This window comes from Ferruginibacter sp., assembly GCF_028288465.1.
Classification (GTDB): domain Bacteria; phylum Bacteroidota; class Bacteroidia; order Chitinophagales; family Chitinophagaceae; genus Ferruginibacter.
The window spans coordinates 115344-230686 of sequence record NZ_JAQBNR010000005.1; the positions used below are offsets into that span (position 1 = coordinate 115344).

88 protein-coding genes and 1 tRNA gene (2 of these 89 cut by a window edge) are annotated in these 115343 nt (G+C 41.5%); 50 read left to right on the plus strand and 39 right to left on the minus strand.

Annotated elements, in window-relative coordinates; all coding sequences use genetic code 11:
• Positions 1-1609: the 5' portion of a GEVED domain-containing protein gene (locus JWR61_RS02830; RefSeq protein WP_301926342.1), read on the minus strand. The gene continues 1748 nt to the left of window position 1, outside the view; only the first 1609 of its 3357 coding nucleotides appear in the window; its start codon is at positions 1607-1609; its stop codon lies off the left edge, out of view.
• Positions 1610-1839: 230 nt separating this feature from the next.
• Complete coding sequence (locus tag JWR61_RS02835) at positions 1840-2421, minus strand: WG repeat-containing protein (RefSeq protein WP_290337943.1); 582 nt, start codon at positions 2419-2421, stop codon at positions 1840-1842.
• Positions 2422-2594: 173 nt separating this feature from the next.
• On the opposite strand from JWR61_RS02835, the gene JWR61_RS02840 reads away from it, so the two are divergent.
• A complete protein-coding gene (locus JWR61_RS02840; RefSeq protein ID WP_301926343.1) occupies positions 2595-3590 on the plus strand; it encodes a nucleoside hydrolase in 996 nt (331 codons plus the stop codon).
• A 91-nt stretch (positions 3591-3681) separates the two neighbouring features.
• Here the strand turns inward: JWR61_RS02840 and JWR61_RS02845 are convergent, their stop codons facing one another.
• Both JWR61_RS02845 and JWR61_RS02850 read right to left on the minus strand, forming a co-directional pair.
• On the minus strand, positions 3682-4059 hold the full coding sequence (locus JWR61_RS02845; RefSeq protein WP_290337940.1) for a DUF779 domain-containing protein: 378 nt from the start codon (positions 4057-4059) through the stop codon (positions 3682-3684).
• A 71-nt stretch (positions 4060-4130) separates the two neighbouring features.
• On the minus strand, positions 4131-5663 hold the full coding sequence (locus tag JWR61_RS02850; protein WP_301926344.1) for an aldehyde dehydrogenase family protein: 1533 nt from the start codon (positions 5661-5663) through the stop codon (positions 4131-4133).
• 150 nt (positions 5664-5813) lie between these two features.
• Here JWR61_RS02850 and JWR61_RS02855 point away from each other — a divergent pair, with 150 nt between their 5' ends.
• The gene (locus JWR61_RS02855; RefSeq protein ID WP_301926345.1) at positions 5814-6752 is read left to right on the plus strand and encodes an AraC family transcriptional regulator; all 939 of its coding nucleotides are present in this window, start codon (positions 5814-5816) and stop codon (positions 6750-6752) included.
• On the opposite strand, the gene JWR61_RS02860 is transcribed toward JWR61_RS02855, so the two are convergent.
• On the minus strand, positions 6732-6869 hold the full coding sequence (locus JWR61_RS02860) for a hypothetical protein (RefSeq protein ID WP_301926346.1): 138 nt from the start codon (positions 6867-6869) through the stop codon (positions 6732-6734). The genes JWR61_RS02855 and JWR61_RS02860 overlap by 21 nt on opposite strands.
• Position 6870: 1 nt before the next feature.
• Between JWR61_RS02860 and JWR61_RS02865 the strand changes: the two genes are divergently transcribed.
• Positions 6871-10137, plus strand: a complete 3267-nt coding sequence (locus JWR61_RS02865) for an alkaline phosphatase family protein (RefSeq protein ID WP_301926347.1) — start codon at positions 6871-6873, stop codon at positions 10135-10137.
• Positions 10138-10641: 504 nt separating this feature from the next.
• Here the strand turns inward: JWR61_RS02865 and JWR61_RS02870 are convergent.
• Positions 10642-11772, minus strand: coding sequence for a Gfo/Idh/MocA family protein (locus JWR61_RS02870; protein WP_301926348.1), 1131 nt, complete (start codon positions 11770-11772; stop codon positions 10642-10644).
• 711 nt (positions 11773-12483) lie between these two features.
• Between JWR61_RS02870 and JWR61_RS02875 the strand changes: the two genes are divergently transcribed.
• From JWR61_RS02875 to JWR61_RS02885, 3 genes are all read left to right on the plus strand, one after another.
• Positions 12484-12630, plus strand: a complete 147-nt coding sequence (locus tag JWR61_RS02875) for a hypothetical protein (RefSeq protein WP_301926349.1) — start codon at positions 12484-12486, stop codon at positions 12628-12630.
• Entirely contained in the window at positions 12617-14407 is a 1791-nt protein-coding gene (gene lepA / locus JWR61_RS02880) for a translation elongation factor 4 (protein ID WP_290337934.1), read from the plus strand. Before JWR61_RS02875 ends, lepA begins: the two co-directional genes overlap by 14 nt.
• Positions 14408-14672: 265 nt before the next feature.
• Positions 14673-15047, plus strand: coding sequence for a hypothetical protein (locus JWR61_RS02885; RefSeq protein WP_301926350.1), 375 nt, complete (start codon positions 14673-14675; stop codon positions 15045-15047).
• Here JWR61_RS02885 and JWR61_RS02890 read toward each other — a convergent pair.
• The 16 genes from JWR61_RS02890 to JWR61_RS02960 all read right to left on the minus strand — a co-directional run bounded on the left by JWR61_RS02890 (position 15029) and on the right by JWR61_RS02960 (position 29877).
• Positions 15029-15520, minus strand: coding sequence for a hypothetical protein (locus JWR61_RS02890; protein ID WP_301926351.1), 492 nt, complete (start codon positions 15518-15520; stop codon positions 15029-15031). The genes JWR61_RS02885 and JWR61_RS02890 overlap by 19 nt on opposite strands.
• A gap of 91 nt (positions 15521-15611) precedes the next feature.
• Complete coding sequence (locus tag JWR61_RS02895; protein WP_301926352.1) at positions 15612-16844, minus strand: glycosyl hydrolase family 8; 1233 nt, start codon at positions 16842-16844, stop codon at positions 15612-15614.
• Positions 16845-16920: 76 nt separating this feature from the next.
• Complete coding sequence (locus tag JWR61_RS02900; protein ID WP_301926353.1) at positions 16921-17931, minus strand: hypothetical protein; 1011 nt, start codon at positions 17929-17931, stop codon at positions 16921-16923.
• Positions 17932-18002: 71 nt separating this feature from the next.
• Complete coding sequence (locus JWR61_RS02905) at positions 18003-18548, minus strand: HAD-IIIA family hydrolase (RefSeq protein ID WP_301926354.1); 546 nt, start codon at positions 18546-18548, stop codon at positions 18003-18005.
• Entirely contained in the window at positions 18545-19309 is a 765-nt protein-coding gene (locus JWR61_RS02910; RefSeq protein WP_301926355.1) for a nucleotidyltransferase family protein, read from the minus strand. Before JWR61_RS02910 ends, JWR61_RS02905 begins: the two co-directional genes overlap by 4 nt.
• Positions 19310-19408: 99 nt before the next feature.
• Complete coding sequence (locus JWR61_RS02915) at positions 19409-21175, minus strand: alpha-L-fucosidase (RefSeq protein WP_301926356.1); 1767 nt, start codon at positions 21173-21175, stop codon at positions 19409-19411.
• A 40-nt stretch (positions 21176-21215) separates the two neighbouring features.
• Entirely contained in the window at positions 21216-22607 is a 1392-nt protein-coding gene (locus tag JWR61_RS02920) for a hypothetical protein (protein WP_301926357.1), read from the minus strand.
• Positions 22608-22671: 64 nt separating this feature from the next.
• Positions 22672-23265 (minus strand): SIS domain-containing protein, encoded by a 594-nt coding sequence (locus JWR61_RS02925; protein ID WP_301926358.1) that lies wholly within the window; start codon positions 23263-23265, stop codon positions 22672-22674.
• A gap of 8 nt (positions 23266-23273) precedes the next feature.
• Positions 23274-23996 (minus strand): TylF/MycF/NovP-related O-methyltransferase, encoded by a 723-nt coding sequence (locus JWR61_RS02930; protein ID WP_301926360.1) that lies wholly within the window; start codon positions 23994-23996, stop codon positions 23274-23276.
• Positions 23997-23999: 3 nt separating this feature from the next.
• Positions 24000-25022 (minus strand): dehydrogenase, encoded by a 1023-nt coding sequence (locus JWR61_RS02935; RefSeq protein ID WP_301926361.1) that lies wholly within the window; start codon positions 25020-25022, stop codon positions 24000-24002.
• A gap of 75 nt (positions 25023-25097) precedes the next feature.
• Positions 25098-26255 carry a glycosyltransferase gene (locus JWR61_RS02940; RefSeq protein ID WP_301926362.1) on the minus strand — a complete coding sequence of 386 codons (1158 nt, stop codon included), beginning with the start codon at positions 26253-26255 and terminating at the stop codon, positions 25098-25100.
• Positions 26256-26313: 58 nt separating this feature from the next.
• The gene (locus tag JWR61_RS28215) at positions 26314-26433 is read right to left on the minus strand and encodes a GxxExxY protein (RefSeq protein ID WP_367881787.1); all 120 of its coding nucleotides are present in this window, start codon (positions 26431-26433) and stop codon (positions 26314-26316) included.
• A gap of 40 nt (positions 26434-26473) precedes the next feature.
• Positions 26474-26704 carry a GxxExxY protein gene (locus JWR61_RS02945; protein ID WP_301926363.1) on the minus strand — a complete coding sequence of 77 codons (231 nt, stop codon included), beginning with the start codon at positions 26702-26704 and terminating at the stop codon, positions 26474-26476.
• A gap of 133 nt (positions 26705-26837) precedes the next feature.
• A complete protein-coding gene (locus JWR61_RS02950) occupies positions 26838-27779 on the minus strand; it encodes a glycosyltransferase family 2 protein (RefSeq protein WP_301926364.1) in 942 nt (313 codons plus the stop codon).
• A gap of 324 nt (positions 27780-28103) precedes the next feature.
• Positions 28104-28601: a DUF4199 domain-containing protein gene (locus JWR61_RS02955; RefSeq protein ID WP_301926365.1), complete on the minus strand. Its 498-nt coding sequence runs from the start codon at positions 28599-28601 to the stop codon at positions 28104-28106.
• 1 nt (position 28602) lies between these two features.
• Positions 28603-29877 carry a dihydroorotase family protein gene (locus tag JWR61_RS02960; protein ID WP_301926366.1) on the minus strand — a complete coding sequence of 425 codons (1275 nt, stop codon included), beginning with the start codon at positions 29875-29877 and terminating at the stop codon, positions 28603-28605.
• Between the two features lie 108 nt (positions 29878-29985).
• Here JWR61_RS02960 and JWR61_RS02965 point away from each other — a divergent pair.
• From JWR61_RS02965 to JWR61_RS02975, 3 genes are all read left to right on the plus strand, one after another.
• Positions 29986-30059: transfer RNA gene (locus JWR61_RS02965), tRNA-Pro, on the plus strand.
• A gap of 1418 nt (positions 30060-31477) precedes the next feature.
• Complete coding sequence (locus JWR61_RS02970; RefSeq protein ID WP_301926367.1) at positions 31478-32230, plus strand: hypothetical protein; 753 nt, start codon at positions 31478-31480, stop codon at positions 32228-32230.
• A gap of 295 nt (positions 32231-32525) precedes the next feature.
• Positions 32526-32849, plus strand: a complete 324-nt coding sequence (locus JWR61_RS02975; protein ID WP_301926368.1) for a BRCT domain-containing protein — start codon at positions 32526-32528, stop codon at positions 32847-32849.
• 53 nt (positions 32850-32902) lie between these two features.
• Here JWR61_RS02975 and JWR61_RS02980 read toward each other — a convergent pair whose 3' ends face one another.
• Positions 32903-33562, minus strand: a complete 660-nt coding sequence (locus JWR61_RS02980) for a GTP pyrophosphokinase family protein (RefSeq protein WP_301926369.1) — start codon at positions 33560-33562, stop codon at positions 32903-32905.
• 655 nt (positions 33563-34217) lie between these two features.
• On the opposite strand from JWR61_RS02980, the gene JWR61_RS02985 reads away from it, so the two are divergent.
• Both JWR61_RS02985 and JWR61_RS02990 read left to right on the plus strand, forming a co-directional pair.
• On the plus strand, positions 34218-34787 hold the full coding sequence (locus tag JWR61_RS02985; RefSeq protein ID WP_301926370.1) for a ribonucleotide reductase N-terminal alpha domain-containing protein: 570 nt from the start codon (positions 34218-34220) through the stop codon (positions 34785-34787).
• Positions 34691-35974 (plus strand): adenosylcobalamin-dependent ribonucleoside-diphosphate reductase, encoded by a 1284-nt coding sequence (locus JWR61_RS02990; RefSeq protein ID WP_301926430.1) that lies wholly within the window; start codon positions 34691-34693, stop codon positions 35972-35974. Before JWR61_RS02985 ends, JWR61_RS02990 begins: the two co-directional genes overlap by 97 nt.
• Positions 35975-36230: 256 nt before the next feature.
• On the opposite strand, the gene JWR61_RS02995 is transcribed toward JWR61_RS02990, so the two are convergent.
• Positions 36231-36680, minus strand: a complete 450-nt coding sequence (locus JWR61_RS02995; protein ID WP_301926371.1) for a hypothetical protein — start codon at positions 36678-36680, stop codon at positions 36231-36233.
• 348 nt (positions 36681-37028) lie between these two features.
• Between JWR61_RS02995 and JWR61_RS03000 the strand changes: the two genes are divergently transcribed.
• The 5 genes from JWR61_RS03000 (at position 37029) to JWR61_RS03020 (ending at position 39454) form a co-directional block, all read left to right on the plus strand.
• Positions 37029-37574: a nitroreductase family protein gene (locus tag JWR61_RS03000; RefSeq protein WP_301926372.1), complete on the plus strand. Its 546-nt coding sequence runs from the start codon at positions 37029-37031 to the stop codon at positions 37572-37574.
• 15 nt (positions 37575-37589) lie between these two features.
• Entirely contained in the window at positions 37590-37994 is a 405-nt protein-coding gene (locus tag JWR61_RS03005; protein WP_301926373.1) for a hypothetical protein, read from the plus strand.
• 65 nt (positions 37995-38059) lie between these two features.
• The gene (locus JWR61_RS03010) at positions 38060-38452 is read left to right on the plus strand and encodes a hypothetical protein (protein WP_290337892.1); all 393 of its coding nucleotides are present in this window, start codon (positions 38060-38062) and stop codon (positions 38450-38452) included.
• A gap of 265 nt (positions 38453-38717) precedes the next feature.
• On the plus strand, positions 38718-39161 hold the full coding sequence (locus JWR61_RS03015; protein WP_301926374.1) for a DUF5655 domain-containing protein: 444 nt from the start codon (positions 38718-38720) through the stop codon (positions 39159-39161).
• Positions 39162-39187: 26 nt separating this feature from the next.
• Complete coding sequence (locus JWR61_RS03020; RefSeq protein WP_301926375.1) at positions 39188-39454, plus strand: zinc ribbon domain-containing protein; 267 nt, start codon at positions 39188-39190, stop codon at positions 39452-39454.
• A gap of 84 nt (positions 39455-39538) precedes the next feature.
• Here the strand turns inward: JWR61_RS03020 and JWR61_RS03025 are convergent, their stop codons facing one another.
• The 5 genes from JWR61_RS03025 to raiA form a co-directional block, all read right to left on the minus strand.
• On the minus strand, positions 39539-40576 hold the full coding sequence (locus JWR61_RS03025) for a zinc-dependent alcohol dehydrogenase family protein (RefSeq protein WP_301926376.1): 1038 nt from the start codon (positions 40574-40576) through the stop codon (positions 39539-39541).
• Positions 40577-40640: 64 nt separating this feature from the next.
• Positions 40641-41228 (minus strand): T9SS type A sorting domain-containing protein, encoded by a 588-nt coding sequence (locus JWR61_RS03030; protein ID WP_301926377.1) that lies wholly within the window; start codon positions 41226-41228, stop codon positions 40641-40643.
• Between the two features lie 173 nt (positions 41229-41401).
• Positions 41402-42247 carry a phosphatidate cytidylyltransferase gene (locus JWR61_RS03035; RefSeq protein WP_301926378.1) on the minus strand — a complete coding sequence of 282 codons (846 nt, stop codon included), beginning with the start codon at positions 42245-42247 and terminating at the stop codon, positions 41402-41404.
• A 63-nt stretch (positions 42248-42310) separates the two neighbouring features.
• On the minus strand, positions 42311-43090 hold the full coding sequence (gene cysQ, locus JWR61_RS03040) for a 3'(2'),5'-bisphosphate nucleotidase CysQ (protein WP_301926380.1): 780 nt from the start codon (positions 43088-43090) through the stop codon (positions 42311-42313).
• A 64-nt stretch (positions 43091-43154) separates the two neighbouring features.
• A complete protein-coding gene (gene raiA, locus JWR61_RS03045; RefSeq protein ID WP_301926381.1) occupies positions 43155-43457 on the minus strand; it encodes a ribosome-associated translation inhibitor RaiA in 303 nt (100 codons plus the stop codon).
• 219 nt (positions 43458-43676) lie between these two features.
• On the opposite strand from raiA, the gene JWR61_RS03050 reads away from it, so the two are divergent.
• On the plus strand, positions 43677-44702 hold the full coding sequence (locus JWR61_RS03050; protein ID WP_301926382.1) for a CapA family protein: 1026 nt from the start codon (positions 43677-43679) through the stop codon (positions 44700-44702).
• 103 nt (positions 44703-44805) lie between these two features.
• Positions 44806-45477, plus strand: coding sequence for a phosphoribosyltransferase (locus JWR61_RS03055; protein WP_301926383.1), 672 nt, complete (start codon positions 44806-44808; stop codon positions 45475-45477).
• Between the two features lie 5 nt (positions 45478-45482).
• On the opposite strand, the gene JWR61_RS03060 is transcribed toward JWR61_RS03055, so the two are convergent.
• The 5 genes from JWR61_RS03060 to JWR61_RS03080 form a co-directional block, all read right to left on the minus strand.
• Positions 45483-46529, minus strand: a complete 1047-nt coding sequence (locus JWR61_RS03060) for a hypothetical protein (protein ID WP_301926384.1) — start codon at positions 46527-46529, stop codon at positions 45483-45485.
• A 3-nt stretch (positions 46530-46532) separates the two neighbouring features.
• The gene (locus JWR61_RS03065) at positions 46533-47504 is read right to left on the minus strand and encodes a ribose-phosphate pyrophosphokinase (RefSeq protein WP_301926385.1); all 972 of its coding nucleotides are present in this window, start codon (positions 47502-47504) and stop codon (positions 46533-46535) included.
• Between the two features lie 332 nt (positions 47505-47836).
• Positions 47837-48511 carry a BON domain-containing protein gene (locus JWR61_RS03070; protein WP_301926386.1) on the minus strand — a complete coding sequence of 225 codons (675 nt, stop codon included), beginning with the start codon at positions 48509-48511 and terminating at the stop codon, positions 47837-47839.
• 611 nt (positions 48512-49122) lie between these two features.
• A complete protein-coding gene (locus JWR61_RS03075; RefSeq protein WP_301926387.1) occupies positions 49123-49311 on the minus strand; it encodes a hypothetical protein in 189 nt (62 codons plus the stop codon).
• 200 nt (positions 49312-49511) lie between these two features.
• Entirely contained in the window at positions 49512-49877 is a 366-nt protein-coding gene (locus JWR61_RS03080) for a response regulator transcription factor (RefSeq protein ID WP_301926388.1), read from the minus strand.
• A gap of 772 nt (positions 49878-50649) precedes the next feature.
• Here JWR61_RS03080 and JWR61_RS03085 point away from each other — a divergent pair.
• Positions 50650-54795, plus strand: a complete 4146-nt coding sequence (locus JWR61_RS03085) for a hybrid sensor histidine kinase/response regulator transcription factor (RefSeq protein ID WP_301926389.1) — start codon at positions 50650-50652, stop codon at positions 54793-54795.
• A 167-nt stretch (positions 54796-54962) separates the two neighbouring features.
• On the opposite strand, the gene tnpA is transcribed toward JWR61_RS03085, so the two are convergent.
• Positions 54963-55421: an IS200/IS605 family transposase gene (gene tnpA, locus JWR61_RS03090; protein ID WP_301926390.1), complete on the minus strand. Its 459-nt coding sequence runs from the start codon at positions 55419-55421 to the stop codon at positions 54963-54965.
• 309 nt (positions 55422-55730) lie between these two features.
• On the opposite strand from tnpA, the gene JWR61_RS03095 reads away from it, so the two are divergent.
• The 7 genes from JWR61_RS03095 (at position 55731) to JWR61_RS03125 (ending at position 69387) form a co-directional block, all read left to right on the plus strand.
• Positions 55731-58211, plus strand: a complete 2481-nt coding sequence (locus JWR61_RS03095; RefSeq protein ID WP_301926391.1) for a hypothetical protein — start codon at positions 55731-55733, stop codon at positions 58209-58211.
• 216 nt (positions 58212-58427) lie between these two features.
• On the plus strand, positions 58428-61556 hold the full coding sequence (locus JWR61_RS03100; RefSeq protein WP_301926392.1) for a TonB-dependent receptor: 3129 nt from the start codon (positions 58428-58430) through the stop codon (positions 61554-61556).
• A gap of 23 nt (positions 61557-61579) precedes the next feature.
• The gene (locus tag JWR61_RS03105; RefSeq protein WP_301926393.1) at positions 61580-63058 is read left to right on the plus strand and encodes a RagB/SusD family nutrient uptake outer membrane protein; all 1479 of its coding nucleotides are present in this window, start codon (positions 61580-61582) and stop codon (positions 63056-63058) included.
• A gap of 115 nt (positions 63059-63173) precedes the next feature.
• The gene (locus tag JWR61_RS03110) at positions 63174-64505 is read left to right on the plus strand and encodes a hypothetical protein (RefSeq protein ID WP_301926394.1); all 1332 of its coding nucleotides are present in this window, start codon (positions 63174-63176) and stop codon (positions 64503-64505) included.
• A 702-nt stretch (positions 64506-65207) separates the two neighbouring features.
• On the plus strand, positions 65208-66266 hold the full coding sequence (locus JWR61_RS03115; protein WP_301926395.1) for a glycoside hydrolase family 130 protein: 1059 nt from the start codon (positions 65208-65210) through the stop codon (positions 66264-66266).
• On the plus strand, positions 66259-67560 hold the full coding sequence (locus JWR61_RS03120) for an MFS transporter (RefSeq protein WP_301926396.1): 1302 nt from the start codon (positions 66259-66261) through the stop codon (positions 67558-67560). The genes JWR61_RS03115 and JWR61_RS03120 overlap by 8 nt, the downstream gene beginning before the upstream one ends.
• A 99-nt stretch (positions 67561-67659) precedes the next feature.
• Positions 67660-69387: a hypothetical protein gene (locus tag JWR61_RS03125; RefSeq protein WP_301926397.1), complete on the plus strand. Its 1728-nt coding sequence runs from the start codon at positions 67660-67662 to the stop codon at positions 69385-69387.
• A gap of 421 nt (positions 69388-69808) precedes the next feature.
• Here JWR61_RS03125 and JWR61_RS03130 read toward each other — a convergent pair whose 3' ends face one another.
• Positions 69809-72619 carry a substrate-binding domain-containing protein gene (locus JWR61_RS03130; RefSeq protein WP_301926398.1) on the minus strand — a complete coding sequence of 937 codons (2811 nt, stop codon included), beginning with the start codon at positions 72617-72619 and terminating at the stop codon, positions 69809-69811.
• 303 nt (positions 72620-72922) lie between these two features.
• Here JWR61_RS03130 and JWR61_RS03135 point away from each other — a divergent pair, with 303 nt between their 5' ends.
• The 12 genes from JWR61_RS03135 (at position 72923) to JWR61_RS03185 (ending at position 88923) form a co-directional block, all read left to right on the plus strand.
• A complete protein-coding gene (locus JWR61_RS03135; protein WP_301926399.1) occupies positions 72923-74311 on the plus strand; it encodes a sugar porter family MFS transporter in 1389 nt (462 codons plus the stop codon).
• A 73-nt stretch (positions 74312-74384) separates the two neighbouring features.
• Entirely contained in the window at positions 74385-77519 is a 3135-nt protein-coding gene (locus JWR61_RS03140) for a SusC/RagA family TonB-linked outer membrane protein (protein WP_301926400.1), read from the plus strand.
• An 18-nt stretch (positions 77520-77537) separates the two neighbouring features.
• Positions 77538-79250, plus strand: a complete 1713-nt coding sequence (locus JWR61_RS03145; protein ID WP_301926401.1) for a RagB/SusD family nutrient uptake outer membrane protein — start codon at positions 77538-77540, stop codon at positions 79248-79250.
• Between the two features lie 244 nt (positions 79251-79494).
• Positions 79495-81003: a glycoside hydrolase family 32 protein gene (locus JWR61_RS03150; protein WP_301926402.1), complete on the plus strand. Its 1509-nt coding sequence runs from the start codon at positions 79495-79497 to the stop codon at positions 81001-81003.
• A 64-nt stretch (positions 81004-81067) separates the two neighbouring features.
• On the plus strand, positions 81068-82762 hold the full coding sequence (locus JWR61_RS03155; protein WP_301926403.1) for a DUF4980 domain-containing protein: 1695 nt from the start codon (positions 81068-81070) through the stop codon (positions 82760-82762).
• Positions 82763-82918: 156 nt separating this feature from the next.
• Positions 82919-83137, plus strand: a complete 219-nt coding sequence (locus JWR61_RS03160; RefSeq protein ID WP_301926404.1) for a hypothetical protein — start codon at positions 82919-82921, stop codon at positions 83135-83137.
• A 52-nt stretch (positions 83138-83189) separates the two neighbouring features.
• Positions 83190-83408, plus strand: a complete 219-nt coding sequence (locus JWR61_RS03165; protein WP_301926405.1) for a hypothetical protein — start codon at positions 83190-83192, stop codon at positions 83406-83408.
• Positions 83409-83710: 302 nt separating this feature from the next.
• Positions 83711-84706, plus strand: coding sequence for an L-glyceraldehyde 3-phosphate reductase (mgrA, locus tag JWR61_RS03170; RefSeq protein ID WP_301926406.1), 996 nt, complete (start codon positions 83711-83713; stop codon positions 84704-84706).
• Positions 84707-84778: 72 nt separating this feature from the next.
• Positions 84779-86290, plus strand: a complete 1512-nt coding sequence (locus JWR61_RS03175) for a DUF5050 domain-containing protein (protein ID WP_301926407.1) — start codon at positions 84779-84781, stop codon at positions 86288-86290.
• 254 nt (positions 86291-86544) lie between these two features.
• Positions 86545-87723 carry a Gfo/Idh/MocA family protein gene (locus tag JWR61_RS03180; RefSeq protein WP_301926408.1) on the plus strand — a complete coding sequence of 393 codons (1179 nt, stop codon included), beginning with the start codon at positions 86545-86547 and terminating at the stop codon, positions 87721-87723.
• Positions 87671-88066, plus strand: a complete 396-nt coding sequence (locus tag JWR61_RS28220) for an RNA polymerase sigma factor (protein ID WP_367881788.1) — start codon at positions 87671-87673, stop codon at positions 88064-88066. Before JWR61_RS03180 ends, JWR61_RS28220 begins: the two co-directional genes overlap by 53 nt.
• A 167-nt stretch (positions 88067-88233) precedes the next feature.
• Positions 88234-88923 carry an SDR family NAD(P)-dependent oxidoreductase gene (locus JWR61_RS03185; protein ID WP_301926409.1) on the plus strand — a complete coding sequence of 230 codons (690 nt, stop codon included), beginning with the start codon at positions 88234-88236 and terminating at the stop codon, positions 88921-88923.
• A gap of 874 nt (positions 88924-89797) precedes the next feature.
• Here the strand turns inward: JWR61_RS03185 and JWR61_RS03190 are convergent.
• The gene (locus JWR61_RS03190) at positions 89798-90130 is read right to left on the minus strand and encodes a hypothetical protein (RefSeq protein WP_301926410.1); all 333 of its coding nucleotides are present in this window, start codon (positions 90128-90130) and stop codon (positions 89798-89800) included.
• Between the two features lie 626 nt (positions 90131-90756).
• Between JWR61_RS03190 and JWR61_RS03195 the strand changes: the two genes are divergently transcribed.
• The gene (locus JWR61_RS03195; RefSeq protein WP_301926411.1) at positions 90757-91056 is read left to right on the plus strand and encodes a hypothetical protein; all 300 of its coding nucleotides are present in this window, start codon (positions 90757-90759) and stop codon (positions 91054-91056) included.
• A 743-nt stretch (positions 91057-91799) separates the two neighbouring features.
• On the opposite strand, the gene JWR61_RS03200 is transcribed toward JWR61_RS03195, so the two are convergent.
• The gene (locus JWR61_RS03200; protein ID WP_301926412.1) at positions 91800-92327 is read right to left on the minus strand and encodes a thermonuclease family protein; all 528 of its coding nucleotides are present in this window, start codon (positions 92325-92327) and stop codon (positions 91800-91802) included.
• Positions 92328-92527: 200 nt separating this feature from the next.
• Positions 92528-92959, minus strand: coding sequence for a heavy metal-binding domain-containing protein (locus JWR61_RS03205; RefSeq protein ID WP_301926413.1), 432 nt, complete (start codon positions 92957-92959; stop codon positions 92528-92530).
• An 852-nt stretch (positions 92960-93811) separates the two neighbouring features.
• Between JWR61_RS03205 and JWR61_RS03210 the strand changes: the two genes are divergently transcribed.
• From JWR61_RS03210 to JWR61_RS03260, 11 genes are all read left to right on the plus strand, one after another.
• Positions 93812-94843 carry a LacI family DNA-binding transcriptional regulator gene (locus tag JWR61_RS03210; protein ID WP_301926414.1) on the plus strand — a complete coding sequence of 344 codons (1032 nt, stop codon included), beginning with the start codon at positions 93812-93814 and terminating at the stop codon, positions 94841-94843.
• A gap of 553 nt (positions 94844-95396) precedes the next feature.
• The gene (locus tag JWR61_RS03215) at positions 95397-98549 is read left to right on the plus strand and encodes a TonB-dependent receptor (RefSeq protein WP_301926415.1); all 3153 of its coding nucleotides are present in this window, start codon (positions 95397-95399) and stop codon (positions 98547-98549) included.
• Between the two features lie 18 nt (positions 98550-98567).
• Positions 98568-100397: a RagB/SusD family nutrient uptake outer membrane protein gene (locus tag JWR61_RS03220; protein WP_301926416.1), complete on the plus strand. Its 1830-nt coding sequence runs from the start codon at positions 98568-98570 to the stop codon at positions 100395-100397.
• 59 nt (positions 100398-100456) lie between these two features.
• Positions 100457-101404, plus strand: a complete 948-nt coding sequence (locus JWR61_RS03225) for a DUF1735 domain-containing protein (RefSeq protein ID WP_301926417.1) — start codon at positions 100457-100459, stop codon at positions 101402-101404.
• Positions 101405-101590: 186 nt separating this feature from the next.
• Positions 101591-103747, plus strand: a complete 2157-nt coding sequence (locus JWR61_RS03230; RefSeq protein WP_301926418.1) for a hypothetical protein — start codon at positions 101591-101593, stop codon at positions 103745-103747.
• Positions 103748-104063: 316 nt separating this feature from the next.
• Complete coding sequence (locus JWR61_RS03235; protein ID WP_301926419.1) at positions 104064-104897, plus strand: phytanoyl-CoA dioxygenase family protein; 834 nt, start codon at positions 104064-104066, stop codon at positions 104895-104897.
• A 130-nt stretch (positions 104898-105027) separates the two neighbouring features.
• On the plus strand, positions 105028-108225 hold the full coding sequence (locus tag JWR61_RS03240; RefSeq protein WP_301926420.1) for a glycosyl hydrolase: 3198 nt from the start codon (positions 105028-105030) through the stop codon (positions 108223-108225).
• Positions 108226-108335: 110 nt separating this feature from the next.
• Positions 108336-110861 (plus strand): hypothetical protein, encoded by a 2526-nt coding sequence (locus tag JWR61_RS03245; RefSeq protein ID WP_301926421.1) that lies wholly within the window; start codon positions 108336-108338, stop codon positions 110859-110861.
• Between the two features lie 5 nt (positions 110862-110866).
• Positions 110867-113800: a glycosyl hydrolase gene (locus JWR61_RS03250; RefSeq protein WP_301926422.1), complete on the plus strand. Its 2934-nt coding sequence runs from the start codon at positions 110867-110869 to the stop codon at positions 113798-113800.
• A 7-nt stretch (positions 113801-113807) separates the two neighbouring features.
• Positions 113808-114650, plus strand: a complete 843-nt coding sequence (locus tag JWR61_RS03255) for a sugar phosphate isomerase/epimerase (protein WP_301926423.1) — start codon at positions 113808-113810, stop codon at positions 114648-114650.
• A 210-nt stretch (positions 114651-114860) separates the two neighbouring features.
• Positions 114861-115343, plus strand: the 5' end (the start) of a protein-coding gene (locus JWR61_RS03260) for an alpha-L-rhamnosidase C-terminal domain-containing protein (RefSeq protein ID WP_301926424.1). It continues 1983 nt past the right edge of the window; 483 of the gene's 2466 nt are visible here — the first part of the coding sequence; it begins with the start codon at positions 114861-114863; the stop codon falls past the right edge of the window.

A 115343-nucleotide genomic window follows, 5' to 3' on the forward strand; every position in this document is an offset into this window, starting at 1 on the left:
TGAATTTGGTAGGAGCCGCAGCAACATCAAAATTTCCTATCAATAATTCACTTCCCGCTATAATATTATCTATAGGTTTTACCAGCGATGGAAAGCTGTTGCCTCCCCCGTCGATATGTACGGCAAAAGCTATTTTTGTTTTATCGGGTGTTGCGGCAATAGCCGTAAAGGTTTCATTGGTAGACCCCCCTGCATAGGTACCCCAGGCTGCAACAGGGGTGCCTGTAGCGCCAGTAATGCGTAATATTATTCCTTCATCCTGTAACAGGGTGTTATCCGGTGCATTGGAAGGTACAATGGAAAGCGGCAGCGCAGTGCCTGCAACTCCCCCCAGGTAAAATACATCGTTGTCGATGATGGTTTGCGACTGGTAGGAAGTTACATTGTTTGCTACATCGGCCGAAATGTCACCATTGTAGTAGCGTGTGGTTAAGTCGCCGGAATATATCTGTACCGTGTCCGTCTGGTAAACAATCAATACCCTGTTGTTCGGAAAAATTCCCATGTCTACAGGTACATTGTTGGTCATTCCGGTATAGGTCCATGCGGTAATAAGCGTTCCTTTCGCATTTAATTTATACAGAATTCCGGATTGTTGTGCACCGGAGGGTTTCGCTGCATAGTTATAGGTACTTAAAAATCCAGGTGCTACGCCGCTTAAATAACTGTTGTTCATTGTCTCGCTGGTAAGGCCGCAGGCATATACTTCACTCGCCGTATTTACTGCAATGGTATAAAGGTATTCATCAAAAGTACTGGTGTTATTGTGCATGTAAGTAGACCACATCATCACCGGGTCGATAACCAGCGGCAAAGCAGTGTTAATCTTACCTGCGATATCATACTGAAAAGTATTCGCTTCTTTTGCCTCCACCATGCCCGTTTCAAAAACAGCTTTATGCCCGTTAGTTACCTGGTAAGTTTCAGGCACCAGGATGGTCATGTCTTCGTATTTCATATTCAGTACAACACTGCCATGTTCATTCAATGTAACGCTGTCTTGCCCCGTAAAATGTAGTTTTATTTTTTTATAATCGTCCGCCCGGGAAATCAGCCAGTCAAATTCAAGGGCACCTTTTTCGCCGGCGTATAACCGAAGGTTGATACCCGGGTACACATTTTTCAATGTTATTTCATTGAATATGGGTGCAACAATGGTGGAGTCTTTTGTGTTGTACGAACCTTTTACAGCTGAAATCATTCCTGGTTGCACTGTCCAGGCTGGCAATGACCCTGGAAAAGTAATGTCAACGATTTGCTTACCTTTTTCTTTTGAATCAGCCACTTGACGGGTAACCACTCTTAGCTTATTGTTGTACACACCCATTGATCCAAAAGATGTGAGAAAACCGTATAAAATGTCATTGCTTCCAAATTGCCCCGCATTTTTTTGAAACCAGATGGTATTCCGGCTTGTTTTAAGGGTATGTAAGGCTGTTTGCCTTATTTTGGCAATACTACTTTTACCGGTTGTTCTTTTATTTTGGGCAACTGCAGCCGCTTTAATATTAACCAGCAAAACCAGCAAAAAGCCAGCCCTAAAAAGCCTGCCTGCGTTTTGAAGTCTCGAACTACATCCATGACTCTGCGGGTAAAAAATTGTGCTCATAAAAATAAATTTCATCAACACTCCAAATCAAAAGAGCTTTATAGGTGGTCCGGGTGATCTCACTTGTCTGCAGTCTTTTTCCTGGAGATTAAATCTGCCTTATGAACGTTTAATTGTAGATTTTATTCTATTAAAATAAGTTGAGATGTAAAAAACAGGAAAAGGCGTGGCTTTTACCGGGCACACGCCATGAAACTGATTGAATAAAAGGCTGCCGCAAACTGCTAAGCCTAATCATGTAATACTTTATTTTGTTTATCGATATAGAATACCTTTTCTCCTTTGATAACCCTGGCCTCCCCGTTTTCAAAATTATCAGTAAAATCGTACATCGGCTTAACTACCCAATTCCCTTTCAGATCTATATATCCCCAAAAACCTTTGGCGTTGGCAGCCGGAGCAAGGCCATCTGCAAAGCCTCTTGCATTGGAAAATTCAAACGGTATCTCCGTTTCCCCTTTGATGTTGATGTAGCCGTACTTTCCATTTTTAGATGCAGGTGCAATACCGTTGGAAAAGTTCAGCGCATCATCAAAAATGGCGTCAGTAATAGCTTTTCCGGTGCTGTCGAAGTAGCGCCATTTTGGCCCATCTTTTACAGCCGCATATCCTTCGTTGAACGTCAATCCGTCTTCAAATTGGGGTTTAATTACTTCTACACCTTCCTTGTTGACATAGCCAATTTTTCCATCTTTTTTTACTTTCGAAAGTCCACAGGTGCAATTGTCTACGTAATCATATTTTTTCTCCCATTTCTGGGCTACGCAACTCAGCGCAGGTAAAACAAACAGTATAACCAGTAACTTTTTCATGATCTTTAATTTTATAATGAAAGATGATTTGATTAACAAAATAGCGCAGATGACAATCAATAAATATGATCCCGGCCTGTCCATAATATGATTTTGGTTTGTATGGTTTGCAGTGGTTAACTTCACTGTTTAAGCCATAAGCGAATTGCAACTGTTACTACAAAAAATGCTGAATGAAAAAACTAAGTATTCTCCTGTTACTGTTTTTTAGTTTTACAGGTACTGCCCAGCAGCGTACAGCCGTACCCATCATTTTCGATACTGATATAGCCCCTGACTATGACGATGTTGGTGCGATGGCTTTGCTGCATGCTTTTGCCGACAAGGGAGAGGCCCGGATTTTGGCAACAATTTCAAGCAACGCCTTTGAAACTACGGTACCTACATTGAGCGTACTCAATGCTTATTTTAAAAGACCCGATATTCCGGTAGGAGTTGTAAAAGCTGACAAGCCTGACAAGGATTGTTCGCAACAATGGGCTCAGGCAATTATTGCCAAATATCCGCATGCATTACAATCAAATGATCAGGCGGTTGATGCAGTGAAATTGTACCGCAAAATATTGGCGGCCCAGCCTGATAAAAGTGTGACGATTGTAAGTGTAGGTTTCTTTACCAACCTCGCCGGTTTACTTAATTCCACCGCAGACGGGTATTCATTGCTTGATGGAAAATCATTGGTTAAAAAGAAGGTGAAGCAGTTGGTCTCAATGGCAGCAAGAATAGGCGAGGATGGTAAAACAGGTTATGAATTTAATGTGATGGTAGATGCGGCAGCCACTAAAAAAGTATTTGCAGAATGGCCCACGCCAGTAATTATCAGTGGCTTTGAAATTGGAGAAAAAATATTAACCGGCATAGGCCTGATTCATAATGAAAAGATACAAAACAGCCCTGTAAAAGATGCATTTAGTGTGGCGCTTGCAAAAGACAGCAATACGGTTGGCCGCAACAGCTGGGATGAAACAGCCGTGCTGGTAGCAGTGCGTGGTATTTCGCCCTGGTTTGGCAGCCGGAAATTAAATTTTGACGTGGAGGCCGATGGAAAGAATGTACTGATACCGGGAGAAAAATTCACTTATCTGACCTTTAGACAAACACCTGCCCAGATTGCGATAGTGATAGAAGATTTAATGATGCATCAGCCGGGAAGAGGAAGTAAAAATTAAAAAAGTAAAAATTCAAAATTTAAAAAATATCAAGTTTCAAATAGACTGGCTTATCCATCAGTATCAAGTATTTAGTATCCGGTATCCAGCCTTAAGCATCCTGTATCTCCTTCAAAGGTTCCAGCAGCTCCAGTTCTTCATCCGTAAACATTCTTGACTGAATATAGAAACGAACGCCGAGTGGGATTTCGAGCGAGAAACTGCTGCCACGGCCCGGCGTAACATCCAGAATCAGTTGCGTGTGTTTCCAGTATTCAAACTGATCGGCGCCCATATAAAATTTGCAATCACTGATAGTACCCATCCATACATCGCTGCCGCCGACTTTAAATTCGCCTGCGTTGAAACACATGGGCTGGCTGCCATCACAGCAACCACCACTTTGATGAAACATCAGCGGGCCATGCAATTGTTTTAATTGTTCTATTAACGCAAGCGCCTTGTCTGTTGCCGTTATTCTTGGTATCATATCGTTATACTATTTGTAGAAAAAAAGGCGGCAATAAATACGCCGCCTTTTTTCTTTAGGTTTTCCAAATATTAAAAGAAGCCCAGTTTACTTTTACTGTAACTGATAAGCATATTTTTAGTTTGACGGTAGTGGCTCAGCATCATCAAATGATTTTCTCTTCCGAAACCAGATTTTTTGTAACCGCCAAAAGGAGCATGGGCAGGATACGCATGATAGCAGTTTACCCAAACACGGCCAGCTTTAATGGCTCTTGGTACCTGGTATACTTCATGGGCATCTCTTGTCCAAACACCGGCACCCAGACCGTATAAAGTATCGTTGGCAATAGCAATAGCTTCTTCGGTTGATTTAAAAGTGGTAACTGATACAACCGGCCCAAAAATTTCTTCCTGGAAAATGCGCATCTTATTATGGCCTTTAAAAATCGTCGGCTTAATGTAGAAGCCATGTTCCAGCCCGCTGTTTTGATGAAAGGCTTCACCACCACATAGCACTTCGGCACCTTCTTGTTTGCCGATATCCAGGTAACTTAAAATTTTATTGTACTGGTCTTCGGAGGCCTGTGCACCCATCATGGTATCAGCCGCCAGGGGATTGCCAAGCTTAATGGAACGGGTGCGCTGCACCACACGATCCATAAATTTCTGGTAGATATTTTCGTGTACCAATATCCGGCTTGGGCAGGTGCAGACTTCGCCCTGGTTCAATGCAAACATCACGGCGCCTTCTATTGCTTTGTCGAAAAATTCATCGTCAGCTTCAGCCACACTTTCAAAAAATATGTTCGGGCTTTTGCCTCCCAGTTCCATGGTTACAGGAATCAAATTTTCGGAAGCGTATTGCATAATCAAACGGCCGGTAGTAGTTTCTCCGGTGAAAGATACTTTATTGATCCTGGGTGAGCTGGCCAGGGGTTTACCTGCTTCCGGGCCAAAGCCTGTTACAATATTTAATACGCCGGGCGGCAATAAATCACCAATCAGTTCCATTAAACACATGATGCTGGTAGGCGTTTGTTCTGCCGGTTTTACCACCACGCAACAGCCTGCAGCCAGTGCGGGTGCAATTTTCCAGGTAGCCATCAGCAAAGGAAAATTCCATGGGATGATCTGGCCCACCACACCAATGGGTTCATGAACATTCAGGCAAACGGTGGTGTCGTCATGTTCACTCATGCTGCCTTCTTCTGCACGGATTACACTACCAAAATACCGGAAATGATCAATTACGAGCGGCAAATCTGCCAGCCTTGTTTCGCGGATGGCTTTACCGTTATCAATGGTTTCCACCACGGCGAGGTATTCCAGGTTATCTTCAATTACCTGTGCAATTTTAATTAGAAGATTGCTGCGGAAAGTGGCGGAACTCTTTCCCCATGTTTCAAAAGCGGTCTGCGCTGCATCAATGGCCAGGTCAATATCCTTTGCATTGCCACGTGCCGCTTTGGTAAAAACTTTCCCGTCAATGGGAGAAGAATTGTCAAAATATTCACCGCTGGAGGGGGCAACCCATTTGCCACCGATGTAATGCTCGTATTGTTGTTTAAAAGTAGGGCGTGCAGCCACATTACTAACCGGTGCTGCGGTTGTAGTTGTACTCATAATGGAAGCGTTTTTTTTTCGTTAATTAATAACTAAATGTGGAACTAATTCGGTACAACCTGCTGTACGATCGTGTCTTTAAATAGCACAATTGTACCTAACATTTTAAAGAATGCCCAAAGCACATTAACTTACAATCAAACGAATGCCATGGCAGCAAAAAATAACCTGCACCATATTGACCTTACCCAACCCAGATACCTGCAAACGCTGGTAGAAAACCGCCGTATTTTCAACCTCAATAATTGCGAACTGAATGTTTTTGAAAGTTACCAGCAAGCCTACAGGGTGCCTTTGACTTTTAGTGATTTTGTAATTACCAGTATGATCCGCGGAAAAAAAATAATGCACCTGTTTGATGAGCCCGCCTTCGTTTATTTGCCCGGTGAAACGGTGATTGTGCCTGCACACCAAACCATGGTAATTGATTTTCCGGAAGCGTCGGCAGCAACACCTTCGCAATGTATAGCACTGGCAGTGGATGCTGAATACATAACCGGCACACTTGATTATCTGAATAATTTTTACAACAACAAGCAGGATTTGCATGAATGGAAACTGCAGTTTAATCAATATCATTTTGACAATGACAACGAAGTAAGCGACCTGATCAATAAACTGATAAGGATTTGCAGCAGTGCAGAAACTACTAAAAATATTTATGCCGATCTTAATTTAAAAGAACTGTTGATAAGACTGGTGCAGAGTCAGCACCTGCAGCAGGTAAAAACAGAAATTACTCACAACGGCAACCAGACCCGTTTACAGTATGTGATGCATTTTATTCATGAAAATCTGACGGATAAAATTTTGATCAATAACCTGTGCCGGAAAGCCTACCTGAGCCGGAATCATTTTTTCAGGTGGTTTAAGGAACAGTTTGGTGTTACGCCGGTAGAATACATCAACCAGGAACGCATTAAGCTGGCCAAACAATTACTGGCCGAACAACAGAAAAGCATCACCTCCGTAAGTTCACTGTGCGGTTTTACAGATGTGAATTATTTTGTCCGGATTTTTAAAAAGATAGAAGGCATTACTCCGGGTGCCTACCAGGGCTGTTTAAAATCAAGCAGCAGTATCAATTAAAGAGGTATCACCAACCCCCGAGCCTAACGTTTTTTGTTCATTCGCCATTAAAAAATTATTATTAAAAGATGATCTGTTGTAATACAGGTCATCTTTTTTAATTTTGATAAACTTCATTATGAAATTACTTTTTGCTTCTCTATTGTTTTTAATCAGCAGTTTTTTTATGGGTGTGTTTGCGCAGCCCGTTATCTACACGGCAGCCAATGCACATTCGCACAACGATTACCACCAGCGCAGTCCTTTCTTCCAGGCATATGCTGAGCAATTTGGTTCAATAGAAGCAGATATCCATTTAAGAAACGGCAGTCTTGTAGTGGGCCATGATTCTGATAAACTGGTGCTGGCAAATACACTTGAGTTATTGTATCTCGATCCATTGGTAAAAAGTATTGCAGCCAATAGTGGCACTGTTTATAAAGATATCAACCGCAAACTGCAATTGCTCATTGACATCAAAACACAACCTGAACCAACCTTAAAAGCATTGGTTGAATTGCTTCAAAAATATCCTGGCATTATTCGCAATAAAACTGTGCGCATTGTAATTACGGGCAACAGACCGGATGTAAAAACATATAAAAATTATCCTTCTTTTATTTGGTTTGATGGGGATGCCAATAAAACTTATAGTAAAGATGCACTGGCAAAAATCGCCATGCTGAGTGAAGATTTTGAAGACCACACCAAATGGAGAGGGATGGGTGAACTGCCTGATACCGCCCGCACAGCGCTGAATGAAATGATTGCAAGAGCCCATGCAGCACATAAGCCAATTCGCTTTTATGCCTGTCCTGATTTTGCCGCAGCGTGGAAAACAATGGAGCAACTGAAAGTGGATTATCTCAACACAGATCACATTGAAGCATTGGGTGATTTTTTAAGGCGGCGCAATGATTCCTTACGGTTAATGCCTTTTAACCGCATACTCCATTCTGCAGGAGAAGTCATTCGTTTCGGCGATCCAAACCAGGAAAATCATGCGCTGGATGCGGCCACCATTACCAGCGATGGTAAACTGGTTATTGAAGACCGCTATGGCGTTGTAGTGCTGGATGCTGTTAACAAGAAAATTGTTCAACGCTGGAGTTATTCAGACCTGCCTGCGTATAAAAATTATATCAGCACTTATTCCGGCATCACGTCATTTATGTGGAAAGGGCAAACATGGATTTTATGGAGTGCAACGGAAACAGACAATGGCAACTCTGCCATCATGATGGCAGAATGGAAAAATGGATTACAGGATATATCGGCTGTTTCAATCGATAAAGCAGCACCTGCAGCAACGGCCATACCCAACCAGGTAATTGTATCCATAGAAAAAGGCGAACCATATTTTTATACCGTATTAAACGGTAACAATGAACTACTGAAATTTCGCTGGAGCGATAAAAGTATTATTTGGAGAAGCCCAACCGGCGTAGCTCCGTACGGAGTTGTAATGGCCGGTAACAAACTTTATGTTTCCAACTGGGCGGGTAATACAGCAACAGATAGTTTGAAGGAAAGAGCGGGCGTTCCATGGGGGTTGGCGTATACGGATCCACGTACCGGCGCCACCGCCGGGGGAAGTGTTTCGGTATTTGATGCTGGCGGAAAAAAGGTGCAGGACATTACGGTGGACCTGCATCCCAATGCAATTATTGCTTCAAAAGACGGACGGTTTGTGTATGTGTCCAATGCATCCAGCGATGTTGTCAGCGTAATCAGCACAAAGACAAATACAGTCATCGGTAAAATTGATGTGGGATTGCTGAAAGGTAAAAACAGTCTGCAGGGCAGCAGTCCCAATGCACTGGCTTTAAGTAATGACAATACGATTTTATATGTTGCCAATGGTTTTGATAACGCCGTGGCAGTTGTTGCGCTTGGAGCTAAATTGTCCACTTACGGCAAGGGCAACGGTCATGTGACTGGCTACATTCCAACAGAAGCTTATCCCGGCGGTTTGGCTTTATCAGGAAACAAACTAATCGTCACCAACCTGGAATCTGATGGATCTAATGTAATTAGCGCCACAAAAGGCGCAAGACAAATTCATAACCAACTGGCTTCTGTCAGCATAATTCCGTTGCCGGATAAAACTGTATTGGCAAGATATACCCAGGAAGTGGCACAGCTCAGTCTGTTAAGCAGAACGGAACAACTACAGTTAATGCCGAGAGAAGGCATTGCTTCGGTGCCGGTACCGGAGCGGCTTGGCGAGCCTTCGGTGTTTAAACATGTTATTTATATTATCAAGGAAAATAAAACGTACGACCAGGTTTTTGGTGACATGCCTGCCGGGAAAAATGATTCCTCGCTGTGTATTTTTGGTGAAAGAGTAACACCCAACATGCATGCACTGGCAAAAAAATATGGCTGGATGGATGATTATTACGCCTCCGGTAAATCATCTGCCGAAGGGCACCAATGGACGGATGCTGGGATGGTATCTGATTATGTGGAGAAGAATGTGAGGGCATGGATAAGAAGCTATCCTCACCGCCAGGAAGATGCGCTGGTGTACAATAAAAATGGTTTCATTTGGAACCAGGCACTTGATCATGGAAAGACGGTGCGTATTTATGGCGAAGCCTGTAAAACAGAATATGATGAAAAGAGAGACTGGCTTAGTTTGTATACGGATTACACAGCCGGCAATAAACCCAACTGGCACAACGGTAGCACCATTGCGAGAGTTCGCCCGGTAATTCATCCAACTTATCCCGATTGCGACAATATTAATTTTACTGATCAGCAGCGGGCGGATTTATTTATGGAGGAGTGGAAACAATTTGACTCGGCAGGCCAGTTGCCCAACCTGATGGTGTTGAGTTTACCCAACGACCACAGCGCCGGCACATCTCCTTCTTTTCCCACGCCCAGCGCCATGGTGGCCGATAATGACCTGGCTGTCGGCCGCATTGTTGATATGGTTAGCAAAAGCAAATTCTGGGATTCAACTGTTATTTTTATTACGCAGGATGATTCGCAAAGTGGCTGGGATCATATCTCTGCCTACCGAACCATTGGTTTAACCATCAGCCCTTACAGCAGTGGAAAACTCGTGACTGCCAACTACAATCAAACCTCTATGCTGAGAACGATAGAGCAAATACTGGGCGTGCCGCCCATGAATATTATGGATGGTACGGCCCGCCTGATGATGGATTGTTTTACCACTCAAAAAGATACCTCAGCTTATACTTATTTACCTAACAATATTCCCTTGAACCAGATGAATAAAGACCTTAAAACCTTACAGGGAAAGGCAAGAAAATACGCATTGCAATCGCAGGAAGAAGTGTTTAATGAAGTGGATGGGGGAGAAGATGATGCGATGAACCGCATTCTTTGGTTTTATGCAAAGGGAGAGGAGAAGTATCCGGGGACGAAGTGACCCAATCACTTATGCCATAGAAGTCTTCAGGAATAGCCCATAAACTTCTTCGAACAGCTAGATTATGGAGCTTAAAATGCCAGGATAATAACAATCATTGTGGAATTGCAGCAAGCATTCTGCCATTTTGATTTTACAAGCGTTTAACTGAAAATCCTTTTGCCAGTAATTTAAATCTTTTCTAACAACATACTCGTCAATACATTTCTTTTCATCATTTGTTAGAGCCGTGAATTTATCTACCTCATTTGGCAAAGGATATTTATAATGTGCCTGATTAATAAGATTAACTATCTCATCAATTTTTTTAGGTAAAATATCTGAGAAAAATTTCGAATTGTTTTCAAAATTTAGCTTTTAAAAGTTGGTGTTTAATGCGATAATCGCCTGTTGTACGGATTGCATGGCTGATAATTTATTTTCAAAATTCCAGCATTTTATTTACTTGAAAAAATTAAAAAACGTTTTTAAAAGCGCAATATGTCTATACTTATTGGTCAGAAACTATTTCTTCAAATAAACCGTTTTCCCCGTCTTCGCAGATTCCCTTGCGGCTTCTAAAATCCTCACCACGGTTACATTTGTTTTCAACGCATAAACGCCATTTTCAGGAACTTTTATTTTGTTATGCACCACGTCGGCAAAATAACTAAACGGGTCTTCATACACCGGTACTTCGGCGGCAGTTACCACGCGGCTGTGTTCTTTGGCATCCTTCTCTGCCCTCAATCGCATGTCGGTATTATTTACCGTAATTACATACCCGGTTTGCCCGTACACCTCCATGTCTTTTCTGCCAAAGGGCCAGTTCCAGGAAGCTTGTATAATACATTGTGCTGTTGGATAGCTCACCACAATAGTCGCTTCATCATCTACCTTTGGATAGATGGCGGGTTTAAATTGTTGTGTTACCGCAGTAACGGAAATGGGTTGTTCGCCCTTCATTAAATAAGTCATCAGGTTGGCGCCATAGCAACCAAAATCTATCAGCGCACCGCCACCGTTTTGTACCGGATCAGTAAGCCAGTCAAAAAATTCTTTGTTTACATTAATTTCTTTTGGTCCCTGGTGACCATCGTGTATTACGACCTTTTTAATTGGGCCAATATAATTGCTGTCGTTCGTCAGTTCATAAGCTTTCACTGTAGATGGATACCAGGAAGTTTCAAAATCGGTCAGTAGTTGAATATTGTTTTTTGTAGCCAGCTCCTGCATCTTTACGGCCTGCGCCAAGGTCGTTGCCAGGGGCTTTTCAACCATTACATGAATGTGCCGCGGAGCACAGGCTTCCACAACTTCCATGTGCTGCAATATGGAGCCAAAAGCCACAACAGCTTCGGGTTTTACCGCATCCAGCATTTTACCCAAGTCGTGGTAAATTAATTTTGAATCCAGACCATATTGTTTGGCGTATCGCTGCGCTAATTCATCGTTGGGTTCGTAAATGCCAATCAATACCATGTCGGGCTTCTTCCTGCTTAACAGCCAGGCCACGTGGCCATGCGTAATACCGGCAACGGCTACCCGAAGCGGTGCTGTACTGGTTGACTGGGCATGAGCCGGCAAAACGGCTATGCTGTTAACAGCAATAAAAAGTAATATAAAAATATAGCGGGAAAACCTGGTTGTATTCATTCGGCAGTTATTGATGATTTATAATCGTTTAGATAAAAATACAAAGTATTCTACACAAAGGAACAAAGAATACAACCGGTACAAAGTTCTATATTTCGCCGTTTCCTTTGTCTCCTTAGCCGTCGTTGTGTGTAAGAAAAAATAGTTTTAAATCATCCTCATTTTTAATACGGATTTTTATTTATGCAGAATGCAATTTGCGGGGCGAAAGCTGTGCAAAACTAGACTGGTAACTTCGAAAAATACCCGTCTAAAAAGTTGCATAAGTGCCAACTGGATTTGTATATTTACACCATGAATTGAGAAGAAAGAATCTGTAAAAAGATGGATCAACTCAAAGCAGGAGCATCAGGTTTAGGAAGTACTACGGAACAAGCAATTGGAAAGTGGGAAAACAAATTTGGTGCTTTTTTTATGTGCCTATATGAACCAATTCTTGATTGAGCCAGTCAGGCGAATGTGGTTGACGCATGTTTTAAACTGTTGTACAGACTTGCCTGAAAAAATTCCTCTTTTTTTATTGTTTCACTACTGACGTACGATTCTTTTCGAACTGGACGCACTGCATTTTAACCTGTTCAACAAAGCTCCGCTTGCCCAATGGCTGCAGGATAGGAGTGGAAAGACCGGAGTAACCCTGGCGGCGGTTGCAAACCCCGCCAGCGGTTACGGAGGGCTTGCAACGGATAGCCGGAACCAAAGCCGATTGGCATGCCTCCGCTGAAAGCCCAGCCTGTACTGGAAAGTGTGGCTATTTTACGGCCTGTTTTTTCAATTTTTCCTCCTGTTCCAAATCCGCCAAAAGCGGCTATCTTTGCGGCTCTAAAAACAGACGAACAAGGGAATGAAGAATATTAGAAATTTTTGCATTATTGCACATATCGATCACGGAAAAAGCACGCTGGCAGACCGTTTACTGGAATTTACCCATACCATCGGCGAAAGGGATATGCAGGCGCAGGTGCTGGACGATATGGATCTTGAAAGGGAAAAAGGTATTACCATAAAAAGTCACGCCATACAAATTAATTACAAATGGAAGGGCGAAGAATACGTGTTTAACCTGATCGATACACCCGGCCACGTGGATTTTAGCTATGAAGTGAGCCGTGCCCTGGCTGCCTGCGAAGGTGCCCTGTTGCTGGTGGATGCCAGCCAGGGAATACAGGCGCAAACCATCAGCAATTTATACCTGGCGATAGACAATAACCTGGAGATCATTCCCGTGATCAACAAAATTGACATGGACGGCGCCATGATACCCGAGGTAACCGACCAGATTGTAGAATTGATTGGCTGCAAGGCAGAAGATATTTTGCTGGCCAGCGGCAAAAGTGGTATTGGTATTGAAGAGATATTGACCGCTATTATCGAACGCATTCCACCGCCAAAAGGCGATCCGGAAGCACCACTACAAGCCTTAATTTTTGACAGCGTGTACAATTCCTTTCGCGGAATAATTGTTTATTACCGCGTGTTCAATGGCACATTAAAAAAGAACGATAAAATTAAATTCAGCAATACCGGGCTGGAATATGGAGCCGATGAGGTAGGCATTTTAAAAATGGGCCTTGCACCCAAAAATGAAGTGCGGGCCGGCGATGTGGGCTACATTATTACAGGGATAAAAAATGCCCGTGAAGTAAAAGTGGGCGATACCATCACCACCATGATCAATGGTGCAACGGAGTCCATCAAGGGTTTTCAGGATGTAAAACCGATGGTATTTGCAGGTATTTTTCCGGTTGAGACAGATGCTTTTGAAGAGCTGCGGGATTGTATGGACAAGCTGCAATTGAACGATGCCTCGCTTACGTTTGAACTGGAAACATCCCAGGCTTTGGGCTTCGGTTTTCGCTGCGGATTTTTAGGCATGCTGCACATGGAAATTATCCAGGAGCGTCTGGAAAGGGAGTTTAACCAAACCGTAATCACCACTGTACCCAACGTAAGTTTTATTGCCACCACCACCAAGGGCGAAGTGATTACCGTAAACAATCCTACGCAAATGCCCGACCCGAGCCGCATAGAAAAGATTGAAGAACCTTTTATCCGGGCACAAATGATCAGCAAGCCGGAATACATTGGCAACATCATGACGTTATGCATCAGCAAACGCGGCGTGCTGGTAAGCCAGGGTTACCTTACACCAACAAGGGTAGAACTGAGTTTTGATATGCCTTTAACGGAAATCGTTTTTGATTTTTACGACCGCTTAAAAAGTATCACCCGTGGTTATGCCTCTTTTGATTATCATCCGATTGAATATCGCCCGAGTGATATTGTGAAGATGGATATTTTATTAAATGGCGATAAACTGGATGCGTTGAGCGCCCTGATTCACCGTGCGAGAGCGCATGAATTTGGCCGTAAATTATGTGAAAAATTAAAAGAACTGTTGCCGCGTCAGCAGTTCCAGATTGCCATACAGGCCAGCATAGGCGCCAAAGTAGTGGCCCGCGAAAACATCAGCGCCATCCGAAAAGATGTTACCGCCAAATGTTACGGTGGTGATATCAGCCGTAAACGCAAACTGCTGGAAAAACAGAAAGAAGGTAAAAAAAGAATGAAGCAGATAGGCAACGTAGAAGTACCGCAGGAAGCGTTTTTGGCGGTATTGAAGTTGAATGATTAAGAAGTAGTCTGGACCCCTAAATCCCCCAGATTGGCATTTTGGAGTTCGCAGTTTTGGAGTAATTTTCTTGACATGGTGTTTGAGCGAAAAAAATTTTGGTCCGGGCTAAGAAGCTTTGTGAATCATTGTTGCATCGCCCTCTTGTACAAAGACAGCTTTGATGAACTTTTTATTAGAGCGGGTGTCATGCAGATGTGGTAACTCCAATCAGCAGGTTCATTTTTTAATTTAAATTTTTTACTTTTCACTTTAAATATCTTCCACAATGAGCAAGCTCTCTTTAGACTCCGACATGATGTTCGAAATTACTGCCCGCTTTATTGCAAAGGGCAGTGATGCGCCTGTAACCGGGGATCCTTACAGGGTAAGGCTTTTCGACAAGGATATATTCGACAACGATTTTATTGGTGAAAGCGGAATTGATAGCAATGGATATGCTAAAATTGCCTTTCGCCACCAGGCATTTGGCGACCTGGCGAACATAGAAACCTTCCCTGATTTTTACTTTGTAGTGTACAAAAACGATGTGCCTGTTTTTCAAAGCCAGGTAATGCAGGATATTGATCTTGAAACCATTCAGCAATATAAAAAAGGAGAAGGAGAAGTAGTTGATTTGGGAACTTATTTGATTGATGCCTGATTAATTTTTCCCGTCATCCAGGCATTTTTTATCGATCCGCTCAGTTGCGGATTTTTTTGCAAGCTATCCTGCCCGGCTGGTTGCGAAATCATAACAGTGTCGCCAATCAAAGTATTTTTTTCATTCGTGCTCATGTTTGCTAAGTCGGGTTCTCCTTTTGTTGTACAACAGGAAAATAAAATAGTGCCGAAAGCGAGTAAGCTGGCTGCTAAAAAGCATTTCCATAAGGGCAGCGACATGCTAAAAATAGTTTCGGGTAAGTGGATGGCAAATGGTTGTACCTGGCCGGTTCTAAATCTGCCACAAACTTTTTCTTCCTTTTTATCAGTGAAGTAATGCTGTACTTCGTCATCAGTCAAACCCGAAAAGTCAATTACTGATTTCCCACATACATCGCAATATCGTCCGTTTTGATTTGGCGCCATATCCATCCAGGATTGGTTGCAGGGTTTGGGAATACTTATCTTGAGCATGTTAACGTTTTACTCAAACTGGATGCAATATTTTTTTCTATTGCATAATTATCACAAATTCTTTTGGTTGAAACAGATAAATTAAATGCAGCTAGTTGCTAATTGATGGCGTCCAGTAATTTCCAGATAAAATAATCAGGTTAAATAGTTTAATGGTGTTATCGTAGTAATCGAATTGCTCCAGTTTAAAACCAACAATGTAATCCCACAGCTTATTAAGCCAGGCCTGGTTTTTAGCGTCTACCATAGCCGCGACAGCAAACGAACTGATGAAACTCAACGCTTCGAAGTTGCGCTTTCGCATATCATCGCCCTGCAGTGTATACCCTGCAGAAATATTATCCGGATTGTCTTCCGTTGTGCTGCGTATCCAGGCATTGATTTTTGCTGCGAATGCTTTTGAACGTTTGTCGCCGTTTACAATATAGTCGGTAGCAATACGCCAGGGAACCCGGCAGGCATTGTAATTATAACTACCATCATGTCTCGACTCCAGATAGCTGGCTCTTGCCGGTCCCGGCCTCGAATGGATGTGTTGAATAAAATCCGGCACCAGCCCGGCATCGGGACTGTATTGTTTTTGTAACAGAGAAAACAACTTGTAATTTTTGTCAATCACTTTATCCCAGAATTCACTATCAATCACTTTTTTGAATGCCTTAAAATGCGCAGGCATAAAATCTGAGGAACGCATATCAAAATAATCCCTGCTGCCCGGCTCTATCGCATTGCTCAATAATACTGAGAAGGTGATTGGGTTAATTTCGTGCTGCATGATAGCGCCCAGCATTGCCTTTGCTTCGCTTAAATAAGGAATGCTTCCCTTGCTTCCCCATTGTGCATCCGCAAGCAGCAAGGAATAAGCAATGTCCAAATCGCCATCAGAAGCGGAACTACCATCTGCATCGGCGAATGAATTGGTTTGTGCCCATGCCATCAAATATTTACTGTTGGTACTTGGATGGCTGCGGTAGTAATTATACAATCCATCATATATTGTTTGTGCTGCAGTATCCTGCCCGGCAATCAGGGCAATGATGATCATACCATAACCCTGGCCTTCAGAAACGCTTTTGTATTTACCCGTTGCATCTCCCGTCCAAATATAATACTGGTTCTTGCTGGCGTTGCTGCGGAGGTAGCGGTGCTTCCAGTTATAGTAGAAAGATGTTACAGATTCGTCGGCTTGTTGTTGTGAAATATGGCTGGGAGTAATGACGTCTTCAGAATAATGAACGTGTTGGGGAAATGGCTTCGATGGTGTTTGAGCTGATGAAACAACATTAAGAAACAGGAGGTAAAAAAATGTCAGAACGGTTTTCATAATTCATTCTTTTAACCAGCTATCGCAGCAATCTTTTTAGTGAAATGAAAACAACTTACAGGTAAGCCGCTGCATTTTAATTCTCCGGTTTCACTTTCTTCTTTACCACTTTTGTTTTTTTAACAGAGGCGGGCGTTCCTGTTGCAGCTGCTTTTTCACCAGGCGAATCCTGTAATTTATCTTCTTCCAGGTTACCCTGCGTTTCCCTCAACGGGCTTGGTACGGGTTCCTTGCCTTCTGGCGTAATCTGGTTGAATACTTTTTCTACATGTATCCATTGTCCGTTCTTCCATTTAAACCCCTCGTAATCTCCGTCAGGTATCAGCGTCCACTTCTTTTTTGGTTCATTGCTTTCGCTTTCCAAATGCTCAAAAACAATCATGTCAAGGTCAGCATCGTAAGTCAGCCGTGGACCGGTGGATTTTTTATACTCCATGATGTAACGGCTTACGGCCGGCTGTTTCACCGCATCATTGTCAAAACTAAAATAGCGGCCACCAAAAACGGGTTCACCATCTTTAAAACTCAATACTTCAATTATTTTACGGTTACTGCGAATGTTGTTTTCATCGTATCCCAATAGGGTATAAAAATTTTGGTTAGCGCTTCTTGTTTCAATCATCCGGTAATATACAGCGCCAATCCAGCCCCTGTTGTCACCTACCGTATCACTGATATTGTCTGTAACATCTGACTTATCAATGAGTGGAAATAATTTTAGAGAGCCATCCGTGGTCTTCATCTGGATGGCACCATGCTGGCGGATCACATTGTCGCTGATCACCATTTGCCAGGTAAAAATGCGGAAGCTGCTGTCGGGCGGATATAATTTTGAAATTGTTTCCAGGCTATCAAACGGGTAGCTGAATGAACCGGTTGTTTTCAATGCCCGTACAAACATTTTTGTAAAAAGACTGTCCGCCTTAAAACGGTTTTGCGGGTTGATGGCCTGTATCATATCTTTCGCATACGTCTTTAAAGAGTCTTCTTTTTGCTGCAAAAAAACAGCATCAGTTTTATGCAGTCCCTGCGAAAAACACAATTGAACAAAAACAATACAACCAGCCAATACAAACAATTTCTTCATACAATAAATGTAAAACAATACTTTAACAAACAGGATAACAAGGGCTCCTGTGCTGTAAAATTAACGAAAGCTTACAGGCTTTTTGCAAAATCAATCAGGGAAGGATAGATAGCATCAATCCGTTTATCCGGGCCGGTTACTTTGGGTTGAGTAGTGGGTAAAAAAATAGTTTTAGCACCTATGCCGCGGCCAAATTCCATATCGCTGAAATTGTTGCCCACCATGATGGATTTCAAAAAATCAATATCTGTAAAATCTCGCTTTGCCTGTAAAGCCATGCCGGTATTGGGTTTTCGGTTGATACTGTCTGCATTTACATCAATGCAAAAATAGATGCTGTCAATTCTGCCGCCCGCTGCTTCAATTTCTTTTACCATCTGCTGGTGGACGATTTGCAAGTTTTCAGGTTTGGTAATACCGCGGCCAACGCCCCGCTGGTTAGTGATAACGATGATATATTTAAAACGGCAGGCGAATATTTTTAACGCTTCTTTTACGCCTGCATAAAATGTAAAATCTTCCCAGGTATTCACATATCCGTCCACTTGTTCGTGGTTGATTACGCCATCCCTGTCTAAAAAAAGAGTCCAGCTATTGTCAATTAAAAACTGGCTCATGCGGTTAATAAGTTTAAAAATTTGTTTGTGCCATCCGGGGTATTGGCCAGGTTGTTTGCTGTTGAAATCATTTTGTATTCGTCCTGGAAACGCTGGTAATCTTCGGGTATGCCAATATCAATAAAATAATGGTTGTTGATTACGCCATATAACTTTCCGGTACCGGTATTTTTTTCGAGGTATTCTTTTTCAAATGAAAAAACTTCGGGATAAGTTTCGTTCAGCAAGGTGGTTACCGTTAGCGCATAAACGCCGCCATTGATAGTTCCGTGTTCACAAAACTGTTTTTCTTTAAATGCTTTGATAGATTGATCGCTGTTGATTTCTACTGCGCCATATCGGTCAAATGCGGTCATTTCTTTCAGGGCAATGGTACAAACGGCACGATGCTTTTCATGAAAGGAAGAGAGGGCTGCAATGTCTGCAAGAAACAAAGTGTCACCGTTTACTATAATCACATTCTTTTCAGTCGCCTCTTTACAGGCAGCTTTTATTGCGCCGCCTGTGCCAAGGGGCGTCGTTTCAACAACGTATTTTTTTTTCAAGTCGGAGTAATGCGTATCTGCATAATCAATGATGACCTCGCTTTTATAACCCAGCGAAAAAATAAAGTTTTCGATGCCTTCTTTTTGTAAGGCTGCGATTACAAAATGAATGAAAGGAAGTCCTTCGACAGGGGCCATGCATTTTGGTAAATCCCCTACTGCACTGCGCAGGCGGGTACCCAAACCTCCCGCTAATATGATTGCTGTTTTAATCATTATCCTTTGTGTACTATTCTAAAAAAAGTTGTAAGGCCCGCAAGATAAATTATACTGCGAAATTAATATGATTCAATGTACTCTTTACTGAACCAACCATTATTCGACAGGTTCTGCAATTATTCTTTTCAAATTAAACAATTCTTTGCCAGCCTGGACTGGCCTTATTTTTAGCGTGTAAGAGCCGGGGTCTGTAACAGGTAAAATAGTTATTGTCTGCCTGATCCATGTCAATGGTTTCCATTCATCATGCTCACCTGTTTTAAGTACCTGGAAGGGAAATTGTTGTCCCCCTATTTCCAGTATTCCTTCTTCGCCTTCACTGTCTTTACCGGCTGCATATTCCAGGGTTATTTTATAATCGCCCTTTTCTTTTACCTGGATATTGAAACTCACTTCATCTGTTGGCGATTGCAAATTTTTGATGCAGACCGCATGCTTCCAGTCGCCAAAATAATGCGAGTAGGTTACAGTGCTGATGGATGCCTTTCCCTTCACCGATGCAAAATCCGGAAGTAGTGAAAATTCAGGGTATTGCATGCTCCATGTTTCGGGTGTGTCATAATTTTCAGTCATTGTGCCACTGTATTCAACGGCTACCACAGCGTCTCTTAAATCTGGCAATACGGCCGGTAACCGTATTTCCAGGCCCGTAGCGGTCATTGCAGCAGCTACCTGTTTTTTATTGGAAAGCCAATAAACCCTTCGGATGTTTATTCCGTTTACCGGCACACTGATTTTTCCATTGAGCGGTGATTGAAAAATATGTATAAAAAGTTTACCTGGCTTGTTGGTGGTAACGCCCCATGGTTGAGGCTTAATAAGTGAACTGGTAGTACCATAAATACTCTCCCCGTTTTGATGCAGCCAATTCCCTGTTTCTAAAAAATATTTTTGTGATGGCTCCGGAATTTTGCCATTGGCCATGGGGCCGATATTCAATAACAGGTTGCCACCTTTTGAAGCAATGGTGGAAAGTAGCCGGATGATCTCTTTCGGCGTTTTAAAATTATTGTCAAACGACGAATAGCCCCAGGAATCATTGTGTGTAAAAATAGCTTCCCACGGGCCTTTTACCACGCCCGCCGGCACTTCTCCGTCACCAAAATCGGTATAATCTCCCAGGCCGTTACCAACCCGGCTGCTCACCAAACAATTGGGTTGCCAGCCCTTCACTTTTTTTAAAAATTCTGCTGATTGTTCGGGTGTCATATCTCCGGGTGTATCAAACCATATCAGTCCAAGGTCACCGTAATTGGTCAGCAGTTCTTTTATTTGCGGGATTGCTTTAGCAGCATAATAAACGGGGTAATCCTTTTTTGTGTCATCAAAATCCCAATTGTTGCCTCCTCCATTTGGCTCGTGCCAATCCTGGAACTGAGAATAGTAAAAACCCAGCTTGATGCCCGCCTTTTTGCAGGCTGTCGCTAATGCTTTCATGGGGTCTTTTTTATATGGTGTGGCATCTACAATATTAAAGGCGGATACCATCGATTTAAACATCGCAAAACCTTCGTGGTGTTTGGCGGTGATAACGATGTATTTTATGCCCGAGGCTTTTGCCAGGCTTACCCATTGCTCTGCATTAAAATCTACCGGGTTAAATTCCGCTGCAAATTGTTCATATTCTTTTGCCGGAATTTTTGCCCTTTCCTGCAACCATTCACTGATGCCATAGTATTTCTTTCCTTTGTAAGTGCCTGCATGCCCCGCAAACAAACCCCAATGTATGAACATCCCAAACCTGGCTTCACGGAACCATTTTGTTTTAAGGTTTTCTTGCGGTGGAGCGGCAGCAACTTGTCCCGAGGCCGTTACATCACGCAATACAATACAAATAAAAAGAGCAATAATTTTTTTTATCATGAAGCAATTTTTTATGACTGAGCTGTTAAAAGTGTTGAGTTTATTGATTGTTTTTCTTAGTCTTTTTTACCGCTTTTGAAGACGTTTTAATGCCTTCGGATGATTGTCTTTTAAAAGCAATGTAAGGGCCGCTTACAGATGCCAGGTAGACTGAATTTTGCGGAGTATTCTTGTTATAGCATTCCCAGGGAGCACCAAATTGAGGTCCCTTCCTATAATCTCCTGCACGCAGATCATCCATGTATTCTTTAGCAAGCTGTTTGGCTGCGGCTATATCTGTTTTGGCAATTGCGTAACAAACCCAGCCGGTTGGCGTGCCCCAATAAGCGCCGTTCTGGTAAGTATTCTTTTCTGCTAAACTATGCTCCCATGCGGTTGAATCATTGTAATCATCCGTGGTAAGTATATGCCGTATATTTCCTCTGAAAGACAAGGTTCCATTTTTATAGGCTTTGCGTAGAAGCTGGCTGGTCTTGATGAGCCGATCATCTTCAAGTACGCCAAAATACACGGCCAGCGCCGTACTCCATACATCAGCCTGCCTGCTCTTACCCGTTGAAGCCACCAACATCCCCCGTGAGTCGTAAAAGATTTGAGGAATAGTTTGTTTCAATTTGGCGGCAATATTTCTGTACGATTTTGCTTTGTCTTTCAGGTGAATCAATTCAAATAAGTCAGCCATTTCTAACGATGCCCGGTATTTTAATAAAGATGGTAAGCAAAGATCACCGGTCATTGTAATCACATCCCTGAATCCAAAATCAACACCTCTGAAGTCGTCTGTTGTATAAACCAACGCGCTATCCTGACGGGTGGGTGGCACTTTATAAGCCATTTCCAACCGGTCGATTAATGGTATGTCGTTGATTTGCTGAAACAGAAATTTGGGAGCTGCAGCAGTGGTGACATAGTAATGGGCCATGTGAATGAAAAAGTACTGATCGCAATAGGGTGGTGTCATTCCCCAGATTTTTCCGCCCTGCTCACGATAGTCGTAAGTGCCCGGAAAAAAGATGGGCTTGCTGTCGTCAATCCTGATGTGATCAGCAATGGCACCAACCGGTATCATACTGCCGGTATTGGAAATCCAGGTTTGATCACACTGCGTTTTTGCCGTTAACAGCAGCAATTGTTTTTGTTCTTCGGCTGTTACAAAACCGCTTTCAAGTGACATCACATAATCCCTTATCCAGTAGGCCGGATAGCTGCTGCGGCCGCCTGGCCTTATTAACACAATGCCGGTGTTGTTGTTACCAAAATCGTCCGAGATCTTTTGCCCCGGGTAGATTCTTGAACTTTCCATCACATCCCTGGTGAGTCCTTCCAGGTAATTCATATCCGTTTTGGATAATAGACTTGTATTACTACCCTGTTGCCCTTTCACGCCAGTTAACAAAAGAAAACTAACAAGTAAAAGGTAGATATTTTTCATAAATGCTAAGCAAAGAGTTTAGAATTCTACTGTACACTATATAGAAAGCCCTTTAATGCAGCGCTTAGCTGGCTGTCGTTGTTTGGCCAAACAATCTTTCTTCCACTAACTCGCAAATAATATGGCCCAGTAAGATATGACTTTCCTGAATCCTCGGCGTATCCGTTGATGGAACATTTAGTAAATAATCCGAAATTTCTTTCATGGCGCCACCGGTAAAACCTGTAAAACCAATGGTGATCATTTCCTTTTCTTTGGCGGTCTCAAAAGCATTTACAATATTGGCGCTGTTGCCAGATGTACTTAAGCCAACCAGCACATCACCTTTTTTACCGAGGCCTTTAATCAGCCGTGCATAAATCAAGTCAAAACTATAATCGTTTGCTACCGCAGTTAAATAGCTGGTGTTGCAATGCAACGCTTCAGCAGGCAATGCATCGCGATCGATATAAAAACGGCCGCTGAATTCTGCTGCTAAATGCTGTGCATCTGCAGCGCTGCCGCCGTTGCCGCAAAACAATACTTTGTTACCATTGTTAAAAGCGGTCACTATAATATCTACACAAGTGGCAACGGTGCTGATGATTTTTTCATCTGCCAGTAACTGCTGTTTTACAGCGATGGATGCATTGACGCGGTCTGCTATTTTTTGGTTCATATGTTTAATTAATTTACCTGCAAAGCCGTAAACAAAAAATTGTTGGATGCGGCAATTGGTGTAAGGTTGATATAGTACGATTCCGTGAAATTTTTAACTGCTAAAAACTCATGGGTCGGTACGCAAAATTCATCAAATAAAATGATATCACCTTTTTTTAAATAGGGTGCAAAAGAAGTTAAGGTATATAAGGTGGAGGAATATAAATCAGCATCCATATGGATCACCGTCAGCTTATCGTTGTTAAAGGTTTTTAAAAATCCGGGCAAGGTTTGCTGAAACAATCCCTGATAAAAAGCAGCCCTGGTATCATCGGTTTTTAACACTTCATTGCCATTGCTCATATCTCCTTTTTTAAAAGGACCATAATCTTCCGGCAGTCCGGAGAAGGTATCAAAGCCCGAAAACGTTGATTGTATGTTGGAATGATTTTTTAACCACCAGTAAAAAGAACCGCCATTGGCTACACCAAATTCCAGGTAATTCATCGGCTGATCTTTAATGAATTGCTTGTTTAGAAATTCATACAAGCCAAATCGTTTTTCGCGGGAGCGGTCGCCACTAAAAAAATCATTGTATGCCAGGCCTTTTTGTTGATTAATCCACTTGGATTGTTTGGACAGGTAAGCCAGGTTTAGCAAAAAACCGCTGAAAGGCTCTACCAGTACATGTAATTTAAAAAGGCTGAAAAGCGCTTTTGTTTTTTGTATTAAGAAAAATTTAAGCCACATTGGTTATATCGTCCAGGTTGTCAGCCCATATTTGGTGAAAGAATAATCCCTTATTTCGCCACCAAAACTATTTAAAGTTTCTATCACTGCATAACGGGTATTGTTCGGGCAATAAAAAATCATAAAACCGCCGCCACCGGCACCGCTTATTTTGCCACCTGTAGCACCTGCTTTTTTTGCGGCATTGTAAATCAGTTCAATTTTGTCGTTGCTGATGTTGTGCGCCATCCTGCGTTTTTGTTCAAAACCAAAATCGAGTATTTCGCCAATTTCATGCAGTCTTCCTTTTAACAACGCTTCTTTCATCATCCTGGCCTGCTCCTTTAACTGGTGCATGGCTTCAATGCTTTTTTCATCTTTGTTGTTTACATTTTTTACCTGCTCTTTTATAATATGAGCGCTTTCCCTGGAAGTGGCTGTAAAATACAGTACCAGGTTATTACCCAGCTCGTGCAAATATTCCGGGCGAATGCGCAGTGGGTTTACAATCACTTTATCATCCCCATAAAACTCCATGAAATTAACACCACCAAAAGTGGCGGCATACTGGTCTTGCTTGCCCCCGGCCAGTTGCAGGTCTTCCCTTTCGATGGAGTAGGCTAAATGCGCAATATCATAGTCGCCTAAAGGCAGTTTCAACATTTCAACAAATGCTCCTAAAATGGCTACAACGAGTGTAGAGGAAGTGCCCAAACCGGAGCCTGCAGGGGCATCAACAAATGTAGATAAACGAAAGCCAGTTGAAGGCAGGCCGTACATGGAATTGATACGGTTGTAAACGCCTTTCAACAAATCCAGGTGCCCGTTGATGGGCAGGCTGGGCGCCCAGTCAAAACGTTCGCTTTCTTTTCTGTCAAGCGCTTCTACAATAATTGTTTTTTCCTGCAGTGGTTCAATGCTGGCGTAGGCAGAAAGGGATACCGTTGCATTTAAAATGGCACCGCCATATTCATCGCTATAAGGACTAACATCGGTGCCGCCGCCGGCCAAACCAATACGTAAAGGCGCTTTGCTTCTGTAAATCATGGCTGCAAATTAACGAATATGCGGAAGGAAATAATAGAAGGCGAATATTATAACAATCAAAAAAATTGCAGTGTTTTACAAGCTAGCCACATCAAATATGGTTTCCACCATTTTTGACCAGCTGTATTTCTTCTTTTCTTCAATTAAATGTGGCAAAAAATGTGCGGCACCTTTTTGAAAAAACTCGGTAATTTTTGCTGCAATGGATTCAGCAGTCGGCTCCGCAATCAGTCCCACTTTATCGTCCGGAACAAGGCTGGGCAAGCCTCCGACGTTGGTTACAATCATGGGTTTTTCAAAATGGTAGGCGAGGGGAGTAACGCCGCTCTGGGTGGCGCTTCTGTAGGGCTGAATCACTACGTCTGCGGCACTTAAATAATATTTTACTTCGCTGTCGGCAATAAATTCTGTTCTTAATATCAGCCGGTCCTCAATGCCGAGTTTTGCTATCTGCTCGTCGTAAGGTTTTCTGTCTTCGTAAAATTCGCCGGCTATTAAGAGTTTGCCCCCATCCCCTAAAGGCGGGTACTTTGAAGCTTTCAATATTTTTATGGCATCTAACAAAATGTCAAGCCCTTTGTACTTTCTTATGAAGCCAAAAAACAACATTATTTTTTCATTCTCCGGAATATTTAAATGTTGCCGTGCTTCCTGCAGACTTAGCTTTTCTCCAAAATTATCGTATAACGGATGCGCCACAAATTTGGCTGGTTTGCCCTTCGCAAACAGGGGTAGATCACTTAATACTTTTTCGCTCATGGTGATAAACGCATCAATGGGCGGTACAAAATATTTTGTAAAAGCAACATCGCCAATCCGTTTTTCGTGTGGGATAATGTTATCGGCTATGCAGACTATCCTGGTATGCTTGTTTTGTTTTACAATACGCAAGATGCTGCCCAGGCAAGGCCCCATAAACGGCAGCCAGTAACGCACCACAATTAAATCAGGTTGTTGCCTTTTTAGTTCCATTCCCACGCTTATCCAGTTAAGCGGGTTAACTGAGTTGATGCGTACATGAATATCCAGGTCGGCAGGCGCAGGCTCAGTAGAAAATTGCGTGGTGCCCGGAAATAAAAAACCGGGGTATTGCAATGAAAATGTATAAATGTTAACGGTATGGCCTTGCTGTTGAAATTCCTTTGCAAGCCTTTCATCGTAAGATGCCAACCCGCCCCGCAAAGGATGCGCCGGGCCAATGATGACGATATTTTTATGGAACGCTGATGACACTGATTAGGCTGATTTAACACTGATTTTATGGAACGCAGATGATATTAAAGGCATGGATTTAAAACTGATTTTTATTGTTATTTGTAAATATTTTTCTTTTGAACTGCGGCTTTTTTCCAAAGAAAAGCAACAGGCCTACTTCCATTTTTGTTGCTTTTAAATAGTTTATCAATTGCAACTCATGCTCCTCAACTAACAGGCCTTCGCCTGCTTTCAGTTCAATAAATTATTTTATCTTCAACGATGATGTCGGCGAAATAACTGCCCACTAAAATGCCTTCGTAAAATACTTCTACAGGAACCTGCTTTGATGCAATCAATCCGTTAGCCCGTAGTTCAATCAGCATGGCATTTTCAAACACTTTTTCTAAAAATCCAAAGCCAAGCTCGTTGTAAACCTTATAAAAGCATTTTATAATCAGATCGGTTGTTTCCTGATGAAGCAGCATATAAATTATTTTATAAAATCTGTTTAAAATCAGTTGTGTCAATTCCTCCCGGCCCAAATCAAACCTGCTTATCAGCCCATCTTTTAAAAAAAATCCGTGAAAAATCCGCCCGATCTGTGTCATCAGCGTTCTATCAAACGCCCAGTTTTTCTTCAATCAAATACGTATTTCTGTCGCTTGAATTCCTTGCTATCAGTTCGCCCAAAAAACCGGCTAAAAATAATTGCGTACCAATTACGATGGAGATAATGCCTACATAAAACAGCGGCCTGTCGGTCATATTAAACTGGTCGAAAAATATTTTTGCAACAAACAACCAAATCCAGATAATGGTACCAATAAAAAAAACAATGCTGCCCCACAATCCAAAAATATGCATGGGCCTTTTACCAAACTTGCCCATAAACATGATGGTGGCAAGGTCCAGGAATCCATTTACAAAACGGCTCCAGCCAAACTTGGTAACACCGTATTTTCTAGGTCGGTGTTCCACCACTTTTTCCCCAATTTTTTTAAAGCCCGCCCACTTTGCAAGTACCGGAATATAGCGGTGCATTTCGCCATATACTTCTATACTTTTTACCAGTTTGTTTTTATATGCTTTCAGTCCGCAGTTAAAGTCGTGTAGTTCAATACCGCTCGATCTGCTGGCTGCGGCATTGAATAATTTGGAAGGAATATTTTTGGTGAGTTTGTTATCAAACCGTTTTTTTTTCCAGCCGCTTACCATATCAAAACCATCGTTTATTATCATGCTGCGCAGCTCCGGTATTTCATCCGGACTGTCTTGCATATCCGCATCCATGGTAATTATTACATCCCCTTTCGCGGCCTTAAAGCCTTCATTTAAAGCGGCGCTTTTACCATAATTTCTTTGAAACCGGATGCCCCTTATACAATCATTTTGTTTACGCAGCAACTCTATTACCTGCCAGGAGTTATCGCTGCTGCCATCATCCACCATAATCACTTCATAACTGAAGTTGTTGGCACGCATCACCCTTTCAATCCAGGCAGTTAACTCCGGCAAAGATTCGTCTTCGTTAAAAAGTGGCACTATCACTGACAGATCCATGGTTGTCTTTTTTGTTTGCAATAAGCTTTCTAAAATAAATGATTGCGTATTCTATTTTTTTTTGGTCCGGGCTACAAAGCAATGTGGAACATCGTTGCATCGCCCTCTTGTACTTTTTCAGCTTTAAGGAATCGCTTTCAAATTTGTTACACCAAAACTAATATGAAAGGATGCAGCCTGTTTATTTGTCCGTTTTTAATTTGTTCAATCTTCGTTTTTGTTGTTGCCCATTGCTGTAAAAGTACAAGGGAGCCGATAGCTATCGGCTGACACAACGACGACCGATTGAAAACATATGCTGATAAAGAACAACAGGCATTCTAATCATGAAGCATTATTCTTTTTGCTTAAAAAGCCAGCTGCAATTACGGTAACCAGCGCACCAATAATCAGATACCTGAAAATGGCGGCAGATATCATCATCGGCATAAACATCTTTTTTAATTGCACAGCATTCTCTTCAATTTCCTTCGGTAAATGATTGCCTTGTTGCAATAGCAATTTGCTGTTTTCTGCAATCTTGCTATCTCTGAATTCCGGATGCAAACTAAAATAAATAAAAGCAAATACTGCCATCAGTAAAGACACCACCACAAAAGTTTGAAAGCCGATGGAAAAATAAGTGCCAAAATTTTTCTTCTCATTTTCCGATCTGAAATAACTCACCAAACTCCACACAATGCCAAAACAAAAAATACAGTACACCAAAAACTGAAACTCACTTTCAACCGGGTTCTTTAAAATGTACAACGAAAACAGCGAAGCAACAATCATGAGCCCGCCGGTAAGCAGGCCTTTTTGTGCAGGAGTTGTTTGCTTCATTTTAATTAAAATAATTTTTATTGCCGTTTACAATGCCGATCACTTTACCAGTTAAAGGCCTGCCAATAAAAGGTGTGTTTTTCGATTTGGAAGCAATCATTGTTTCATCAAAAGTATAGCTGGCAGAAGGATTGAATAAGGTAAGCGAAGCGCTGGCGCCTTCTTTTATTTCAGGCACCGGCAGGTTAAAAATATTTCTGGGTGCAACACTTAATAAAGTAATTAATTTTTCGACAGTCCAGCCATTTTCGTTGGCAGGTAAAATATGGCTGAGTGCGCCAAACAAAGTCTCCAGCCCAATCATACCATTTTTGGCATATTCAAATTCACATATCTTACTATCATAATTCTGCGGAATATGATGGCTTGCAATAGCATCAGCTGCTCCATTTAAAATGGCTGATCTCACTGCCAGCATATCTTCTCTTGTTCTCAGCGGTGGATTCACTTTTAAATTAGTATCGTATTCAGTCAGGTCTTCATCACAATAAATAGCGTGGTAAGGAGTGACTGAAAAACTTATGTTTAAACCAGCTGCTTTTGCTGCCGTAATTAACTCAATTCCCTTTTTTGTTGATACGCCCGTAAAATGAATTTTTGAGCCGGTATATTTCACCAGGTCAATGTCCCGGGCAATCATCAGCTCTTCTGCAATAGCAGGTTTGCCGGGTAAGCCCAGTTGCGTACTGGTAATGCCTTCGTTCATCAATCCCTGCGGATTGATTGTTTTATCATCTGCCACCTGTAAAATGGTGCCGTCAAATGCCAGCACATATTGGAGTGCTTTTAATAACAGTCCGGGGGATTGAATGCTGCTGGTGCCATCCGTGAAAGCCACGGCGCCGGATTGGTACATATCATACATTTCAGCCAGTTCTGTACCCGCTGCATTTTTAGTAACCGCACCCATCGGGTGAACATTGGCTACCAGCTGATTTGATTTTTGAACAATATACTCCACCTGCGATTTGGTATGTACCACCGGGTTGGTATTGGGTACCACCATCACGTCTGTAAAGCCACCGGTTGCTGCCGCAAGGGCGCCCGTTTCCAGCGTTTCCCTGTATTCGTACCCGGGGTCACAAAAATGACTGTACATATCCATCCAACCAATGCTGGTATGCAGGTTGGGCTGTTCAATTATAATATCCGCCGGCTGATTGATGTTGTCTGAAATCGACTGAATAATGCCATCTTCAATAAAAATATCTTGCTGTGTTCCGTTAAACGGCGAAGAAGAATGGACGATGGTAGTTTGCTTGATTAAAACCTTCATGAATTAAAAAGTTGCGCTAAGGTACAATATGTTGTGTTTTTAAAATTGAAAATTTCTACTACATTTGCAATCCCATTATTACACCTCCTGGGTATTAAAATTCTTTTTCGGGACGTAGCGCAGGCCGGTAGCGCACCAGGCTGGGGGTCTGGGGGTCGCAAGTTCGAATCTTGTCGTCCCGACAATTCGGGTTTCAATCGAAGCCAAAGGCTCGTAAATATCAATGTTTGCGAGCCGTTTTATTTTTTTCATATCAATTTAATTCAAATAATGGCATCTGGCGTGTGAACTGGAAAGTGACCCGAGCGGTGCGCTAATCTAGAGGTATCGCAAACTCTATAAGTAATTCAATACCAATCTTTTACTAAAATCTAATTTAGTATGTTTTGCTGCATTTTAGGTTGATTTTATTATGTAGACTGGTGACCTTTTAGGTGAGGTCACCGCAAAAAATATTAAAAAGATATAAAATAAAAAATAAACACATTTGGCGTTCATTTCGCCATCTGCCAGTACAAACAAAATGATGGTAAAGTTCCTGTATATGCAAGCGACTGGAATAACGGACGAGGATTTGCGAAACCAAAAACAGAGGCGCTGATATTATTAAACAGTTACCTCGAAGAGGCTCGGGCGAAAAGTCCGTCTGTTGTAATTTTCCGCTCATTCTATATCCGGTATTAAACGGTTTTTTGGAAATCGGTTGTTCCTTTTCGGAATTACTGGCCAGCAATACCATTGGCAGGTTTACTTGCAGCGAAGAAAAAGCAACTCCAGGCGGTGCTGAAACTGGTGCGTGTATTCCAGGTTTGTTATTCTGGGAGAAAATATAATTACAATCAATTTATCCGCTGACCGCTGTCATTTTACTACGCCCGGTATCAGTATATTTTTGTTCTTAAAATGTCGCGTTTAAAAGAGTGAAAATTTTTTAAATAATCTAAAAATAAGAAATAAGAAACAGGTAATAAAGCTGGGTATTTTTATATTTATTGGTGTATTTGGCGGCAAGTGCTTTGCTCAGGGTTTATTGCCGGAGGTTAGGGTTTCATTAAATTATAAGTATATTAAGGCAGTTGGGGATACCAACGCAGCCCAGCCTGTAAACCTGTTGCAACGAAGGGCGGCGGCATTCGATGTAAAAAATTCCGAATTCTATGAAGACGAGTATGAAAATTATTTTATTTCTTTTTTATTCCCGACGGGGAAGTATTGGCTGTTTATGATCCGAGTGGAAAGTTTTTACGTACAGCGGAAAAATTTAAAAATGTTGCGTTACCTCCGGCTGTAAAAAAAGCGTTAGATAGCAGATTTCCGAAATGGGGGTTGCAAAGGATGTTTATCTGGAACATTATTCAGACACGGAGGATGCCAAAGTTTACAAACTTTTATTAGAGAATGGTAGTAAGCGAATACGGGTAAGCATAAATGATAAAGGCGATTTTTTGTAACTACTGATAAGCAATCATTTCGATTCGGTGCAGATATTTACATGATGGCTTCCCGCCAGCGATTCTTTATGTAAACATTTAAAAACTGTTTCGTTTGCCATTTTCTTCCGCGCTTTCCTATGCATCTATTCATCTCTAAAATAAAATGTATGAAACGATCGAAATTTATTACCATGCTGTTTGGTACAGCCTTAGTGTATTTGCTAATTTCCTGTAGTGGTGGTGGAAGTAAAGAAAAAACCGGCGTTGACACAACCAGCGCTGCAATCGCTGCAACTGCAACCACTCCTGCTACAGCAACACCAGCAAACACTATTATTACCATACCGCAAAATATGCTGGTAGTGAGACATAAGGTGCAGAATTTCGCAAAATGGCTGGGGATATTTGAAGCAGACGATTCAGCCCGCACAGCAAATGGTTTACACAAATATGTAATCGGCCGTAGTTTTCCGGATACTAACATGGTGTTGGTAGCTCTAAAGGCCGATGACATCGTGAAAGCAAAGGCATTTATCAAAGCCCCCGGGCTTAAGACAGCTATGCAGAAAGGCGGTGTTACCGGTACGCCCATTATGTCTATTGTTACCGCTACCTGGCAGGATACTGCCAGCATAAGTTCTGTCATTCGCTCTATCGCCACTTTTTCAGTAAAGGATTTTAATGCCTGGCAAAAGGAGTTTGAAACTGGCAAGCAGGAACGAATGGATAATTCAATTACAGACAGGATCATTAGCCACGATGCAGACGATACTAAAAAAGTATCCCTGGTAACGGCTATAAGTGATACAGCAAAAGCATTTACCTATTATAAATCAGACGCATTGAAAAAGAGAAGGGAGGCTGGTGGTGTGATTGGCACGCCGGACCGTTTTTTATTCAGGATTGTGAAGCGTTATTGAGTGAATAGCTGATTCCAAAAATGATGTAACTGGCAAAAGATGAAGTAACTGCTTCATCTTTTTTAATATTTTGCAATTGCTTATACAATCGGTGCTTTATTGAATGAGTGCAGGGGTTTAAAACAAGTCGGTTGTTGAATTATACGGCATGCCGGTACGTTGTGTGCCAGCTGCTATAGCTTTATATGCTGTTTGTTAACACATAACCTTGTTGTTTTTATACCATTGCTTTCTATGTTCTTTCGTTATGCCACGGCTGCCGGAGTACCCGGTTAATATATTTGCCGTTGACCGAATGAACAGGAATAACATTAAGATGATTCAGCAACTGGAACAAGTGGCAGTGAAAATGAGGAATGACAAAGAAGACCAGCCAACAGGAGGAAGTTTTGCGAGGCCTATGTTCGTATTTACCGGTACGCTTGCCATTGTAGAAAAAGATGAGGCGGAAGCGATGGTAGAAGAAAAGGGCGGGCAGATTCTCAGTGCCGCGAGCACTAACCTGCATTACCTGGTAGCAGGAATAGATGCAGGCAACAAATTGGAAAAAGCAAAAAATATCGGATCAGTAAAAATTATATCAGAAGCAGCATTCCTGAAAATTCCTGGTAAGAGATAATAATAGTCATGATCATTGATTGATCGGATTCGGTGAATGCTGATTCATTTGTACTAACTCTTACCTGGTAATGTATATACATTTCTTAGCTGAAGCAGCTCATTGTCTTCCTGTAAAAGTCTTTTTGAAATGGCATTTAAAAAACTATAGTACATCCTGTCCGCTTGTTTGACATGCTTGGCCCGGTAGTACAAGTCGTGGGTAATATCACCCCATGCATCCTGGAGTCTTGTTCTTATCTGAATTTCGCAAATTATTTTATTTGTCATTGATTCTTTTGGCAATGCACCGTTATAATTGACGTCAGCCAGCACATGTAGTGCACGGTAGCCCGACGACTTGGGGTTTAAAATATAATTTTCAATTGAACTGCTGATTATTTCAATTTCCGTGCTTTGCATAATTGATTTTAAAATGCCGGTACAATCATCCAAAAACCAGCATATAATTCTGGCGCCAATAAAATCATTGATTACTTCTGCAGGATGATTGAATACGGGCCAGCCTTTTTTTTCTAACTTTTTTAAAAAACTGTCAAGTGGTTTTATTCTGGCCTTCACAACCAATGCCTCCTTTGGCAGGCCATGAGCTGAAGTATAGGCCAGGCATTGTTGGGCAAGTCTTATTTCAAGCAATGTTTTTGTTTGTTCAATTTCCTGGTTGTATGTGGAATAGTAACTGATTGTGAGATCTTTCAATTCTTCTTTTGTCATGATGCTGATTCTTTATAAAACAAGTGTACTAAAATAGACGGTAGCGTCAAATCGTGCAATAGATTAAGTAGTATAGGTTTTATACAGGACATATTCAGAGGAGATTTCTTTTTACAGGAGGGGAAATTCATTGTACGTACAGATAAGCGTATCATAAAAAAACAAGGCAAGCTCGCTAAAACCTGCCTTGCAAGCAACCGGTGCAGGGTATAGTCTTTTACAACTTTTATTCTGCATCAGTCTATCCAATGCGGCCATCGTCCTTGTTAAGTAACAGTTTTTATTCTGCCTTTCAGTCGCACAGTTTACTGTCGTTTAAACAGGTATATCTGTCCTCCTTCTTAACCGACCGAACCCGGATTGAACTGGTGTAAAGATACTTCGCGGATATTATTGTTACCAATGACGGGCGTCACCATTTACTTTGATTGTTGTTTCTTTTTAATAAATATTGGCGGGATCAACAGGTTGCTTTTTTATTTGATTGTCAGCTTTCTTTTTCTTAAATGCTTCCACCGAAGCCCATGAGGGTTTGTTGCATAGTCAAAACAATATAACCTGCTGCTGCCGTCAAATGAGAAGTATCAAAGTAAATGCTGATATGCGTCAGTTTACCGGTGCCGGCTGATATTTACCTTACTATTCGCTTTAGATTATGAACACTATTAAGTCATTGAAACTTTCCGGTAATGCACTAAAGGTGTTACAAAGCCGGTATCTTTTACACCAACATGGACTGGAGGAAACTCCGGAACAATTATTCAGAAGAGTTGCAAAAGCAGTGGCATCGGCAGAACTAAAATGGGGTACGAACCAGGATGCTGCACGATGGGAAAATGATTTTTTTAAAATAATAGCAAACCTGTTGTTTCTCCCTAATTCACCCACACTGATGAATGCAGGCACGCCATTGAATCAGCTCAGCGCCTGCTTTGTATTACCTGTTGAAGATAGTCTTGACCAGATATTTACAAGCCTGAAAAATGCTGCCATCATTCAGCAAAGTGGTGGCGGAACCGGATTTAATTTTTCACACCTGCGGCCCAAAGATGATCCTTTGACAATAACACAGGGAACTGCTTCAGGCCCGGTATCTTTCAGAAAGTATTTAATGCAGCCACAGAAAATATCCGGCATGGGGGAAAGAGAAGGGGCGCTAACATGGGCATACTCAATATCGACCACCCGGACATTGAAGAATTCATTCAATCAAAGAAAGAAATAAATAACCTGTCCAATTTTAATATTTCAGTCGGTATCAGCGATGCATACATGAATGCTGTAAAACTAAATGAAGAATGGTCCCTGGTGCATCCTAATACAAGGCAAGTTGTAAGAAGAATTAGTGCAAAAAAGTTATGGACAGATATTGTTGCAAATGCGTGGCAAACAGGCGATCCGGGTTTGGTTTTTCTCGATACCATCAATGCCGCCAATCCTACGCCGGCATTGGGAAAAATAGAGTCTACCAATCCCTGTGGCGAAGTGCCGCTGTTGCCTTATGAACCCTGTAATCTTGGTTCTGTTAATCTCTCCAAATTTGTGAAAATCAACAAAGGATGCAGCGAACTTGACTGGAAGGGGCTGGAGGAAGTGGTGAAAATTGCTGTTCGTTTTCTGGACAATGTTGTTGAAGTCAACAACTATATTATTCCTGAAATAAAAGCACTGGCATTGGGCAACAGAAAAATTGGCCTGGGCGTGATGGGATGGGCTGAACTATTGATTTTACTGGAGATATCCTATGATTCTGAGCAGGCTGTGCGCCTTGCAGAACAACTGATGCGTTTTGTGCAGGAAAAGAGCATGGAGGCTTCCGTTGCGCTGGCTGGTGAGCGGGGTGTTTTTCCTAATTGGGAAAAAAGTATTTATTATCCTGTAAAACCAATACGCAATGCAACACGCACCAGCATTGCCCCAACCGGAACCATCTCAATTATTGCCGGCACTTGTTCATCCATTGAACCGTTGTTTGCCCTGGCTTTTCAGAGGCAGCACGTGCTAAATGAAGAAAGCCTTTTTTCATTGAATCAATTGTTTATAACTTATTTAAAAAAACACCATCTGCATTCAATGGAAATAATTGATGAAGTGAAAAAGCAGGGTGTTGCAGGAAGAATAGAAGCATTACCGGCAGATGTAAAAAATATATTCAAAACGGCATTGGAAATATCGCCGGAGTGGCATTTGAAACACCAGCTTGCATTTCAGAAATTTACAGATAATGCCGTATCTAAAACCATCAACCTTGCAGAAACGGCGACAATAAAAGAGGTAGCCGATGTTTATAAAACAGCCTGGTTGCAGAAAGCAAAAGGCATTACTATTTTTCGTTACAATTCAAAAGATAAGCAGGTAATGTACCAGGGGATAAGATCAGGCAGCAAAGCATGCAAAGTATGTATTGAATAAACAAATCTGCCTTAATTGCTGGATTAACACAACACAATAGGTGTCGCATTAATACACTTCAAAACCATCATCAACAGACACATCTTTACAGGTTATCATTGGGGGCGCACAATTTTTTTTCTTTCCTGTTTATTCTCTTTCATTTGCGGTCTAACCTTTACGGGCCGCCCGATGTCCTTTCCGTAATAATGGGGTGCCTGCGGTTGCCTGGGAACTGGTGCATTTCTTCGGGGTATTTCAATTTTTCGCAGGTCATTCATTTTGTCTCTATCTTCCGGTCTCCGGTAAACGGGATGCCGGTCGTTCTCGTTAAATCCCCGCATGGTGGAAAAATTGTTAGGTAGATGTTATGATAATAGTACCGTGGATAATGAGCTACATAATATTGATGATGCATCCACGGCTGGTAAACATTCCATTGAAGGGAAATGACAAAACTGTTGAATAAATCATATCCGGCATAAATGGGAGGCAATACCGGCGAAAATGACCATTGACCATTATCAAGGTATATAAATTCCTGGTCAGATAAATCGTAGTACACTTCAATATCCGGCAGGTAATAGTATCGTACTCCATCAGAATAAGGCGGAGCCCATGACGGATTAGAATATTGTACGCCGGCAGCTATATAAGAAGGCGTACTGCAACCACCTGATAAAATGGCTGACATGGCAACAAGAGTCAATTTTTTTAAGTATTTCATGTCATTTTTTTTAAGATTCTTTACTACATCTTTCTGTATTGTATTTGATTCCCCCGGTCCGCAATCAGTACCTTTTATAGCTGCAAATTATATTTCAGACGTTTCAAAAAAAATGACCTCTGGCAAAGCCCATAATGATGGACCTCATCGTTCTGCAGAAAGCCGTATTTGATTATCATCAGGATTATGGCTAACTGTTGTCATAGCTATCGGTAATACAGAATAATAACTTTGAATAGTACTCACTCCGAAAGTGGTTTTATGATGCACGCATTGCCATTCAATCAACATTTGGCCGGATGCGGGCAGGGTTTGAAAAATATTGATTACTATTTCAAAGCGAATTATATGGAAACACTAACAGATAAGGATGCGTTGACCGTCATTCAGGAAAGGAAAAGTGTGCGCAATTATACAGGTGAGCCGGCGGGTAAAGAAGCAATAGATAAATTGCTTCGGGCGGCAATGGCGGCTCCTTCTGCGGTTCATATGATGCCCTGGAAATTTATAGTGGTAACGGATATAAAAAAGTTAGAAAAATTAGCTGGCGGTTTGCCATTTGCAAAGATGCTGGTCAAGGCGGGAACAGGTATTGTGGTATGCGCAGTTGCGACCGAAGCGGCAGGAAGTAGCGAAGAATTTGCGATACTCGATTGTACCTGCGCCAGTGAAAATATTTTATTGGCTGCGGAAGCATTGGGTTTAGGCGCCGTGTGGACGGCGGTTTATCCCAATAAAGAACTGATGGATTTTGTAAGAAAGGAATTGGATATTCCTCAGCACGTAATTCCGTTGAATCTCATTCCGGTTGGTCACCCTACGGGAGATGAAAAAGCACTGGATAAGTTTGATGCAAAAAATATTCGCTGGCAAAAATGGGGAGGTGATTTTTAATTAAAAAATTAACCATTGTTCATAGAAGTAAATGATACTACATCGCTCCGTCAGATACAGGAAGTCTTTTCTGACTTTTACCCTTACCTGAAACTGGCGTTTTATGGAAAGGGCCATAAAAAATACCAGGCATCAAATGAAGCCGGGGAAATAGAACCGAATACGCTCATCGGAGAAATAAAGGCAACGCATGTGTCAGGTGTAATTGAAATGCTGCCCTTATATAAAGTGGCTGACGTGGAAAAAGAATTTCAGCAACGTTTTGGTCTGTCTGTGCAGGTGCTTCGCAAAGAAAAAAAAGGCTGGGAGCAAACAACTGGTATGGATGATTTTACTTTAAAAGAACTGAACGAACTGGGACGTAATTCATCCGACGAATTTATAATGAATGAAGATGTACGGGATGACTTGGAATTTTAGGGAAATATATTAAGCTGACCAACCGGAACGATCTGGCGCCAGCAGACAATTTAAAATGAAAAACAATGGCAACAAGTATTGCAGAGCACTACACAGATGAACTGGTTGACTGGGCACGCCTGATTGCTTTTTATGATCAGGAGGCAACAGAATTTGAAACTAAACTGGAAGAGGTGATCCAGCGAAACTCTATCCCCAACATTGCCGCAAAAGTAGAAGAACAACAGGATAAGTTGAACATAGTATGGAAGAAGTTTAAAGGGCTGAGGAGACAAATACAAAAGCAGGTAGCTGCACTTAAAACTGACAGCACCTTCATTGATAATACCCGCATAAATACTGAGACAGCAAATAAGCAGAACGAACTACGCCTCTACATGCAACAAGCGGAAAGGGAATATATCGATGCTAAGTATTCCTGCTCTGGATTTTTATCGGCAACATTAAAAAAATATTGAGAGATATGCAACGCAGTTGGCAGCTGAAATGATATGAAATACAGGTGTTAAAACTGCCGTTGCGGAAGTGGAACGGATGACGAAAACGTGATTCCATCATCAGGATGCAATAGCAATTACCGGCTGATGGCCGGTAACGCATGAATACAGGAATAATAAAAGGTGGGCAATAACGCAGAGGCAGAAATACAGCCGGAGATTGACTTTGCGGAAGCAGCTACATGGGAACAGGCCAATGATCTTACAAAATATGTATACAGTGAAAGTGAAACATGAGACAGTTCATTTATGGACATGCCCGAAATGTAAGCGGCAATTTGAACGTAAAGGACAAATGCATTCCTGCAGGCTTTATGCTTTAGAAATGCATTTTGAAGGAAAACCTGCCGGAAAGTTGTTGTATGAAAAATTTAAGCGGGCGGTTAAGAAACAGGTAGGGGCTTTTAAAACAGAATCGCTGGAATGCTGTATTCATTTTGTGAGCACGTTCACTTTTGCAGCGGTAAAAATTGATAAAGACAGGATACGGGTAGATTTTGCCCTGGACCGGAATATCAAAAGAAAACGGGTTAAACAATGTGTTCAAATATCGGCGCAGCGGTACTTATTGGTAATAGATATTGTGAGCGAGGATGATATTGATAATGAGTTAATGGAGTGGATACAGGAGGCGTATGATAAAAAGCATGACAAGCACACCCTTGCCTGAAATTTGTCAAATTTAAAATGATAAGTATGGAAACAGAAACCTATTGCCAGAGTTGCAGTATGCCGTTGGATAATCCGGATCTGCAGGGCACAGAAAAAGATGGCAGTAAAAGTAATGAGTATTGTAAATACTGCTATCAGCAGGGTGCATTCATCAATCCCAACATGACATTGAAAGACATGACATCACTGGTGATTACGCAGATGGAAAAAATGAATGTGGATTCAAAAATAATTGATATGGCGGTGAGCAGTTTGCCGAATTTAAAAAGATGGGCAGCCGGGCAACAGTAACCTTCTGCGAAGTGAATAGTAAATGATAAAGATGATATTGTTGATATGCATACTTTACCCGTAATGCCTGTTACCGTTGGTTTTTTAGTGACTTGGATCCATTACCAGAACGGCAGCCCCGTGAATTTTTCCATTCCTGAGATCATTCAATGCTTCGTTTGCAAGATGTAAAGGATATGCCTGAGTTTCAGTTTGTATTGGTACCTGTGCAGCCATTTTCAAAAAATTGTCTCCATCGCTGCGGGTAAGGTTTGCTACTGACCGGATCACTCTTTCTTCCCACAACAGCCTGTATGGGAACGATGGAATATCACTCATGTGAATGCCGCCACATACTACAACACCACCTTTGTCTACAGCAAGCAACGCCTTTGGAACCAGGTTTCCTGCCGGAGCAAAAATAATTGCCGCATCCAGCTTTTCGGGAGGAGATTGTTCAGAATCGCCTGCCCATACGGCACCCAATTTTAATGCAAATTTTTGTGCATCCATATCGCCTTCCCGGGTAAAAGCAAACACTTGCTTGTGCTGGTATTTTGCCAATTGAACCAGGATGTGTGCTGCGGCTCCAAAACCGTAAATGCCAATCTTAGTGGCATGTTCGCCAATCATCGTATACGATCGGTAACCAATTAGCCCTGCGCACATCAGCGGCGCACCTGATGCGTTGGCGTACTGTGGTGACAGAGGGAAACAAAACCGTTCATCGGCTACAGTAAACCCGGCATAACCTCCATTGATGGTGTAACCTGTAAACAATGCTTTTTCGCAGAGGTTTTCCTGGCCATTGCGGCAATACTTACATGTTCCGCAGGTATAACCCAGCCATGGAATGCCAATTATTGCTCCATTTTGTGTACGGGTTACTTCTTTACCCGTTTTTACAACCGTTGCAATTATTTCATGTCCGGGAATCAGGGGGAGCTTTGGAGCTGTAAGTTCACCATCAACTATATGCAGATCCGTCCGGCAAACTCCGCAGGCGATTACTTTTGCCAGCACTTGTCTGGCAGAGGGCTGGGGGACAGGAAGTGTTCGCATGACCAAAGGCTGGCCGGTTCTTTCCAATACCATGCTCTGCATTGTTTCAGGTATTACTATTTTGTCAACGCTGTGAGGCATGTCGTAAAAGTTTTTAGCCGGTGGGCCCAATAAAAATCTGACACTGCATGTGTTCAGGCGTACCTTAGTCTTTTACAAATTTACCAACCAACATTTCATTTTCGTGTCGTACGTGCAGTACATATATTCCTTTGGACAAACGAATGGTGGGTACATCTGTAATGAGATTGGTGATGGTAATTTTTAGTATTTCCCTACCTTCGGTATTTATAATATCCATGCGTCCGTTAATGTAGGGAGTTTTAACATGCAGCATATTTTTTGCCGGGTTGGGCCAGATAAACAATTTGCCGGTTTCACTGAACTGCACCCAGTTTACCCATGAATATAAAAGCTTGCCTTTGCCGCCCACCTGCCGGATACGATAGTAAATCAAACCTTCTCCCGGTTGCTCATCTGTGCTTGAATAGCGGTGCGATGGTTGCACCGGTACAGACGCAATTTTTTTCCAGGTGCTGTTGTCCCTGCTTCTTTCCAATTCAAAAGGAAGCGAATCCATTCCGGGCGGCACGCTCCATTGAGTAAGCACGGTATGATTGGCCGTTGGCAAAACATCAAATAAAAAAGGTGGCTTGGTTTGCGAGTCGGCCTTACCGGGGCTGAATAATAAAAAAACAAAACTTACAACCATGATAATTTTAAAGCGCAACATAAGTAGTGATTTTGATAGCTAAGATAACACTGTAGTGATTGCTGGAAAATGATTACGGGCAATAGAATGAATGATCCATATTATCTTCAGTGGCGGACGTTTTAAAAAGCCGTTCAAGATTTTATCACACAGAAAAACTTGTCAGTTGCAGCTTGACAACTACCGGTAATTTTTCATAGTTTAATGAAGTGCGTTTCCAGGTAAGGCAGTACAATTAAATAGCAAAACACAAAAGGTGCTGAGCCCAGTAATGAATCAAAGCGGTCAAGCATACCGCCGTGGCCTGGTAAAATGGTGCCGGAATCTTTAAGGTGCAGACTTCTTTTCATAAGTGATTTTATAAGATCACCAAAGGTGCCTGTCACAATAATTATAACAGCCATCATTATCCAGCCCGAAAGACTGATAGTTTTAAAAAAATGTGCAGCAATGCACGCCACCAGCAAGGCCGAGGCAGTTCCTCCAAAGCTGCCTTCCCATGTTTTTCCGGGTGAAATGCGTTCAAATAAATGATGCCTGCCAAAATATTTTCCGGCAAAGTAAGCGCCGGTATCGCTTGCCCATAGCAGAAAAAAGTATCCAAGAGCAATTGGAGATTGATATTGCCCCAAGGGTAAACATGTAACTGCGGTAAAAAAACAAAGGGGAACAGTGATGCAAATAATGCCAAGAAAAGTAAAGGCGATATTGTGGAAAGGATTTTCAGCCTTTAAAAAAAGTTCTGCAATAAAAACGCCAAACGCAACGGGGATATTTATCAACAGCACCGTCTGATTACTTTTTCCAGTGATAAACAAGGCTGAAGTAACCAGCATGCAAACTGATAAAACAATACCCTGAATTTTTCCCGGGATAACTGCTGAAGAATGAAATAAGCAATAGAACTCCAGTAAACCAAGCAGGTTGATTACCATTATTAATAAAATAAAAGTGGCAAAGCTTAAACTTATTGCAACCATAATAATTGCAGCCAAGGCTATTCCAGTGATCGTTCGTTTTATTAAATTATCCGAAGCCATGGTTAACATGTTTAACTGTTTTATGCTGCAAGAAATAAGGTCATTGAAAACCACTTAACAGTATCAGAAAGCTACAAAGGGTGGGTTTCTGAGATCTGGTTTATTATACATAAGCTCTGATTTTAAATTGGTATGATACACACCGCGATTACAGGCATTTAGAATGGCATGGGCTGCAGCCGTATCCCATTCCATCGTTGTACCCCATCTCGGATAAATGTCCGCCCGGTTTTCAAGCAGCAGCATAAACTTAAGGGAGCTGCCCATTGATGTAACCGTAGCGTTTGTAAACCTGTTTATAAAAGTTGTTGTTTCGGGCGACTGGTGCGATCTGGATGCTACTATTGCCAGGTGTTCAATATGCAGCAGATCATTGTATTGTCTCCTGTTTTGTAATGCTGAAAATTGAGTCAGCTTACCTTTTTCATTTTTATAAGCACCGGTTTCTTTTGAACCAACATACAGCGTCTCAGAACAGGGCCCATAAATAACACCTCCTGACGGCGAATTTTTGTGCATCAATGCAATGTTAACCGTAAACTCGTCATTTTTACTGATGAACTCTTTAGTTCCGTCCAGCGGGTCTGTCAGCCAGAAATATTCCCATAACTTTCGTTCGCTGTACACAATGTTCTTTCCTTCTTCCGAAAGAACAGGCAATCCTGTTTTGTTCAGATGATCCAGGATAATACTGTGAGCACACCGATCTGCTTTTGTCAGCGGAGAATGATCGCTTTTAATGCTGGCAGAAAAATCTCCGGACCGGTATACTTCCATAATAGCTTTGCCAGCTTCAACTGCTGAGCTTTTTGCTATTTCCAATAAATGCGGGACATCAGCCATTTTTGCTTCCTCTTTTTTAACACGTTTAAATTGAGATGGCTCCATGTGAAAGGCCCATTATTGCCTAGCGAAAATGGTTTCTTTCTTCCTTGTACCGGTGCAACTGATGTTCCAAATCCTCCATCACTTTGTGGAGCGCTATTTCGAATGTTTCTGCTTTATCATTTGCAAATAATGTTTTTTGTGGAACAGCCACTTGTGCCTCAACATGAAAATATTTTTTACGATCATCGTTTTCTTTCCTCAATACTACAAGGCTGTTCGTAATACGGCTGTATATATTTTTCAGGTCGTTGAATTTTGATTGTATCAGTGATTCTAAATTGGCACCTGTTTGTAAGCCGGGAGATTCTATAGTGAGTTCCATAATCAGTATGTTTTAAAGATTAAAATTAAAAGAGTAATCAGGCTGGTTGCATGACCCGGATCATCTTTTTTGCTGATTGAAGGCAGCCTGCATGGGGGCTGAAAGTGAAATTGCCTTCGGTGATTTTCCTTTTTGCTTAATTGAAGAAATAGTAAGGAGTGTTCAATAAAAATAACGAAAGCAAAACCTGTAGTACTGATTGGAATCAATCCCTTTACCATGCTTCGTCATTCATTTTTGCGCCGCATTTTGCTAACCTTGCTGATGATGAATGATAAGCTGATTATCGGGCTTGCAGGCGACGTAATGATTGGCAGAAGCGTTGATCCCGTAATTTCAACGGAAGGATATTCATATGTTTGGGGAAATATGCTTCCCCTGCTCCGCGGTACAGACCTTAACATTATTAACCTGGAAACAACACTGACCAGCAGCGAAAAAAAAGTTTCAAAAGTTTTTAATTTTAAAGCGGCGCCTGACAAAGTAAAATCTTTAACAGAAGCCCATATTACTTTTGCCAACCTGGCTAATAACCACATACTTGATTATTCAGAAGAAGGCCTCAAAGAAACTTTACAAGTATTACACAATGCGGATATACAGTATACTGGTGCAGGAATGAACCAGCAGGAAGCGGAAAGGCCCTGCTTCCTTACAAAAAATAATTTGCGGTTAGGATTACTTGGCTATACCGATAATGAGCCGGGTTGGAGTGCCGGCGTTAGTAAAAGCGGTATCAATTACATCAACATATCAGCAAAAAAATACCGGCAAAAAGTGCTGGAAGCGATTGTACGGGTAAGAATGGAAACGGATATTGTTGTTGTCAGTATGCATTGGGGACCCAATATGCGGCAGGAACCTTCGGATGAGTTTATTGCCTTTGCACATGACATGGTTGAAATGGGAGCAGACATTATCCACGGGCATAGTGCTCATATTTTCCAGGGAGTAGAAGTATATCATAACAAACTGGTGTTGTATGATACCGGGGATTTTGTAGATGATTATGTAGCAGATCCAATATTGAAGAACAATCTTTCTTTTCTTTTCAGGATAGAAATGACCGGGGAAGGAATTGAAAAATTGACGCTGACGCCTGCATTGATAGGCAATTACCAGGTAAACCAGGCAACAGGAAAAAACTATGAATGGAGCATAAAGCGGATGCAGCAATTATCAGTTCGATTCGGAACAACGGTGAGCGATACAGGGGAAGTGATGGTTAAAAGCGGAAGACTTTGAACGGTTACAAACAATGTCTATAGCCAAATGAAAACCAAATTAATACCGCTATAGCCAAATTAAAATATGCGGAAAATTTAATTTATTTTAAAAATGAAATGTTATGTTCTACGATAGAAAAGATGCAGCGCTGCAATTGGCAAAAGCGCTGGAGAAATACAAAGATCAACAGGCTGTTGTGCTGGGCATACCAAGGGGAGGAGCTGTAACAGGGTATTATGTGGCGCTGCATTTAAATGCAGTATTTTCTTTACTGGTATCAAGAAAGCTGGGTCATCCGAATAACCCGGAGTATGCCGTTGGCGCAATTGCCGAAGATGGAACGATACACTTAAATGATACAGTGGTACGGGAGGTATCGCAGGAAGAGATTGATACAGCTGTAGCTCAACAGAAAAAGGAAATTGAGCGGCGTATTAATGTGTTGCGACAAGGGCAGCCGTTGCCGGAAATTAAAAACAGGATTGTATTGATTGTTGATGACGGGATAGCTACCGGCGCCACTATTTTCGCAGCCATTAAAATGTGTAAAAAAAAGGAAGCCGCTAAAATAGTTGTGGCAGCGCCGGTTTCGGGTAATGCTATTTTAAGGCAATTAAGGAAAGAAGCAGATGAAGTAGTAATATTGGAAACACCAGCTTTTTATCATGCGGTTTCGCAGGCCTATGAATCATTTGGGCAAGTAACGGATGATGAAGCGCTGGGATTGCTGGAAAAATGGCAAAAGCAGCAAAATAATCCCAGGAGCGAATCCCATGTGCCCAATAGGAAATAATATACTTATACAGGCAATTGCTGATGGTAGCGTTCCGCCAGTTGAAGATACACACGGGCCTTGGTCAGCCATTTTGGGTCATCTTTATAACGGGGCTCCTCAATGTGTCTCGCAACAAGATAAGCCCGCAGACAGGCTGCTTTTATTTTGAAAAAATTGATCAGGGGTAAAGGAATAATATCGTTACTTTTTTTACGGTAAACATCAATAAACACGTGGCCGATGTGGCTGTTACCCAACATTTCGCATTCCACGGAAAGCAGAGATAACTCCTGGGCGGGATCCATAATACGAAGCTCCCTGCTAAATTCAAGCCTGTCTATAAAGGCAACCTGCGGCCCCAGGCAAATATGTTCCGGACGCAGGTCGCCGTGCGCATCAATAATTTTGCCGGCGGCAATTCTTTGTTCGAATAAGTCTTGGCGAGCGGCAATAAATGCTCTTTGCCCAGCTGTTAATTCTTTTATTAAGAGGTGGGGTAATGCAAATAAGGGGGCCAGCAATTCATCATGGATAAAAAGTATTTCTGATTCCAGCTTACCGGCATATCCGGTAAGCGTAACCGGAACAGGAAGGGATGTTATATAAAACCCAGCAAGAAGGGTAGCTGCCTCGTGCAATTGCGTGTCATCAATGCAATCGTGTTCAATGGCATAGCCTAGCATATTTCTTTCGGGAATACGTTTCATTTTTACCAGCCAATCTTTAATTTCACCTTTGCCTTCCAACTGTAATTTGCCTTCTTTATTAATAACAAGCGGAACTACGCCAATATAAATATCTTCAGCCAGTTTTTTATTAATGCGTACTTCTTCAAGACTGTTTGTAAACCTTGATTCCAGCGTACGGTGATCAAACAAACGATAGCTAACCGGCTTTTTCATTTTATACACAAGATCACCTGCCAGAAAAACCCAGGACATATGTGTTTCTATTGATTTGACTGAGCTTACGCTATACGGGTAGCTGGAGGGTTGCAGTAAAAAAGCAATCTTTTCTTCCGTTGTAATTGATGCTGTTGTATCAGCTTCTTTATACATCTTGATAAACATGGTTTAATCTTCCAGTAGTTCAACAATAGAGCCACCTTCATAAAGTCTTTTAATGGCTTCAGCAAACAGTGGTGCTGCATTTAATGTTGTCACTTTCTCTATTACTCTTGTATGCTCCAGCCTGAAGGGAGGGATGGTATTGGTGGTAATGATCTGCTGTAAAGCTTCTTCCCCAAGGGTATCATCGGTGTTGCCGGTAAACATACCATGGGTAGCCAACGCCACAACTTTTTTAGCACCTGACTTTTTACATGCGGCGGCGGCCCTGGCAATGGTGCCACCTGTGCTAATCAAATCATCCACAATGACAACAATTTTATCTTTTACATCGCCGGCAATCCGTTCTCCCCATACCATACCGCTGCTGCGGTATTTTTCCATCAATACCATTGGCAATTCCCGTTTCAATTGCTTTTCCAGTGTTTGCAGTAATTGTTCCGCCCGCTTAACACCCCCAAAATCCGGCGACATGATTACCGCTTCTTCGTTTGTCAAAAAGGGGGTCAAATGATCCGCAAATAATTTTCTCGCTTCCAGGTTTTCTGTTGGTATAGTAAAAGCATTTTGAAAAGCCTGCAGGTTGTGCACATCCATTGTTACAACCGCATCAGCGCCGCAGGCTTCCAGTACACGGGCTACATATCGGGTAGTCACCGGATCCCGTGCTTTTGTTTTACGGTCTTTGCGGGCATAACATAAAAATGGAATGATTGCCGTAACCTTTTTTGCAGCGGCGTCTTTAAGTGCTCCAATAAAAAACAGCAGCCGGCAAAGTTTATCGTTTACACTTTGCACGGGATCGCTGTACAGAGAATGAAGTACAAAAACTTCCTGGTTGCGTACATTTTCCAGCGGCCTGCTTTTATGTTCGCCGTCTTCAAATTCCCTTTCTTCATGGGCGCTCAGTTGCACGCCAAGTTGTTTGGCAACCAATTCACCAAAAGTGGCCGAACGGTTCAATGCGAATAATTTCATTCGGGATCAATTTTAAAATTTCTATTATCGTTAAGAAATGAAAAACAGCATCACAACAATGTTTAAAAGGAAATAAATAGCCACGGTCAAAATGCATTTCTTCTGCTATTCCCATATAGGTCTCAACACCCTTGGTCTCTCCAATTATAATCACACCTACGTTACCTGACTTCCGCATAACCCCGGCAATTAGTTTTCCTGTCCGATCAACTTTACTATAACATAGATGTATTGAGGAACTAAAAAAGCTGCCCCTCCCACTACATGATTAAGACAGCTTATTGAAATTGAAGTTGAACTATCAATTGCAGCGTATGAATACCGTCGGTTTCTTAAACTGCGTAATCATATTCAGGAACTTTTATGTCCAGTTTGTTTTCAATACTCAATACACCTGGTGCAGACCATGCAGCATTTGCTGCCTCTTCCTTTTCTGCGAATGAGCGAACAGTTCCACGCAGGGTAATTTTACTTCCATCAACATCAACAACTATTTTTTCGGCATCAACAGTGGCGCTGCGAATGAAGGCAGAACTAATTTTTTGCTTAATTTCCGTAGGGGTAACTTTTGGTTTTACTGTTATTAAATTAATTACACCACGCACCCCGGTCATATTTTCAATGGCTGATTTTGCATTTGTGCGTTGATACTCCCACTCAGTTTCGCCCTCAAGCCTTACAACGCCATTCTCTACTTTAATTTTAATTTTTTCTTCCTGTACTGCTGAATGCCATTTTAACGCGTTCACAACAGCCTCTGCGATTTCCGTATCCGTTTTACTAAAACTGGGAGAAATGCCTACCTGAATTTCCTCCGCCACTGCCTTTACGCCGGACACTCTTTTGGCGGCTTTCTCTGCTGCTAATTTCTTTGGATAAGTATCAACTGTTCCAGAAAGTGTTACTATGCCATTTTTAACCGCTACTCCAATTTCACTGGAATTTAAAAAGGGCTCCCATTTAAGTTCATCCATCACATCCTTTTGAATTTGGTTATCACTTTTCATAATTTAAACATTTAGAAGTTTGTAAATATTTTTACATCAGGGATCAAAAATATTCTTGATTATGGGCGCTTGCAATGATGGTTATCAATTGTTTTCCTGACTGTAATTATTGCTGACTTACATTGGCTACATTACCCGGCATGACTATAATTTATTTAAAACAATTTATCCAACTCTTCCACCTTATTCACAGAAAATATTGCACTTGCATCGCCGAACAGATTTTTTAAGAAGATGCTGCTACAGGAAATAATTCAGATGTCATAACGGCGATAGTTTGTTCCCGGCATTTAGAGCAGTTGGTTTGATAACAAAAAAAATAATGAGCAATGAAAAAATTCAACGTTTGTGTGAGCACATATTTTCTTTTTGATTTGGATTAGTGTAACTAAATAATATTTCTGCCGGCTGAATAATTGACATCGATAAAATTGCTGATTTTTTTATTGCAGGTTATGGCGATATTAATCATTCCTTCCTGATATATCGGCTAAAATAGAAAAAGGCTTTTCAAATATTTGATTAACAAAAAGAATCTTGCGTATCGTAGTAAAAAATATGCATCTTGAATTGCGGGGCTCTGTAAAGCAGGCTGTAACTTGAAAAATCTACTATTTCGTATCAGAGGATAGCTGTTTTATTGCCCATTTTTTTGCACGGTTTATGGCAATAGCAATGGCAAGTCCTTCATCCATATTTTTTTCTGTGAGCAAAACATTGGCAATTTCAATAGCCTTGTATTTGACTGGCCCAGGTAAATTTTTCATCGAAACCGGGTAATTGTATTTTGTCCACGGCATGGGAATTAATTTAGCAGTGTTCAATTTTATAACCGATTAATCTCAATATTCATACCCGGTAAAACAGATACAGCAATGCAGTCAATTTTACTAGCTTATCATTTTGCTTCAGTATTTACCTGTAACAATACTGCCATTTATTGAGTTTGTTGTTTATTCTTTAAAACGGGCTTGTTACGAAATAAGTAAAATTAAAAATGTTACTTATTTAACTGGCAGCTTACTGAATTTAATAATTCAATACCCCTGAATGGTTTTGTTATATATGCATCGGCACCAAACTCTAAACCCTTTTTTATATCATCATTGTTTGCTTTTGCCGTTAAAAAAATAAAGGGAATATGTTTTATTGATATGTTTGCTTGAATGGCCTTCAACACTTCGTATCCATCAAGTGCAGGCATTACGATATCACACAAAATAAGATCAGGAGAATATTTTATTGCTTTCTCCAGCCCCACCTTTCCATTCTCTGCTGATATAACATTGTAGCCAGCCAACGCTAGTATTTCTACTATATTGCTGCGTACATCGTTATTGTCTTCTATCAGCAGGATCGATTTCATATTGCTATATTAATATCATTAAGGTTCTTCATTTATGATGTCAGTCTTTATGATATCAGTCTTTATGACATCACAGGAAGTAGCGGCTTATACTTTCAATTAGTCTTTTTTCACCCACTCTTTATTTTGAACTTCAGCCTGCATCATTTTTATTTTTGGCTTAAAATGATCCTGGGCAAAAGTAAGCTCAACGGGTAAAAATACTTCTTAGCGTTAGCTTTTTTAATATTACCGGTCATTTGTACATATGATTACGGGCAGCCCTGAAGGTTGCACGAATATTTTTCGAAGGTGGCTCAGTTTTTTTCAGCATTAAGCAGCGGAGGATTTTGACCGGCGATCTCACTGAAATAAGTACAACTAAAAGTAAATTTCAATCAGGACATATTTCTCTCCTGTATGCCGGAGATGTATAATACAATCTTGAAAGTGAATCTGTTCTTTCTTCATTTGAATGCTGACCAGTAAAAAAATAAGAAAAATACTTTAATAACAGAATCTGCAACCTTCGCGCTGCAAGTAGAAAATTTGCCCTGGTTGCTAAAATATAAAGCTGCCGCTAACAACTATGATAAACCGCCAGCTCCGCCAGTTTTTGTACGCATACAGAGCAAAGAGACTATTTTTTTAATTAGCTTAACTTGCAATACTTATTTCAATAACATAGTGGCAGATCATAGCAGCCTGCTTCAATTATGCATTTGATTTAAAATGAACCAGTAATTTAAACTGCTGAGATTTGGACGCAACTTTTTAATTAATTAAGAAAATAATGAAGCGTATACTTCACCCTTGTTATATTTTTTTGCTTGCTTTTTTTTTCAGGCTGGATGCTGTTGCCAGCCCGGACGACCCGTTTTTCATTCAGCACTATGATAACCGAAATGGCCTTTCCAACAGTTCGATCAATTACATTTTTAAAGATGCCGGCAATTTGTTGTGGGTGGCTACATGGGATGGACTTAACATGTACGATGGAAATGTTTTTCACGTATTCAACTACAGCAAGGAAAATGATTTCAAAAGTATTGGCAGCAATGTTATTCAACAGGTAACGGAAGATAAAAGAGGCAATATCTGGATAACCACCATTGAAGGCATATCGAGGTATGAAAAAAAGACGGGCAAATTCTATAATTATTTTTACAATCAATATCAACGCAGCAGGGTTAGCGAACAGGAATATGTACTGGCGATCGATACGGCTGGCAAAGTTTTTTCCCTCAATCAGAAAGCCGGGCTCAGCTCTTACGATGAAGTGGCTGATACTTTCCGGCTTTGCAATATACCAAGGCAACAGGCTGTTATTACGAAAATAGCTTTTGATGAAGCCAACCGCTTGTGGTTACTAAATGCAAAAGGTGAGCTGGATGTGTATGCATTAAACGGAAGGCAGTTTAAAAGTGTACGCACTTACCGGGATCAAAAAGGTATCAGTAATTTTTTCAATGTAAATCACCAGTTTTTTTTTAGCAACGGTGCCGACCAATTATTCAGCATTCATAACGGCACCTTAAATCAAAAACGAGTGATGCAGTTGAAGCATACACTTACTGCTGTTATTTTTTATAAAGAACATTACCTGCTTGCCTGGGCTTCCAAAGGCTATGACGTGTACGATGCCAATTTTCAATCTTCCTCTTTTTTACAGGAAGAAATGCGGCAGATGCAGGATATCAAGGTAACATCCTGGGCCTTGGGCAGTGAAGATATTTTATGGTATGGTACGGATGGCAACGGCATCATAAAAGTTTATCCAAAAACAAAATCATTTGGTACGGTTTCTACTTCGGATAACGGGATGCCTTACAATAAATCGGTAAGGGCATTTTGTGAAGCCAATGGAAATTTATGGGTGGGAACAAAAGGCAGTGGCATCATCAGTATTGAAAATTTTTGGTCTGATACGACTGCATCATTCCATAAGAGACATTTTTTGTCAGCTTCCGAGCTGGATAATAATGCTGTGTATGTTTTAAAAAAGGGAAATGATGAACTGATCTATATAGGCACTGATGGAAAAGGTGTCGGGGTATACGATCTTAAAACAAAACAATTTACCAAATGGGCGTCCATCGCCGGGCATGACCTGTATCCTGAATTTGGTTCGGTATATGCGATAAAGCAGGATGCAGATCATTCATTATGGCTTGGCACCAGTGGTTATGGTTTGATACACCTGAAGATAACCAGGGATAAAGCCGGTAAATTATCAGTGGCTTTCCAGGAACGGTTCACGTACAACAATAATAATTCCGGCCCTGCTAATGATATTATCTATGCATTGGCGGATGCAGATGACAATCATTTGTGGATAGGCTGCAGATATGGCGGCTTGAGTTTAATGGATAAAACCACGAAGGTATTCAGCACTTTTAAGGCATTTACCTATGAAGGAAGCCTGTCTAACAATGATGTGTTATCCTTGTTTAAAGATAGCCGCAACAGGATATGGATCGGCACCAGTTACGGATTGAACTGGATCAATAATGCAGACGCAAATAAAGAAGAACCTGTATTTCAAAAATTAACAACTGCCGAAGGTTTACCCAATAACACCATTCACGCAATTGAAGAGGATGGTACCGGTCACATATGGGTAAGTACCAATAAGGGCCTGGCAAAAGTGAACCAGGCAGATCAGCAGATTTCTTATTACCAGCAACTGGATGGCTTGCAGAGCAACGAGTTTTGTGATGGGGCAGTGTGGAAAGACAATGCCGGCAATATTTTTTTTGGAGGCACTTATGGCTTCAATCATTTTCTTCCCCAAAACATTCGTAAATCAGTTTGGCAACCTAATCTGCTGCTATCAGGTATTTCTATCGGTGGAAAAGCGGTTAGTGAAAATGGCTTTGCGGTGATGGAAGATTCAGCCAACAAGCCACTTGATTTTACGGTGAGCAGGAGGGATAACTTTTTTGAACTCGATATTAAGGCGGTAAGTTTTTTAAATGCAGAAAAATGTGAGTATGCCTATTACCTGGAAAGCTATGATAAAATATGGCATTATGCAGGCACCAATGGAAAAATTGTGTACAGCAATATGTTGCCAGGCAACTATACCCTAAAAATAAAATGGAGCAATGGAGAAGGTTTATGGTCAAAAGAAATAGCATTGATGTCGCTGGAAGTGAAACAGTATTTTTGGTTGACCGCCTGGGCTTATTTAGCTTATGCAGCACTGTTATCAGCCATCATATTTGTTTTTTACCGGTACCGTAAAAATAAACTGGAGATAAAACATCAACTGGCGGTGGAGCATGTGCTCCGTGAAAAGGAAGAAGAGATTCACCAGAACCGTCTTGGGTTTTTCACCAATATTGCTCATGAACTTCAAACACCGCTTACACTGATCATGGGAAGCTCAGAACGTTTTTTGCATAAAACAACTACCGATAAAGATCAGAAGGAAAAGCCCTATTTTTTATCATTGATTCATCAGCAGGCATCAAGGCTTACTTACCTCGTTCACCAGTTACTGGAATTCAGGAAAGTGGAAGCCGGATTTTTTAAGAACCAGTTTAGTCACCTGAATATTTCAGAATTATTGCTGAACCTTGGCGAACCTTTTATTCCATTGAGTGAACAAAATAAAATGGAATATGAAATTAATATTGCGCCGGGAATGACGGGGTTGGCAGATAAGGATAAGATCGAGAAAATTATTTTCAATTTATTATCCAATGCGTTTAAACATTCAGAAAAAAATGAACAGGTGATATTTTCTGCCAGGGAAAATGACAATCAAGAACTGGAAATAATAGTGGTCAATTCCGGAACACAATTACCAGCAGGAAAGCTTGACCAATTGTTTGAACAATTTTATGTGGTCAATCCCAATGCTGCTGCAGATACCGGAAAATTTGGAACAGGCATTGGCCTTGCGTTTACAAGGCAATTAGTCGCCATGCTTAATGGCCGTATCAGTGCCAGTAGTGAAAACGACAGGATAAGTTTTAAAGTTTGCCTGCCCATGGTAAAAGAAAAACCCGCAGACCTTCCTGCGGAAAATGCAACCACCGTCAGCGATCAGCCTTCCTATTTATACCGTACCATTACTGCTTATGCCGAAACCATGCAACCCATTTCAACGGCCGATAAAAACAAGCAGGCCATCATTGAAAACCTGCAGGATACAAAAAGAAAAAATATTCTTATTGTGGAAGATGATGCGGACATCCGTTTTTTATTAAATGATATTTTGAAAGATGAATACATTGTATATGAAGCGGCAGATGGGCGAAAAGCATTGGAGCTGATTGAAAAAGTAATGCCGGATATCGTGATCTGCGATGTCATGATGCCCAATATGAGTGGCCTTGAGTTATGCAATAAAATGAAGACTGCACCTGCCACCTGCCACGTACCTTTTATCATCTTATCATCCCGGGGCAGCGAAGATCACCATATGGAAGGGTATGAAGTGGGCGCTGATGCATACATCGCCAAGCCTTTTCAAACCGCCCATTTAAAATTGCGTATAAGGAAACTGCTGGAATACCGCCAAAAATTACTGGACCTTTTCAACAATGAGAAAGGCACTGACATGCTGGTAGAATCTGACTTAAATGCGGGGGACAAAGAGTTTCTGACCAAAATGGTAAAACTGATCGATGAAAACCTGGGTGAAACAGAGCTGAATGCCGTGTTTCTTGAAAAGGCTTTTAACATGAGTAAAATGCAATTGTACCGCAAATTGAAAACGCTGACCGGTATGACGCCGGGCGAATTTATAAAAAACATCCGCTTAAAAGAGGCTGCTCATTTACTGGCAACATCCCAGTTAAATGTAACAGAAATTTTCTACCGAACCGGTTTCAATAATCAGTCTTATTTCTTCAGGGAGTTCAGGAAGCGGTATAACTCTGCGCCAAATGAATACAGGGAGCAGCAATCAGTGAAGGGGTTGAATTAGAATGACTAATTCTGATTTTGGAGCTCAAGTGGATTTGCAATCAGTATTTGTAAAAGCCATATTATATTTTTGGTATTTATTCGGCAGAAAAAAGAAGGCGCGGGTATCTCGTGATTTTTTTAACCTTAGTAGAAAGGAAAATATCTAATTTCTATGACCTTATTACCTTATTTTGGTCCATACTTTCCGACAGGCTCAAGTGTCTTTTGATAGAATTTAATAAACGTTTCATACTCTTCCATAAAGCTTATTTTTCGGTGATGTTCTGATTGATTAAGTATGTATTTACATACCTTATCAACATCAGACTTAGATACTGAAAAGGCTGAGGAAGATTCCTGCCAGTCAAACGAACTGTCACATAGCTTATTCTGGTTAATAAATTTTTGAGAACTTTCTGCGACTATTGAAGCCAGTGTTTCCTCTGATAATTTGGGGGAACGGGAAACTAAAAAATGAACATGTTCAGGATTGGCGTATATGGCATATAATTGAGAATCATTATTGTTCACTATGCCAGTAATGTATTTTTCAATTCGTTCCCGGTGTTTTTCAGCAATAACCGGTAAGCGGTGCATAGTAGTGAAAATAAAATGTGTATATAAATTATTATACTCTATTTTCATTTTAGTCCGTAATAAGGTTAGAGTCTTTTTAAAATTTACTTTCTACTAAGGTTTAAAGACCGGATCAAATATTTGCCCCAATTATTTAAAATAGATTAATATGAAATTAATATTTTTTCTCTCACTTTAAAATAAAAATCAGAATGAAATTACTTTGCGATTTCTTTCCATCTTTCTTACCTTAAAAAAATCTTCAACGAAAAATCGCTGTTTTATAGCTAAAATGTAACCATAGTACAGTAAAATGTTAGCATAGTGCATAAGGGTGGCAGGCATTAAAGATAGTTTTGACTATCAATTGCTGCCTGTATGTTACAATATAAAAGCCAACCTACGTTTTTTTTACTTTGCCTGTCTGTATTAGTCATTCACTCCGTGGCCGTTTGTCAGCAACTGAGCCTGAAGGTTGCCGGTGATGAAACGGCAGGATACCATGTTGATATATACAATGAGGGACACCTGCTGGTTACCAATACAGAAGAATTTTCCTTGCAATTATTTAATAATGACCTCAGCACAACAGCCAATTTTCCTCAATGGAAAGGACAAAGCTGGAAGGGCACCGCAAAGCAAATCACTTTATCAAGAGATGCTTATATAAAAGAATTTGATGCCAATCTGTCTGTATCCGTAACCTACCAGGTGTTGAATGATACCATCGTAAAAAAGACGATTGACTTGATGCAGCCATCCATGCCCGGCATGTTATATATATTACAGCAAACAGCACGACCTGCAGAAACTCCCAAACGGTATACAACATTTGAGTACGATAGTTTCCCCGGCGGCTTTGTGCATGAAATGTTTCCTTCAGCTGGTTTTGTTACTCCGGATAATATGGTAGTTGGATTTTTAACAGATGCCGGGTATAAAAATCAGTACACCCGTAACACCCGCCGCAGGTTTAGCGGACGCGGGGGCGGATTTGTTGGCATGCGCCGCTTGCCGGATGTGAATTTATTTTCTGTTGCCAATTTAACCGAGCGGTCCGCCAATAATAATTATATCAGGCAAACATTTGGTGAACTGTACAATTTAGATGCGGGTTCAGCAACTATCTTAAAAGCGCCTGCAGCTTATCAAAAAGAAGGTAATGCCGAAGTACAGAATCAGGATGGACTTATTTCAATTACCGGTCATGCTGGCGGCAGGGCGGGCATAGAATTCATTGCACCTTTAAAAGACCAGCAAGTTTATACCATGTCATTTTCGTGCAAAGGCAATACGCCGTTGGCATTAAAACTTTTCAGGGTTAAGAACGGGGTAAAAACGATTGAACTGGAAGATGGCGTGAAGTACATAGATAATTTTCCGGCAGTAGAAAATGAATGGACCCTTTTTAAAGGAAGCATCCTGGTGCCCTATATTGAAAATGACAGCGTAGCCATGTTCATTGGTACACAATCAGGCAAAGAATGTACACTCCAAATCAAAGACCTTCAGTTTGCAGAACAGCAACCGCAAAGGGAACCTTATAATATTCTTCCGCTAGGAGAAAAAGTAACCAAGACCACTTACATTTTTGTTGAGCCATGGAAATCGCACCAGCAATTCATGATTGCTTCGCAATCACGGTTGGCTGAAGCCAAAGGTTTTAAAGGATCGCAGATGGAAAAAATGCTGTACGCCAATTTTAATATGCTTACCTGGATCACCGATGTAAATGATTTTACGCCGTTCAACGTACCGAACATGAACTATGCACCGGATATGTACAACAGGGATTCTTATTTTTCTACGGTAGCTTCTTACAATAAAGAATTAAATCTTTCCATCTGGGAGCAATGGGGTAAAACGCAAACAGTCAAAGGTGGTATTGGTACCATCATCACGCCATTGATGGGCTCGGTGGAAGCAAAAGACAATGAAGCCACCATTGAATGGCTGATATGGGCCATGATGAACAAACGCCGCTTCGGTGTTACGCTTCCGCAGGATAAAATAAAAAAAGCAGTTGATTATGTACTGAACGAATTTGACAGTACCGGCGATGGTATATGCCGGTCGCACTTTCCTTTAAGCCAGGTAGATGTGATTGATTACAACCCAAAAACAGACCGGCTGGGAGTGAACCAGGGTATGCTGGCGATTGCATTGAGAACAATTAAGGAGTTAGGTTTTAATGTAACAGAAACGCATATACAGAAAGCTGAAAAAGCATACCGGGATTTTTATGATGTAAAACGCAAACACATTTTGTTCGACCGCAATTTTCCTGATATCATTTCACTGACTGACCTGGAACCGGAATTCTTTTCGCTGTGGCTATTCAACAGGCCAATGCTGACAGATGAAATGGTCAAAAATCAATTGGACCTGATTCCTGTTTTAAATAAAGTAGCCAACTCTCCGCATCCTGAATTGGGGACCACGGCACCCATCTGTGTGCGGGTTACAAAAGATGCAAAAGGATTTGCGTATCTCAGCGGCGATTATCAACCCTTTGAAAAATTTGGTGAAGAAAACTATAGTGACGGAAAGAACGACGGTTTTTATTACAATGGTGGCAGCTGGTTCAGGGCTGAATATTGTGCCTATGTAGTTGGATTAAAACATGGCTGGAAAAAAGCTTTGCCGCTGATGGAAAACAGGGTATGGGCAGAAATTTACCTGAATCCCAAATGGCCGTTCAGTAAAGAATTTATACCAACAAAATGGACGACGACCGACAGCTGGTGGCCTTCTACCAAAGGCCTGTGTTGGAATGTATTTATCCTGATGGCGGATGAAGTGGCAGGATTACGTACACCGGTAATGGATCCTGATTATAAAAAATTAAAAGCAAAATAAATAACCACTGATATCTTAAATCATCAGCCACTATTCAACCCCAATTATTAACCACTAAAAAATTATCAGGCACACATGACAAATTAAAATACCAAAATGGCTGTTCAGCCAAAGCAGGTGAGCAGAGAAAAGACCCTGTAATGAATCAAAACGAAACTGCTGACACATGATCACATTCAAAGACTTTTATTTTTCAAATATTAAAACGATGCTGGTATGAAAAAAAATCTTAAGGACATTATTCGTTCCATTCCAAAACAATTGCGTACAGGATTAAAGCTTGCAATTTGCTTTACCTGTCTACAGTTTATCCATTCTGCATCCTTTGCACAGGCAAAAGATGTTACTGTTACGGGTAAAATAAACTCCACTGCAGGCGAAGCATTGGTGGGTGTAACAGTTAAAGTAAAAAACGCTGCTACTACTACAACAACAGATGGTGCCGGTAACTTCTCCATTACTGCGCCGGACAATGCAATATTGCAGATAAGTTATGTTGGATACAAAATGCAGGAAGTATCTGTGTCTGGCAGAACTGCATTGACGGTGAGCCTGGCAGCAGAGACCAATACGTTGGGTGATGTGGTTGTGGTTGGTTACAGCAGCCAGCGCAAAGGTAGTATCACAGGCGCTGTATCAACTGTAAACATGGCTGATGCAGATAAGCGCAGGGTGGCAGATGTGGCTCAGTTGTTACAGGGCCAGGTGGCTTGCGTAACGGTAACACAAAGCACCGGTGCTCCCGGCGATGGCATCAATATTACCATCCGTGGTGTAGGAACCATTGGCAGCAGCAGCGATCCGCTTTACATTGTGGATGGACAGCCGACTACCAGTATCTCCTTTATTAATCCTGCCGATATACAATCAATCACCGTATTGAAAGATGCCGCTGCAGCTGCAATTTATGGCGCCAGGGCTTCTGGTGGTGTAATCGTTCTTGTTACCAAGAGTGGTAAAAAGGGAAGATCAAATCTGGATATCAGTTATTACAATGGTATTCAAAAAGTAGCCAATCTTCCAACCATGCTCAATGCTACACAGTATATGAACAAGATGGAGGAAAGCTGGAACAATTCCGGTTATTCCGGAACAAATCCTTACACAGCAGATAAATCAAGACCAGACCTTGCTAACACCAACTGGCTGAAAGAATTGTTTGTATTGGGTAAATCACAAAACCTGCAGGTTTCTGCAAGTGGTGGTTCAGATAAAGTTCAATACCTGCTCTCCGGTGGCTATTACGGACAAAACGGAATTGTGATTTATGATAATGACCAGTTTAAACGTTTTAGTTTCAGGGCAAATGTAAATGCAAATATTACAGACCGTTTTACAATAGGTACCAACCTGCAGATTTCTAACAGCATACAGGATAAAATATCTTCCAGTGGTGATGCACCCGGAGTGATCCGTCATGCTTTTTTACGTCCGCCGGTAATTGGTGTGTTCAAAGATCCAACTGATCCTACTTACAGTGTTGCGGATCCTTACACAGACTTGCCTTTTTACTCAGCTAATGTAGCTGCAAATGGCGGTACCTGGAATGCCGGCGCAAATAAGTATGAGTTTGCTTCCAATCCACTTGCCATTGCTCATTTTACCAATGATAAACGCACCAATTTCAGAACCTTTGGTAACGTGTATGCTGAACTGGCTTTGTTGCAAAACAAAGAATTAAAGCTGAGAAGTAACCTGGGTGTTGATTTGAACATGCTGCACAATAAAGCATTTTATCAAAACTATGGTGACAATGATGGCGGAGGTTCTTCCATTGACCAGGGAACCGGGCGTCAAAACAGGCCCAGCAATTTAAGTGAGGAAAGAGGACAGGAAACAACCATCACCTGGACAAATACAGTAAGCTATAATAAAAAAATTGACAGGCATACGATCAGTGCTTTGGCGGGCAGTGAATTTATTACCAACTATGCTTCCGGTATCAGTGCATCAAGGGCAAGGTATGGTAATACAGATTCAGCATTCCAGTACATAGATTTCGGCGCTTTTCCACAGGATTTATGGAATGGCGGAAGCGCATCACAGTGGGCATTGTTCTCTTTATTTGGCTCTGTTAATTACAGTTACGATAATCGTTTTTTTGCAACTGCAAGTGCAAGATTGGATAAGTCAAGCCAGTTTGCTATCAATAATCAACAGGCGTTTTTCCCTTCTTTTTCTGCAGGCTGGAGAATATCCCAGGAAAAATTTCTGCAGGATGTAAGCTGGTTATCTGATCTTAAATTAAGAGCCAGCACTGGTAAATTAGGCAACCAGTCCGGGTTGAATAATTACAACTCTTTATCTATTTATAATTCGCAGGGTACATTACTTCGTTATGGTAACCCGGATTTGAAATGGGAAACTACCACACAGAATAATATCGGGATAGATGTTGGTTTGCTTAAGAACGCAATTAGTTTTTCTGCTGAGTACTTTCAAAAGAAAACCTCTGATCTGTTGCTTCCATTGGGACTACCAAGTGTAGTGGGTGATGTAAAACCAACCATCGTAAATGCAGGAGCAGTAACCAATAAAGGGTTTGAGTTTTCACTTGGCTACAGGAATAGCGGTCACAAATTCAGGTATGCTATTAATGCAAATCTTGCGACGGTAACAAACAACGTAGACAAGCTTGATCCAAATTTGCCCAACATCTATGGACAGGTTTCCAAGACAGAAGCCGGCCATCCACTGAATTCTTTTTATGGATTTAAAATGACAGGTATCTATCAAAGTCAAAAAGAAATAGATGATTACCTGACAGGTTCATCTCATGCTGATGTTCACCCGGGAGATATCAAATTCCAGGACATCAATGGCGATGGTATCATCAATGATGTTGACCGTGCTTACATTGGTAATCCAAATCCAAGATTGAGTTATGGTACTAATTTGTCAGCCAGTTATCTTGGCTTCGACCTGAGTGTTTTATTTCAGGGTGTAAGCGGTGTTGAAAAATACAATGACCTTAAAAAAATCATTGACTACGATACCCGTCCGTTTAACCACACCACTGCTACATTAGGTGCGTGGCATGGCGAAGGAACAAGCAACACCATACCCCGTTCCACCTTTACAGACAATGGCAGCAGCAAGGTATCCAGCATTTTTGTAGAAGACGCTTCTTACTTCAGGCTGAAGAATATTGAGCTTGGCTACACAGTAAACCTGGGCGGTAAAATAAAAACTGTTTTCCAGGATGTACGCCTGTTTGTATCTGCTCAAAACCTGTTTACCGTAACCAAGTACACAGGGTTGGATCCGGAAGCGTACAACATGTTTGACCAGGGCACTTACCCGCAATCAAAAGCATTTTTATTTGGTATCAATGTTAAATTATAATTCATACACTAAAAATCAACAACATGAAATCAATATATAAAATACTGGCTGCTCTTGTCATCTTCTGCACAGCTGGTTGTTCAAAAGAGTTACATAAAACGCCCATTGGAATAATAACAGAGGGGATACCGCCTACACATGAGTCGGTTATTTATTCTGTCACTTCTTCTTACCAACTTCTTTCCAGTACACTGAATATTATTGGCAACTGGGGCTGGGATGATGGTACGGTACTCCGCAATGATTTTATTATGCAGGATATTGCCTCCGGTGATATGCTGAAAAAATGGAACCCAGATGGTGACCAAGCCTGGATGGACCAGTTTGCTGATTTTAGTTTTACCTCCAGCAACAGCGGTGTAAAAGGCCAGTGGAGTTATGATTATGCAGGTATTGCAAGAACCAATCTGGCCATTAGTTATTTAACTGATGCAACCTTAACAGCAAGCCTTGGTATTGATGAAACGTTAAGGAAAAGTTTGTTGGGTCAGGTATATTTTTTAAGAGCTTTTTATTATTTCGACCTGGTGAATTTATATGGTGATGTGCCATTGTTAACAGCGCCGTTGAAAAATTTTGCTGATGCTTACAGCGTTGCAAAAAGAGAAACAAAAGCGAATGTGTACGTGCAAATAAGTAAAGACTTGGCTGATGCAAAGTCGTTATTGCCAGATGGTAAATATGCAGCTGCTGATGAAAAATGGAGAGTATCCAAAGGGGCAGTGATGGCAATGCAGGCAAAGGTTGCATTGTACAATCAGCAATGGGCAGACGTTATAACCGCTGTTACTGAAATGGAATCATTAAACTACTATAGTTTAGATCACGACTATTTCGACAACTTCAGCGTAGCAAAAGAATTTGCAGAAAACGAAGTGGTATTTGCCTATGATCACAAGTCGTTAACAACACCAAGAACAGGCAATGGCCTGTGTGCATTGGCAGGTTGGGGATTTATAGCTCCTTCTCCCAGTTTTATAGCAGCATTTGAACCCAACGATCCGAGATTGGGATTGACAGTTGATGTAGCAGGACAAAACGTGTACAAAATATTTGGTGAATTAAACAGCAATAACAAGGGCAATGATGATGCACCCAGCAACAAAATATATATCCGCTGGGCAGATGTACAATTATGGAAAGCAGAAGCCTTAAATGAAACAGGTAATTACCCGGCTGCCATTGCAATTATCAATAGCATAAGACAGCGTGCAAGAACCAGTCCTAATGCTGACGGAACCATGCCTCCTGCAGGAACTTTACCAGACAGGGATGTTACGTCTGTCAGCAAAGACCAGATCAGAACATGGTTGATTCAGGAAAGAAGGGTAGAGTTGGGTTTTGAATCACAAAGATTCAATGACCTGAAACGTTGGGGAATCGCCAAAACTTTTTTAACAGGGTTGGGTAAAAATTTCCAGGATAAAAATTATCTCTATCCAATTCCACAGGGAGAGATCGATAAATCCGGTGGCAGCATCACACAAAATACAGGGTATTAAATTATTTGGTAAACGATAGGGAGTTATTTGAAGTTTGATTCAAACATTTGAATAACTCCTTTTTTTACTGCTATTCCCCCTTCGGTAGAATTACTAAAAACAAAGTGCTGCTATAATGCATACAAATATTAAAATAAGTTGGACTGCTTTGATAGTTGCTGCTATTGTTTGCTCATCAGCCTGTAAAAAGCAGGCTGCAAGTGCAGCGCCTGTTGTAGTTCCTGTAACGCCTGCACCAGTTATAGTTTCTTCTATTTTAAATACGGCACATCTTGAAAGATTAGCCGTTCCTGTTGTTTTTCCCAATGGGGAAAAAGCAGAAGGCATTTATATTTATGCGGATGCTCCTTCTTACAATCCTGTAGTTGCAGGCGGTGAAGGTTTTACCTGCGTAGACGATGTGGCCCGCGAAGTATTGTTTTATTTGAGAAGCAGTGCATTCTCTACCGATACAGTAATTCAAAATAAAGTATATGGCCTGTTGAGTTTTATTATCAACATGCAAGCTGACAATGGATACTTCTATAATTTTTTGCAACAGGGCAATGTGATCAACAAGACGGGTATCACCAGTATCAATCAGCCTAAATGGTGGAGCTGGCGTGCTTTACAGGCGCTTACTGAAGCAGGTCCTGTTGTCAAATCGAAAAATATTTTATTGTCAGACAGGGTGGATGCAGTGGTTCTTAAACTGATCGCTGTAATTAAAAAGGAGTTGGCAGATCTCCCCCTCACGACTGTTCAGATAAATGGCGTTGGTGTACCACAATGGTTACCAGAAGGCGCAGACCAGGCTGCGACATTGATCCTCGGTTTGATTTCATATTGCCAGACAACTGGTGACGTTGTAATAAAAAAGTATATCCGCAAACTGGCAGATGGAATTGTAATGACACAGTTTGGAGACGCTGCTCATTTTCCTTTTTCCTGTTTTTTAAGTTCCGGTAACAGCTGGCATGCATACGGCAGCGACCAGGCGGCTGCCATTTTTAAAGCAGGCATTTTTTTTAATGATACCAGCTATACCACCAAGGCAATGGCAGAGGTAAATAATTTTTATCCCTGGTTATTGAACAACGGATTTAAAAACGCTTTCGATGTAAGCTTTGCCAATGGCGTTTTCGCGCAGGAGAATACAAAAGAATTTGAACAGATCGCTTATGGCATACGCCCAATGGTTTTTGCTGCCATTGATGCGTATGTAATTACCAGTGATGAGCGATATGCAGATATGGCGGGCCATTTAGCCGCATGGTTTCTTGGAAAAAATACGGCGGGTGCCAATATGTTTTCAGTCAGTAACGGCCGCTGTTATGATGCCATCAATACCGGCAATAACATCAATAAAAATTCAGGAGCAGAATCAACCATTGAAGCCCTGTTGACGATGCAACGGGTAAACAATTATGCAACAGTAAAAGCTGCAATGGACCGGTATAAATTATAATAATTAAAAATCTATCAATCATGACTATTCACGATTCAATGTTGTTTACTTAAGCTATTAAAACCTTATATCGCTAGTAATACTTTGCAAAGAAGCATGAAGTGCACAAATCATCCTTCGATTGTTCAACGGGTCTTGTCTGGTAAAAGATTTACAAACCAGGTAGTTTTTACTTACTTCTTTGCCTTGATGCAAAGAAGTAACAAGAAAAATCAAGGCTGCGAATAAAAAGGCTGAAATTTTCAGCACAATCCTACAATCAAGGAACTCGCCGGAAGAGTTCATTGCTTTGTGGCTTATGCCGGCTCAGACAGCCTTGATTGCTTAACGGATTATGCTGAAAATTTCTAGCACTTTTTATTCGAGGCCGTTTGAAGACATGCATTATTCTAACAGTTCATTGGAAAGTTTTGAATAAAATTGAACTATTCAAATCGTTCTTCGAGTTGAACACAGTAACTGGATAAACCGCCTCTTTTTCTCCGGTTCCGACGCAGTCGGGATTGAAAAAATGCGCAGCATATTTTTTCAAAGGGGAAAAAGCAGCGGTGTTCCAGTTACGCAGCCCGCCGGCTGTGGAGGCGAAACCTACAAATTGAAAAGTAGCAACGATTGTAAAATGGCCCTTTTATTTTATCAAATAAACTGCTTAAGTAAACGACATTGATTCACGATTGACCATTCACCACTTTAATTTTTTTTATGAATGATATAGCAAAACGATTCCCTGCAAACCCGCTTTTATCTCCCAAAGATCTGAAGGCAAGTGCTGAAGGACTGGAAATTACCTGCCTGTTAAATCCCGGTGTATTCAGGTTTCAAAATAAAACATGGCTGATTGTAAGGGTAGCAGAAAGACCAGCACAAAAAGAGAACGTTATTTCGTTTCCTGTATTAACAGAAACGGGTGGCACACAAATAATAGAAATTAAAAAAGATGATCCGGAACTGGACGCATCGGATGCAAGGGTGATTAATTATAAAGGGGTTGATTATTTAACCACCTTGTCTCACCTGCGCTTGCTTTGTTCAGATGATGGCATACAATTTTATGAACCGGAAGGATATAAGCCATTGGTGGGAGAAGGTATGTTACAAACATTCGGTATAGAAGATTGCAGGGTGGCACTATTGGAAAATATTTATTACCTCACATTTACAGCAGTATCTGGCAACGGTGTAGGCGTGGGGTTACGCACTACCGTTAACTGGAAAGACTTTACAAGTCATGGGATGATGCTGCCGCCGCACAATAAAGACTGTGCAATTTTTGAAGAAAAAATCAATGGTTTATTTTATGCTTTGCACCGGCCAAGCAGTGTAGATATCGGCGGTAATTATATCTGGATCACTTCTTCACCAGACGGGGTGCACTGGGGCAATCATCAATGCATTATTAAAACAAGAGACGGTGCATGGGATAGTAAAAGAGTAGGAGCCGGCGCAGCGCCCATTAAAACCGATCAAGGCTGGCTAGCAATTTATCATGGGGCAAATGAAAAACATCAATATTGTTTAGGTGCTTTTTTAATGGACATCAATGATCCGTCCAAAGTAATTGCAAGAACGGAGGAGCCGGTAATGGTGCCAACGGCGACTTATGAAACGAGTGGTTTTTTTGGTAACGTAGTATTTACCAATGGTCATATTGTGGATGGAGATACCATCACTGTTTATTACGGTGCTGCTGATGAATTTGTTTGTGCTGCACATTTTTCTTTGAAAGAAATTCTCTCACTTTTAAAATTCAATCATGTTTAATAAACTCAAAACGGAGATCGGTCATTTTAAAAGTCAACCACGTAATTTCCGGATACTGATCTTAACCAATTTAACTTATGCATTTGTACTACCGGTGATTGACACTTTTGTGGCGGCATATGTAATGCGTAATTCAAACGATCCAACAAAGGTGGTGATCTACCAGCTGACCGTGTATACGGGTATACCGCTGACATTTTTACTGAATGGATTTTTATTAAAGCACTTTAATATCAGGAAACTCTATTCTGCAGGTATGATGCTGAGTGCGGTTTCCATGATATACATGATGAGCCTGCATAACCTGAATAATGTGGGCCTTGGAGTTGCTGGTATTATCATGGGCCTGTCGTTCGGGTTTTACTGGGCCAACAGGGATGTGCTTGCCTTAGCCATTACCAATGATGGAAACAGGAATTATTATTATGGGCTGGAAACTTTTTTTTATACCATCATCGCCGTGGTTGTTCCCGTAACCATCGGCTGGTTTATAGAAACAAGAGGTGGTGCAACACACGATGACGCTTCGATCCATACAGCATATAAAGTCATCACCGGTATCGTTTTCCTCATTACGGTGATAGCCTCCATTGTTTGCTTCCGGGGCACTTTCCCAAACCCGGAACATAAGAAGTATGTATTCTTTAAATTTCATCCTTTGTGGTACAAGCTGCTTTCCCTGGCTTTATTAAAAGGCCTTGCACAGGGTTTTTTGGTAACGGCTCCGGCCATGCTTATTATGACATTACTCGGTAAGGAAGGTGCACTGGGAACTGCACAATCTATCGGGGCCATTATTGCAGCTGTTATCATGTATGTTTTAGGGAGATTGTCTAAACCAGGAGACCGCATTAAAATATTTGCAGTGGGCCTCGGCTTGTTTGCTTTAGGGGCGGTAGTCAATGGCGCTTTATTCAGTGGACTGGGGGTAATCATTTTTATCCTGTTACTGTTGATTGCAAAACCGCTCATCGATCTTGCTTATTTCCCCATCCAGTTCCAGGTAATAGATATTGTGAATAAAGTGGAAAATCGTGGAGAGTACGCATACATACTCAATCATGAATGGGGATTATATGCCGGCAGGCTCATTGGAGCAGGTACCTTTTTAGCATTGGCTTATGGCATTTCAAATGAAATCGCGTTGAGGTATGCTGTTATCATTATTGCTGCTTTACAATTATGCTCCATCTTTGTAGCAAAAAAAATTATAGCACAGGGCAAAATACTGTCGCCGGATGAACCCGGAATAGATATGAAGGCGATGGGTGAAGTAGCAGAGGCAATTGTTTAATGGTCGGTAGAAATCAAATCAGCAAATGAAGGATTGCTTTAGTTTAATAAAAAGCCTGGCAACCTTCAAAATAATACAATACTAAAAAATGGAGTTACAATGAAGAATAGTTTAAAAAGCATAACAGTTGCGCTTTTATTTATTTGCGTCGCCAATTCTTTAAAGGCACAGGTAAAACAACAACAGTTACAACGGGTAGACCAGATGGCCTTTTTGCCTGCACCGTTACAAATAATCGATTATAAAAAACTGGCACTTCAGTTTGATAAAACAGTGTTTGATTTTAATGCCAAAGGAAAATTCTGGCCATTGGTATGGATTGACAGCAGTAAAAAGAATTTTCCTCAGAATGTAGTAGGCCTGTATACTGCTTTGGCAGATGTAAGGCAGGGCACGAATAATAAAGGCATGTTTCATGAAGCGCTGGCAACAATGGGTGCAACGCTCGGCGCAAGTTTGGTAGGCATTGACAAGACAAACCAACAGGGTCTTGATTATGTTGGCATGGTAAAAAATTATTTTAATAAAGAAACAGGCTGGAATATCATGATGAATAACACGTGCCCCGAAGTAGCACTGCTCGGCGGCGGTTACGGTCGCGACTGGTGGTATGACGTGTATCCCAATGTGTTGTTTTATGCCATCTGTGACCAATACCCCAACGAACCCGGCTTTACTGAAATAGCCAAAACCATTGCCGAACAATTTTATGCTGCTGATTCAATATTAAATGGCAATTACGATTATTCTTATTTTGACTACGGTAAAATGAAGCCAATGAAAAACCAGATTTGTGCCCAACCGGATGCAGCTGCTGGTCATGCTTATGTATTGTATGCCGCATTTAAAAAGTTTGGTGACGTACGATATTTAAAAGGTGCATTGAGTGCATTGTCTGCATTGCAATCACAAAAAATAAATCCTACTTATGAATTGCTGATGCCTTTCGGCGCTTACCTGGCTGCAAGAATAAACGCAGAGCAGGGAAAAAATTATGACCTCGATAAAATGCTGGGCTGGAGTTTTGATGGCACGGCGGTTTGCAGGGAAGGCTGGGGCGTATTGGTTGGTAAATGGAATGGCTTTGATATATCAGGTATTGTTGGCAGTACGGTAGATCATGGCGGGTATGGTTTTTTGATGAACACGTACGATGCAGCCTGGCCGCTTGTTCCCATGGTTCGGTATGATCAGTCTTATGCTGTTGCCATTGGTAAATGGATGTTGAATGCGGCCAACGCTGCCCGGTTTTTTTATCCGCAATACATGCCGGATGATCATGAAACCATTCCACAACTGGCAGCGGTTACCAAAGGCGTGATTGGATATGAAGGGATGATTAAACAATCATCCTATAAGCAACCTGAAAAGTTGAAAGGCCCGGTAGCACAGGGTGATGGCCCGTTATGGGTGCCGGGGAAGAATCCGGAAGAATCACAATTCAGTGTGTATGGAAGTGGCCATGCAGGAATTTTTGGCAGCATTATCCGTACAACAAATATTGCGGGTGTGCTGCAATTAAATTTACTGGCTACCGATTTTTACCATGATAAAGCTTACCCCTCTTTTTTATATTACAATCCATACACCACTGCTAAAACAGTTGTGATGAAAACGATGGGCAATAAAAAAGTTGATTTGTACAATACCGTTACTGGTAAATTCATTGCAAAAAATATTACTTCATCTGCTTCAATACAACTGCCGCAACAAAATGCAGCGATCATCATTTGTGTTCCTGCTGGCGGTAAGATAACTTACGATGGCACTAAAATGCTGGTGAATGGTGTTGTGGTTGATTATATGTTTACTAAACGAACCCGTTGACATGATTTGTTTAAAGGTTGGGTTGGTTTCACTTTGTTATACCAACAGGTAATGCAGGCTCTGCAGCAGAAAATCTTAAGGAATGTGTTGCAGCCGGAGTAAAATCTGCAGGGACAGAGCGCTCGCCATCGTGGTTACTGGCGTAAAAATAAAAGAGATAATTTGTTCGAATCCGTTTACACCGGATTTGTTTAGTTCGTAAATTTTATCTTTTCAATCTAACTTCTAAAGAGGGGAAGAGTGGTCTATGAAGTTCGGATCTTGTAACCTTAATAGTAAGAATATGTGATCAGTTAATGATCTATTTTTCGTACACATTTCGGACATATTTCCTTTCACACCATTTTTTGTTTGCCATTATTAAATTTCTTTACCAATTATGAGAAAAGGAGGTATCCAACATTATTTTTGGAACAATAAATTATTGAGACTGGCTGGTCTTACCTTCTTTAAAAGCCTTGGGCGTTACGCCAAATTTTGATTTGAAAACGGTAGAGAAATAGGCCTGTGATGCAAAGCCCACTTTAAAGGCAATTTCTGCTATATTCAGCTCTTCATTCAGCAATAAATATTTTGCCTTTTGCAGGCGAATGGTAAGAATATAATCATTTACATTGTAACCTAACAAGGCCTTTACTTTTCTGTACAGCTGTACCCTGGAAATACCAATCTGTCTGCCAATTTCATCTACAGAAAAATGTTCGTTGGCAATATTATTTTCTACAACTGCGGTAAACTCATTAATGAATTTCCGGTCAATCTTGCTGGAGGAATTCGACCTGGTTTCTGCCGGCAGTTCACTTGTATAATGTTCTCTCAGTACAGCCCTGTTTTTCAACACTGTTTTAATGGTTTCTTCCAGGTAGGCCACATTAAAAGGCTTAACAATAAAAGCGTCCGCCTGCGATTTAATACCTTCTATCTGTTCTTCAATACTGCCTTTGGCGGTTAATAGTATCACGGGTATATGCGATGTTCGCAAATCGTGTTTAAGTATTTCGGTTAATTGCAAACCATTTTGACCGGGCAAAACAATATCTGAAATGATCAGGTCTGGAACAATGTCAAACGCAATACTGGCGCCACTTTCCCCCGTGGCGGCCTCATGCAGTTCATAATGACTGGCAAGCCTTTCTTTTAAAAATGCCCGCAGGTCATCATTGTCTTCAATAATTAAAATTGAATTTTCTTTTTGAACCGCAGTAGTTGAATCATGTTGTAAATTTACTTTTTCAATATCTGTAATGTATATTTTTTCATCTTCATAAATATTGGATGGAGCGGGTTTCTCCGCCAATATCTCCTGTGCCTGTAAATGTGATTTTCCGATAGGTAGATTGATTTCAAAACAGGTGCCTTTTCCTTTTTCGCTTGTAAGTGTAATGTCACCGTGATGCAATCCAATCAATTGTTTTGACAGAGATAACCCAAGACCTGTTCCTTTAAATGTACTGCTATGCCCCTGGTAAAACATTTCAAATGCATGGACTGCATCTTCCTCACTCATGCCCACACCATCATCTGCTACTTTTATGATGGCTGTTTTTCCGTCAGCGGTTGTATCAATCGTAACATTGATGTTGCCATGATCAGCAGTAAATTTAAATGCATTAGAAAGTAAATTAAACAATACCTTATCCAGCATAGTCGTGTCAAACCATAACTGCAAGTCTTTCACTTTGCTGGTTACATTAAACGAGATGTGTTTTTTCTTTGCTGTTTCCGTGAATGCGCTTGTTATATCATTTACAAAAGAGGTGATGTTATTTTCAGACGCACTAAATTTCATTTTCCCTTCTTCCATTTTTCTGAAATCCATTAATTGATTGATCAGGCGCAGCAACCGCATTGTATTGCGGCGTATAAATTCCAGGTTATTTTTTACCGCGAAATGCAGCTTGGGAGAAGCCATGGCATCTTCCAGGGGAGCCATGATCAAAGTGAGCGGTGTACGCAGTTCATGAGAGATGTTTGTAAAAAAATTAACCCGGGCATCATTGGCGTCTTTTACCTTTTGCATCAACTCTACCAGCTGGTTACGCTGCCCGGAAATTTCTTCTTTTTGCTGCTCCAGTTTTTTATTAATCTTTTTATTTTCCTGCAAATAATAAAACAGCACACCTCCAAATATTAATGCCAGGGCGAGCGTTATTGATATACCAAGTATTATATTAGTTTGGTTTTTTGAGATGATAATCTGTTCTTCAATCTTTTTTTGTCTTTTATCAATATCAGCCTGCTGTTCCGTTACCTTATCATTTTGAAGTTGCATAATGCGAACGTTGGAAGAATCAATGATGGTAGTAGCGAGGGTATTCTCTTTGGAATAGGGTTGGTGGTCTAAAATTTTCAGGGCGGTAACAATGGCTTCCTGCCCGCCGGTCGGATATAATACAGTAGCAGCCAGCATTTTTGAAGCAACCATTCCCATTCCCAAACTGTCAATAGGCAGTCCGTCAACACCAATAATTTTTATCTTTTTATCAGTACTTGTTTTTTTACAGATGCGGTATACTGTCAGGGCAATGTAATCAGTTTGGGCAAAAATTAGACTGATATTTTGATTGGTTACCAGCGTGTTTTCCAGGTCACTTTCATAATTAACTGCATGGTCCTGGATTGTCTTCAGCAGATGTATGCCGGGGTTATTGGCAATCACATCCATAAAGCCCTTATGTCTGTCGATAAATGGAGTTGCATCCGACAGCCCCATTACCTCAAGTATATCTCCTTTCCCTTTTAAAAGTGATACGGTATACCTTCCTGCATTTTGACCTACCTCAAAATTGGATGCACCTACAAAAGCGGTATATTTTGTTGAATTGATACCCCGGTCTATTAAAACTACCGGAATACCCGACGTATACACATTTTCAATTACGGGGGTTAAAGGCTGCGCTTCATTCGGAGAAACAATTAGCAGGTCTATTCCTTGTTTTACCAGTTCATTGATCTGTTGAATTTGTTTTTGGGTATTGGCTTCGGCATCCTTAAAAATAAACTGAATATTATTGTGAAAAGAAAGTTCCCGCTTCATTTCGTCCATCATTTTTTTTCTCCACGCATCACCACTTTGACATTGCGAAAAACCAATCCGGAACTTTTTGGGTGATTTTTGATCACTGCAGGAAGAGAAGAAAATAATAGCAAGCGATACCAAAAGAAAGATGGGTTTTTCCCTGATACAATTAATGAAGGATTGATTTTTTTTAAGCGGTGGCGAAACAAACATAGCGGCAAGTTGAGTTATTTTTTTTCAATTCAACAGATAAAATCATTTCAATTGTTTCGATCCTGTTTCTTTTACTAAAATTACTTTTTTTTGATGGTACCCTCATGGTATTAATTTATAAAACCATGCTACAAATTTGAACAATATTGTTTGCCTGGCTATCGGATGTTTTTTTTAAAGAGTTGATTTATAATCTATTGCCTTATTTCTTTTGCTAAATACAATTTTGAAACAAGTTGAGACGATAACGTACAACTTCGCACAATGCGGCAGCTACTTTTACCGGCATAAACGAGCTGCTGTATGAATAAAAGCAAACTATTTCAATGGTCTATTGTAGCCGCACTGGCTGGTTTTATTTTTGGATTTGATACGGTTGTAATCTCAGGAGCCAATCTTCCCATCAAAGAATTGTGGCATACTTCTCCTTTATTTCATGGATTTTTTATAATGTCGATGGCCTTGTGGGGTACACTGGTTGGATCCATATTTGGTGGCATCCCCACCGAAAAATATGGCCGTAAAAAAGTGTTGTTCTGGATCGGGATTCTATTCGCACTTTCCGCTGTTGGTTCAGCACTGGCACAGGATCCTTACACCTTTTCATTTTTTCGTTTTATAGGCGGTATTGGTATTGGTGTTTCCTCAGTGGTGGCACCAACCTATATTTCTGAAATTTCAACTCCGGCTACCCGTGGTAAACTGGGTGCGATGTACCAGTTTAATATTGTATTTGGCATATTGGTCGCCTTTCTTTCCAATTATTTTTTACAAGGTGTTGGCGGTGTCAACGACTGGCGCTGGATGTTGGGTGTGCTGGCAATCCCTTCGGTTATTTATACAGTGATGGTTTTGGGCGTGCCTGAAAGCCCCCGTTGGCTGATTACAAAAAAGAACGACCTGGTTAAAGCAAAACAAACATTGTTACTGATTGGTGTTGCAGATGCAGACGCGGAAATAGCCGCCATAATAAAAAGCAACCAGCATGAATCTTTGCTTGAAAAAAATAGTGGTTTCTTCAGTTCTAAACACAAAGTCATTATTTCGCTGGCATTTTTAATTGCCTTTTTTAACCAGCTTTCTGGTATCAATTTTATCCTCTACTATGCACCGGAGATATTGTCTAAAATAGGATTAGGCGCAAAAGACTCCCTGCTTAATTCAATTGCTATTGGCGGCACCAATTTAATTTTCACTTTTGTGGGTCTTTATCTTATTGACAGACTGGGCAGAAAAAAATTGTTGCTGATTGGGTCAATTGGTTACATCATAAGTCTGGCAATGGTGGCAGGCTGTTTTGCCTCGCATGCAAGCCCTGTACTTTTAATGAGCTTTTTACTGCTTTTTATAGCGGCCCATGCCATAGGGCAGGGCGCAGTGATCTGGGTCTTTATTTCAGAAATTTTCCCCAACAAAATACGGGCTACCGGTCAGTCATTTGGTGCCAGCGTTCACTGGATTTTTGCAGCTATTATAACACTGATAACACCAGTTTTTTTAGATAGTAACAACGGAATATTTAAAGATAACCCCTGGCCAATTTTTGCCTTTTTTGCGGTGATGATGATGTTGCAATTGATATGGGTGCTTACGAAAATGCCTGAAACAAAAGGGGTTTCGCTTGAAGAACTGGAAGCCACACTTATGACAGAGCGCAAGAGTTTTGAAGGAAAAGTAAAGGAAGTTGTTTAAAAACTACCATGGATTTTTTTACTAACAATACGATTTTACTGCTACTAATTATTTAACAATTAAAATTTCATTTATGAGAAAAGTGTTTTTCTTATTGCCATTATTATTACTGGCGATGTTTTCTTTTGCACAGCAAAAGACCATTACGGGGGTGGTTACCAGCAAGGCCGATAAAACACCTTTGTCTGGCGTAACAGTGCGTTCAAAAACCAAAACTGTTATTACCAATAACGCGGGGGAATATTCCATAGAAGCTGCTATCGGCGAAACGCTGGTTTTTTCTTACGTGGGACTGAAGTCGGTTGACCTGAAAGTTACCGCTGATACAAAAAATCCTTCTGTTGAATTGGAAGCTGCTGCCAACAGCCTTGATCAGGTTGTTGTAGTAGGTTATACGTCGCAGAAAAAGAAAGATTTAACCGGGGCAGTGGCGGTAGTGGATTTAACACCCGTTAAAAACAATACATCAGGCAATACCATGCAGGCTTTGCAGGGAAGAGTTGCAGGATTGTACATCGAAAAGGATGGCTCGCCTAATGGTTCAAATGGAAGAATACTGATCCGTGGTGCCAACACTTTAGGCAATACCGATCCGTTGTATATCATTGATGGTGTCCCTACCACAAGACCGGAAGTATTTCAAAATATACCTGCAGCATCCATTGCATCGGTGCAGGTGTTGAAAGATGCATCAGCTGAATCCATTTATGGATCCCGTGCATCCAATGGTGTTATTATCGTTACCACAAAAAATGGCGGTAACACAGATGGTAAAGTAAATTTTCAATTGAACAGCAGCGTATCAAGTCAGTCAGAAAAGGCAATGCGGTTTAAAATGCTGAATTCACTTGACAGGGGAAAAGCATTGTGGCAGGCCTCCGTAAATGACAAGCAGGACCCGGCAGCCGGATACGGAGAAATTTATGGTTTCGACTGGAACAACGATTACAATAGTCCGGTATTAAACGGAGTAACAGTGAAGCCTTTTGTAGGTGGCGATCAAAATACTCCTGCCGGCAATACCGACTGGCAAAGTGTTATGTATAAAACCGGCCTGGTAACCAATAACAATTTAACAGTTTCTGCAGGCAATAAAAATTCCTCGCTGGAAATTAACCTCGGCTACCTCAAAAACACGGGCATGTTAAGGTTCACTGGCTACAACAGGTTGAGCGGCGGTATCAATGCATTAACACATGCTTTTAATAATAAGTTGTTATTCGGCATCAATTTAAACATCGCCAATTCCAATGAAACATTGACGGCAAGAGACTTGGGCGGAGCAGCAACTACTAATCTTGCTGTCTCTTTAGTACCAACAATTCCGGTGTATCAAAAAGATGGGGTAACCTATGCTGGTGAATTGGGCGCTGGTTATTCCGACAGAAATAATCCGTTGCACATGCAGGATTTGGCCAAATGGAATAATGCAAATCGCCTGAGTTCATTCGGAAATATTTTTGCAGAAGTTCAGCCGGTTAAAAATCTATTCTTCAAAACAAGTATTGGTGCAGATGATGCCAGGTTTTTAAATAAAGTAATTACGCCAACATTTGCTGAAGGCGCATTGGCCCGGACAACTAACAGTTTATCATTTGATGAAAATCATTATTTAAGTCTTACACTCTCCAATACGGTGCGGTACAATTTTGATTTAGGTGAAAAAAATCATTTTAAAGTGTTGGCAGGTACAGAATATATCAAGACTGATCTTAATTACCAGTCAACAAAAAAAGAAGGCTATGCGCTGCAAACAGAAGATTATTTTACCCTGAGTGCCGGTACTGGTAACACAACTGTAACCGGGGGCTCAACAGGTAACAGGCTGTTCTCTTTATTTGGACGTGTTGACTACAATTTGTCAGATAAATATCTTGCGGCCATCACTGTTCGCCGGGATGGATCTTCAAGGTTTGGTGCCGATAACCGCTATGGCGTTTTTCCTGCCGCATCAGTAGGTTGGAAGATAGACAAAGAATCATTTATGGCGGATAATAAAATTTTCTCCGAATTAAAATTGAGGGCTGGAGTAGGACGTGTGGGTAATCAGCAAATTGGTGACCTGGCACGCTTTGGATTATTTGATACAAGATATGGTACCGTGTTATCACAATTGGTTGGCGGTTTTTGGGAGCAGTATATGAATATCGGAACAGCTTACTCATTGTCGGGTGCAAATACAGGCAACCTGCCTTCAGGTTTTGTGCAGACACAGGCAGCCAATACTGCGTTGAAATGGGAAACAACAGATGAAATAAACACAGGGGTAGACTTCACCATACTGAATAATAAAATCTTCGGTTCATTCGATTATTTTACCCGGAAAACAACTGGTATATTAATTACACCTCCTGTTGCTTCTGCACTGGGTGAAGGACAAACCAAAGCAGTAAATGGCGCTTCAAAAAGTAATAAAGGCTGGGAACTTGTATTGGGTTACCGCGGTAACCAAACCGGCGATCTGAAATACAATGTTCAATTCAATTTTGCGCACTTCAGAGACAAGATTACAGAGCTTCCTGAAAATGTACGGCCGGCTTACGCAGGTAATCTTGTCAATACAATTATCGGCCACTCTCAGTTTGATGTGTTTGGTTATAAAACGAATGGTCTTTTTCAATCACAGGCAGAAGTGGACAAAGCACCTACACAAATTGGTGCCGGTCCGGGCAGAATTCGCTATGTAGATATTAATGGTGATGGAAAAATTGATGACCTCGACAGAACATGGCTTGGTTCAACGTTGCCCAAACTTGAATATGGTTTAAGGGTAGATCTGTCTTACAAACAATTTGATTTATCCATTTTTGGATCAGGTGTAGCAGGCAAAACAGGCTTTGATGTTTACTCCATGTTTAACCAGTTAATGAGAAGTCGTGAGAATGTAGGACCAGGCGTTTTTGATGGTTGGACACCGACGCACACCAATACCAAAGTGCCTGCCTTAACGCTGAAAGATAATAATAATGAAACCCGTACTTCAGATTATTTCTTTGTAAATGCATCTTATTTCAAAATGCGTAATATCCAGTTGGGATACAACATTCAACCCAAATCTGTTTTTTCAAGACTGCGCTTTTTTGCCATGGCTGAAAACCTTTTCTGGTTCAAAAGCAAGAGCTATATAAGTCCGGATCCTGAAAGGATTGATTTGGATCCGGTACCCATTCCAAGAACATTCACTTTTGGTATTAACGCATCATTTTAAAGTAAAAACTAAAACAACATGAAAAAGATAATTATAGCAACTTTTATAACATCCGGACTATTGTTTTTTAGTTCTTGTAAAAAGGAATTGGATTACAAACCGACAGGTTTATTATCATCTGCAGATTTAGCGGCCCCTACGCCTTCGCAGGTGGAAGGCTTGGTAACAGCAGCGTATGCAGCTATAGGAAACGGCGACATGATTGGTCCCATCTATAGCGATTGGGTATATGGCAGTGTACGATCGGATGACGCATATAAAGGTGGCGGAGGAACAGGTGATGTGGGCGAAATAGATGCCATGGAACATTACAACCTGGTAACGCCTACCATTGATGCATTCATTTTTCGCACCTGGAAAAATTTGTTTAAATCAATCGGCAGGGCAAACGTCGCATTGCGTGCAGTAAACTCCCTGGCTGATGCAGATTATCCACAGAAAAAAACAAGACAGGCAGAACTGCGGTTTTTAAGGGCGCACAGTTATTTCATCATGAAAAAACTGTACAAGAATATCCCGATTTTCGATGAAACCGCATCTGATGTTGATATATTAAAAGTAGCCAACGATTTAGACAATGACGCGTCATGGAATAAGATTGCAGATGATTTTCAATTTGCAATTGATAATTTGCCGGAAACGCAGCCAGAACTTGCAAGAGCAAACAAACATGCCGCAGAGGCTTATCTTGCAAAAGTAAGGTTATACCAGGCTTATAAGCAGGATGCAACGCACCATGTTACAAGTATTGACCAGCCCTTGTTGCAACAAGTGGTTACTTTAACACAGGCAGTTATTTCTTCTGGAAAATATGCATTGAGTGCTGACATTGCCAATAACTTTTTACCTGAAACTGAGAATGGCCCGGAGTCTGTTTTTGCAATTCAATTTTCTATCAACGATGGTACTACATCCGGAAGATTGAACTATGAAGATGGCCTAAACTATCCACACGGCGCTCCGCAATATGGTTGCTGCGGCTTTCATGCCAGCAGTCAGAACTTGGTAAACGCTTTTACTACAGATGCCAATGGCCTGCCTAATTTTGAAACTTTCAACAATGGTATTGCAGATTTAAATACTGCTACAGTGGACGTTCGCATTGACCATACAGTAGGCATTGAAGGTCATCCGTATAAATACAATAACGCCTTACCATTTAGCAACAGTTGGGTAAGAGATCCTGGTGTATATGGAAATTTTCATACCATGCGCAATCAGCAATTGGCCAGCAGTTCATCTTATTTTAAAAACGGCCCTTTTATGGGAGTTGCTAAAAATTATGATATCATCCGGTACGACGATGTTTTGCTGATGCAGGCCGAGGCATACATTCAATTGGGTCAACAGGAAAAAGCGTTGCCACTGATTAATCAAATACGGGCAAGGGCAGCGGCCAGTACAGGCCGGTTAAAAAAAGCAGATGGAACGTTTGCATCGCATTACAATGTGGGGCAATACCCTGCAGCAGGCTGGACCAAAGATTATGCCTTTAAAGCATTACAATGGGAGCGGAGACTGGAGTTTGCAACCGAAGGATCACGTTTTTTTGACCTGGTAAGATGGGGCATTGCTGAGCCAACGTTAAATGCATATATAAACATTGAAAAAGTGAGGAGGACATTTTTAGCAACAGCTAAATTCACAGCAGGCCGCGATGAATACTTACCCATTCCACAATCAGAGATTACATTTACCAATGGTTTGTACAAGCAAAATCCAGGCTATTGATAAGGGTTAATGAATACTTATTAAGGCATAACAAATTTTTAATTTGAGTGCTTCCTATAGCAGGCAGTCGTTTTTTTACAATGCACGGGGGAAGTTTCTACTTCCTCCTTTTTTGCAACCAAAGAAATTTTTTGCAGTTTGACTAAACAGCATTGATAATAATAAAATTTTTTAGTTAATCAATAATAGGATAAGAGTCGTTAATTTACCAGATATTAAATTGAGTAATCATTAAACTGATGACATGAAAATAAAAAAAATTGCGATCTTGATTTGTTGTTTCTTTCTTTTGGGTACGGGGAATTTATCGGCGCAGCACGCTGTACAAATGAAAGAGCAATACCGCCCCCAGGTTCATTTTTCGCCTCAGAAAAACTGGATGAATGATCCCAACGGAATGGTTTATCATAATGGGGTCTACCATTTATTTTTCCAGTACAATCCGTACAGTTCGCTATGGGGGCCAATGCATTGGGGGCACGCCACCAGTAAGGATTTAATTCACTGGCAACAACAACCCATCGCAATTTACCCGGATAGTTTGGGAACTATTTTTTCGGGCAGTGCGGTAGTAGATAAAAATAACACAGCAGATTTTGGTAAGAAAGGCCAGCAACCCCTGGTAGCTATTTTTACCCAGCATGATACGATTGGAGAAAAAGCAGGTAGAAATAATTTCCAAAATCAGAGTATCGCCTATAGCCTCGATGAAGGAAAAACGTGGATTAAATATGCTGGCAACCCCGTGATCAAAAACCCTGGCATCAAAGATTTCCGGGATCCGAAAGTGATGTGGTTTGAGCCACAAAAAAAGTGGATTATGGTACTTGCGGCAAGGGATATCGTTAGTTTTTATTCATCACCTGATTTAAAAAACTGGAAAAAGGAAAGTGATTTTGGAAAAGACCTTGGCGCACATGGAGGTGGCTGGGAGTGCCCGGATTTAATAGAGTTGGAGTATAGCGATAACAAAACAGGACACTTAAGCAAACGTTGGGTGTTAATAGTTAACCTGAACCCGGGAGCGCCCAACGGTGGATCAGGCACGCAATATTTTATTGGCAATTTTGATGGTACAACTTTTACGACTGATCAAAAAGATACCCGGTGGATGGATTATGGGCCAGATAATTATGCCGGTGTAACCTGGTCGAATACTGGTAAAAGAAAAATATTAATCGGCTGGATGACGAACTGGTTGTATGCAAACCAGGTACCAACTGAAAAATGGCGAAATGCAATGACCATTCCCCGGGAACTGCAATTAAAACAGGTTGGGGAAAGCGTTTTTTTAACATCAAAACCTGTGGCAGAACTGGCTGCTATTCAATCAAAGCCGGTGTCAGTCGCAGACGGCGGCGCCAAAATAATACTTCCCTGCAGGCTGGATATTTCAATGAATACAAACAATGACTTCTCATTGGATTTGTCAAATGACGTCAATGAGAAACTGATTATTGGTTACGACAAAAATTCAAATCAATATTTTATTGATCGTTCGGCTTCGGGAAAAGTTGATTTTAATAAGGACTTTGCTGCCAAACATTGGGCACCCAGGCTAACGAATAATGCGGCTATGAATATTTCTATACTGGTGGATAAAAGTTCTGTTGAATTATTTGCAGATGACGGATTAACGGTGATGACCTCTGTTTTTTTTCCAACTACACCATACAAGTTTATTCATTTGCAAGGGAAGGGAAAAAACACTTTCCCCAAACTAAAATATACCCAGGTTAAAAGTATTTGGTAATTGACTTAAATTGAAGTTCCCTTTTTTGGTTTAACATTTTTAATATCGGTTTAATAACTTAATCATGATGAAAAGATTGCTGCAGGTTTTTTTATGTGTTGCCTTTTTCCAGGCGGTTATAGCACAGGAAAACAACGCTGCCACACATAATTTTGCAAGCTATTTTACCGCTGAAAAAAAGTACCTCGTTTTGCCGGTTAAAAATGGTGCTTCAAAAAGAAATATTGAGATATGGGTGGATGGCGTGAACACCCGTTTTTTTGACATCGAACTTGCGGAAGGAACTCCTGACTGGTATGCCTATTTGCAGATAGATCAATGGAAAGGAAAAGAAGTAGAATTAAGAGTTGATAAGGTCAGCAATGGCTCAAAAGTTTTTACGCCCATTGTGCAAAGCGATGTAGATACCAATGCCAATACCTACAAAGAAAAATTAAGGGCCCAGTTTCATTTCTCACCAAAGCGTGGCTGGACCAATGATCCAAATGGTATGGTGTATTATAATGGCGAATACCATTTGTTTTACCAGCACAATCCTTATGGCCGTGGCTGGGGAAATATGACCTGGGGTCATGCCGTAACAAAAGATTTAATTCACTGGAAAGACTTGGGTGATGCACTGCATCCCGACCAGGGAGGTCCGGTTTTTAGCGGTGGCGCCGTGGTGGACAGTAACAATACAATTGGCTTCAGCAAAGATGGTAAACCAGCCATGGTAATGTTTCATACAGGTGCCAGGGGATGGGGGCAGTATATGAGCTGGAGCACGGATGGCCGCAACTTTCAAACCTTTGATAGGGCAGTGGTGCCCCGTATCAATAAAGACAACAGGGATCCCAAAGTTGTCTGGTATGAACCAACAAAAAAATGGGTAATGGTGATATGGGTTGAAAGAGGAAACAATGAACAGCATAGCATGCAGTTCCTCACTTCACCCGATCTTAAAAACTGGACAAAGGCAAGCACGGTAATGGGGGGCGTTGGCAACGATCGCTACCTGTTTGAATGTCCTGAATTTTATGAGTTGCCGGTAGAAGGTATGCCCGGCGTAAAAAAATGGATATTAACCGGCGCTAATACACAATACGCAATAGGTACTTTTGATGGCACTACTTTTACACCGGAACAGCAACGCCTGCAGGAACAGCACGGCCGCGATTTTTATGCACCACAAACCTTTAGCAACGTACCGGATGGCCGTCGCATTGAAATCGGCTGGTGGCGTACCAACACAGAAAAAGACGACATGACTTTCAACCAGTCTATGAGTCTGCCGCTGGAACATAAACTGGTGCAAACGCCGGAAGGAGTTCGCCTGACCCGCATGCCGGTGAAAGAGGTAGAAGGCCTGCGCAGCAAGGCTTACAAGCTTGGGAAGCTTTCCGTAAAAGAAAACGGAAGCAATCCTTTGAAAAATATAAATATTGAACTGGCTGAACTACACATAGATGTTGAACCGGGCAAAGCAAGTGAAGTGGTGCTGGATATAAGAGGCGTACCGGTTGTTTATAATGTTGCCGGTAAAGAGCTACAAGTGGATGGTGTAAAAGCGTCCGTAGCTTTAATAAATGGCAGGTTGAGTTTGGTTGTTTACGCAGACCGTACAGGCCTGGAAATATTTGCAAACAAAGGCCTGGTATTTATGCCCATCAATATCAATCTTGCTGATAGCAACCGCACATTGTCTTTATCAGCAAAGGGCGGTACAGCAAAAATTACTAATCTTGATGTGTATGAATTGAAAAGTATCTGGGAATAACGGGGGTGCCGGACATTCTTGGAGCTGCTTTTATTAATTGACTTCTTGGAGAAAAAAGACTGTTACTTACACCGCATATTTGTCTGTTAATAAGTGCTGTTTGAGAAATACCCAGGGGTTCTCTTATTTAAATGTGGCAAAATCAAACTCCGGCCGTTGGACGACTGCAGGATCAACAACCCCGATTCGCTCTTACCTGTATTTAAAAACAATTGGATTGATAACGTAAATGTAATATCGGGTAATACCGGTGTTACCGCATTGCATCTGCATAAAGTAGTACCTGTAAAAGGTACATTGAGAGTGGAGGCAGAAAATTATTTGACCAGGCTGGTATTAAAACGGAAGTGTGCGGCGAAAATGATTTGGATGTAGGATCGGCTGCTGCAGGCGATCTCATGGGTTACCTAACTTTTTGCATATCCTCATGGTTAAGATGAATCAAAACATGGTAGCCTTTTTCCTGGGCGATGGATTCTATGCCATTGATAACCGGCTCAAAAAAATCATTGATCACCTATGGAATCATTACAGCGATGGTTTTACTTTTTTGTTTTCGCTGGCTGCTGGCCGATGGCTTTACCTGGTAATTAACCTCTTTTGCTTTTTAAGTACTTTCTTTTTGGTAACGGCACTTACTTCATGACTGTCACGCAAGGCTTTTGATACGGTTGAGGAGCGAGAATTGAGTTTTTGGCAAGTATTTTCAGATTCATCGCACCATATTTCTGTTGTCAATAAAGATGCTATTAAAAGCAAGGGAAATATACTGTGGCTTCAACGAAAAGAAGCAACAATGTTGTAGCAAATAAATGCTTCCCAAATTGCTTCCGGCTTTCTTTTTTTATTGAATTTAACGGCAAAACTACCTGTTGGACCACGGGTTTTTAGGACAACTGCGGTCATTTTGATCAACTACACTATATTTAAAGTATAAAACTATACACGATGCAATACTTGCCAAATGACAACCGATACCAATCAATGGAATATCGCCGTTGCGGTAACAGCGGTTTACTTTTACCTGCTCTTTCACTTGGGCTGTGGCACAATTTCGGCCATATTGATAACCTGGAAAATGCCCGCAATATTTTGCGCACTGCTTTCGACAATGGCATTACGCATTTTGACCTGGCAAATAATTATGGTCCGCCTGCGGGATCTGCAGAAGAAAATTTCGGCAGATTATACAAGGATGATTTTGTTCCTTACCGCGATGAACTGATCATCTCCAGCAAAGCTGGCTGGGGCATGTGGCCGGGCCCTTATGGAGACTGGGGCTCAAAAAAATATTTGGTTGCCAGTCTTGATCAGAGTTTAAAGAGAATGCAGCTGGATTATGTAGATATTTTTTATCACCACCGTCCAGACCCCAGTACGCCTTTGGAAGAAACCATGGGTACACTTGACCTGATGGTGCGCCAGGGTAAAGCATTATATGTGGGTATATCAAGTTACCAGCCCGAAGAAGCGGCTAAAGCGATCAGCATTTTAAAACAGTTAGGTACACCTTGCTTAATTCATCAGCCAAAATATTCCATGTTCGATCGTTGGGTAGAAGATGGGTTATTAGATGTGCTGGAGCAAAACCAGGTTGGATGTATCGCATTTTCGCCGCTGGCGCAGGGATTGCTTTCCAATAAATATTTAAATGGCATTCCTGCAAACTCAAGGGCTGCAAGCCACAGAGGCAACGGTGCAATTGAAGAAGATGCCATCTCTGATGAAAAAATTGCAAAAGTGCAACAACTAAATACATTGGCAATTGAACGTGGACAAAACCTTGCGCAAATGGCATTGGCCTGGGTATTAAAAGATAAACGTATCACGTCGGTATTACTGGGTGTTAGTAAACCGGAACAGGTGCTGGATTCTATCCGTTGTTTGGAAAATTATTCTTTTACAAAAGAAGAACAGGAACGCATCAATAAAATTTTAGCGTAACCTCAATTAAGTACCAGTAAGTACTAGGTATCCCAGTCGTTTAAGTTTAACAACCATCAAAAATAACATCTCATGTTAATAATAAAACAAATGCTGCTTTTAACAATCGGTGCCGCTGCTGTTTGCACACCGCTTTGTGCACAGGTGCCCGGAGCAAAGATTGGTTCCTTCGATATTTTTTCTGATGTTGGTGCTCCTGCAATAGCGGGTGCTGCCAGTTACCACGAACCTTCTCAAACCTACCGCATCACAGGATCGGGCAGAAACATTTGGTTTGGGCAGGACAGTTTTGCTTTTCTGTCAAAAAAAATGAATGGCGATTTTATTTTACAAACGCAGGTTCGTTTTTTAGGCGAAGGTCATGAAGCTCATCGCAAGGCCGGCTTGATGATACGAAGTTCCACCGCAACCAATTCGCCGGTAATTACCTGCACGGTTCATGGAGATGGATTAACAGCTTTACAATACAGAACAGTGGCCGGTGCAGATATGAAAGAAATAAAATTAACCATCAAGGCGCCGGATGTTTTGCAGTTAGAAAAAAAAGGGAACACCTATACCATGTCTGTAGCACATTTTGGAGAAGTGTATGTTATGGAAAAGCTGGAAAATATTGATTTAGGTACTGATTTACTGGCCGGTTTATTTGTTTGTTCGCACACCACTTTATTTTCCGAAGAAGCTGACTTTACCAATACCCGGATTTTTAATACTGCACCGGATACGTTGATTCAGTACAAAAGTTACATTGGCAGCGCATTGGAAATAATGGATGTTGCCAGTGGCCACCGGCAGGTATTGGCCAGTAACAAAGGTTCCTTCCAGGCACCTAACTGGACACCTGATGGCAAAACGCTCATTTATAATGAAAGCGGCAGGCTTTATAATTTCGATTTAGCCAGCAGAACGGCCACGGTATTAAACACAGGTACTGCCATTAACAATAACAATGATCATGTGCTCACTTTTGACGGTAAACAAATAGGCATTAGCAACCAGGGCACAGAAACAAAAGGGCAATCTGCTGTTTATACCCTGCCTGCAACCGGCGGCACTCCAAAACTTATAACAGAAAAAACACCATCGTATTTTCATGGCTGGTCGCCCGATAATCAATATTTAGTTTACACAGCAGAACGCAATGGCGATTACGATATTTACAGAATTTCAAAAGATGGGGGAAAGGAAACTCAACTTACCAATACCAAAGGGTTGGATGACGGACCGGAATATTCTCCCGATGGAAAATATATTTATTTCAATTCTACCCGTACCGGCAAAATGCAACTTTGGCGGATGGATGCCGACGGGAAAAATCAAACGCAGTTAACTTTTGATGAATTGAATAACTGGTTTCCGCATGTTTCTCCGGATAACAAGACGCTGGTATTTATTTCATTTCCAAAAGATGTGCCTGCAGATAAACACCCATTTTACCATAGAGTGTTTTTGCGCACTATACCCGTTGGTGGCGGTGAGTCGAAAACAATTGCTTATTTATACGGAGGGCAGGGAACAATGAATGTGCCAAGTTGGTCGCCGGATAGTAAGAAAATAGCTTTTGTAAGTAACGGCATTTTTTAATTTTTAATGGGAAAACAAAGTATATGGGCATTTCCTTTATTAAAATAAAGGGTAAACAACCCGCGTTTTTTGTTGCGATTGTATTGTTGGCTGCAGCTTTGGCCCTGAAAAAATGTAAAGGCAGTGCTGCAATATTAGAAATCATAAATAAACTGGAGCTGAAGTTATTGGCAGTTCGATTCCGATTTTGTTGTGTTTGATATGGATAAAGACGAATGGAAGCAGGATATTTTAGATGCATTAATTCCCTCAAAATGAAAAATATAAAAGCAGGTATTATAGGATCAGGGTTTGCAGCAAGATTTCACTTTGATGCGCTAAAGCGCGTGTATTCGGTGAACCTGGAAGTTGTCGGGGCTTTTTCCGGCAACTCAAAAAAGCTGGATGAGTTTACTACCGCCCGGGGCATCCAAAGTTTTGGAAGTCTGCAGGCCTTAATTGAAGCGGCCGATGTGCTGCATGTTTGCACACCGCCGGTAACGCATGAGCAAATTGCCGTGGAAGTTTTAAAACAGGGAAAGCATGTAATAATTGAAAAGCCGTTTACCGGTTATTTTGGAGATGGGTCGGCAGATTTTAACGGTGACACTTTTTCCCGTATAGAAGGGTTACATATGGCAAAGGAAAGTGTGCAACGGATGTTGCAGGCAGAAAAAGAGAGTACCGGTGCTATCATGTATGCAGAGAACTGGGTGTATGCACCCGCCATTCAAAAAGAAAAGGAGGTAATTGAAAAAACCGGTGCTCAAATTTTATGGATACAGGCGCAGCAATCGCACTCCGGTTCTCATTCGCTGGATTATGGGCAATGGCGTTTGTCGGGCGGTGGTTCATTAATGGGCAAAGGCGCTCATCCGATAACGGCAGCCTTGTATTTAAAACAAGTGGAAGGATTAAAAAGAAAAGGTGTTGCCATTCGCCCCAGGAAGGTATCGGCAGTAACGCATGCCTTAACCAGGATGCCCGGCTATATTAATGAAGGACATTTAAGAACTGGCTATAAGGATGTAGAAGATTTTGCATCGGTACATATTGTATTTGAAGATGGTACTGTTGCCGATATTATTGCCAGTGAACTATTGCATGGTGGCGTAAAAAATTATGTAGAAGTACATGCCAATAACCATCGCACCATCTGCAATATTGCTCCCAACAATGCCATGCAAACGTACAACCCGGTTGAAGCCAATTTTGATGAAGTGTATGTAGTTGAAAAAACCGGCAGCAAGCAAGGCTGGTCCTTTATATCTCCTGATGAAGCCTGGTTCAACGGCTATCAACATGAAATGGAATCATTTTATCGCAGCGCAGCTTTTGGCGATGCCATCGAAAGTAACAGTCAACTGGCTGCAGATGTAATTACAACAATTTATACCGCCTATGTATCTGCTGAAAAGCGCGGTGCAGCGGTTAATATTTCACTCGCAGAGTAGTAAATATGGCAAAAACCGTAGTGAAAAAAATGCGAGTGGCAAATACAATTCCGGTAAACACACGGCGGTCCGTTCAAGTGGACAACCTGCTTCAGAGAAGCTAATAACTAACGATCTGCAATATCATTTATTTCAACTTCTAATACATCATTTAAACCACCTTCCCGCCCGCCAGAAAGAGCTGATTATTCTTAAGTTTTATGAAGGATTATCCTATGAAGAAATTGTGCAGCAAACAGGCCTTGCGCCCCGCACAGTATATAATAAAATGCATGAGGCATTAAAGAAGTTAAAACTGGAGATGATAGAAAATCCGTATTCCCGGAAGGCAATGCATGCATAGCTGTATTTTTTCATTTACTTTTCCGGTGATTTACCGGGCAGAGGGTACGTACAAAAGATAAATACCGGGTTAATAATTGTATTTATTTGAGCAGGCTGCAAAAAAAAGTGCGATAGATGACGCAATGAAATTTGTATTAAAATACCTTAGTGCTAAAATTAAAAGAAATGAAAACAGCAATCGTTACCGGCGCTTCCGGAAATATGGGACAGTGCGTTGTAAGAAAATTTTTGGCAGAAGGATACCATGTGGTTGCAACGATTGTACCCAACGATCCTACCCCCTTTGAAATTGTTGACGCCAAACTGGAGAAGGTGCTTGTTGACCTGATGAATGAAGAAGACTCGGGTAAATTTATTAAGACGGTAATTGCCAAATATGAAAATATTGATGCCGCCATATTAACCGTTGGTGGTTTTGCGATGGGTACAATTGCGGATACGCAAACGGCTGACATTTATAAGCAATACAAACTGAACTTTGAAACAGCTTATAATGTTGCCCGTCCGGCATTTGTACAGATGATGCAACAGGGCAGCGGCAGGATATTCATTATCGGCTCAAGACCGGGCATGAGTGCCAAAGAAGGGAAGGGGATGGTGGCATACGGATTGGGAAAATCACTGATATTCCGCCTGGCAGAACTGATGAATGAGGAGGCCAAAGGACATAACGTGGTTACTACTGTTGTTGTACCCAGCACAATTGATACTCCTCAAAATCGCAAAGCTATGCCGGATGCCAAGTTTGAGAATTGGGTTAGGCCCGAATCTATTGCGGATGCCATCTATTATTATTGCACTCCTGCAGCAGCAACAATAAGAGAGCCGGTAATAAAAGTGTATAACAATGCATAAAGAAAATGGCCGGATTTATTTTGGATGATAATATTATGCCCTGGCTAATTTCCGGCAGCACTGATTGTATTGAAATCCAGGTAATCAACCAGGCAGCCATGATAATTTTTAATTGCGGCATTTCATAAAGCTTAGCATATTCAACGCCCGGTTTGTCATGTGTTAAAGTCGGTGAATAATTCATCATTTTAACAAGCCTGTATAACTAAATGCGGCTGTAAACCTGTTGTTGCAAAGGCTTTCAATAAATGTGTCCGGTGAATTCGTTTTGAAGTAACACAGTTGAAGTTGTATACATTCATAGCGAAAAAACCTTTTATAAAAATCCATTTAGTCACTTCTTTGTCGCCGATGTGTACAAACTCTCTTAAAATAACTGTTGGAGAAAGCCAAGCCGGTCATTGTGTCTGCCTGTTTTAAGAAAGCAGTCACCTCTGTTTAACTTTTCCGGTTTAAAAAGCGAGCTGATTTTGGCTAAGTCATCATTACTGATCCCAAAGTAAGTTTTATGTAAATTTCAAGTTCTGTCATTTTTTAACAGGCGGATCTGCAATGGCTGCTAACGTTCTGGAATTGACGGGCAGGTTGTTTGTTGAAAATCTGCAGCCGTAACCGCAGATAAATTTATAAATAAAAGTTGATTGTTTATTCCGTTGCAGGATCTATTCATCCACTGCAACTGGAGGTTACAAAAACAATACATACTATTTTTTAACCGGGAGTTTTTAATCCATTTCGGAAAGAACAACCGGCTGTATGGAGATAAACGTACCAGGGATTATCTACAGCCGACATAAGGGTGCGGCATAAACTGCAACAATTGGATGAGTGTAAACCGGAAAATAGTTTCCCACAGCCATTTTAAAATACGATGCTATTTTTTAACTGAAACACCGGCGGATGAGGCCTTTTTATTTGGAAGAGCTTTCGCCGCTTTTTTTACCGGAGGAGTCGTTTTTTTATCAGCAGGTGCAGCTTTTTTAGAGATGGGGATGACTTTTTTTACTACATCTTTTGTTTTCTTTGCTACCGTCTTTTTCAATCCGGCAGTAAGCAGTTTTGCAGCCTTCTTAATTCTTTTTTCAAATTTTTTTTCTCCCAGCTGATCTTTCAGATCTGTGAGGGCCGTTTGCAATTGTCTGGTAACAGTTTGCAGGGCAGAATCGCTCTCCGTTATACTCTTCTTTATGTTTTCCGTTGTTGACATTCTACTATTTTTTATAAATGATAACACAAACTTAATATAAGAAAATTGCTAACAATGTTAAGTTTTTTATATTTCTTTAAACTGGTAGACTGGCCAGGTGACGTGTTACCGGTGGTGTTGGAAATCTGCTCTCCAGGCTGCTACGGCTTGCACATTTCAACGACATTTTTTCTGTGGTGTTTTTCTTCAACATTGCGCTCCGTAAATATGTAGGCTGGCTGAACCATCTCAATGCCATGCTGTTTCTATAAAAATACTAAACGCTGGCTGGCTGTGGATGACTCACTCAATTTACCGAACCGTGTAGCAGTAAAATGGCCCTTCGCCGCCTGATAGTCTGCTTAACCCATTTCAGCTTGCTTCCAATCCTTCTTAACGTGGACGTGTAACGTTTCCCTATGTCATAATTTTCCAGTGAAAGATATGGACCAGAAGGGGTAATGGCCAAACGGGATTTTTCTGCTTAAATTTTTATTTGATTAATTGCATGAATGTTTAAAGCAGACATTTTATACCAATTTGGCGAAATGGAGCATTTACTGTGGCCAAGATGCCGCTTACAATGAGTTCCACCCGTAATAAAAAGTCAGTTTTGCAACATATAAAAAAACAACTATTATTGTAGTATGAGAGAATCCCTAAAGCATCTTTTCAGCAACCAGGTTATTTTGGAAGATAAACGCCAATTTTTTTACACTATAAAGCCTTATGAGCTTATCAATGCGCTGGGAACGGTGATTGCTAGCTTACAGGAATATTCATTTACGCAAAAGGAACCAGCAGGTGAGGCGTTTTCCTGCAATTTATACAAAACAAAAGATGGTAATTGGTATGACATTGAGGAGGCGACCATTGCAGTGGAAAAGAAAATTATACGAATGCTTAAATCTGCTATTGACGCGAAGGAAAATACATCCGTATCATAGTCGGGGCATTTGGAACGCATTCTCCACGCGGGTACGCGATACCCTTTGCTATTTCACCAAAATCCTTTTCATCCAAACGGCAATCCAGGTAAATACCCAACTATACATCCGCTTATTTTTTTGAAAAAAAAACTGTTGCTATTTCCCTTCGTTCCCGTAAATCGGCTATCAGTGCTGATTGCATGAGCAGGTTGATACAACTCCTTGACGCAGTTTTTAAAGCCACCTTGCAAATACACGAAAACGATCATTTTGAACCATTCGCCGAAAAAAAATACTCCCTGATCGAAAAGCAAAAAATGCAGAACATATTTGATGCACCTTTACATCAGAAAGCAAGCAAGGTAAAAGCTTTCAGCAACCGGTTCCAATTTTAATATCCTAACCAAAAGACCAAATCCGAACAACCAATCAACATCCAATTATTTTAAAGAAAAGAGCCAAATCCTGTAACCAACAAATAAATAACAATATCCTGATTAAAAGACCAATCCGATTAGACTAAAAAACCAAGTACACCGATTATCCGATACCCTGATTAAAAATAACCAACGAATTGAATATCCTTCGTGAAAAGACCAATGAGTCCCGCCTTGAAAAACGCATGGTAAGAAATGTGTGAAGTAAAAACGGATCAAAAAACCAACAACAATATATTAAAGAATGCTCTTTTAAACGGGGGCATTTTTTTATGCCCCGGGGCAGAGGACTGAATTCTAAAAGTGCCTTTCATTCCTTACTATTTATGCCGCGTGAGATTTATTCAATTTCATTTTACCACGGTTGATATTGATTTTATTTTTGCGCCAGGCCCATGGTGCCATGGCTGATTTTTCAGTCCATAAACCCAGCTTGTTTTTTCTTGCTTTTAGTTCTGCATTGGCCAGCTGTATGTCCGTCGAATATTTTTTAAAATGCCACGCATAGCCAGCTTCCACCATCAATAGTCCTGCTTCTTTTCCGGTTGCCAGCCAGGTTTTCGCAAGTGTTCTGCCGTACCTGTCCTTACCGGTTGATTCGATTGATACAGCCGCACCAAAACACAAGCGGCTTAAATAATTCTTCGATAATTTGTAAAAAGGCATCCCACGTTCAGGCGCATCAATGCCTTCCATTCTGATTCTTTTTGTTGTGTGATTGTCCAGCAAAATATCATAGGTATCGCCATCAATAATATGAATGACTTTGCCGTGGGGTGGTGATTGGGCTTCGGCCAAATTGCAACCGGCAGTGAGAGCGGTAGTAAACAGAAGAAACAGGAGGGTTTTCATTATTCGGATTGAATTGCCTTTTTTTAATTGAATTGGAAACAGAAATTAGTTAGCAACAACTCAAATGTATCGGAATAATTGTTATCGTGTTATTTTTCATTGCCGGGGTCTTTCTATTGCCCCTACTTATGCCTGAAAATAAAGCGGCACTGAAGCTTTTTTTGCTTCAATGCCGTTATGAGAAAAACTAAGAGTAAATACTACGATTTCGCTTTGGCCATTTTCATTCCGCATTTTGGGCACTTGCCGGCTTTATCGCTTGCCTGGTCGGGGTGCATGGGGCAGGTAAACATTTTCATTGTTTCCATTTTCATTTGTTCTTTTTTAGAAGCCACCAGTGCTGAACCGCATTTGGGACATTTGCCAGCCTTGCTGCTGACTACATCTGCATGCATCGGGCAGGCATATTGGTTGGTCACAGCTGTTTTCATTTGTTCTTTTTTTGAAAGCCCCAGGTCCATACCGCACTTGGTGCATTTGCCAGGTTTGTCACTGGTTACATCCGGGTGCATCGGGCAACTGTATAATAGTTTTACAGAAGCATCTTTGTTTGGTTTATTCAGCGCATCTTTTTGTGCGAAGCAGGTAAAAGTGGCGGCTACAGCGATTGCAATAAATAATATCTTTTTCATTTTATTTTGTTTTAGAATTTGTAATTTTTTTGAGTGTATTTGAATCACCACCTCCTCAAATTAGTTGATTGATATTTTACTAAATGAATGTTTGTAAAGTGATTTGATAATGTAAGAATGAGGTAGCAGTAACAACAGGATATTTACATTGTTGCCGCTGGCGTTTATGCTGATCATATTCGATAAACACAATCGAAAATGTAGATGGGAACACCGCGGTCTGGAGGAGGCGAGAAAGTTGTATTTAAAAGTTGCGGTTCCAAAGTCAGCCAATGCTTTTCAGCGCTGCATGACGTAAACAGAAGAGCGAAAGTAAAATTGTTAACCGGGCTGTTTATATAATCAGCGCCAATGTAATTGTCTTTTAGTTTCAGACTTTCAAACGTGGTTTTACAACAACTGATCGTATTATTTTTTGAGGATTTACTTTTGGCAAATTCAGCAAAGCTTAAGCTGGTAGATTGCAAATGGCCACAGCAGTAAAACTGTGTAATACCAATGCCCATTGTTGAGGATGTGTAAACAAAAAGCAATACTATCAGCGCAATCTTTTTCATTTTATAACACAAAAGTAGGCTCATTTTTAAAACTGTTTGCAGCCCCCCGTCAATGGAACGCATGATCCAGGTCATACCAAATGTAAAATAGAATGCTGCCTGTCGATAATAAATGTCTGTTAAACTATTTCTTAAATGGATGCATAACTATTACAACTGCGTCATTTCTTATGGTAGCAATTTTTGATGCGGTTTGCCTAACCCGCAGTATCACTGGTTTTCATCACAAATGAATAAATTGTATTGCCTTTCAATTATAACAACCATTACCTTCGTAAAAACGTTTTTGTCCATTTTGAAAAAGAAAGTGTTATCCATCATCGACATAGCGAGGCAATTGGGAATCTCTCAATCCACCGTTTCTTTTATTTTAAATGGAAAGGCAAAAGAGAGAAGAATCAGCGATGCAACAACGCAGCGGGTACTGAAATTTGTGGAGGAAGTAGGCTATAAACCCAACCTCCTGGCCCGCAGTTTTCGTACCGGAAAAACCAATATCATCGGCCTGATGGTTGAAAGTATTGCCAATCCCTTCTTTGCGAATCTGGCCCGGCTGATAGAAGAGAATGCTTACAAAAACGGGTATAAAATTTTATACTGCAGCACAGAAAATGATTCCGCCAAGGCGCGGGAGTTAATCCACATGTTTAAAGATCGTCACGTAGACGGTTATATTATTATCCCAACAGAGGGTATCAGGGACGACGTTAATAAATTGGCTGCCGGCGGTGCTTCGGTCATTCTTTTTGACAGATGTTTTGAAGGCGATGCAATAGATTACGTAGTGCTCGACAACTTCAACAGTACCTATAATGCAACAAAACATCTGATTGACCAGGGATATAAACACATCGGTTTTGTAAGCATCAGTTCGCTGCAATCGCAAATGCAGCAACGTTTGGCGGGTTATGAAAAAGCGCTGGATGATCATAGCTTGCAGCACTATGTTAAAGAAGTTGGATTTTATCTTGACACAAATACAGTGGTAGACTACATTGTCGATTTCATACTTCGCAAAAAAAAGCTGGACGCTGTTATTTTTGCTACCAATTATCTCGGCGTAAGTGGGCTGAAAGCAATTAAAAAAGCAGGTCTCTCCATCCCGGATAACCTCGCCGTGGTATGTTATGATGACCTTGAATTGTTTGAATTACACACGCCACGAATCACTTCCATCGCACAGCCCATACAGGAAATGTCGGAGCAGCTGATTAATATTTTGCTCGACAAGCTGGCTTCAAAAAATAGTATTAATCACAAAGTAACACTTCCCGGCAAGCTCATTATCAGGGAATCTTCTCCTAAAATTGCACGCCGGAAAAAATAGCCTGCTTTGCTATAACGTTTTTTCTTTCTTGTTATCAGATTCAAGGTGTTTCAAGAGTACAATTAGCTATAATTACTGCAGGCAGTGGTGATGTTTGTTTTAAAATGAGATAGCTGTCAATATTGAAACTGCTGCTGCTGCTGAATTACATGGCAAGTGGTCTATACCAGGTATCTAAGTAATAAATAACAAACTGTAGATCTTTTAGCCGGTTGTATCATTTTATATTCAATTTGTAACAAGCATCTTGCTAAAACGTTTTTCTTATTATCTTTATTTTAACAAGTTGAAATAAATAATTCAATACACTTTATTCAGCCTGCAATTAACGAAAACCCCAAATGCCTGACATATGAGATATCTTAACAGAGATCATAGGTGCATAGCTATACACCATAACAAACACACCGTCATTATTTTCGCAGCTATTACCGGTGAACATACCAACCCCGTTTTTATCCTAAGGCAAATTAATGTCTTTTCCTTCCTGTTTTTTTAAAGTTTCCTTGCTAAAACGTTTTACTAATACTTTCATACTCCAAAACCATTGTTTATGATGACAGACTATTTCTTAAAAAAAACTAAGCACTTGCGTCGTCCGGTGTGGATGATTGCCTTTATGCTGGTTGTAACGGTGGGCATACCCGGCCGGGTAGCAGCCACCAATGCGCCGCCCGGAAGGCTTACTGGCCGGGGCCTTTTAGCCAAAACGGTTACCATTACCGGGGTTGTAAAAGACAAGCTGGGTAAACCAATTGCAGACGCAACAGTAAAAGTAGTGGGTTCAACCACGGCTACTTCAACCGATGCCAGTGGCCGTTTCTCCATCAATGTAGATCCAAAAGGTTCACTTGAATTTTCGCATGTTGGCTACAAGACACAAACGGTAGCCATGAACAATACACTCGACCTGGAAATTGTGCTGGATGCGAACGAAGGCAACATGAATGAAGTAGTGGTAGTGGGCTATGGCAGGCAAAGGAAAATCAGCCAGATCGGTGCACAGTCCATCGTAAACCTGGAAGATTTAAAACAGCCAATAGCGAATGTGGGAGCAGGTTTGGCGGGGCGTCTTTCGGGTCTTGTGGCAGTTCAGCGTACCGGAGAACCAGGTCATGATGATGCGGATATCTGGATACGGGGTATAGCAACACTTAACAATTCCAAACCACTTATTTTGGTTGACGGCGTGGAGCGTTCACTGAGCAATCTTAACTACGATGATATCGCTTCCTTCAGTATTTTGAAAGATGCTTCGGCCACTGCAGTGTATGGTGTAAGAGGTGCGAACGGGGTAGTATTGATCACAACAAAAAGAGGTAAACCCGGTAAGCCGGAATTTGCGGTTGATTACCTGCAATCGATCACTACGTTCACAAAATTGCCTTCCATGACTGATGGCCTTACTTACATGGATATGGCCAACGAAGCGCTTACCACAAGAGGTGATGCACCAAAATATTCGGCCGATTATATTGCCAAAACAAAAGCCAACACAGACCCCTATTTATATCCCAATGTAAACTGGATTGATAAAGTATTTAAGAAAAATGGCCTTAACCGCAAAGCCACCGTTAACATTGATGGTGGTGCACCTTCTGCTTTTTACTATGTATCGCTTGGTTATTATGATGAAGACGGATTTATAAAATCAGATCCAAGTGAACCTTATCACAGTGGTGTAGGTTATTCAAGATTTAACTTCACCAGTAACTTAACGTTAAAGGTTACGCCATCTACCACTTTTGAACTCGGGTTACAGGGCTATTACAGCAATGGTAATTATCCCGGTATTGGCGGAGGTAATAATCCGGCTGATGCAGGCCAGGTAAATTCTATTTTCCAGGCGGTAATGGATATGCCGCCGGTAGAGTTGCCATTTACTTATCCCGGTGATACCACTTCCGGGAGAAATCCCAACGGAGGTTTTCGCAACCCGTTCGACCAGGCTGCAAAATCCGGATATTCCAATCAATACAAAACACAATTGTATACCAATATCCGCCTGCGGCAGAATTTAAGTATGCTGGTGAAAGGGCTTTCTTTTACAACCATGTATGCCTTTGATAACTACAGTGAGCTGGACATTAATCATGGCAAAAGAGAAAACGCATACATAGCAAACGGCAGAAACCCGGATGGTACATTGAACCTGCAGCTAACATATGGCGGTAGTAACTCGCTGGGTTATGATCGTTACAATGGTGGCAACAGAAGAGTGTATACGGAGTCTGCTTTAAACTATGATTCTGCTTTTGGCAAGCATCGTGTAAGTGGCTTGCTGTTGTATAACCAGAGTGAATATGTAAATGCTTTTGCAGGCGATTTTACCAGCTCAATTCCTTTCCGTACCAGAGGCCTTGCAGGAAGAGTGACTTATAGTTTCGATGATAAATATTTTGTTGAAGGCAACTTCGGATACAACGGTTCTGAAAATTTTGCACCCAAAAAACGCTATGGCTTTTTTCCTTCTTTTGGTGTAGGCTGGGTAGCATCCAACGAAAAATTCTTTAAGCCGGTTAAGAATATTATCAGCTTTTTAAAGTTCCGGTTTTCGTCCGGCACCGTGGGTAACAGTGATATCGGCAGCACGCGTTTTGCGTACCTTGACCAGGTTAACACCAATGCCAACGGGTACACATTTGGTACCAGCCGGCAGGGAACGGGCGGCTATGCCATCAGCAGTTACGGCGCAGACCTTACCTGGGAAACCAGTCGTAAAACAAATATCGGCATGGAGATGACGTTGTTAAAAGCAACTACGGTACAAGTTGATCTTTTTAAAGAACACAGAACAGGCATCTTTCTTACCCGTGGTACAGTACCAGAATTTGTGGGTTTAACATCACGTCCGATTGGTAATCTTGGCATAGTAAACAATGCCGGTATCGATATCTCTTTACAACAAAATCATGTAAGAATTGGTGACGGCTGGTTTTTAAGTCTGCAGGGCAACTTCACTTATGCCCGTAATAAAGTAATCAGTAATGATCAGCCGGATCAGAAATATCCATGGCTTAACAGGAAAGGTCAGGGCGTGCTGACGAGGTTTGGCCTGGTAGCTCAGGGGCTGTTTAAGGACTCTGCAGAAATCATCAATTCTCCCGTGCAGTCATTTGGCGAGGTAAGGCCCGGTGATATTAAATTTAAAGATTTGAATGGCGATGGCGTAATTGATGCCTACGATCAAACTGCCATCGGTACCGGTGACGTACCGTTCATTTTATATGGTTTTGGTTTTGATCTCACCTATGGTAAATTAAGCCTGGGTGCTTTCTTCCAGGGACAGGCGCAGGCAAATATTATTCTGAGTGGCAACAGTATTCAGCCCTTTTCCGGTGATGGTGGAGAAGGCAATGCGTACAGCGTAATTACCGACCGGTGGACACCTGAAAATCCCAACCAGCATGCGTTTTATCCAAGGCTTGGTTTTGGCGGTCCCAAGAATGGCAACAACAACCAGGTAAGTACCTGGTGGCAAAAAGATGCCAGTTTTATCAAACTGCGAACACTGAAAGCTTCCTATACTTTTTCAAAAGATGCGTTTAAAAAAATAGGCATTAAGCGTGCCTACATCTATGCGCTCGGCGAAAATATTTTATCCTTCAGCAAATTTAAATTGTGGGATGTGGAACTGAATACTTCCAACGGTGTGCGGTATCCGCAGGTAGCTGCCTATTCACTGGGATTACATTTTGATTTTTAATTACAACAACTAACGATCATGAAAAAACTGATTTATATAACAATCGCATCATTTTTGCTCATCAATATACCGGCTTGTAAAAAGGGATATCTTGATCAGCTTCCGCAGGATAGAACCACCATTGAGCAAGTGTTCGCCCATAAAAATACGGTCGATAATTTTCTAGCCAACGTCTATTCCTACGTTAGAGATGAGGCCAGTCAGCGCTACATTGGTGGCTCAACAAGTGGTGGCCCGTGGACGGGTGCATCCGATGAAGCAGAATATGACTGGAGTTTTGTGTTTAGCAATTATATCAACGTAGGTGCCTGGGGTCCAACAACCGGTGTGGTAAATGATTTCTGGAGTAATTATTATACCGCCATCCGCTCTGCCAATTATTTTATGGCGCACGTGGGCGAGTGTAAAGAAATCACCAACCAGGCAAACGGAGCACAGTTGCTTGCACGGTACATTGCAGAAGCAAGGGGCCTGCGTGCTTACTATTATTATAATTTAATCAAAATTTTTGGGCCGGTGGTGATCACCGGTGATGAAAACATTGCACCCAACGCAGGCCTTGCAGATGTTCAGCGTGCACGTACCCCTTATGATAGTTGTGTGTTGTATATTTCCAGCGAGATGGATAAAGCTGCAGCAGACTTGCCTGATGTGCCGGCAAACCCCAGCGTTGACGCAGGCAGAATGACCAGGTCAGTAATGATGGCTTATAAAACGGAAATGTTGCTGACGGCTGCAAGTGATCTTTTCAATGGTAACCCGGATTATGCATCGCTTAAAAACCAGGAGGGCGGACAGTTGATCAGCCAGCAAAAAGATCCGGCCAAATGGGTAACAGCTGCCGCTGCCGCAAAAGCATTTATTGATAAATACGTGCCGGGTACATTTGATTTGTACAGGGAAAATGACGCCTCAGGTAACCTGGATCCTTATTTATCCTGCCGCAATGTGATGTTTACTGACTGGAACAAGGAATGGATCTTTGCAAAAGTAGGAGCCGATCCAACCACCAGGCAATATGAAGAGACACCGTATCATGCAGGCTCTGACGGCGCTATCCGCGGCAGTGGTGGCCTCGGTGTAACACAGCAAATGGTAGATGCTTATTTTATGAACAACGGTTTATCTATTAATGATCCCGGTTCTGGCTATGTTGAAAATGGTTTCTCTTCATCTGATGGAAAATACACCACGGCAGGCACCTACAACATGTGGACCAACAGGGAACCCCGTTTTTATGTCGGCATTACTTACAACGGCAGCAAGTGGTTAAATACAACCACCAGTTCAGGCACCGTAACAACCGAAACATTTTATAACGGCAATTCCGGTAAAAGAGTTGGTGGAAATGATTATTCGCCTACCGGTTATATCGGTCGTAAAAATATTCCACCGGGCGACTGGCGCTCAGGCAACAGGGCATGGGTAATGTTAAGGCTGGCCAATATTTATCTCGATTATGCAGAAGCATTGAATGAAGCTTCACCCGGTAATGCCGATATAGCTAAGTATGTAAATCTTATACGCCAACGTGCCGGAGTTCCGGACATTTCATCCGCTCTATCACAGGACCAGATGCGCACGGCGATACGCAAGGAAAGAAGGGTAGAACTGGCTTTTGAGAATGCCCGTTATTTTGATACCCGCAGGTGGAAGATTGCAGAACAGACTGATGGCGGACCTTTTTACAGCATGGACATCAATGCAGGCAATGATTTGCAGGACCCGACTTTTTATAAAAGAACCGTTTTTGAAAACCGCGTTTTTCAGAAGAAACATTACCTGTGGCCTATACCGCAGCAGGAGCTGGATGTAGATAAAAACCTGGTGCAAAACACCGGATGGTAAACATAAAATGCAATTGTAAAACACCTGCAATTTGCAGGTAAACATTAAAAAATGCTACAATGAAAATGAATATAAAAATGACGGCAGTATTTGTAAGTGCCTTGTGCGTTGGCCTTGCAATGTCTTCCTGCAATAAACCCGATGTTGTTATTTCCGCAAAAGAAGGAAATATTTATATGCCCATCGCCGCCGGTAACAGCAGCTATGCCTTGTTATTGGCTGATACGGCACAAACGATTGGTTTTGGTGCAGCCTACGGTGGTCTTGCCTATCCCGGGCAAGATATCACTGTGGGTTTTAAAGTAGATTCAACTTTAATCAGCAGTTACAATGCGCAACATGGTACGGCTTATGTTATGATGCCGGCATCCAGCTACCAGGTGCCCACGCTCACCAGTGTTATAAAAGCTGGTGAAACAAGTTCCAATACATTGCCAATACAAATTGTAACTACGGATCTTGATAAAACGATCAAATACATTATTCCTGTTTCAATCACCAGTGTTTCATCAGGTTTTATTGACAGTGCGCTTGGTACGACTTTTATAAGAGTAGATACCATTCAACGGCTGGAAAAGGATATTACATCAATGGCCACATTGAGTGTGAGCCGCGAAAACGGCGGTGGTTCAGGTGCAGGCGAAGGTTCCCCCAAACTGGTAGATGGTGATTACAACAGCAAGTTTTTGACAGACGGATTTCCGCAGAGCTTTTGGGTAGACCTTACTTTTTCATTGCCCCAAATCATCGGTGCGTACACCATTACATCCGGCAATGATGCGCCCGACAGGGATATGAAAGACTGGAACCTGGAAGGCTCCAACGATGGAACAACATGGACAATACTGGATACGCACACGGGAGAAACATTCAGTGGCCGCAACCAGACTAAGCGATACGAGTTTACTAACACCACTGCGTACACGCAGTACAGGATAAATGTGCTGGCCAATAACGGCAGCAACCTGATACAGGTAAGTGAGTGGCGGCTGATTACTTTTCCTTAAATAAAGAAAATGTATAAAAAAATTTAGTAGTAAAATTGTTGAACTCTGAAGCTATTTGAGTGTTTTTAAATAACAACTCCGAAAACCAAAATGCCGGTTGAATGTCAGCCGGCATTTAAAATATTTTCTACAAGCGGAATGAAATAGTTTTGTGCAAATTCATCTTTCATAAAATTCACCAGCTAAATGCAAATACTTAAACAGCTGATTGCTTTACCCGTCATTGCCTTGTTGTGTACCCAGGGCTATTCACAAAAAAATAATGCCGCTGAAAAAACTTCTTTCCAGGCATCGGCGCCATGGAATGCAGCATACGATGTGCGGAGTGATATTGCGATGGTGTATGGCATGGATAGTACGTTTACCGATCGGGTAAAAAGCTATCGTGACCGCGGCTACAATGTACAGTTTATGACCGGCATTGCCTGGGGCAATTACCAGGATTATTTTGAAGGCAGGTTTGATGGCAAAACTCATTTTGAAGATGGGCAGGTAGAAAGAAACGGCCGTGAAATTGGCCATGGTAAAGGAATTCCTTACATCGTACCAACCGATGGATACATCGCCTATTTTAAAACACTGATAAAAAAAGTGATTGATGCCGGAGTAACATCTATCTATTTGGAAGAGCCTGAATTTTGGGCAAGAGGCGGTTACAGCGAGTCGTTTAAAAAGGAGTGGCAAAAAATGTATGGCTTTGCCTGGATGCCACAACATGAATCACCGGAAGCAACTTACCTGTCATCCAAACTAAAGTACCAGCTTTATTTTCATGCGCTGAAAGAAGTATTTCAATATGCCAAAACCTATAGTGAAAGCAAGGGGCTAAAAGTAAAATGTTATGTGCCTACTCATTCACTATTGAATTATTCTTCATGGCAAATAGTAAGCCCCGAAGCAAGTTTGGCGGCGCTGCCAGGGATGGATGGCTATATCGCCCAGGTGTGGACGGGCACTTCAAGGGAGCCGGTTTATTACAATGGTATTAAAAAAGAACGCGTTTTTGAAAATGCTTTTTTAGAGTATGGATCTATGTTATCTATGACGGCGCCCACCGGTCGTAAAATTTATTTTTTGACAGACCCGATAGAAGATTATCCGCGTACCTGGGATGATTACAAACAAAATTACCAGGCCACTTATACAGCCGAATTGATGTATCCTTCAGTAGATAATTTTGAAGTTATGCCCTGGCCCAACAGAATTTACCAGGGAAAATTTAAGCTGGCCAACAGTACCGAAAAGCAACCGATATCACCGGCGTATGCAACACAAATGCAGGTGATGGTAAATGCATTAAACGAAATGCCGGCCTCTGCAAATACCATCAATGGCAGTAAAGGTATTGGTGTGCTGGTGGGCAATTCGATGATGTTTCAGCGTTTTCCGGTGCACAATAATTATGACGATCCGCAGCTCTCCAATTTTTATGGAATGGTAATGCCATTATTGAAAAGAGGCATACCTGTTGAAACCGTGCACATGGAAAACCTGGGCTTTGCGGGTACATTAAAAAATATTAAAGTGCTGGTGATGAGTTATGCCAACATGAAGCCACAAGCCGCCATAGTAAACGAACAGCTGGCGCAATGGGTTAAGAATGGTGGCAGGTTAATTTATTATGGAACAGATACGGATCCTTTTCAAACAGTAAAAGAATGGTGGAATACCAATGGAAAAAATTACACAACACCATCTGCTCATTTGTTTGAACAACTGCATATTTCACCGACAGGTAAAGAAAGTTATACGTATGGAAAAGGTGTGGTAACAATTGTAAAGCAGGATCCGAAAGAGCTGGTATTAACAGCCGGTGGCGACGAAAATTTTATGCGCATTATAAAAACGAATTATGAATCGGCAACATCAAAAGGCAGCCTGCAAACCAACAATTATTTTTACCTGGAACGTGGGCCTTACGACATTGCTTCTGTGATGGAAGAAAGCGTGAGTACAGAACCATTGCACATCCAGGGTCCGGTGATTGATATGTTTGATCCGGCATTGCCGGTTTTAAAAGAAAAAATTGTTCCGCCCGGTCAGCAATCTTTGTTGTATGATTTGAAAAGGGTAAAAGAAAAAAATATAGCCCAGGTTTTGTGCGCAGCATCCAGGGTATATGATGAAAAGCGCAATGGCAATGAATATTCATTTATAACCAAAAGTCCATCCAACACCAATAATGTAATGCGCATCCTTTTGCAGGGCAAGCCAACATCTGTTATCACAAAAGATAAGGATGGAAAAAAAATCGACAACAAAAGCGAATGGGATGAAGATTCTCGTACCATCCTGCTACAATTTATTAATTCGGCCGATGGTATTGAGGTTGAGATCAGGTGATTTTTTCATAGAAGATTGAAATATCTAATGCTGTCAGCCTTGGCGGTACAGCAGTTTATAAACCATCTTATAATTTATCACTTTATAAATCGCTTCAATCTTTAAGGCCATGCATTTCACCCGTTGCAATGCGTTTTTTGCAGGCTCGCTTCTAGGTGTTTTTTTCATGCGGAGGTTATCTATCAACAACTGACCATAAAATGATTTTTTTATTGAAAGCCGATTGGTTTATTTTTAAGCATGGCTTTAGCATAATTGCCATTGCCAGATTTATTTATCCAATGCAGTTAAAGATTGTTTTGCTAAACATACATGTATGAATACTTCATTAACACAAGAACAGATAAACAATTATCAAACGGATGGTTATTTGTTGGTTGAAAATTTTTTAACAGAAGAAGAATTATCCTTCTGGCGTACCGCAGTTACCGAAGCAATTGAGCAAAGGGCAGGCAGAAAAATGCCTAACAGCGATACCAAAGTCGGAGAAGATGATGGCATCAATAAAGAGAGCGATTATTATGGAAAAGTGTTTGACCAGATGCTGAACCTGTGGCAAACAAATGATAAGGTAAAGCAGATTATGCTGGATGAAAAAATAGGTAAGATGGTAGCCACATTGGCGGGCTGGAAGGGGACAAGAATATGGCATGACCAGGCATTGATTAAAAGGCCATGGGCCAACCCAACTTCCTGGCATTTGGATACCCCTTTCTGGTCGTTCAGCGACAGAACTGCTCTATCTATTTGGGTAGCGCTGGATGATGCGACTTATGAAAATGGTTGCCTGTATTTTATACCCGGTTCTTTTCACCAAACAACTTTTGAGAATCCCGGCATCGGAAAAAACATGGATGCCGTATTTGATTTTTATCCGCAGTTTAAACAATCCAAATCAAAGGCAGTTCCGATGAAAGCCGGTAGTTGCTCCTTTCACAACGGGCTTACCATACATGGTGCTGGCCCCAATATGACCAATGGTTTCAGAAGGGCGATGACCTGCGCTTACATGCCCGACGGCGCCACGTTCAATGGTATAAAAAATATACTGAGTGATGAACAGGTGGCTAAACTAAAAGTGGGAGATTTATTAAATGATGATCAGCAAAATCCATTGATTTATAGTGGTACATTAGCATCCCAATTGTAATACAATTATGCATTTGAGCAAATTCAACTATTTAAAAGGCATAGCCCGGACGCCCCTGTCATTTTTTTTGTGTACGTGTTGCCTGCTCTTTTATTCTTCAGCAATAGCTCAAACTGCAAAGCTGCCTTTTATGCCCACGATGCAGGAACTGAACCAACCTTTCAGCAAGTTGGATGAGGCATCATTCCTGGCGCCACCGAAAGTGTTTCATCCGCAAACCTGGTTTCATTATATCGGCGGCAATGTTTCCAAAGAAGGGATCACAAAAGACCTGGAAGCAATAGCCAAAGCGGGCTTTGCAGGCATCATGCTTTTTCATGGCCAGTTTGGCGGACAGTGGCCCGGTGTTGAAACACAAATCACGAGTCTTAGTGCCAATTGGGACGATGCTGTAAAACATACCGCATCAGAATGTCACCGGCTGGGGTTGGTCTTTTCAATGAACAATTGTCCCGGATGGGCAACATCGGGAGGCCCGTGGATTACACCTTCCAACGCAATGCGAAATATTGTTTGGAGTCGCACCGATATCGACGGAGGAAATCTTGCTACCAACATATTATCGGTACCACAACCCAGTGCAGAGCCCTGGCGGGATTACAAAGATGTTACTGTGCTTGCGTTTCCCACACCATTGGGCGACTCAGGAAAGCCGCTTGTGCCACAGTCCATAACAAGCAATGTAAAAGATGTTGACTGGAAACCTTATTTAAGTGGACAGGCAAAAAAAGATATTGATTTATTACCGGCTGATCCCGGCAAGCCTTATTGGGTTGAAGTAAATTTTCGTAATCCTACAGCAATCCGCAGCGTCGAGTTTTCAAGCGTGCAGGGGTTTAACCACCGCAGAAATTATGAGCCCGGCGTCAAAGTCACCATACAGGCTGTGCTGGATAACGGAAATACAAAAGACATTCTTATAATGGACATGCCGCAGTCAAGCTGGCAGGATGATAAGCCAATCACACTGGCCTGTTCTGAAATTGCCGGTGCAAAAAAATACCGCATTTCCATTTTCAATAAATACAATATGGCGTTGGGTTCTCTGCGCCTGTTTTCTGCTGCAAGAAAAAATAGCTGGGAGTCGGAAGCTGCGTGGACATTGAGGAGCATTGAACGTGTTGGGCAGCATCCGAAACAATCACCTAAGGCATTTATCAATCCGGATAATATCCTGGATATTTCGGATAAGATGGACAAGGATGGAAAACTGCATTGGACAGCGCCAAAAGGCCAATGGACCATTCTTCGTATTGGCCATGTAAATTCCGGCAAACAAAACGGTCCGGCTCCAAAAGAGGGTACGGGTTGGGAGGCCAACAAACTATCCACCACCGGAGCAGATGCACATTTCGCAGGCTATGTAGGTAGGTTATCCGGGGCTAACGGTCCTCTCGCCGGCGGGTTGCTGGATGCCATGCTGATAGACAGTTGGGAATGCCACACCCAAACATGGACACAGGATATGGAAAAAGACTTTAAAGATGTTTCCAGCTATCCGCTGCGCAAGTGGCTTCCTGCATTGCTGGGTTATGTTATAAAAGATCATGCAACAACCGGCCGTTTTTTAACCGACTGGCGTAAAACCATCAATCATCTTTTTACCAACAACTATTACGGACGCATGGCTTCGCTGGCAAGAAACAACGGGCTGCATGTTACTTATGAAACAGCTGCGGGGGATGTATTGCCCGGCGACATCATGGAATATTTTAAATATGCAGATGTACCGATGGCAGAATTCTGGCAACCGATGAGCGACGATTATGTAGGCTCAATCAATTTTAAACCCATCAAGCCTACTGCTTCTGCTGCAAGAATGTATGGCAAGCCCCGTGTGGCTGCGGAGGCTTTCACATCCTTTGCATTGACATGGGATGAGCATTTTGAAATGCTGCGGGAAGTGGCCAACTGCAACACGGCAGAGGGCGTAACACACTATGTTTTTCATACGTATACACACAATCCTGAAATGCCTTTTCTTCCACCGGGCACATCGTTCGGTGCAGGTATTGGTACACCATTTCTGCGTGGACAAACCTGGTGGCAACACATGCCCGGCTTTACCGATTATTTATCACGCTGCACTTATATGCTGGAAAGAGGCAAGCCGTTAAGTGATGTGTTGTGGTATTTGGGAGATGAGCTTAACCACAAGCCAGACCAGAAAGCGCCTTTTCCTGAAGGATTTAAATATGACTATTGCAACCCTGATGTATTGCTGAACCGGTTGAAGGTAGACAATGGAAACCTGGTTACACCCGAAGGAATTCAATACCGCGTACTTTGGTTACCGGATGCGCCGCTCATGTTGCCGGAGACACTGGAAAAAATTCATTCATTAATTCAGCAAGGTGCAAACGTGGTGGGCGAAGCGCCTGTTGGCCTCGCAACGCTTTCCGGTGGAGCTGCGGCCAGGCAAAGATTTGATGCTGCAGTGAAAGCTATCTGGGGTACAGGCAAAAAGGGAATCAGGAAAAATGGTAAGGGATATATTGTATCGGGTATTCAATTGGATGAGGCATTAATTGCATTAAAGATAGCACCCGATGTTACCGGTGGCGATGCGCTGTGGTTGCACCGCAGGGCAGATGGTGCTAACTGGTATTTTATCAGTGCACCAAGGGGCAAAGGATTTACCGGTGAATTGAGTTTTCGTACCAACGGCACTGCCGAACTTTGGGATCCTGTTACCGGAACATATCAGGGAATTGAGACTCATCAAAGTGGTGATCGTACGTTGATCAAACTCGACCTGGTGAAATCCAACGCCTGTTTTATCGTGTTTAGAAAAAATGGCTCGCCATCAACTTCATCAACACTTGTAAGTAATAAGGATAAATCAACTATACAAATTGCGGGTCCCTGGACACTCAGTTTTCCGGCAGGTTGGGGAGCACCGGACTCTTTACAATTACCTGGTTTAATACCATGGAAAGACCTGGATCTTTCACCGGAAGGAAAAGCATTTTCAGGTACCGCAACCTATACCACCACTTTTAATGTGAGCGATGCAGCAACTTCGCTGGAATACCTGCTTGATCTGGGCAATGTTGATATGGTTGCGGCTATAGCTATCAATGGTACACAGGTCGGTTCGATATTAGCGCCACCATACCGCATACATTTAAAGAACCTGGTGAAGCAGGGGCAGAATACCATTTCGGTACAGGTAACCAGTACCTGGTTCAATCGCCTCGTGTTCGATGCAGGGCAACCAGCCGGCAAGCGTAAGACATGGACGATTGATGGCCCTGGCAAAAGCGCACCCTTGCGGCCATCAGGATTAATGGGGCCGTTGATGATAGAAGTGAGCAACATGAAGTAACATAATCATTTAAAGGAGGAACTCGTGAATAAGAGTTATTGGATTCACATACTCAAATTCTTTTCTTTAAATGTTAACCGGTAATTATTTTGAAAATGAAAATAAGTTCAATGATCATCAAGACACGATTGCCTTTAATTTTTTTCTTTGCCTGTTATTGTATTGTTTCAACCAGTAACAGTCTGGCACAATCCATAAAAATCAGCAATGATACAAAAGGAAAAAAGATTGAATTTGGGAATGAAAAAATGACTGTCACACTTGATTATGATAAGAAGGTAAATGTATCCTCATTGCTGATAAACGGGCAGCAGGTGATTGAAGGCGATGCAGGCATTTACTCAGCCATCAAAACAAGCAACCGAAGCTATTCAACTTTACAACTTTTATCACAGCCTTCAGTCAGCACTACCAGTAACACCATTAAAATTTCAGGTATCACTTACGGTGACAAAGCGCTTACAATAAATGAAACCTGGACTTTTACCATCAGCAGTGCTAATATAAAATTGTCAATGGACAGAAGCCTGTCAAAAGCCATCGTTGCTGAACAGGTAGCATTGCCCGTTTTTATTTTTACCAATATGGAGACATGGGAAGGCGCTTACCAGGATTATGGCGGGCTTGCATGGTTCTATCTTTTTAATAAAAAGCTGGATACTTATGGCGTACACAGCAGTTCTTCACAATTCTGGAACAGCAAGACGGGCAATGGTTTGAGCGTGTCGGTATCTGCGCCAGGCAAACAAGTGGGAATGGATTACAGCCGTACTGCGGAGGATAAATTATCCTATACAATAGCAGTTGCTCAAAAAGAACTGGAACCACGTTTTGATTCCGGTACGCACCGCAGACGTTTCATTCGTGACAGGGCAGATGTGTGGGCGCCTGTAAAAATGAGCGCCGGCAAAACCAGTCAGTCTGTTACACTTGGGTACTTTGATTTTAAAGAACAATATGGCCGCGGAAAACTGGTTGGTGTAAACGAAGACCAGGTAAATGCAGTGTTGAATACCATCGCCCGGATTGGCGTTATTGACAAGGAGCATTTTGGTGGTAATAGCTGGCACACACCGTACGGACCTATTTGTTTACATGAACAATATATTGCGCAAATGGGCCTTGCCATCAACGATAAAAAATATTTAAAGGGCTATCAGCAGTGCCTGGATTTTTACCGCGATAATGCTTTTAAACCAGATGGACGTGTATGGCCGAGATGGGCTTATAGCAACGAGGACGCCATGCCGAAAGGATTTACCAATAAAGGTTTTTATGAAGCGCAGTGGGGCTACCTGTTGGATTCAAACCCCGACTTTGTTACCAACGTGGCGGAACTGTTTGACCAGACCGGTGACGCAGCGTGGGTAAAAACACAGCAACAGGCCTGCGAAAAAGCGTTAGACTGGATCATCAAAAGAGACAGTAATCACAATGGTTTGGTTGAAATGATCACCGATAGTCATACGCAAAAAAGAGGCAGCGACTGGATAGATATCATCTGGGCTTCGTATGAAAATGCTTTTGTAAATGCCAAGCTGTATCATGCGCTGGTGTTATGGGCGGCCATAGAAAAACAACTGGGCAATGCGGGTAAACAAAACTACTATGAGCAGTTTGCAACCAAATTAAAAACCAGTTTTAACAAGCCAACAACGGCCGGTGGTTTTTGGGACGAACAAAAAAAATGTTACATCCACTGGCTGGATAAAGATGGTTCGGCACATGGAAACAACATGGTTACGCCGGTAAATTTTATGGCCATTGCGTATGGCATTTGTGATGATGACGCGAGGACAAAAACTATCCTGGATGATATAGAAGTGCAGATGCAGAAAGAGAACCTTTTCTTTTGGCCGCTATGTTTGTATACGTATGCGCCGGGTGAAGGCAACGACTGGCAATTTCCTTTTCCAAATTATGAAAACGGAGACATTTTTTTATCATGGGGATCGGTTGCAGTGAAAGCATATGCTGCATACAAACCTGAGTTGGCGTTGAAATATGTAAAAAATGTGTTGGCACAATATGCAAAAGATGGGCTGGCTTTTCAACGATATGCACGGGCAAAGCAAGACGGGCAGGGAGATGATATCTTGTCGGGCAACAGTTTGTCAGTAGTTGGTTTATACCAGGGAATTTATGGTATCAATCCATTGTACAACCGTTTCTATCTGGATCCACATATCACCAAGGACCTCGAAGGAACGGAAGTAAAATACAATTACAGAAATCAAAAATTGACGATTGATCTGGCTATGGATAAATATGCAGTATCAAACAACCAATTTAAACTTTTAGATAAAAGCGATTTTGGTTTTTATGGAAGTAAAAATGAGCTGCTGTATTTTCATGGAAACAGTGAAGTGGCTACTTTAAAAATAGCAACGGCGGCAAACCTTTCCGTTGAAATAAAAGAATGGGACAAAAATGAGATGATATGGACCCAATCTTCAAAAGATATTGCTTCACACCAACTTATTTACCAGGTGAATGATCTTAACCCGAACAGCACCTACAGCTTCTCAATAAACAACAGCATTATCAAACGTATGACAAGTAATAGTAAAGGCCAGCTCGTACTACCTTATAAAACCAGTACCAACACAGAAGAGATTAAAATATCCAAAATTTAAAAACGATGATTGGTGAGAATAAATTAAGGATCATTTTTTTTGTTGGGTTAATTCTTTTATGTGGTATTTCATCCAGTGGGCAGAACTTAAATTCATTTAGCAAATCATTTATATCTCCACCAGCCAACGCAAAGCCAAGAGTGTACTGGTTCTGGTTATTCAACCGGTTGAATAAGCAAAGTATAACACGTGATCTTGAAGAGTTTAAAGCCAAAGGAATCAGCGGCGTCAATATTATTTGCACGGGAGGGTATGGGGGCACCGGAGCCATGTTGGGTGTGAAGTACCAGGGCAGCGATTGGTGGGAGCTTTTTCGTCATGCTGTCAGAGAAGCTAAACGAAACAATATTGAATTGGGCTTCAACCTTTCTGCAGGCGGCTGGACGATGGAAGGGCCCTGGGTTAGCCAGGATAATGCAATGAAAAAGGTGGTGCAAACAGAATTGAAAATATCCGGGCCTAAGAGAACGGCTGATAAAATTCCAACCCCTGTTATTGTCGATAATTATTACCACGATATATGTGTACAGGCATTTCGGATACAAGCCAATAAAAAACAAATTGAACCCAATACCGTAATTGATGTAACCGATAAAATGAAAGCGGGAGGTTTGTTCGAATGGGACGTGCCGGAAGGCGAATGGGTGATATTGCGTACAGGTTATACATTGACAGGCCATCCGTGGAGTAAGTGGTGGGCTTATCCCACGGCTCCGCAAGCTGATACTTTTGAAGGAGGAGAAGGGTACGAAATTGATTATTTGAGCAAGGCTTCATTGGAGGATCATTTTAATCATTTGGGAAAACCGCTTATTGAAGAAGCCCGTAAAGCGGGTGGTAAAATCAATTATTTTTGGTCGGATAGCTGGGAATGTGGAAAGCTCACCTGGACACAGGATTTTCCCAACCAATTCTATAAATTTCGGGGCTATAATTTAATGCCCTGGCTGCCCGTACTTGCAGGGTATACTGTTGTCGATTCAATAATTTCCGCAAGATTTCTGGACGATTTTAACAGAACTATCCAGGATTGCATCGCAGTAAATTATTATGGGCATTTCGCAGAATTATGTCATAAATATGGAATCAAAGCAGGCAACGAGGCTGGTGGTCCAAACGACATTCCACCGCAGGATGCATTGAAAAATCTTGGCCGCAGTGATATCCCTGCAGGAGAATTTTGGGTAAACGGTCATTACAAAGCCCCGGGCGGTTATAACCAGGACAGGAGGCTGCGGCTTAATCTTAAACAAACTGCCACAGCGGCACATATTTATGGAAAACGGGAAGCGATGGCCGAATCGTTCACGCAGCAGGAAGCAGACCGTACCCACTGGTCGCTTGGTCCATCCGACCTGAAACCTTATGCCAACGATGCATTTTGTGAAGGGGTCAACCGGATTATGTTGCACCAGGCTACAAGCCAGCCACCATCCGATGGCAAGCCTGGTTATGAATTTTGTGCTGGTCAGCATTTTACTCCAAATATTACCTGGTGGCAGCAATCGCCGGCATTCTTTTCTTACCTGTCGCGTTGCCAGTACATGCTGCAACAGGGTAAGTTTGTGGGGGATGTTTGTTTCTATCTTGGTGAGCGTACGCCCACCCTGGCGCCGCCGAAATACCTGGTAGCTTCACTTGGATCTGGTTATGATTGCGACTATACCAATGCAGAAGTATTGCTTACGCGGATGTCTGTTAAAAACGGGCGCATCGTACTTCCTGATGGTATGAGCTACCGGCTGCTGGTGCTGCAAAATTGCACTTCGCCATCAGCAGAAATAAGTAAGCAGGTGGGAGATTACCAGCAGCTGACTATTTCTCCGGTTCCATCCAAAGCCATGTCTGTTGAAGTAATTCAAAAAATTCGTGCATTAGTGCTCAATGGTGCAACTGTTCTTGGTCCGCCACCGGTGATGTCTGCCGAACTGAAAAATTACACGACCGACGATGAGACCGTTCGCAAGATTGCAGCTGAGGTATGGGGCGACTTGGATGGAAAAACAAAGGTTGAAAGACAGTATGGTAAGGGTAGGGTGATTTGGGGTAAAACGCCACGGGAGGTTCTTTTAGCCGATGGGGTGAAGCCTGATTTTACTTACACAGACCAGGCAACTCAGCCGGATAAATTTGATTATATCCATCGCACAAATGCTGAAACGGAAATATATTTTGTTGTTAACCGCACCAGTCAAAAAGCAACATCCGATTTTACTTTCCGCGTTTCGGGTAAACAACCTGAAATATGGAATGCTGTCAGCGGTGAAATGCAGCATGCAAAAGCCTTTAGCCAGGAAGGTGGCAGTACAACATTGCCGCTGGAATTGTATCCCTTTGGTTCATATTTTATCATCTTCAGGAAACCTGTTCCTGTTAATACTGCCGGTCAATCGAAATTGAATTTTCCGAAATTCAAATTGCTAAATGAACTCAGCGGTCCATGGAAAGTTGCATTCGATACGGTTTGGGGAGGCCCGAAAGAAGTGGAGTTTGCCAAACTTATAAATTGGACTGAACGGTCGGAAGAAGGCATCAAGTATTATTCGGGCAAAGCTGTCTATCGCAAATCATTCGACTTAAGCAGGGAAACAATTGAAAGTCTGAAAACAGGAAATAAAAGCGGCAGGCTGTTGCTTGATTTAGGCAATGTTAAAAATGTAGCGGCAGTTCGTTTGAATGGAAAAAATCTGGGGATACTTTGGTGTGCGCCATGGAGAGTAGATATTACAGAGTATGTAAGGCAAAGTGGCAACCGGCTTGAAGTGGATGTAATTAATCTTTGGGCAAACCGGGTTATCGGAGATTTAAGACTGCCCAAAGAAAAACGTTTTACTAAAACACATGAAAGGTTTCGGTTTGATATGATTCAACAAAACACACCACTACTGGATGCAGGGTTGCTGGGCCCGGTAAATTTTTTGATAAGCTCTTTAGACTAAAAAATGTATGCACTTAAAAATACTTTGCCCGCAATGGGGGCATGAACATTTGCCGGCGGAAGATTTTTTTATAAAAGTAAAAGCAGCTGGCTACGACGGTGTTGATACGTGGATGCCCGAAGATGAACAGGAACGTAAACAGTACATCCGCCTGTTACAACAATATGATCTGGCAATCGTGAGTCACCAGCACCAGGCAAAAGGAAATACGATAGATGAATATTGCCAGTCTTATGAATATTATCTAAACATGTCGATGGAATGTGGGCCGATACTCATCAACTCACATTCAGGCAGGGATTATTTTACATTGGAGGAGCAACTGCGGGTGATAGATGTGGCGGAAAATTTTTCGGTAAAAAATAATATCAGGATAGCCCATGAAACCCATCGCGGTCGCATCGGTTTTAGTCCGGGCAATGCCAAGGAATTATTTAAGCTTAGACCAGATATGAAGATAACGGCTGATCTTTCACATTGGGTTTGTGTTACAGAAAGTTATTTGGAAAACTTCCGGGAAGCGCTGGCAGCAGCCATTGTAAGAGCGGAGTACATTCATGCAAGGGTAGGGTTTACAGAAGGTCCGCAGGTGCCCGATCCGCGGCAACCCTTCTGGCAGGAGCAGCTGCAATTCTTTTTAAAAATATGGGAACAGATATGGGAGCATCAAAAATCAACCGGCACAAAAACATTTACGATGACACCCGAGTTTGGTCCGCCACCCTATATGTGGACGGACACAGCAACCAATGAACCAGTTGCCAGCCAATGGGACATCAATGTATTTATGAAAGATTTGCTGAAGGAGAAATTTGGAGGGGACAGCATACAGCAAACAGCGAATTATTAAATGGATTCAATTGGCAGTCTTAATTGCAGTTTCAATTGCCACGCCCTTCAGGGCGTGGGGAAAAAAAGTAATTTTTTAGATGGGCTTTAGCCCGATATATTATTACACTAAAGTGAATGAAGTTTAGCTTCTTAATTATAAAATGGATTGTACAATTATTTTTATCTCACAGGTGAATAAATGCAATGCTTACAGGAAAATAAAAGCCGCATGATGCGAATAGGTACCGTTTTACTTTGTTGTTTATTTTTTTATCGCGAGGTTGATGCCCAGCTAAAAGAGCCATACAAACCGCTGCACGGTGGAAGCTATTCCGGTAAGGCTGTGCAGGCTTCGCCAGATCCGTTAATACGTTACCAATGGAAAAACCCAAAGGCAGCGGATTCCTTGCAACTATATTTTCTTCAGCCAAAAAAAATAACGGGCATTCCTGTTCAGTCATTTGTTCAAAATGCAAACTCCATAACTGTAAACGGAAAGGGCGACCTGTTATTTGATTTTGGAATGGAAAGTGCCGGCTGGATTGAGTTTAAATCCGATGATTTGGCGGATAGTGTGGAGATGAGCATCAGTGAATACAATGAACCGGCTATTGTAAATGCAGGCGCACAAAATGCAGTGAAGACAAAACGGCCTGTGAAGTATGGTAACCGCTACAGGCTTCAATTAAATGAAGAGTTGTATGAAGGTGTT

Bases quoted from the DNA above. Each gene is read 5' to 3' on its own strand.
- JWR61_RS02835 (WP_290337943.1), bottom strand. From the start codon at position 2,421: ATGAAAAAGTTACTGGTTATACTGTTTGTTTTACCTGCGCTGAGTTGC.
- JWR61_RS02840 (WP_301926343.1), top strand. From the start codon at position 2,595: ATGAAAAAACTAAGTATTCTCCTGTTACTGTTTTTTAGTTTTACAGGT.
- JWR61_RS02845 (WP_290337940.1), bottom strand. From the start codon at position 4,059: ATGATACCAAGAATAACGGCAACAGACAAGGCGCTTGCGTTAATAGAA.
- JWR61_RS02850 (WP_301926344.1), bottom strand. From the start codon at position 5,663: ATGAGTACAACTACAACCGCAGCACCGGTTAGTAATGTGGCTGCACGC.
- JWR61_RS02855 (WP_301926345.1), top strand. From the start codon at position 5,814: ATGGCAGCAAAAAATAACCTGCACCATATTGACCTTACCCAACCCAGA.
- JWR61_RS02860 (WP_301926346.1), bottom strand. From the start codon at position 6,869: ATGAAGTTTATCAAAATTAAAAAAGATGACCTGTATTACAACAGATCA.
- JWR61_RS02865 (WP_301926347.1), top strand. From the start codon at position 6,871: ATGAAATTACTTTTTGCTTCTCTATTGTTTTTAATCAGCAGTTTTTTT.
- JWR61_RS02870 (WP_301926348.1), bottom strand. From the start codon at position 11,772: ATGAATACAACCAGGTTTTCCCGCTATATTTTTATATTACTTTTTATT.
- JWR61_RS02875 (WP_301926349.1), top strand. From the start codon at position 12,484: ATGCCTCCGCTGAAAGCCCAGCCTGTACTGGAAAGTGTGGCTATTTTA.
- lepA (WP_290337934.1), top strand. From the start codon at position 12,617: ATGAAGAATATTAGAAATTTTTGCATTATTGCACATATCGATCACGGA.
- JWR61_RS02885 (WP_301926350.1), top strand. From the start codon at position 14,673: ATGAGCAAGCTCTCTTTAGACTCCGACATGATGTTCGAAATTACTGCC.
- JWR61_RS02890 (WP_301926351.1), bottom strand. From the start codon at position 15,520: ATGCTCAAGATAAGTATTCCCAAACCCTGCAACCAATCCTGGATGGAT.
- JWR61_RS02895 (WP_301926352.1), bottom strand. From the start codon at position 16,844: ATGAAAACCGTTCTGACATTTTTTTACCTCCTGTTTCTTAATGTTGTT.
- JWR61_RS02900 (WP_301926353.1), bottom strand. From the start codon at position 17,931: ATGAAGAAATTGTTTGTATTGGCTGGTTGTATTGTTTTTGTTCAATTG.
- JWR61_RS02905 (WP_301926354.1), bottom strand. From the start codon at position 18,548: ATGAGCCAGTTTTTAATTGACAATAGCTGGACTCTTTTTTTAGACAGG.
- JWR61_RS02910 (WP_301926355.1), bottom strand. From the start codon at position 19,309: ATGATTAAAACAGCAATCATATTAGCGGGAGGTTTGGGTACCCGCCTG.
- JWR61_RS02915 (WP_301926356.1), bottom strand. From the start codon at position 21,175: ATGATAAAAAAAATTATTGCTCTTTTTATTTGTATTGTATTGCGTGAT.
- JWR61_RS02920 (WP_301926357.1), bottom strand. From the start codon at position 22,607: ATGAAAAATATCTACCTTTTACTTGTTAGTTTTCTTTTGTTAACTGGC.
- JWR61_RS02925 (WP_301926358.1), bottom strand. From the start codon at position 23,265: ATGAACCAAAAAATAGCAGACCGCGTCAATGCATCCATCGCTGTAAAA.
- JWR61_RS02930 (WP_301926360.1), bottom strand. From the start codon at position 23,996: ATGTGGCTTAAATTTTTCTTAATACAAAAAACAAAAGCGCTTTTCAGC.
- JWR61_RS02935 (WP_301926361.1), bottom strand. From the start codon at position 25,022: ATGATTTACAGAAGCAAAGCGCCTTTACGTATTGGTTTGGCCGGCGGC.
- JWR61_RS02945 (WP_301926363.1), bottom strand. From the start codon at position 26,704: ATGCTGCTTCATCAGGAAACAACCGATCTGATTATAAAATGCTTTTAT.
- JWR61_RS02950 (WP_301926364.1), bottom strand. From the start codon at position 27,779: ATGGATCTGTCAGTGATAGTGCCACTTTTTAACGAAGACGAATCTTTG.
- JWR61_RS02955 (WP_301926365.1), bottom strand. From the start codon at position 28,601: ATGAAGCAAACAACTCCTGCACAAAAAGGCCTGCTTACCGGCGGGCTC.
- JWR61_RS02960 (WP_301926366.1), bottom strand. From the start codon at position 29,877: ATGAAGGTTTTAATCAAGCAAACTACCATCGTCCATTCTTCTTCGCCG.
- JWR61_RS02970 (WP_301926367.1), top strand. From the start codon at position 31,478: ATGAAACGATCGAAATTTATTACCATGCTGTTTGGTACAGCCTTAGTG.
- JWR61_RS02975 (WP_301926368.1), top strand. From the start codon at position 32,526: ATGAACAGGAATAACATTAAGATGATTCAGCAACTGGAACAAGTGGCA.
- JWR61_RS02980 (WP_301926369.1), bottom strand. From the start codon at position 33,562: ATGACAAAAGAAGAATTGAAAGATCTCACAATCAGTTACTATTCCACA.
- JWR61_RS02985 (WP_301926370.1), top strand. From the start codon at position 34,218: ATGAACACTATTAAGTCATTGAAACTTTCCGGTAATGCACTAAAGGTG.
- JWR61_RS02995 (WP_301926371.1), bottom strand. From the start codon at position 36,680: ATGAAATACTTAAAAAAATTGACTCTTGTTGCCATGTCAGCCATTTTA.
- JWR61_RS03000 (WP_301926372.1), top strand. From the start codon at position 37,029: ATGGAAACACTAACAGATAAGGATGCGTTGACCGTCATTCAGGAAAGG.
- JWR61_RS03010 (WP_290337892.1), top strand. From the start codon at position 38,060: ATGGCAACAAGTATTGCAGAGCACTACACAGATGAACTGGTTGACTGG.
- JWR61_RS03020 (WP_301926375.1), top strand. From the start codon at position 39,188: ATGGAAACAGAAACCTATTGCCAGAGTTGCAGTATGCCGTTGGATAAT.
- JWR61_RS03025 (WP_301926376.1), bottom strand. From the start codon at position 40,576: ATGCCTCACAGCGTTGACAAAATAGTAATACCTGAAACAATGCAGAGC.
- JWR61_RS03030 (WP_301926377.1), bottom strand. From the start codon at position 41,228: ATGTTGCGCTTTAAAATTATCATGGTTGTAAGTTTTGTTTTTTTATTA.
- JWR61_RS03035 (WP_301926378.1), bottom strand. From the start codon at position 42,247: ATGGCTTCGGATAATTTAATAAAACGAACGATCACTGGAATAGCCTTG.
- cysQ (WP_301926380.1), bottom strand. From the start codon at position 43,090: ATGGCTGATGTCCCGCATTTATTGGAAATAGCAAAAAGCTCAGCAGTT.
- raiA (WP_301926381.1), bottom strand. From the start codon at position 43,457: ATGGAACTCACTATAGAATCTCCCGGCTTACAAACAGGTGCCAATTTA.
- JWR61_RS03050 (WP_301926382.1), top strand. From the start codon at position 43,677: ATGCTTCGTCATTCATTTTTGCGCCGCATTTTGCTAACCTTGCTGATG.
- JWR61_RS03055 (WP_301926383.1), top strand. From the start codon at position 44,806: ATGTTCTACGATAGAAAAGATGCAGCGCTGCAATTGGCAAAAGCGCTG.
- JWR61_RS03060 (WP_301926384.1), bottom strand. From the start codon at position 46,529: ATGTTTATCAAGATGTATAAAGAAGCTGATACAACAGCATCAATTACA.
- JWR61_RS03065 (WP_301926385.1), bottom strand. From the start codon at position 47,504: ATGAAATTATTCGCATTGAACCGTTCGGCCACTTTTGGTGAATTGGTT.
- JWR61_RS03070 (WP_301926386.1), bottom strand. From the start codon at position 48,511: ATGAAAAGTGATAACCAAATTCAAAAGGATGTGATGGATGAACTTAAA.
- JWR61_RS03075 (WP_301926387.1), bottom strand. From the start codon at position 49,311: ATGCCGTGGACAAAATACAATTACCCGGTTTCGATGAAAAATTTACCT.
- JWR61_RS03080 (WP_301926388.1), bottom strand. From the start codon at position 49,877: ATGAAATCGATCCTGCTGATAGAAGACAATAACGATGTACGCAGCAAT.
- JWR61_RS03085 (WP_301926389.1), top strand. From the start codon at position 50,650: ATGAAGCGTATACTTCACCCTTGTTATATTTTTTTGCTTGCTTTTTTT.
- tnpA (WP_301926390.1), bottom strand. From the start codon at position 55,421: ATGAAAATAGAGTATAATAATTTATATACACATTTTATTTTCACTACT.
- JWR61_RS03095 (WP_301926391.1), top strand. From the start codon at position 55,731: ATGTTACAATATAAAAGCCAACCTACGTTTTTTTTACTTTGCCTGTCT.
- JWR61_RS03100 (WP_301926392.1), top strand. From the start codon at position 58,428: ATGAAAAAAAATCTTAAGGACATTATTCGTTCCATTCCAAAACAATTG.
- JWR61_RS03105 (WP_301926393.1), top strand. From the start codon at position 61,580: ATGAAATCAATATATAAAATACTGGCTGCTCTTGTCATCTTCTGCACA.
- JWR61_RS03110 (WP_301926394.1), top strand. From the start codon at position 63,174: ATGCATACAAATATTAAAATAAGTTGGACTGCTTTGATAGTTGCTGCT.
- JWR61_RS03115 (WP_301926395.1), top strand. From the start codon at position 65,208: ATGAATGATATAGCAAAACGATTCCCTGCAAACCCGCTTTTATCTCCC.
- JWR61_RS03120 (WP_301926396.1), top strand. From the start codon at position 66,259: ATGTTTAATAAACTCAAAACGGAGATCGGTCATTTTAAAAGTCAACCA.
- JWR61_RS03125 (WP_301926397.1), top strand. From the start codon at position 67,660: ATGAAGAATAGTTTAAAAAGCATAACAGTTGCGCTTTTATTTATTTGC.
- JWR61_RS03130 (WP_301926398.1), bottom strand. From the start codon at position 72,619: ATGTTTGTTTCGCCACCGCTTAAAAAAAATCAATCCTTCATTAATTGT.
- JWR61_RS03135 (WP_301926399.1), top strand. From the start codon at position 72,923: ATGAATAAAAGCAAACTATTTCAATGGTCTATTGTAGCCGCACTGGCT.
- JWR61_RS03140 (WP_301926400.1), top strand. From the start codon at position 74,385: ATGAGAAAAGTGTTTTTCTTATTGCCATTATTATTACTGGCGATGTTT.
- JWR61_RS03145 (WP_301926401.1), top strand. From the start codon at position 77,538: ATGAAAAAGATAATTATAGCAACTTTTATAACATCCGGACTATTGTTT.
- JWR61_RS03150 (WP_301926402.1), top strand. From the start codon at position 79,495: ATGAAAATAAAAAAAATTGCGATCTTGATTTGTTGTTTCTTTCTTTTG.
- JWR61_RS03155 (WP_301926403.1), top strand. From the start codon at position 81,068: ATGATGAAAAGATTGCTGCAGGTTTTTTTATGTGTTGCCTTTTTCCAG.
- JWR61_RS03165 (WP_301926405.1), top strand. From the start codon at position 83,190: ATGGTTAAGATGAATCAAAACATGGTAGCCTTTTTCCTGGGCGATGGA.
- mgrA (WP_301926406.1), top strand. From the start codon at position 83,711: ATGCAATACTTGCCAAATGACAACCGATACCAATCAATGGAATATCGC.
- JWR61_RS03175 (WP_301926407.1), top strand. From the start codon at position 84,779: ATGTTAATAATAAAACAAATGCTGCTTTTAACAATCGGTGCCGCTGCT.
- JWR61_RS03180 (WP_301926408.1), top strand. From the start codon at position 86,545: ATGAAAAATATAAAAGCAGGTATTATAGGATCAGGGTTTGCAGCAAGA.
- JWR61_RS28220 (WP_367881788.1), top strand. From the start codon at position 87,671: ATGTATCTGCTGAAAAGCGCGGTGCAGCGGTTAATATTTCACTCGCAG.
- JWR61_RS03185 (WP_301926409.1), top strand. From the start codon at position 88,234: ATGAAAACAGCAATCGTTACCGGCGCTTCCGGAAATATGGGACAGTGC.
- JWR61_RS03190 (WP_301926410.1), bottom strand. From the start codon at position 90,130: ATGTCAACAACGGAAAACATAAAGAAGAGTATAACGGAGAGCGATTCT.
- JWR61_RS03195 (WP_301926411.1), top strand. From the start codon at position 90,757: ATGAGAGAATCCCTAAAGCATCTTTTCAGCAACCAGGTTATTTTGGAA.
- JWR61_RS03200 (WP_301926412.1), bottom strand. From the start codon at position 92,327: ATGAAAACCCTCCTGTTTCTTCTGTTTACTACCGCTCTCACTGCCGGT.
- JWR61_RS03205 (WP_301926413.1), bottom strand. From the start codon at position 92,959: ATGAAAAAGATATTATTTATTGCAATCGCTGTAGCCGCCACTTTTACC.
- JWR61_RS03215 (WP_301926415.1), top strand. From the start codon at position 95,397: ATGATGACAGACTATTTCTTAAAAAAAACTAAGCACTTGCGTCGTCCG.
- JWR61_RS03220 (WP_301926416.1), top strand. From the start codon at position 98,568: ATGAAAAAACTGATTTATATAACAATCGCATCATTTTTGCTCATCAAT.
- JWR61_RS03225 (WP_301926417.1), top strand. From the start codon at position 100,457: ATGAAAATGAATATAAAAATGACGGCAGTATTTGTAAGTGCCTTGTGC.
- JWR61_RS03230 (WP_301926418.1), top strand. From the start codon at position 101,591: ATGCAAATACTTAAACAGCTGATTGCTTTACCCGTCATTGCCTTGTTG.
- JWR61_RS03235 (WP_301926419.1), top strand. From the start codon at position 104,064: ATGAATACTTCATTAACACAAGAACAGATAAACAATTATCAAACGGAT.
- JWR61_RS03240 (WP_301926420.1), top strand. From the start codon at position 105,028: ATGCCCACGATGCAGGAACTGAACCAACCTTTCAGCAAGTTGGATGAG.
- JWR61_RS03245 (WP_301926421.1), top strand. From the start codon at position 108,336: ATGATCATCAAGACACGATTGCCTTTAATTTTTTTCTTTGCCTGTTAT.
- JWR61_RS03250 (WP_301926422.1), top strand. From the start codon at position 110,867: ATGATTGGTGAGAATAAATTAAGGATCATTTTTTTTGTTGGGTTAATT.
- JWR61_RS03255 (WP_301926423.1), top strand. From the start codon at position 113,808: ATGCACTTAAAAATACTTTGCCCGCAATGGGGGCATGAACATTTGCCG.